We start from the raw sequence: 93219 nt of genomic DNA, 5'->3' as shown, positions 1-93219 counted from the left end.
TTTCGAGTCGTTTTTTGTGAGAGTCTTTCATCCATTTTGTCACGTCCATTCATAACTTCCAATTTATAAAATAGTTAGGCTTTTGTCATACTTCCCCTCCCTCGTGCCATTTTTTTGAACATTTTCTTTTCGGATGGCGCAGCAGTCTTCCCAAAGGTCCAGGAGCCCTTCCCTTTGCCGGCGAGAACGAGAGGGGGTTTTCTTCCTTTTTACGATATCGGCTCCCCGGAGAAAAGAAGGGGGGAAGAAGGGCTGGCCGAGCGAGGAGTTTCAACAGCCCAAGGGGGAAGAGGTTTTCTTTTTTCCTTTTACAAGGGCCGACGGCTCGCCTTCTTTGCCGATACCTTTATTTCTATCCCTTACTTTCTTTTTCTCCAAGGCCACGCACGGACGGGGATTCTTTTTTCCGCGACCTGTCTCACTTAACCCTTCCCATGAACAATCCCCGCCTGAATTTTGTCTAATCGCGCATGAAGAATCAGGAAATCCACTTGCCAACGCCCGACCCCGAGCATCCTTATGGAGGAGGGAACGGACGTTACCGTTTTCCGGATATCAACGGCATGAATTTGCTGGGGGATAACGTTTCCCTTCCACCCATCGTGCCTAAAAGCTTCCATATCATGCTGACCGTTTTTCATCCGGAAACCCTGTACAGCATGAAGAAGTGGCTTCCGTTCTGCGAAGACCTCCGCAAGCAGTACAAGCATACGCCCACCCCGGTGGAGTACAATATTCTGCTGGTCCTGCAGCCGCCTCCCATTGAGGGGGACGTTCCCGCCTTTACACAGGCCCTGGGGGATATTCCGGATTTCTACATGAAGACCAATTCCCTTATTTCCTATTACGACCAGGCTTTCGTGCGCCGCAGGCTTTCCCTCCACAAGAAGGCGGAGACCGCGATTGTACTGCTGGACGGCAACGGCAATATCATCTGGAAGGATGACGGCGGCTTTACGCCTGCACGCGCGGAACATTTAAAGGTTATTCTGGAAACCCTTTCCCCGCTGGCGCCTAAGACAAGGACGCATTAGAGGCGGATTGCATCTTCTTTGCCTCATTCGCACTTTCCGTTTGAGCTTCCTTCCGGAATGCCTCATACTGGCCCCATGCCTACCATTTCTCTTGCTCTCGGGGAACGTTCCTACGATATCCACGTGGAAAACGGCGCGCTGGACCGCGTGGGTGAGTTTGCCTACCGCGCCGGACTGGACGGCAAGATTGCGATTATTACGGATACCTGCGTAGCCCCGCTTTATGCGGAACGCGTGATGAAGTCCCTGGAGAGCGCTGGGTTCATGCCCAGCCTGCATGTGGTGGATGCCGGAGAAGCATCCAAGAATATGCTGCAGGCCCAGGAACTGTGTTCCGAGCTGGTACGGGCGGGCATTGACCGCACCGGGTGCATTGCCGCCCTGGGCGGCGGCGTGGTGGGAGACCTGGCCGGCTTCGTAGCTTCCATTTATTACCGCGGCATTCCTTTCATGCAGATTCCTACGACGGTAGTCGCCCAGGTGGACAGTTCCGTAGGGGGCAAGACTGCCGTCAATATTCCGGAAGGGAAAAACCTGGCAGGCGCGTTCCATCAGCCGGCCGTTGTCGTGATCGACCCCACCACACTGGTGACCCTGGACCGCCGCACGCTGGCGGAAGGCCTAGCGGAAGCCGCCAAGCACGCGGCCATCCGGGATGCTTCCATGCTCCATGAATTGAAAGGCCTGGGACCGGAGCTTTCCATCGGCTTTTCCCTGAATACCATCGCCAAACTCCCCGATCTGATTGCCCGGAACGTGGCGATCAAGGCCCGCATCGTGGAGAATGATGAATTGGAAACGCTGGATATCCGCGCCCTGCTCAATTTCGGCCATACCATCGGCCACGGCATTGAAGCCGCTGTTCCCTACGGCACCATCCTGCACGGGGAAGCCGTGGCGCTCGGCATGCGCGCCGCCCTGTTCCTGAGCGAACGGAAAGCCGGGTTGAGCTCTTCCGACGCCAAGAAGATTCTTTGCACCCTCCAGGCTCTGGAACTTCCCCTGGTTCTCCCGGATGACATTGATACGGAAACGGTTCTCAAGAAGACAGCGTCCGACAAGAAGTTCCGGGCCGGAACCATCCGCTTCGTTCTGCTTTCCAAGGCGGGGGAAGCAGGCATTTCCAAGAAGATTACGCGGGAAGATATGGCGGAAGCCATTGAAGAATTGCGCCGCCCCCTGCCCTGAGCTTCCTTTTTACGGCGTTGCCCCATCAGCCGGGCAAAAAAATTCCGGAGAACGGAAGGGGAGCATCTTTCCGCTCCTTTTCCTCCAGCATGTTTTTCCAGCAGGAGAAAGATTCAGAGTGTTTCCCTGAACCGCAGAAAAACCGTCCCCTCCGGAACAGCCTGGAAGCCGGGACATTTATTTTCCGTATCCGGCGCCCGAAAAGCAACGCCTCTCCCTTCCCGGAAGAACGGGACGGGAAAGGCGCAGAAACGGTCCATCGTTTCCCGGCACGGGGAATTTACTTTTTCGGCTCGTCCGGGGTAGGTTCAAAGCCATCCACGTCCAGAGGCACGCTGCCCGTGTATTCCCCGGCGTCAAACTGGATGCCCTTCAAGGCGTCTTCCAGGGACAGGGAGCCATAGCATTCCCGGCTGGCCAGACGGAGCAGTTCATTCATGATGTTCACGCTTTCTTGATGGGGAATGTCCTTGGGAAGGGCCACGGCCAGCTCCTTCACCTCCGCCGCATGGGCGTTTGCCGTAGCCTGGTCCTGAATAAGAAGGAGAACGGCCAGGATTTTTTCTCCCGGCGTTTTGGGAACGGCCTGTTCGCTGGCGGCAGAGGCATCCGGGGATTGATCCTGTTTTTTGCCGCCGTCACAGGAAACAAGGGCAAATGCCGCCAAAACCGCTGTAAAAGGAATGAGATTTTGCTTCATCATGATGATTGGTTGGAAAGCCGGAGGCCTCATTGGATTTATCATGAACACTGGGGATTCCAGAGTCAAATCAGTTTTTTACTCTCACGAAATGTTTTTTCAGACAAAATATTCCGCAGCGTGCGCTTTGCTTTCTGAACAGGGGGAGTAGCCCTGTTCAACCTAATAGCCAGAATATAGTGCATTCATTGGTTCCCTCAGTAGACGCAATTTCCGGAAACGGAGGTTGCGTCTACTTTTTGCGTCACCATTTCAATACAGCGTTTGATTCCATGGGCTGACGCCGTATAATTCCGCTGAGATGGGTTACCCTATTTGGAACAGACGCCGCTTTTTGAGAACCGCCGCTGGAACGGCCGGGTTCCTGGCAGCCATGCCCTATCTGAACGCCGCGGAAGCCCTGACGGACGCAAGACCGCTCAAGGTGGGCCTGGTAGGCTGCGGAGGCCGCGGCCTGGGCGCCATGAAGAACGCGCTGGACGCCGACCCCGGAACGGTAGTCTGGGCGCTGGCGGACGTGTTTCGGGAACGGATTGATTTCGGCTCCAATTTGCTGACGGAACAGTACGGCAGCCGCGTCCAGCTGGACAAGAGCCGCCTGTTCGACGGCCTGGACGGTTACAAGAAGCTGCTTCAAACGGATATTGACGTGGTGCTGCTCTGCACGCCTCCCGCCTTCCGTCCGGAGCATCTGGCGGCGGCCATTGACGCCGGCAAGCACATTTATGCGGAGAAGCCCGTGGCGGTGGACGTTCCCGGCGTGCTTTCCGTGCTGGAGTCCGCGCGTCTGGCAAAGCTTAAAAATCTGGTGATTCTGGACGGGTTCTGCTGGCGCTATGACAAGGCGAATGAGGAAGCCCACCGCAAGCTTTCCTCCGGAGAACTGGGACGCGTGCTTTCCTTTGACGGGCTGTATTACACCACGCCCCCCAAATCCCCGCTGGCCCTGGATTCCCGCCCTTCCTCGGATACGGACGTGGCGTGGGCCCTCCGCAACTGGACCGCCTGGAACTGGCTGAGCGGCGGCCAGTTCGTGGAACAGATCGTCCACACGATCGACGGCATGGTATGGTCCATGAACGAGCAGCTTCCGCTGGCGGCCTTCGGCTCCGGAGGACGCGCCCAGCGCCGGGACGACGGCGACGTGTGGGACCATTACGACGTTTATTTCGAGTACGACCACAACGTGGCCGCCCACATTTCATGCAGGCAGTGGGTAGGCTGCCACGGGGAGATCGTGGACCGGACGGTTTGTGAAAAAGGGATGCTGGTCACCCCGTACCGCCCCCATATCCAGGCGGATAAGCGCTGGCGTTTCCGCGGGGAACGGGGCAATATGTACGCGGACACGCACGTGGCCTTTTACCGTTTCCTCCGCTCCGGAACCTGGAAACAAACGCTGGAAAGCGCGGCCAATAAAACGCTGGTCGCCATCATGGGGCGTGAAGCGGCCCATACCGGGCAGCGCATCACCTGGGAACAGATTAAGAAGAGCGCCACGCGGCTGGTGCCTGAAGACCTGACGATGGATACGCCTCTGCCTCCCGCCCGCATTCCGCGGCCGGGCAGAGCGGCCTGACGGCGGGTCCCGCCTTTTCTCTCTACCGGACCATGGCCAACATCTTTCCACCCAATACCAACAGGCGCTTTTACGGAGGCGTCGCGCTGATTGCGCTCGCCGCCGCGCTGGCGCTGGGTGGGGTGTATTACGTCAATTTCCAGATTCCGGAGTATGAACCCGTGCAGCCGGTGCGTTTTTCCCACAAGCTCCACGCCGGAGACCTGAAGATGAGCTGCACGGCCTGCCACAGCGCCGCCCAGCGCTCTCCCAGGGCCGGCATTCCGGATACGAAGTCCTGCCTGGGCTGCCACCAGCATATTCTCCCGGACAGCCCGCTCATCGCTCCGCTGCGAGCGGCGGCGGACCCCCAATTTCCCGGCTATACGGGGGAACCGGTCCGCTGGGTCATGGTCAACCGCCTGTCCGGCCATGCCTATTTCAACCACATGGCCCACCTGAACCGCGGCATCGGCTGCACTTCCTGCCATGGGGACGTGGCAGGCATGGAACGCATCAGGGCTCCGCGCGATGCCCGCATGCAGTGGTGCCTGGACTGCCACCGCGACCCCGCCCCGCACCTGCGCCCGCTGGAGGAGACGGCCAGCTCCCATTATTCCGCCGCGGATTACCTTCGCACGCATTCCATCCGGGACGGGGAGGGAAACCGCATCCAAACTCCGCTTCAATTGGGAGATTTCCTGAAACACCAGTGGAAGATTCAGCCAAGAATGGACTGCACCGCCTGCCACCATTGACCACCGGGCGCAGGCCGGCTCCCGGCAAACATGCCTTTCCAGTCATCATACCTTCCATTTTCGCGATAGATGAATGCCGGACCGTTACTGTATGATGAAGTTATGGAATTGGACCTCGGCATTGTTTACTCCTGCCCTCCGGAAGAAGCGGTACCGCATATTCTGGCTTATTTTCAGCAGGAATTTTCCAAACCCTTCCCCGCCCCCAAACCTGTTTCGCATGAAGAAGAACTTCTCCTGGAACAAATAGATTCCGCCTTTGACGGCGTCATTCTGGAAGACGGCATCGGCCTGATGACGACGGAACTCATCGACATGTACGCCCCCAGGGAAACCTGTGACGCCATCGGCCCCTGTGAAGAGCGGACCGACTGGCGCCGCATCACCCCTTCCATGATCCGGGCATGCCGGGACGCCCTGGTTTTTACCGATCCAAAGGGATACCGTTTTCTCCTGCCGGCATGGCTGACGCTGGACCTCCGCGGCCAGCTTGAAACCTGCGACGCCATGGACTACCTTCCCCTCGTTCCGGAAAATTGCGGGGATTATGAATCCAGGGCCATCCTGCTGAACGATCCCCAGCTTGAGGCCGTAATGAATTACATTGAATACCGTCAAAAAAAGGACGGATGCCCTTTTTCCACGGACTTCCGCTGCCCTGAAGATGGGTGCAGCCGGTAATCACCGCTTGATTTCACCTTCCGGATTGCCTAAAACAAGCCGTTCCCATTTCCCGTTAATCCACATCATCCTCCGGTTTGACTCCCCTTCCCCCATTTCACCAGAATGAAGCTCCCCAGGGCCACCCCGCTTTTCTTCCGGAAGAAGAGCGGGAAATGACGCGGCGCTCCTTCATGAAATGGATGGGCGCGGGCGCAGTCCTGGTGGGGGTGGGGCTTCCGGCCTGCCGCCGTGTGGAAAAATACCTGGTTCCCTATAATGAAGGACCGGAATGGTCCGTGCCCGGCGTGGAAACGGCTTACGCCACCTGCCTGACCATGGGCGGGAGCGCGCTGCCCGTGCTGGCCGCCTGTTATGAAGGGCGTCCCGTCAAGCTGCTTCCCTCCCTGCAATATCCGGAAGGCCCGGGCTTGCCGGCCACGGCCCAGGCTTCCATTCTGGACCTTTACGACCCAGGCCGCAGCAAGCATATCCTCTTTAACGGCAAGCCGGCTTCCGGGGACGAATTCCGCGGAGCCTTTTCCTCCTGGTCCCGCAACCTGCGGGACGGCGGCCATATCGGCATCCTTCTTCCCGCCACGGATTCTCCCCTGATGCACTCCATGCTGGAGGAAATCGGCAGGAAAAACCCCGGCGTGCGGATTTACCGCTATTCTCCCGTTCCCACGCCGGGCTCCGGCATGCAGGCAGGCTTGCCGCAGGAGGTCCGCTTCCGCGTGCGTTTCGCACGCGCCAAACGCATCCTTGCCCTGGATTGCGATTTCCTTCATGAGAATCCCTACGGCAATACGCGTGATTTCATTGCCGCCCGTTCCCCGGAGGGCCTCCATTACAAGGAAGAAAACCGGAACCGCACGCGCCTTTACGCCGTGGAGGGCCGCGTTTCCCTGACCGGAGCCCATGCCGACCACAGGCTGCCCGTTTCCCCCGCGCGCCTGGCGGTCTTTCTGGAGGAATTGTTCCGCTATCTCTCCGGTAAAAAAACCTCCCTTCAGACGCTAGAGCCTCCCCGGCAGACGGACCGCTCCCTGACGGAAAGGGAATTCACCTGGCTCCGCCACTGCGCGGACGATTTATTCAGCCATCCCGGAGAAAGCGTGGTCCTGCTGGGGGACAATCATCCGGAACTGTCCGCAAGCGTCTGGAAGCTCAACCTCCTTCTCGGCTCTATCGGAACGTGCGTCCAGTTGTTGAAGGCTCCGTCCACGCCGCCCCACGGAACGCTGGAGGATTTCATCCGGGATATCCGGAAGAAAGAGGTGGATATCGCCTTCCTGCTGGATTCGGGAAATCCCGTGCTGGATTCCGGGCACGGCTCCGCACTGGCGGAAGCCCTGAACGGAACGGAGAGCATTCATCTGGGGATGTATGAGGATGAAACCTCACGCGCCTGCCGATGGCATTTGCCGGCGGCCCATTTTCTGGAATCATGGGGAGTGGAACGGGACTGCCGCGGCAGATTCTGCTACCGCCAGCCCGTCATTCTTCCCCTGTACGGGGGCATTTCTGCGGAAGAAGTGCTTTCCGGGCTGCTTTCCACCAAGGGCCACCTCATCACGGCGGACAATTCGCCCACGCACCTTTCCCCCATTTACCACCGGGCGCGCAAATGTTTTGAACGCGCCGTGAATCCGGAAAACAAGACTGCGGCCTGGACACAGGCGCTCCAGCGCGGCTATTCGGAAGAAACGGCTTATCCCCCCCTGTCCCCGCAGGAAGAAACAGCCCTCGGAACCACCATGGAGCAAGCGCCCGTTGCTCCCTCCGGCAACGGCGGAAGCGGATTGGAAAACGGCCTGCTGGAACTGCAATTCTGCCCGGATTATTCCATCGGGGACGGCCGCTGGAAGCGCAACGCCTGGATGCAGGAATGCCCGGACCCCGTAACGGGCGTCAGCTGGGCGGCGTCCGCACAGGTTTCCCCCGCCACCTTCCGGCGGCTGGGAGGCGTGGATTCCGGGCCGATGCTCTGCACTCTGACCGTCCCCGGCGGACGGATGGAAGCCATCCTTTGCCCCATTCCCGGAGTGGCGGAGAATCTGATGGTTCTTCCCCTGGGGTATGGCGGCATGAACCACGTAGCGGAGAGGCAGGAGAATTCCGACGGTTATGCATTCCGCAGTCAGGTGAAAAAAACGGCAGGCTGTGGAATTTCCCCGGAACAGGCCGCCCTGCGCGCCCTTCCGGAACGTACGGAAGCTGTTCAAAGCCCCGTCGTGCAGCCCTCCCCCTTCGCCCTTCAGTCCGGCGCCTCTCCGGCTCCGTTCACGCCGTCCGGCGCGGAGGGCGTGTACCAATGGAGAATGGCGATCGACACGTCCCGCTGCATCGGCTGCAATGCCTGCGTGATCGCCTGCCGGGCGGAAAATAACATTCCCGTGGTGGGCCGTGACCAGATGGCGAAGGGACGCGCGCTGGACTGGATTCGCATTGACCGGTATTTCACGGAGGCAGGGGCGCTCACCGCCATTCCCGTGGCCTGCCAGCAGTGCGGCAAGGCCCCGTGCGAGTCCGTGTGCCCCGTGAACGCCACCGTCCATACCACGGAGGGCCTGAACGCCATGGTATATGCCCGGTGCTGGGGTACCCGGTACTGCGCCACCAACTGCCCGTACAAGGCGCGCCGCTTCAACTTTTTTGATTATGCCAAGGCCTCCGGGGAAGCCACGCGCCTCCAGCGCAATCCGAACGTGACCGTCCGCTCCCGCGGCGTCATGGAAAAATGCACCTACTGCGTCCAGATGGTGGAACGCGCCAAAATCAGGCACAAATCCCGCCTGATGAAGGAACACCCGGGCCAGCCCTCCACTTCCATCCACGTGACGGAGAAAGACCTGCTCCTGCCGGACGGCGCGGCGCAAACAGCCTGCCAGCTCGCCTGCCCTATGGGCGCCATCACCTTCGGCAACGTGCTGGACCCCGCCGCCGCCGTCTCCCGCGCCAAATCCCTGCCGCGCCACAGGAGCCTTCTTTCCTCCCTGGGCACGGACCCCGGAACGGGATACCTGGCCCCGGCCGGGAATCCCAACCCCGCCATGGAAGCATGAAATCCCGCCGGAAGACTTGTTAAAGACGCCTTTCCCACCAAAGAATAAGGCCGCTCCTTTCAGGGAGCGGCCCTACCAGTCAAAGGTCTTTACAAGCTGATCATTTAGTCTTCCACAATTTGTTCCACGGTCGTAATCGTTTCCACCACTTCAATGTTGGCGGCGTCAGCGAAATTGTTCACCGCCTTGAGCAGGGCGGGCGTCATGAGCTTGTCCTTCTGAATGCGTTCGCAATTTTCCAGCATGTCCACGATGGTATCCTGGGCATCTCCGTTCAGTTTGGTGATCCGGATGGCCTGTTCGGAAGTGAGCTTCATTTTTTCCATGGCCTTGTCCAATTGCTTGGCCTGCTGGGTCAGGGCATTGAGCTGCTTGATGGCGATTTCAACCGCCGCATTGTCCTTCACGTCGTCCAGAACCTTGTTGGCGGACGAAATCAGGTCGACATTCTGCTTAACCATCTGCACGGGATCGGCAGCGTTCTGAGCAAGAGCGGAGGCGGAGCATACGATGGCCACCACGGGGAGTATTTGGTACGTTTGAATCATTGTTTTATCGGTGTTCGGGTTGAAGAAGAAATATCTTCTTTGCCTCTTTAGATTCATTCCAAGAGAGAAACCGTTGCACCCCATATCTGTCATACAGTCCTTACCGTCTGACTGTCAGCAAACGGCAGGAAGACAATCTTACCCCGTCACACGTTTTTCCTCCCCGTTTTCCAGCAGAAAACGGAGGGGGCGGTACTTGGCGGATTCCAGATTGGGGTCCTCCGCCAGAATGGCCTCCGCCAGCTCCCGCCCGCGGTGAATCAGGCGCGCGTCCAGCAGCCATTCCTCAAAGCGCACGCCCTTCAGGCCGCTCTGGGAAGTGCCCAGCACGTCCCCGGGACCGCGGAGCTTCAAATCCTGTTCCGCCAGGTCAAAACCGTTGGCCGTGGTCTCCACAATATGCAGCTTTTCCCATTGTTCATCCTCCGGCCGGGCCTCCGTCATCAGGATGCAGTAGGACTTGTGCGCCCCGCGGCCTATGCGCCCGCGGAGCTGGTGGAGCTGGGAGAGCCCGAAACTCTCCGCATTATTGATAATCATGACCGTAGCATTCGGCACATCCACCCCCACCTCCACCACCGTGGTAGCTACCAGCACGCTGATGCGGTTGGCGCGGAAGTCCTTCATGACCGCCTCCTTTTCCTCGGAGGACATCCTGCCGTGCAGCAGTCCCACATCCACATGCGGCAGCAGCGCCTTCCACTCGTCCAGCTCCTTTGTCACGGCTTTCCCTTTCCGGGAATCCTCCCCGTCAATGAGGGGGGAAACCACGTAAACCTGCCTGCCTTCCTCCAACTGGCTCCGGACGAACTTCAATACCTTTTCCTGGTCCTTCTCCGTGCGGATGGCCGTAACCACCGCGCCGCGGCCTCCGGGAACGCCGTCCAGGATGGAAACGTCCAGCTCCCCGTAAAAAGTCAGCGTCAGCGTGCGGGGAATGGGGGTGGCGGTCATCACCAGCACGTCGGGGCGCTCTTCGCGGTCAATCAGCTTCTCCCGCTGGTTCACGCCGAATTTGTGCTGCTCGTCAATCACAACCAGGCCCACCCGTTCCGGCACGTTCTTCCCGTACAGCAGGGCATGCGTTCCGACCACAATCCCCCCCTGCTTCCCGAAGGATACGTGGGATTCCTCCTTCCTGTCCGCCGTCACCAGGGACACGGGAACGTCCAGCTTGTCCAGCATCTGCCGGAACTTCAAATAATGCTGTTCCGCCAGAATCTGGGTGGGGGCCATCATCACGGCGGAATACCCGTGTTCCACGGCCAGCAGCATCGCGCACAGGGCCACCAGCGTCTTTCCGGACCCTACATCCCCCTGGAGCAGGCGGTTCATGGAACGGGGCGCCTTCATATCCCGGTAAATCTCCCTCACGCAGCGCTTCTGGGCCTCCGTCAGCTCAAACGGCAGTGAATCCGCCAAATCCTTCACCAGATGGCTGGAGCCTGCCGTCTGCATGCCGGGCACTTCATCCGCTCGCCTTCTCCTGTAAGCCACGTTCAACTGCTGCGCCAGGCACTCCTCCAGCGCAAACCGCCGCCTGGTCCGGTCGCGCACTTCCGCGGTCTCCGGAAAATGGAGGTCCCTCAACGCCGTTTTGCACGGGATGTCCGGCACAAACTCGTAAATCTCCGGTTCCGGAGCCGGGGAAAGCCGGGCCAGAGCCTCCCACACGATTTCCCGCAGCCTGCGCACGGCAATCCCCATGCGGCCGCTGTAAACGGGAACAATGCGGTTCAAATGGATGGACTGGTCGTCCCCTTCCCGGATGATCTCAAAATCCGGATGGACGATGCTGAGCTTCTTCCCATACGGCTTCACGCGCCCGTACACGATCATCTCCTGCCCGGCGCACAGCATCCTGGCTACGCCCGGCATGCTGAACCACAGGCAGGAAAAACGGGCCTGCCCCAAAGATTGCTCATCCACCAGCACGGCTTCCACATACCGCCCGCGGCCCTTGCCGCCCTTCCCTCCCCAGCCTTTCCAGCCCACGTCCACCACCCGCCCCCTCAGGCAGACAGGCGCACCGGATGACAGGGAATCATAACGGTCAAACATGCGGCGGTCCTCATACCTGCGCGGCAGCATGAACAGCAAATCCCGCACGGAGGCCATTCCCGCCGCCTGCATGGCCGCCAGCTCCCTGGGGCGGATGAAGGCGCACTCCTCCAGGGGGGACGTTAAAAGCAGCTCTCCGGCCATGGGTCCAGGCGTATTCCTCACAGATCGCATCATGCCTGCGCGCCCGTCAGAGAGCGGCGGCGGGGCGGGTTTCCAGACAGCGCCTGTAATAATCCACGCGGGAGACGAACCAGCTCCATTTATGCCCCGGGCGGCCGTTGGTCAGCAGCGGGGCCGGGCAGTTCTTGCCCGTCCAGTAATAATGGGGCACCACATTGCGGAGGGGAATGTTGTACTGCTTCATCAGCACCGCCGTCAGCTTGGCGGAACGGTTCCAGGTGACGATGGGGTTGTGGCTCCTCACCTCCCCCATCTCAATCCCGATGGAATACATGTCTCCGGGACCGCCGCGGTCCGCATGGCGCCCCGTCTCGTTCAGCGGAATATGCTGGATGGCCCGGTACTGGTCCACCGTAAAATGCCAGTTCAGGGAACCCATGGCCCCCCTTTTCAGCGCACGGGCATGCGCCGCGGCGTCTCCCGTGGGGTTGGCCGTGCTGTGGATGGTGATGAAGCGCGGATGCATGGAATGGGAGGCGCGCCGCGCGCGGGAGCGCGGGGACATGAAATCGCGGCTGATGTGCACTTCCCGGGACATCTGGGACATGGTGCGCGGCACGGGGGGAACGTTCTGAATCTTGAAGCTGACGGCGGGCGGGCGCGAGGCGTCCGAACACGCCGCCAGCAGGGCCGGCAGCACCAGAAACACCGCATTTGCCATCAACGTTCTAACATTCATGATTCTTCCCTAGACTATCCGGCGCGAGCTGGCAAGCAGATTTCCAGTCAAAACAGGCTTTTTCACCCTTCCCGGAGCACAGCAGCGGGGAAACGGGAGCCCCCGTGGAACGCTCCGGAGCGGCCACCGCCGGAATCAGGGCAACGCCTTCCCCTGCACGGGGTTTCCCCTCCGGGAGCAACCAAACCGCCCCATAAAAAGCCGCACGGGAGACTTGCCAACGGCCATTTCCGTGCATACACTATTTCCACCATGAGTACCACTCACGAAGCAGCTAAGAAGTGGGTCGACGAAATCGCCCAGCTTTGCCAACCCGACTCCATCTATTGGTGCAACGGCTCTCAGGAAGAAAATGATGAGCTTTGCAACATGATGGTAGAAAAGGGCACCTTTATCAAATTGAACCCCGAGAAGCGCCCCGGATGCTTCCTCGCCCGTTCCACCCCTTCCGATGTGGCCCGTGTGGAAGACCGCACGTTCATCTGCAGCGAGAAGGAAGAAGACGCAGGCCCGACCAACCACTGGGCCGACCCCGTTGAAATGAAGGCCAAACTGAAGGGCTTCTTCAAGGGCTGCATGAAGGGCCGTACCATGTACGTGATTCCCTTCTGCATGGGTCCCCTGGACTCCCCCCTGGCCAAGATCGGCATTGAAATCACGGACTCCCCCTACGTCGTGGTCAACATGCGCATCATGACCAAGATGGGTGAAACCGTTCTCAAGCGCCTGGAAGACGAAGTCAAGGGCGGCGGCAACCCGAAGCGCGACGGCTACGGAACCTTCGTTCCCTGCCTCCACACCGTGGGCGCCCCGCTTGCAGACGGCCAGATCGACGTGCCGTGGCCCTGCAACGAAGAAAAATACATCTGCCACTTCCCGGAAACGGAAGAAATCTGGTCCTTCGGTTCCGGTTACGGCGGCAACGCCCTGCTTGGCAAGAAGTGCCTGGCCCTGCGCATCGCCTCCGCCATTGCCCGCAAGAACAAGTGGATGGCTGAACACATGCTCCTTCTGGGCATTGAATCCCCGGACGGCACGAAGGCCTACGTCGGCGGCGCATTCCCGTCCGCCTGCGGCAAGACCAACCTGGCCATGCTCGTTCCCCCCGCCTCCTACCGTGAAGCCGGTTGGAAGACCTCCATCATCGGTGACGACATCGCCTGGATCTGGCCCCATGAAGACGGCACCTTCCACGCCATCAACCCGGAAAACGGCTACTTCGGCGTGGCTCCCGGCACGTCCTACAAGACGAACCCGATCGCCATGGACACCATCAAGGAAAATGTCATCTTCACCAACGTAGGCTTGACCGACGACGGCGACGTCTGGTGGGAAGGCATGGACGGCCCCGCTCCCGCCCACGCCATCGACTGGCAGGGCAATGACTGGACCCCGGACTGCGGCCGCAAGTGCGCTCACCCGAACGCCCGCTTCACCGCTCCCGCCGCCCAGTGCCCGACGATCGACCCCGAATGGCAGAACCCGGAAGGCGTTTCCCTCTCCGCGATCCTGTTCGGCGGCCGCCGCGCCACCACCATGCCCCTCGTCTTCCAGTCCCGCGACTGGACGCACGGCGTATACGTCGGCGCTACGATGGGTTCCGAAATGACCGCCGCCGCCTTCGGCAACATCGGCCAGGTCCGCCGCGACCCGATGGCCATGCTTCCCTTCATCGGCTACAACGTGGGCGACTACTGGCAGCACTGGCTGGACATGGGCAAGACCGTTGCCAATCCTCCGCTGATCTTCAACGTGAACTGGTTCCGCAAGGACAAGGACGGCAACTTCATCTGGCCGGGCTTTGGCGACAACATGCGCGTCCTCGACTGGATCCTCCGCCGCGCCAAGGGCAAGGCGGAAGGCCAGAAGACCGTGCTGGGCGTCTCCCCGACCTATGCCGAACTGGACAAGACCGGTCTCGACTACAGCGAAGAACAGTTCAACGCCAACATGGCCCTCAACCCGAGCGAATGGCAGGCTGAACTGGAAAGCCAGACCGAACTGTTCGACAAGGTGGGCAAAAAGCTCCCGGCCGAACTGGAAGAACAGCGCCAGATCCTCATCAAGAGCTTCTCCTAAGCAGAGAAACCCTGACTGAGCGTCAGCTCAACAGCAGAGGCTGTCCCGTCCACGGGACAGCCTCTTTTTTATTCCCCCTCATCTTCTCAAAATGCACTTGGGGACCGCGGCAGGCACGCTCAGACGGCATGGTTAAAAATCTCTGCCAGTTATCGCCTTCCCATTAAAAGATGGCAGGTAGCCACGTCTTTCCATCTACAGGCGCGTGGCGAATGAAAGGCGTAAAGAGCTGCAATGAGATTATATGAACAGAAAAAATAAAATCATTTTTCGCCTGAATATAATATTCAGCATCTTTTGGGTTTGCAGCTCTATGTGGACTTGAAACTTATCTTTATTTAGGGGTTTTCTGAAAGAAAGAAATGGGGAAATAGGTATAGTAAGGAATAGGTTCAACCATGCATTTCATGGGTTTTTATGGCCGCGGCACATGTTGAGGAGCCATTCCCGGTATGATGCCGCGCTCACTTATCAACTCCGGATTTATTTGGGACGGCTTGAGTAATGACGGATAACAATATAAATAGCCGGCCGCCTGCCCGCCAAAATGGAAATGTCCGGTATCTGAATGCAACGTCCCGGAAAAAGAAAAAACCACGGTCAGCGGATTAAGGCGCCTTTACGTCCTGAAAGAGCGCTGCCGGGCGCTCAAATGGAAAATTGCCCTGGAAGAAAGCCTGAATTAACTCAAAAAAGAAAGATACCAATTGATGAAACGGTTACCGCTATTGCTCTGCATCCTGCTGACGGGCCTTGTTGCTCCCGTATTCGGCAAACTGGACGGCACTTACATGAATGAGGCCGGAATGACCCTGAAAACGCCCCATGCCGCATGGGATGAAAAAGGAGAGCTTCCCCATAAGAAAATACTTTTTATCATGCAGCAAACGGCCTCGCGAGAGATCATTGAGCTGGTCCAGCGTTTCCCGGGCTTTAAGTATGAAGTGGTTCTCACAGCCAATGAACATAGCATCGGAGCGGATGATATTTACAGCAATCCGATCGCGGGGCTGAGCACCGCCGACAAACTTCAGGAACTGGATGCCAAACTGGCAAAGGATTATGATCTGGTGGTCATGGCAAATGTCGATTTTGCGGTCCTGCCGGATGAACAGAAATTCCGCCTGATGTCGATGGTGCGGAACGGAACCGGCCTGGTCCGGATTCAATCCGGCGAACCCTGGTCCGAACTTAAGAAACTGCCTTATAAAAAACCGTATGCCCAGCCGTTGCCCCGGCCGGAATGGGTTGCCGGAAGCAACAGCCTTCCCGGAACCAGGCCTAAAAACTTTGAATCGCGTATTTTCAACGCCTGGCAATTCGGCAATGGCCGGATCGTCGAAGTCGATTACGGCGCGGGCTACCGGCCAGGAGTGGGGCTGACGCCGTATTTCAACTACACCACGGACTGGTTCTTCCTCTATGAAACGTCCCAGGCTTTTCTGGCCCAGGTGCTCTATTACGCCAGCGGAGTAGAACTGCCGGCATTTTCAGTACGGCAGGACAACGGCCAATTTGCCGTGACCTCTCCGGAAAAAACCGCCGTCGAGGGCCGTATCCGGCGGACGGATAATTCCGTCATCCGGAACAGCCTTGATTTCACGGACCTTCCGGCGGGCAGATATGCCGCAGACGTATTGGTCCGCCGGAATGGCGCGCTGGTCAACTTCGGCGCCTTTCCCTTTACGGTGGAATCCGCTTTCGGGGCCGTATCAGTGGAAATGCCCAGGCTGGTGCAGGACCGCGGCCCCTTCTCCGTCACGTTGAAACTGGCTTCGCCCGCGCAAGACGGTTATTCCGTCAAAGTGGAGCTGATGGACGCTCCCTACCGCAATGTATGGTTCAGCAAGACCCTTCCTTTGGAAGCCGGAAAGAAAGAGCTTTCATTCGACCTTGAAAATTACCGGATGCCGACCATCGGCGGTTATCTGCGCTGTACCGTTTACGATGCCCGGGGACACGCGGCACATGCGGAAAACCCGGTGATTTTCCCGGATTATTCCCTGGAGGATTATCTCCAGCTTACCTGGGGCCAGGTTGGCTGCACCTTCAACCCGGCCTTCGGAGAACGGATCATCGACCGCCTCGGCTGGAACGTATCGCTGCAATTTTTCACCAAGGGAGATATTGAAAACGCCCTGCGGAACGAAAAACTGTGTCCGTACATCTGCCGGATCGGGATGGAAGCCGGGCCGAACAATGAAACCAGAATATTGCGCAAGCTGTGGTCCGAACAGAAAGAAAACATGGAGCAGCTGGGTACGTTGAACGGCGACGAATCGTTCTACCACCCATTGGTCCGGAAGCTTTGGAGCGACGATCTGCGACGCCAGGCGGAGTACCTGAAAGACCTGAGCCCTGTGCTGTACAACCTGGGCGACGAAAATTTTTACACCTACGACGCCGGGTTCGGAGAGTCGGATAAACAGCCGTTCGCCGATTTCCTGCGGGGGAAGTACCAGACCATGGAAAACCTGAACCTCGAATACGGCGCCTCCTATGCCGGATTCGGTGAAGTGCCCCACCTCCGGCTGGACGCGGCCAAAAAAGAGGGGAATCTGGTCGCCTACAATGACCACCGGGAATATATTGAAAAAATGTACGTGGACATGCATCATTTCCTGGCGGCGGAAATCAAAAAGGTTCATCCCGGAGCCCGGGTAGGAGCGGAAGGCTCCCCTCCCGGCAACCTTGAAGAAATGATTAAGGGGCTGGACTTCTGGGGCCCTTACAGCGACATGCAGGAGAACGAGGCGCTGCGCGCATTCGGCGGGGACCGGGTCCGGACCATCTGGTGGGGCGGCTATTGCTCGGAGCGTTCATCCTATCCATACAAACTTTGGGAACACCTGCTGCAGGGAGCGATCAACGGCCACGCCTGGTTCCTGATCAACCCCGCCCTAGGAGAAACCAGCCATTCCGGCGATCTCTCCGAGGCGGAATACCTGCGCCAGTACATGCCCTATCTTGATGACTTGAACTACGGCCTCGCACAGCTGCTGATCAAAACCCCGTTTCCGGATACCGGCATCCTGTTCTACTACAGCCACACCTCCAATTCCGCCGCCCAGGCGGACAGCCGCTGCGTCAAGCCGGACGCCAGCATGAATCCGCTGCTCCGGTATTGCTACCAGCGCGGGCTGGGCTTCAATTTCGTCTCGCCCAATACCCTGGAACGCCTGAAAAACGCACGGCTCCTCTTCCTCTGCGGAGCTTCCTCCCTGAGCGACAAAGAGTGTGCGGCCATTCTGGATTTCGTCAAATCCGGCGGCACCGTACTGGCTGACGCCAATATCGCCATCCTGAACGAAAACCTGAAAAAACGCACTGTGAACCCCCTGGGCGAACTTTTCGGGAACCTGACGTTCAGCCAGGCGAAAGAGCTCGAAATCCAGCCTTATGAAAGCACAAGCGGCGCCCTGGCCCTGGCGGGAGAAAAGGCGCACGCAGTCCACGGCAATCCGGGCCTGCAACTCCGCAAGGCCGGCAAAGGAAACGCCATCCTGCTGAATGCCTCCCTCTCCGTTCTGGAAAATAATTCCCTGCCCGGCGCCTCCCTGAACACATTCCTTGACCAGGTGGTGAAAAACGCCGGAGTCCGTCCTCTGGCCGTCATCCCCGATTTCAGCGACACCCTGATGGTCCGTCCGCGGAAGGCCGGAGAATTCGAACTGCTGGGCGCCCTCGGCCAGGAAAAGGACCTCGGCAAATCATTCACCGCCAAATTGCCGGAAGAAAAATACATCTATGAGTGCTGCAAAGGACTGGTGGGGAAATCAGACAAGCTTGTCTTTAAATTCTCCAATGCGCCGTTCCGCTGCTTTGCCCTGTTTGACCGGGAGCAGCAGCCGCCCGTGGTAACCGCTCCGGCCCAGGTGGCCAAAGGCGCCCGGGCCCTGCTTAAGATTTCCGGACCGGCCAATCCCCGGGAACGCGCGTACCGGATTACGGTAACGGCCCCGGACGGCAGGGAAATTCTGCACCGCAGCAAAACCATTTACGGCAAGACGGAATACCCGCTGGATTTCGCCTTTAACGATCTTCCCGGCGCATACCGCATCACCATTGAAGACGCGGCTACAGGCTTGAATACCCAACACGAAATAGAGGTAAAATAATCATGCAGAAACTCGCCCTGACCCTGCTGGCCGGATTGTGCACCACACTGCTGTACGCCGCCCCTTCCATTGAAAAGAAAGAAGAGAAACTTGACCGCAAGGGAACTCCCGTCCTTGTGACCCGCCATACCGTCAACCTTGGCAACGGAAAAATCAATTACCACACCGTTACCAATCCCAATGACAACAAGCCGGTTCAGCAGGAATGGGGGGATTTCAGATTCGGCATCGAATATTGGAGGAACCCCAATACTCCCGGAAGCTGGAGCCCCGTCAATTTCCTTGCCGTGATCGGCAAGGACGGCAAAACACTGCTGGACCGGAAAGTCGCGGAAAAAATTGACACCGTAGAAAACGGCAAGATGGAAATGGCCGTATTCACGTTCCGCCCGGAAAACAGTGTTCTGGACGTCAGGATAGCGCAGTTCAAGGATCGCCCGGACTGGCTGTTCGTCAAGGTCAGTTATCCCGGACAACTGTATGAAGTCTGGGCGTCGCCGGTTCACGGTTACGGGAAGCCGGAACTGAAGTCGCAATTCGCCCTGAAAGAAGGAGACGGGGAAAAACCATGCGGAAAGCCGGACTGGGTTCTGACGAAAACAACCGGGGGAAACGGGGTAATGAACTTCAACCGCTATGCTTACAAGGAGTTCGGCACGTTCATCGTTTTTGAAAAAGAATCCCTCCGCCAGATCCGGATTCATGGAGATGATATCAAATTTGAGCTGAAGCCGGAGTCGGACAGCTTCAGTTTTGCCATAAGTTATTTTAAAGACCGGAACCCGGAGGAGGTCCGCCCGGAATTCTTCAACGTGACAGTTCCGGAAGTGGAAAGCTTCCTGAAATCCATTGATTGGAACCCGGCTCCCGACCGGAAGGCGTTTTCGAGGCTTGCGGATGAAACCCGGAAAAACATCTCCATCCTGAAAAGGGATGGCGGCCATGCGGCGGACTATGAAAAGAAAGTAAAAGAACTGGAAACCGATTTTTCCGAAGCGCCGAGTTTTGAAACTCTAGCCGCCCTCCGCGAACTGAATAGGGAAGTCATCAAGAAGAACCTTGAAAACCTGTAGGAACACGGTATTCATCGGCGCCGCTGGCAAGGCATCCTGTAGAAATTTCCTGGGCTCAGGACCCGGTATGTTCCAGCCGGCTTTGGTTCAGGGAAAACGGTCCCGGGAGCGGCCAAGGCTTGCGGCGATTCTGAAGCGTCAGGAAAATTCCGGGGCTTCGGCAAGGGCGATGACGGCGGCTGCGGCGCTCAGGCGGGAATGGGTCATGGTCAGGAACCAGCCCGTGACGCCCTGCTCCCGGGCCGTCACTCCGGCTGTGCCGTGCAGCAGGATGGAGGGAGCGCCCGCATCATTGCGCACCACTTCCACATCCGTAAAAGCGCATTTTTCCCCAATTCCCGTTCCCAGGGCCTTCGCCACGGCCTCCTTGGCCGCAAAACGGGCCGCCAGGCGCGGCACGGGGTCCGCATGCTTCCGGCAGTAGGCCCATTCATCCGGGGTGCAGATGCGCAGGGCAAACGCCTCCCCGTTTTTCTGGAGGGCCTGGCGCACGCGGTCCAGGTCGATCAAATCCATTCCCAATCCTGCAATGCGGCTCATGTTCCTGCAACCGGGGGTTAAAGTTGAAACGGGAATATCAGCTCAGGCGGTCAATCGCCTGGCGCATTTCCCTCACGGCCTGCTCCATCCCCACAAAGAGGGCGCGGGCTACGATCGTATGGCCTATGTTCAGCTCATGCAGGTAAGGCACGCCGTCCATCAGCTGTTCCAGATTCTGGTAGTTGATGCCATGGCCTGCATTCACCTGGATGCCCAGGGAGTGGGCCAGCTCCGCGGCGCGTTTCAAACGGGCCAGCTCCGCCGTGCGTTCCTTCCCTGCGTGGTTGGCAAAGCATCCGGTATGAAGCTCCACCATGGGCGCTCCCAGACGGGCGGCGGCGTCCACCTGAGCCAGCTCCGGATCAATGAACAGGCTCACCTGAATGCCGTTGTCAGCCATTCTTGCCATGGTGGGGGCCAGTTCCTTTTCATGAAAGACGGCGTCCAGGCCGCCTTCCGTAGTAATTTCCTCACGCTTTTCCGGGACCATGCAGACATAGTCCGGTTTCAGCCGAAGGGCAAAGTCCACCATCTCCGGGGTGTTCCCCATTTCCAGGTTCAGGGGAAGGGCCACGCTCTCACGGACGCTCAGGGCGTCCGCATCCTGCATGTGGCGGCGGTCCCCCCGGACGTGGAGGGTGATGGAATCCGCCCCGCCCCTTTGCGCCGCGTAGGCGGCGTCCAAAACGCTCGGCTCCACGTTGAAGGAATCAAGCATGGTCGCATAGCGGGCCTGCCTCAGCGTGGCGATGTGGTCTATATTTACACCTAGCAACATATCGGTTTTAAGACAAGGGGACGGGGCCGATCATTCAAATTAATGGAGGAAATGGCGGTGCCCCGTGAACACCATGGCGATGCCCGCGGCGTCCGCGGCGGCGATCACTTCCTCGTCCCGGATGGAACCGCCGGGCTGGATGCAGGCGGTGGCCCCGGCGTCAATGGCTACCTGGAGGCCGTCCGCAAACGGGAACATGGCGTCGGAAGCCACCACGCTGCCCTTCAGGTCCAGGCCGGCCTGTCCGGCCTTCCAGACGGCAATGCGGGCGGAATCCACCCGGCTCATCTGCCCGGCGCCGATGCCGAGCGTGCGGTCCGTGCCGCCGAAGACGATGGCGTTGGAGTGCACCTGCTTCACGACGCGCCAGTTGAAGCGCATGGCGGTAAGTTCTTCTTCCGTCGGGGGGCGCTTGGTCACAACCTTGGCTTCCAGATTGTCCAGGCCCATCACGTCCGTATCCCGCTTCATGGTCATGAAGCCGCCGGGAGCGGAGCGGATGATGGGTTCGCGGCGCGCCTTCATCCAGGCTTCCGTGTTCATGCGGATGATGCGGCAGTTTTTCTTCTTCTGGAGAAGGGCGCGGGCTTCCGCATCGTATTCCGGGGCGATGATGACGTCCGTGAAAATGGCGCTCAGCACGCGGGCCAGGCCTTCCGTCATCGGACGGTTGACCACGATCACGCCGCCGAAGGGGGCCTGCGTGTCCGTTTCAAAGGCTTTCTGCCAGGCGTTGCGCAGGTCCTCGTCATCCTGGCCCACGCCGCAGGGGTTCGTGTGCTTCAGGATGCCCACCGTCGGGCGGCGGAACTGGGTGATCAGCTCGGCGGCGCCTTCGATGTCCAGCACGTTCGTGTAGGAAAGCTCCTTGCCCTGGAGCTGGTTGAAAATGTCCCCGAAGCTGCCGTACAGGCTGGCTTCCTGGTGGGGGTTGTCCCCGTAGCGCAGTTCCTGGTACAGGGGCGCGCAGATGCAGAAGCTGCCCTTGGTGCTTTCCGCGCTCTGGTGGCCCAGGTAGTTGGTAATGGCGTTGTCGTAATTGGAGGTGCGCATGAACACCTTCACTGCCAGGTTTTCGCGGGTTTTCAGGGTCGTGTCTCCCTTGTGGGTCTGCATTTCATCCAGAATGCGCGCGTAGTCCGCGGGATCGGACACGACGGTGACGGAGGCGTAGTTCTTGGCGGCGGAACGGAGCATGGACGGGCCGCCGATGTCGATCTTTTCAATCGCTTCCTCCAGCGTGACGTCCGGCTTGGCGACGGTTTCCTCAAAGGGGTACAGGTTCACGCAGACCAGGTCAATGGGCTTGATGCCGTTTTCCTTCGCCTGGCGCACATGCTCTTCATTGTCGCGGCGGTGCAGCAGGCCCCCGTGCACCATGGGGTGAAGCGTCTTCAGGCGTCCTTCAAACAATTCCGGTTCCCCGGTATAGTCGGAAATTTCAATCACCGGAAGGCCCAGGCCTTTCAGGAAAGCGGCGGTGCCGCCGGTGGAAATAAGCTCTACTCCAAACTCGTGCAGGCCCTTGGCAAACTCCTCCAGGCCGGTCTTGTCGGAAACGGATATCAATGCGCGCTGAATAGCCATAAGATCAAATATCTGTAATGTACCCGCGGGCGAACCCTCCTCTCCGGGAGCGAACGCGACAAATGCGGTTCCTTTCCCTACATACTACCGCCCCGTGAAGCAAGCGCAATGTCACCTATCATGACAGCCGGGGGGATTTTTTCCTCCCAAAACATAAAAAAACGCCCTTTTTATCGCTCTTGTCTTGACATTCGGGCGAATACTTACTACTTCAACCGCTCACAAATAACCATTTCTTTTTAGCCATGGCAACGATGGAAGTAATTCTCGCAACAAAAATTGAAGGACTCGGCGCGGAAGCCGACCTGGTGACCGTTAAGGCTGGCTATGGCCGCAACTACCTCATCCCCCAGGGTCTCGCCCACGAAGCAACGGCCTCCAACCGCCGTTTCATCGCCAATCTTCAGGCCGCCCGCGCCAAGCGTGAAGCGGAAGAACTCAGCGCCGCCCAGGAAGTGGCCGCCAAAATCAACGGATTGACCGTAGACCTTACCCTTGAAGTGGGCCAGGGCGGCAAGGCGTTCGGCGCCATCACCAACCAGAACATTCACGATGCCCTGACCGCTCAGGGAGTGGAAGTGGACCGCCGCGCGATTGAGCTTGAAAAGCCGATCAAGAGCGAAGGCGAACACGAAGTCGCCATCAAGGTGCATCCCCAGGTGGAAGCCACGCTCAAGGTGGTCGTCAAGGAAAACGCCTAAGCGGCGCGCATCCCTTTCTTTTTTCCGGCAGGCCCGGTTCCCACCTTGGGAACCGGGCCTCTTTTTGTCACCCTTTTTACTTCCCTTCCCTGTACAAACAAGGCATCATGCCCGCGTTGGGTGTCACTCGACATCATGCACGGCATCGTTCCATCCCCCACCGAAATCAACGGCATGATTCGACTCTATCGTCAAACCCCGGAAGGCATTGAGCGCACCACCCAGGTGGATGCGGCTGAACAGAACTTGGACTCCGTCTTCTGGATTGACCTCCTTACCCCTGAACCGGCGGAAATCAAGTTTGTGGAACGCCTCTGCGGTCTGGAGATGCCCACCTACGACGAGATGAGGGAAATTGAGGCCACCAGCCGCCTGTACACGGAAGACGGCGCCCGCTTCATGACCACCACGGTCCTCAGCCGCGTGGATACGGAATCCCCCTCCCTGTCGGAAATCACCTTCGTCCTCATGGGGGCCAAGATCATCACCATCCGCCATTCGGACTCCTATTCCTTCCGCGTCTTCTCCCACCAGCTCCTGCGCCAGAAGCAGATCAGCCGGGACCAGGTTTTCACCGGACTGCTGGAAACCATCGTGGACCGCCAGGCGGACGTCCTGGAACGCTTCGGCGCGGAACTGGACCGCCTTTCCAAAAACATCTTCCGCAGGGACGAGCCGGAAGGCAAGGCCAGCAAGCGCGTGCCCGTCTCCAGCGCCCTGCGCCTCACGCTCCAGGACCTGGGCCGCGTGGGGGACCTGCTCACCCGCCAGCGGGACTGCCTGGTCAACCTTCTGCGCCTGCTCACGTACGCCAGCAATGAAGAGGCCCTGGACGACACCAACTCCACCCTGTACATCAAGCTGCGCCCCCTGAGCCGCGACGTTACGTCCCTCTCGGAATACGCCAACTTTCTTTCTAGCAACGTGAACTTCATGCTGGACGCCGTTCTGGGCCTCATCAACATCGAGCAGAACGAAATCGTCAAAATCTTCACCGTGGCGGCCGTGGTCTTCATGCCCCCCACCCTCATCGCCAGCATCTACGGAATGAACTTCTCCCACATGCCCGGCCTGGAAAACGAATACGGCTATTACATCTCCCTGGTCGTCATGCTCGTTTCCATCATTCTTCCCCTGGTTTATTTCAGGAGCAGGCGCCTGCTTTGAACGGCCCCTGCCGCGGACTCCCTCCCTCTCTTTTTGTCAACCACTCCTACCGTTTCATGATTGATATGGACTCCAAAATCACCCGCCTGATTGAACAGGCCTCCGTCATTGTCGGCGCCCTCCCCTACCTCCAGGCCTACCGGGACAAGACATTCCTCATCAAATTCGGCGGCAGCGCCATGGACGACGCCCGCCTGGTCAAGAAGCTCATGCGCGACATCGTTCTGCTGGAAGTCCTGGGCTTCAACCCCGTGATCGTCCACGGCGGCGGCAAGGCCATCTCCAAGGCCATGGCGGAAGCCGGGCTGGAGGCCCGCTTCATCAACGGTCTGCGCGTCACGACGCCGGAAGCCATTTCCATCGTGGAACGCACCCTCTCCGGAACCATCAATCCCGGCCTCGTCCAGATGTTCCGCGACTACGGAGGCAAGGGCGTAGGCATTCCCGGCACGGAAATCTTCGTGGGGGAACGCATCCAGGAGAAGGACGAACAGGGCAACCCCGTGGACATCGGTGAAGTAGGTAACGTCATCGGCTGCCTGACAGACCGCATCACGGAAGCGCTGGAACTCCAGATCACCCCCATCGTCTCCCCCCTGGCGAAAGAGCTGGGCACCCACAAGCCGCTCAACGTGAACGCGGACCTGGCGGCGGCGGCCCTTGCCAAGGAGCTCAAGCCGGTCAAGCTTATCTACATTTCCGACGTTCCCGGCATCATGAAGGACCCCGCGGACCCGTCCACCCTCATCAAATCCGTCACGCGCACGGAAGCCCTGGACCTCATTGAAGACGGCACCGTTTCCGGCGGCATGATTCCCAAAATCCACTCCGCCATTGACGCCCTGAACGCGGGCGTGCGCAAGGTGCACTTCATTGACGGACGCCTGCCCCATACCCTGCTGCTGGAAATCTTCACTCCGGACGGCATCGGTACGGAAGTCATCAGGGAACAGCGCTGACCACCCTCCGCCATGCGCCTTTTCCTCCTTCTTCCGGCCCTCTCCCTGGCGGCGGCCTCCTGCTCCATGCAGCCCACTCCGTCCAGCCTTTCCGGCTCCTGGACCCAGCCCGTCCCCGGACAGCCGGGGCACGTGCAGGGAATGCAGCTCCTGCCGGACGGCAGGGCGAGATCCATCAACATGCGCACGCTTCTCTACCGGAGCTGGCAACTGGACGGCAAGCGCCTGACCCTGACGGGGAAAAGCATAGGCAACGGGAACTCCTCCCTCTTCACCACAACCTCCACCATTGACAGACTCAGCAGAACTACGCTGATTCTGAACACGGACGGAAACCGGGAGGCCTACACCCGCACGCCGGACGCGGCCGGAAGGTAAGCATCCCGGCGCCTTCCGCTATTCATCCTCCAGAAGGGACTTGTTGGCCGCTTTCGCCAGCTCGCAATTCGGGCATTTGTCAATCAGGCGGTCCATCAGGGCTTCAATGCGGGCGTCCTTCGCCATCAACTGCTCATCCTTCTTCTTAAGCAGGTTCAGCGTATAATTCACGGCAATCGTCAGAACGCCCAGGCCGCCGATGGCTCCGGCGGAAGATACGGCCGTATCTGCGGAAATATTGCCCAGGATCGTCGTGCACCCGCCTATGGAAAACAAGCACTTAGCTATGGAAAAATTCATCATGGGTTCCGTCTAGCAAACCGCTTCCCCGTCTGCATCACGCCCAATCCGTCCACATCCGCCGCGCGGCACGCCTGGGCGGCACGGCGCGGCAGCCAAATTCCCGCCGGATACACTCGGAGAAAACGCGCTCCCCCTCCCCCGGAAAGGCGCTATTGCCGGGGAACACGGTCCACCGGACCCGCGCCGGGAGCAAGGCCACGCGGCGCGGGAAAAATACTTATACCCGTTGCCGCATTTCCTTCTTCGGCTTTGCGGTGTTTGTGCTAAAGTGGCGCCAATCTGCCCGGTCCGGGGCTCTTACCAATACTTCACTTCATCCAATAGAAAGACACAAACATCATGCATATGGCGGACGGCTTCATTTCACCGGCGGTAGGCTGCACCATGTGGGCGGCTTCCGCCGCGATCACGGCGCTCTGCGCGCGCAAGGTCAGGCAGGAAAAGGAAGTGCGGCTCGTCCCGCTCATGGGCGTTCTGGGAGCCTTCATCTTCGCCTGCCAGATGCTGAACTTCACCATTCCGGGCACCGGGTCCAGCGGCCATCTGGGCGGCGGCCTCATCCTGGCGGTCCTGCTGGGGCCGTATGCAGGCTTCCTGGTCATGGCGGCCATCCTGGCGGTGCAGGCGCTTTTCTTTGCGGACGGGGGGCTGCTGGCCCTGGGCTGCAACATCTTCAACATGGGCTTCTTCTCCTGCCTGGTAGCCTACCCCTTCATTTACAGGCCCCTGGCCGGGAAAAACCCCGGCACGGGCCGAATCACGCTGGCCAGCATCACCGCCGCCGTCATCGGGCTCCAGCTGGGGGCCTTCTCCGTCGTGCTGGAAACGACGGCCTCCGGCATCTCCGCGCTGCCCTTCGCCCAGTTCGTGGAACTGATGCTTCCCATCCATCTGGCCATCGGCGTGGTGGAAGGACTCGCCACGGCGGCCATCGTCATCTTCATCAGCCGGGCCCAGCCCTCCCTGTTGCGCCCGGCTGATCTGGAAACCGGCCCCGTCAAAAAAGCCTCCTTCACCGTTCTGGGCATCTTTGCGGTAGCGGCCCTGCTCTGCGGGGCGGCCCTTTCCTGGTTCGCCTCCGCCTACCCGGACGGCCTGGAATGGTCCGTGGCCGGCGTCACCGGGTCGGAAGAAACCAGCCTGGCGGAGCCTTCCTCCCTCCACCGCAGCCTGGAATCCGTACAGGCATCCACCGCCATCATGCCGGACTACGCCCTCCCCGCCGCGGAGGAAACAGCCTCCTCCGGAGAGACGGAGGGAGCCTCCTCCATCGTCAACCCTGAAACCAGCCTGGCCGGCGTGCTGGGGAGCGTCATCATTGCCGCCCTGGTCTTTGCGGCCGGCTACCTGTTCGGCAGAAAACCGCACAGCCACTGCCCCCGCTGACCCCCCATGCCCCTGTTCACGGACGCCGCGCGGCAATTCCGCCAGATGGACCGGTTTTCCTGCGGAAACACCGGATTCCACCGTCTGGACGCTCGTATTAAAATAGGGGCCTTCCTCGTTTTTCAAATCTGCGTGCTCTCCTGGCCGCCGCAGGAAATCACGGGGCTGCTGCCCTTCTTCCTGTTCCCGGTCTGCGTCATCCGCATGGCGGGGCTCCCCCTGGGCTACCTGCTGAAGCGCACCCTGTGGCTGCTGCCCGTCGCCGTCATGATCGGCATCTTCAATCCGCTGGTGGACAGGACGCCGGCGGGAGAATGGTTCGGCATTCCCGTCACACAGGGCATCATCTCCTTCATCTCCATCATCCTGCGGTGCATGCTCACCATCCTGGGAGCCTTCACGCTGCTGGCCTCCACGGGCTTCGCTCCGCTCTGCCGGGGCCTGAGGCAGCTCGGCGCGCCGCGCATCCTGATCACGCTCCTGGCCTTCCTGTACCGGTACGCCTTCATCCTGATGGATGAATTCCAGAACATGCTGATGGCGTTCCGCTCCCGGCGGGGAGGCTCCGGCTCCGTCCCCCTCTCCACCTGGGGGGCCATGACCGGCCAGCTCCTGCTGCGCACCTTCGGGCGCGCGGAACGCATTTACCAGGCCGTCCTGTGCCGGGGAGGGGAAGACCCTGAATTCGTCAGCGCCCCCGGCGTCATCACCATGCGCGGCGTGGCGGGCGGCATTCTCTTCTGCGCCCTCGTCATCCTGTTCCGCTGCTTTAACGTCACCATGCTGGCGGGCCAGTGCGCCCGCAGCCTCCTCTCATGAGCCACCACCTTGTAGAAACCATCGACCTGTGCTTCAGCTACCCGGATTCTCCTCCGGCGCTGAACCGCGTCTCCCTGCGCATCACCCACGGGGAATCCGTTGCCGTCGTGGGCGGGAACGGAGCGGGAAAATCCACCCTGCTCCTGCACCTCAACGGCCTGCTGGAGCCCTCCTCCGGACAGGTGCGGGTAGGGGACATCCCCGTCACGCCCAAAACCGTCGCCCGCGTCCGGGAAAGCGTGGGAATGGTATTCCAGCAGGCGGACGACCAGCTTTTCATGCCTACCGTCCGGGAGGACGTGGCCTTCGGCCCGCTCAACATGGGCCTCCCTCCGGAAGAAGTCAGCCGCCGCGTGCGGCAGGCCCTGCGGGACGTCCATGCGGAAGCCCTGGCGGACAAGATGACCCACCACCTTTCCGGCGGGGAAAAACGCGCCGTCTCCATCGCCACCGTCCTCTCCATGACCCCGGACATCCTGGTTCTGGACGAACCCAGCGCGAACCTGGACCCGGCCTCCCGCCGCACCCTCATCAGCCTCCTGCGCCAATTCTCCCATACCAAAATCATCGCCACCCATGACCTGGACATGGTCATGGACCTGTGCACCCGCTGCATCGTGATGAAGGACGGCTCCATTCTGGCGGACGCGCCCGTTCCGGACATTTTCGCCGACTGCGCTTTGCTGGAAGAAGCGCGCCTGGAACAACCCCTCAGCTACCGCCTGATGCAGTACGGCAGGGAGAAGGAGAACTCCGGCCAATTTTAAGGAGGAAAAACTCCTTACACAAACTCCAGACGGGCATCCGGCAGGGACTTGATGAACCGCGCCCCGTACCTCTTGGTGGCTACGCGGGGGTCCAGGATCACCACCATGCCGGAATCGCTTTTCGTGCGGATCAGCCTCCCCACCCCCTGCCGCAGCTTCAGAATGGCTACGGGCACGGAATACTCGTAAAACGGATTCCCCCCGCGCGCCCTGATGCTCTCAAAGCGGGATTCCACCAGCGGGTGGTCCGGCACCTCAAACGGCAGGCGCGTCACGATCACGTTGGAAAGAGCCTCCCCGGGCACGTCCACCCCGGTCCAGAAACTGTCCGTGCCGAAGAGCACGCTGTTCACATCCTTCCGGAACGCCTCCAGCATGGCATGCCGCTGCATGTCCTGCCCCTGCACGTACAAGGTCCATCCCTGTTCCTCACAGAACGGGCGCACCTTTTCCGCCACCTGCACCATCAGCCGGTAGCTGGTGAACAGCACGAAGGCCCTGCCGCGGGATTCCGCCAGATACCTTTTAATCCACTCCGGCAGCACTTCCGCATACTCCGGCTGGTCCGGCTCCGGCATGGAGCGGGCCACGATCAGCCTCATCTGCTCCCGGTAATTGAACGGACTGCCTATCTGGAGCTTCCGGACGCTTTCCGCACCCACGCGCCCCGCAAAGTAGCCCATGTCCGCATCCCCCGTCCCCAGCGTAGCGGAGGTCAGAATGGCGGAACGCCCGGCGGAAAACAGGCGCTCCCTCAGGATATCGCCCACCTCCACGGGGGCGGAGCACACGCTCATGTTCCTTCCCTCCGGACCGGACCGCTCCGCCCAGTACACGTGCCCCTCCTCCGTCATGTCCATCAGCACCTTCAGGGAGGCCTGCGCCTCCTCCATGCGGGCGGCCATGTCCGCCAGCTCGTCCTTCACGGCCACGTTTTCCTCCTGCTTCGCGCCCTCCCTCTTCAATTCTCCGATCAATTCCGCCAGAGGCAGGGAAAGAATGTCCTGGGACCATTCCGGCTGGAGAATGCGGACAATCTTGCCGGAGCCCGCAAACCCCAGGTCATCCCGCGCATTCTGGAAAAACAGGCCTGAAGCGTCAATCACGTCCTGCACCCGCTGGAACAGGGCCGGATTGTTCAGCGGTTTCAGCAGGCCCTTGTGCGTGCGCGGATTGAACATCCGCAGCAGTTCATAATTGAGATGCGGTTCCGAGAGCTGCACGCCCAGCTGCCGGGCGGCGATGTTCTCAATCATGTGGGCCTCATCCAGAACCACGAAATCCCCGGGAAAAACGAACCCCGCCTCCTCGGAATCCTCCGCCTGGGCCATCAGGCCGAAAAACAGGGTATGGTTCAGCACCACCACCTTGGCCTCCAGCACCCTCTTGCGGGCCACCTGGTACGGACAGGAGGGGCCGCAATGGCGCATGCTGCACGCATGCGGTTCACTGCACACCATGGCCCATACCTTGGGAGACGGACGGAACGCCATGTCGCTCAGGGTGCCGTCCTGCGTTCTCAGCGCCCAGTCCTGAATCCGCGTCAGCTCCGCGGCTTCCCCCTGCGTAAACAGGGAATCCATCTGGGCCAGCGCGCGCCGCAGGCGGGTATGGCACAGGTAATTCTGCCTGCCTTTCAGCAGGGCGGCGGAAAAATCAATCCCCAGGGCGGCGCGCAGCAGCGGAATATCCTTGTTGAACAACTGCTCCTGCAAATTGATGGTATGCGTGGAAATGACCGCTTTCCGGTCAAAATCCAGCGCAAACTTCACGGCCGGCAGCAGATAGCCCAGGGACTTGCCTACGCCCGTTCCGGCCTCCACCAGCAGCGGGGCGTCCACCTGGAGAGCTCTCGCCACGGCCAGGGCCATATTCTGCTGCTCCGCCCGGTATTCAAAATCCCTGGCGCGGGAGAACAACCCGTCCGGGGCAAATGCCCGGTGGACATAAGCCTCAAAGGCGCTAACGCCTTCCACGTCATCTGCCCCGGCGCCATTCATACGGGAACGCTCCCCTACTGGCCCACGGGAAGCTGGCGGGAGGAAACCGGCGGCAGATTCACCTTTTCCGGCAGGTCATAGAACATGGAGCGCAGGGCATTCGCATTCATCTTGGAAGCATCAATGAACGTCCAGGGCCCCTTGTCCTTCAAATCCTTCACCAGCACCAGAACGCCTGTATTCTCTATCTTTACAGGCATCCCGTCCGGACGCTTCATGGAAATGACCATCCGCGTGGGGAGCACCACCAGCACCTCGTCTCCATTCTTCACCAGATGTTCCGCCGTAGGCTGGCCTATTTCATACGTCTCCACCACCATGCCGCGCTCTTTCATCACGGCGGCGGCTCCCTGCATCTTTTCCCTCATGGTCTTCATGAAGGCGGCCTCCCCTCCCGGGAAGGAAGAAACAAGCTGCTTCTTCATGGGAGCGTACATCTTCTCAATCATCCACATCATGTCCCCCGTTTTCACCGCTCCGGAAAGCTCCCGGGCGGCCTGGACGGCGCTGTCTCCGTATTCACCGGCCTGGACGGCGCACGCAGCCGCCACCATCACACCTGCAAACAAACTCTTAATCATGGACGGAGTGTAACGGCATGCATCCCCCGCAGTCAAGGCAAGGCCTCCTGCACAACCATGTTTTTACCGGGCGCCCTCCCGCATCACAAGCCCGGACCACATCCACAGCGTGGGGTCCAGTTCCCGCGCGGCGTCCTCCATCAGCGTGCGGGCCGCTTCTTCATCCTCCGCCACGGCGAACATGGTGGAGCCGGAGCCGGACATCATGGCGCCGCGCACGCCGGGCCTCTCCAGCAGCCATCGCTTCATCTCCGCCAGGAACAAATGCTTCTCAAACACGGGCCTTTCCAGATCATTCACCAGCACATGGCCGTCCACCCGCTGCTCCCCGTACGGTATGCCCGGCAATTCCCGTGAACCCGCCCAGCGGCGGTAGGCGTCCGGCGTGGAAACGCCGAACGACGGCTTCAGCAGAACGATCCGGGGGCGCCATTCCCTCCATTCCGGCAGGGGCTCCACCTTTTCCCCGCGTCCGGTGCAGCGGCACGCCATTCCATAAATGAAAAATCCCACATCGGAACCGATCTCCCCGGCCAGCTCCGCCAGACGCCTCCGGGACAGGCCGCCGTGTTCCAGCTCATTCAGGGCGGACAGCACGCACGCGGCGTCGCTGCTGCCGCCGCCCAGCCCCGCGCCATGGGGCACGTTCTTGACCAGGCGCACATGCCACGGCATGGGCCGTCCCAGCTCCCGCTCCATCAGCCGCCCCGCCTTCATGACCAGGTTGCTTTCATCCAGCGGAACTCCCGGAGCGTCGCAGCTCATTTCCAGGCCGTCCGCCGGGAAAAACTCCAGCACGTCGCACAATTCCAGGGGAACCATCACGGTATCCACTTCATGGAAACCGTCCGCCCTCTTTCCCAGAACGCGGAGGGAAACGTTCACCTTGCACGGAGCCTTGCAACTGATCATACGCCATGGATTCCACCAAGGGATGGCCTCCGGGTCAAGCCCCCATTGGGCGCAAATGGACGGGCACGCATTTTTTCTTCGCAAATTCCGGGGGCTCCGCTATAATAGGCGCGACCCCGCTGCACATGGCCTACGACGAAAACAGCATTAAAACCCTGGACTGGAGGGAGCATATCCGCATGCGTCCGGGGATGTACATCGGCAAACTGGGCGACGGAACCTCTCCGGATGACGGCATTTACGTCCTGCTGAAGGAAGTCATTGACAACTCGATTGACGAATTCGTCATGGGCTTCGGCAAAAAAATCACCATTGACGTGACTCCGGACGGCCTGTGCGAGGTGCGCGACTTCGGACGCGGCATTCCGCTGGGAAAACTGCTGGACTGCGCCGCGAAAATCAATACCGGAGCCAAGTACGACAGCGACGCCTTCAAGAAATCCGTAGGGCTCAACGGCGTAGGCATCAAGGCGGTGAACGCCCTTTCCGACTTTTTTGAAATCCAGGCCTACCGCGACGGGGAAACGCGCTCCTACCAGTTCTGCCGCGGGAAGGAACTCCCCAAAGGACGGAAGGACGGCGCCACGGAGGAGCCCAACGGCACCCGCACGGCGTTCCACGCAGACCCGGACATTTTCCCCGTAACCACGCAGTTCCGTCCGGAATACATTGAAAAAATGTGCCGGTACTACTCCTACCTCAACAAGGGGCTGGCCCTGCACTTCAACGGACGCCGCTACGTCTCCAAAAACGGCCTGCTGGACCTGCTTACGGAGGCAATGAGCGAGGAACCGCTGTACCCCATCATCCATCTGGAAGGGCACGACATCGAGGTGGCCTTCACCCATGGCGGCCAGTATGGGGAGGAGCACTACTCCTTCGTCAACGGGCAGCACACCACGCAGGGGGGCACCCACCAGGCGGCCTTCCGGGAGGCCATCGTCAAAACCCTGAGGGACTTTTTCAAGAAAAACTATGAGGCCGGGGACATCCGTTCCTCCCTCGTGGCCGCCATCTCCATCAAGGTAAAGGAACCCGTCTTCGAATCCCAGACCAAGACCAAGCTGGGATCCAATACCATCAGCCCGGAAGGGGAAACCATCCGCACCTTCGTAGGCAACTTCATCGCCAGGGAGCTGGACAACTACCTGCACAAAAACCCGGAGACGGCCAAAGCCCTGGAAGCCAAGATCAAAGACTCCGAGCGGGACCGCAAGGAACTCTCCGGCATCCAGAAGCTGGCGAAGGAAAACGCCCGCAAGGCCAAAATCCACAACAAGAACCTCCGGGACTGCCGCGTGCACTACAACTCAAAGCACGCCCGCGCGGGGGAAACCACCCTCTTCATCACGGAAGGCATCTCCGCCTCCGGCTCCATCACCACGGCGCGGGATGCGGAAATCCAGGCGGTCTTCTCCCTGCGCGGCAAGCCGCTGAACTCCTTCGGCATGAGCCGCAAGGTCGTCTATGAAAACGAGGAATTCAACTTCCTCCAGCACGCCCTGAACATTGAAAACGGGCTGGAAGACCTGCGCTACGACAAAGTGGTCATCGCCACGGACGCCGATGACGACGGCATGCACATCCGCATCCTGCTGATGACCTTCTTCATCCAGTTCTTCCCGGAGCTGATCCGGGAGGGCCACCTCTTCATCCTCCAAACTCCCCTCTTCCGCGTGCGCAACAAGCAGCAGACCATCTACTGCTACTCGGACGCGGAGCGGGAAGCGGCCATCGCCCTGCTGGGCAAAAACCCGGAAATAACGCGGTTCAAGGGCCTGGGCGAAATCTCCCCCCAGGAATTCAAGGCCTTCATCGGGGAAGGAATGCGCCTGGACCGCGTTCGCCTGGAAGACTCACACAAGGTGAAGGACCTGCTCTCCTTCTACATGGGCAAAAACACTAGGGAAAGACAGGAATACATCCTGAAAAACTTGCGTGTTGAACTGGACCCGGTCATGGACTAGAGTAGCGGAGCCACATCTATCTATGCTTACCATTCCCAAGGAAAAACTGCCGGTTCATATTGCCTGCATCATGGACGGCAACGGCCGCTGGGCGCACAGCCGCCATCTGCCGCGCCAGGCCGGCCACCGGGCGGGAGCGGATACGGTGGAGCGCTGTGTGGACTTCTGCATTGACCATGATATTCCCTGGCTCACGCTTTACGCCTTCTCCTCGGAAAACTGGAACCGCCCCAAGACGGAGGTGCACGCGCTGATGCTGCTGCTGCACGAATTCCTGAAAAAACGCCTCAGCCAGATGCAGGAAAAAGGCGTGCGCCTTCACGCCATAGGCGACCTTTCACGCCTTCCCAAGCGAACCCAGAAACTGCTGCAATCCAGCCTGGAAGCCACGGCGGGAAATACCAGGCTCAACCTGGTTCTGGCCCTCTCCTACGGCAGCAGGGCGGAAATTGCCGCCGCCGCCAGAAAAATCGCGGAGAAAGCCTCCCGCGGGGAACTCCACCCGGACGCCGTCACGGAAGACCTCTTCAACCAGCATCTGGATACTGCCGGCATGCCGGAACCGGACCTGCTCATCCGCACCTCCGGGGAAATGCGCGTCTCCAACTTCCTGCTGTGGCAGATCAGCTATGCGGAACTCTATGTAACAGAAACGCTGTGGCCGGACTTCAGCGACCGTGACATGGAAGCGGCGCTGCTGGACTACTCCCGCAGAAAACGCCGCTTCGGCGCACTTTGACCCCTTTTTTAAACCACATTCCTACGGAATCGCCATGAACCAATACGCTCTCATTCTGGCCGGCGGCAGCGGCACCCGTTTCTGGCCCCTCTCCCGCGACCACCGTCCCAAGCAGCTCCTGAACATGTTCGGGGAAGGCACCCTCCTCCGCCAGGCCATCGACAGGCTGGACGGCCTAGTGCCCCGGCAGAACATCTTCATCCTGACCAACCACCTGCAGGAGGCGGAAGTCCGCCGCCAGGCCCACGACATCCCCGTGGACAACATCATCTCCGAACCCGTGCGCCGGGACACGGCGCCCGCCATCGCCCTGGGCATAGGCCTCATCAAGGCGGCGGACCCGCACGGGGTCATGCTCGTCATCCCTTCCGACCAGCTCATCCAGGACCAGGCGTCCTTCCGCTCCCTGATGAAAGCCGCCATGGACACGGCGGCGCGGGAAAAGGCGCTCGTCACCGTGGGCATCAAGCCCACCTGGCCCTGCCCCTCCTACGGCTACATCGAACGCGGGAAGGAAATCGTTTCCGCACTGGGCTGCTCCTGCCGCGAAGTCATCCAATTCCGGGAAAAGCCTGACACGGCCACGGCCGCCGCCTACCTGAGCCAGGGCAACTTCTGCTGGAACGCCGGCATGTTCGTCTGGAGCATTCCAACCGTGTGCGAACAGCTTGACAAGCACTGCCCGGAGCTGGCCTCCTTCGTGGAGCACATCGCGGAATCCCCGGACCCGCAGGAAACCATCCGGGAGGAATTCCCGGCGCTCACGCCCATCTCCATCGACTTCGCGCTGATGGAAAACGCGGACCGGGTGCTGAACATTGAAGCCACCTTTGACTGGGACGACGTAGGCTCCTGGATATCCGTAGCCAACTATCTGGAAACCCACAACAAAAACACCACCAATACGGACATCACCGTGCAGGACGCCTCCGGCAACATCGTCTTCTCCCAGCGGGGGGACAAGCACGTGGCCCTGCTGGGCGTGGAAAACCTGATCGTGGTGGAAACGGCGGACGCCATCCTGATTGCGGATAAAAACAAGGCGGACGAAATTAAAAAAATCGTCAACCAGCTTCCGGACGAACTCAGATGACCAGCCAGCATCCGGCCCTGGGCATTGACTACGGAGAAGCCCGAATCGGCATCGCCGCCACAGACCCCGTGGGCATCATGGCGCACCCTGTGGAAACCATCCACAGGCACAAAACGGACGGCGTCACCCGCATCGTCCAGCTCGTCCAGGAGCGGGGGATACGCACCCTGGTGCTGGGCATCCCTGTCCGCATGGACGGCACGGAAGGAACCGCCGCCGCCAGGGTGCGCGCGTTCGGCAGGGAACTGGCCGCCGCCCTTCCCGGCCTTCCCATGGTATTCATGGATGAATGCCTCACCACCGTCATCGCCCAGGAAAAACTGCACGCCGCCGGCAAAAAGGAGAAAAGCTTCCGCCCCATCATCGACCAGGTGGCCGCCGTGGAAATCCTCAACACGTGGCTTGATTCCACGCTTGGCTGAAACGGCAAACGGCGCCGTGCCGCGGCGCAATCCCTGCTTTACGCGCCTACGGAACTCCGCACTTCCCTCTTCCTCAGCAGGACCGTTCCGCCGGCAAGCAGAAACGCCATCAGCCACAGGGCCCGGCGCGTTTCCGGCCACCAGATGAAGCTGTCCGCCACACGGGCGTCTTCCGGGCGTTCCGGCGGGTAGCAGACCGTCACCCGGTCCCCCCTGGAATAGGAAGACCAGAAAAGAAAAGCGGGGGACTGGAATACTACTTCCCCCTCCCCGGTCTGCGGCAGGAACCGCACTTCCGGCGCCCAGACGTCCAGAGAGGGACCGGACGTCCCCATGGCCCGCGAACGGCTCCACAACTTCACCGTATCCTCCGTGATGTTCCGCACCGTCCCCTCCGTACACAGCCCCTCCCGGGCAAAGCGGCTCTTTTCCAGAAAAAAATCACCGGCCTGCCATATGGAATAAAGGCTCAGCCCCGCCATCACCCAGGCCAGCAGCCAATACCAACCGAACCACGGAACGCTGAAAAAATCCCTCCAGCGCTCCGCAGCCCGGGAAAACAAAAACTCTCTCCCCTCATGCATCAGGCACGCTCCATGCTCAGCACCACCTTGCCGCTGCGGAACTCTTCCTGGGCCTTCTCCACGGCCCGGCGCACGTCGCTCAACGGATAAACGGTATCCACGGCCTGCTTCAGCCTGCCGTCCGCCATCAGGCGCGCCAGCTTGTCATAAGCGGCCTCAATCTCCGGAACGGGGGCATTCTTGAGCCACTGCGTCACCCACAGGCCTTCCAATTTAATGCCCTTGAAAATCAGGAAACCGTTCGGCACCTTGATGCTCTTCCTGCTCATGGCGCCGTACGTCACCATGCTTCCGCCGGGAGCCAGCATGTCCATCAGACGCAGGGCGCTTTCCCCGCCCACGGCGTTGGAGGCCAGCACGGGCCTCTTTCCGTCCAGCCGGGCCAGGGTATTCTTCACCACATCCTCGTCATCCTCTCCCACTACCAGGTCGGCGCCCAGCGCGGTCAATTCATCTCTCAATTCATCCGGCCTTCTTACAAAATTCACCGTCTTCACGCCCATCTCCCGGGCCAGTTGAATAATGCACCTTCCCACGCCGGAATTGGAGGCGTTCTGCACCACCCAGTCCCCCGGAGTCAGGGAAACGAACCCTTCCAGCATGCGCAGGGCGGTCAGGGGGTTCACCTTCAGCATGGCCGCCTGCACGGGGTCCACCTTCACGGGGAGCTTCATCACGTTCACGGCGGGAACCGCCACATACTCGCTCCAGGAACCCACGCCGCGCAGCAGAATCACTTCATCGTCCTTGCGGAAGCCTTCTGCGCGGGACTCCTGCACCACGCCGCAGCCTTCCAGTCCGGCGCGTGAATGGGGCAGCACGGGCTTCACGCCGTAAACGCCCTGCACAAAATTGATGTCCGCCGGATTGATCGGGGCCGCCTTCATCCGGATCAGCACCTCCCCCTCCGCCGGAACCGGCATGGGACCGGAAACATACTCCAGCACGTCCTGGGGTTTCATGCTGCATTCGGAAAACTCTGCATAATGATTCTCACTCATGCTTTCAATCTCTCACGCCGCCTCCCTCCGTGCAAGCGCCGGATACGTTTTACATGGGCAAACAAGCCATCCGGCAGCGCGCGCCTTTCCCCGGCGCCTGCCCCCCGGCCATGAACGGAGGGAACCAGACCGCAGGAAAGCCCGGCAGCGCTTCCGCCGGGCCGGCACAAATTCCGAGTCTTTTGTTCGGTTGTTCTTGACCTTAGGCGAAAATACGCTAGACTACCTCTCTCGCATTAACAAATAACTTCGATTGCCATGTCCCGAATTTGCATCATCAGAGGTACCATGCCTCACAAAGGTCGTCGTATCCATCGCTCCGGTCTTGCCAAGAAAAAGGGCGGTATTGGTCGTCACGTCACTAAGACTGTCAATCGTACCGTTTTCCCCAACCTTCAGGAAAAGCGCATCTGGGTTCCCGAACTCGGTCAATTCGTGAAAATGAAGATTTCCGCCAAGGCCCTGCGTACGATCAACAAGAACGGTGCTTACAACACTCTTAAAAAGGTAGGTCTCCTGTAAAAAAGATTCTTTTTTTTGAACGTTGTTACACCACTTGAACTCTAAGGCTTCAACGAGGTGAGCAACTGGCAGAAAAAGATGTCCAAAAAGACAAGGGATCATCTGCTTAAGTGAGGCGCCTCCAAGTTGAAGGTTTTATTGAAACATTAATATACCAACGGACGTAAATAAGACGTCCCCTACTGGAAAAAGATCACACAGATGAAAGCCCAAACCAAAATCGCTCTTAGAATTAATGATGACAACCCCAACCATCACCTGTGGAACAACAGGGGGGTTTGGTGGTGCCACGTCACGGTTCACAAGCCTGACTCCACGGCGGAACGCCTGAGATTCTCTCTGAAGACCCGTGACATCGAAAAAGCCCGCGCCCGCCGCGACAAGATTTTCGCCTCCATCCAGCAGCACTTCGGCATCGCCGCTTAAGGAAGCTGTACGGAGAGATTAAGGCAAGTCACATCAATCTCTTTATAAGAACCGTTCCGGTTAACCGGAACGGTTCTTTTTTATGGAAAAAATAAAGACTTTCACTCGGAAAGGGCGGCAGCGGATTTGCCGCAACACAAGCCCCCTGCAAACAAGGCTGAAACAGCCCGTTTCTTAAAGCCGCCGCCCCATCAGGCTATCCTTGCAAAGCCGGCTATCCATTTCACCCTTTATTCCTATAATAATGGACAGGCGGTGAAACGCGGCATTCACGGACCCGCTGGTCGGCAAAAAAGGATGCCGTCCTTGAAAGCATCCATTCCTGCCCCTGCCGTCAATTCTTTTTGCTGAACCGGAACATGGCCGCTCCATGGCTGTTCAACTCCACGGCCATATCTCCCTTCACCGTTCCCTGGTCGGCGCGTTTCCAGAGGTCCCTGGCTTCATACGCGCCGGAGAGCCCCAGCTCCCTCAGGTTCACCTTCACTACGCCCTTCTCTTTCCCGGTATTGAAAAACCCCGCCGCTACGGAACCGTCGGACAACTCCTTCGTCCAGACCTGGAAATCCCCCCGGTGCCACGCCTTGCGGGCGGGACGGGCGGCAGGGTCCTGGTCCACGGCAATCACCTCGTCGTTGGTCAGGAGCCCCATCGTGAATGAATCGATATGCTCCAGGTCACAGGAAATGATGAGCGGGGCGGACAGGAGGCACCACAAGGTCACATGGGTGTACTGTTCATCCGGCGTCAGCTGCGTCTGGACAAACGTGGTATTGGGCTGGTTGGGCTTGCCCAGCTTCCCGATCTGGAGAATGTCCGGATCATTCCAGTGGCCCGGGCGCATGTGCTTCTGCCAGCGTTCCTGGGAAAAGCCGATGCCGCTGACGCTGCCCCAGTGGTCCTGGATATCCCCCGTCGTCCTCCACAAATTGGCCAGCTTCCCCAGCTCTTCCACCTGTTTATACGGGGCGGCATTGGATATGCTGAGCACAATATCCCGCCCGGAATCGTCCAGAGCCTGGCGGATGCGTTCCGTCGTCGGCACGTCATTGGGGTTCCAGTCCACCTTCACGTAATCGAACCCCCAGTCCGCCCATTGCCTGGCGTCACGGTCAAACAGCCAGACGGCGCCTACACGGTCCGCCTTCCTGCGATGCACGCCGGGGTAACTCCCGAAAATTTGATTCTTCTGCTTGCGGTCCTTCTCCGGAATGGCCATTTCCCCGTAATCCGCCTTCGCATTGGGCGAGCTTCCTCCGATGAACCCGGCATACGTCCCCATCCAGGGCGTGGAATAAATGCCCGCCTTCATCCCCATGGCATGAATGGAATCGCACATGGCCTTCATGTCCGGAAAGCGCTTGTTGGGCTGGATGGAGAAATTCCGTCCGCCTCGCTCGCCCTGCCAGCAATCGTCAATATTGATATAGGTCCAGCCATGGTTGACAAGCCCCCGCTCCACAAAAAGCCGGGCCGTCTTCAGCACATTCTCCTGCCCCACGGCCTCACTGTAGGAATACCAGCTGCTCCAACCCATGGGCGGGGTCAGGCACAACTCATCCCCCACCTTCAGAATCCACTCCTTCGCATCTTTTCCATGCCTGTTGGAAGCCTGGATCTTCACCTTGTATTCCCCCTTCTTCGCCGGGGCGGTACCCGTAACCAGCCCGCGCGAATCCATCCTCAGGCCGGAGGGAAGCCCAGCCGCCTGAATCTTCATGGGACGCTCCCCGGAAACGGGAACCTGGAACAGCACCCGCGCGCCGGGAGTGGCGCCAACAATGCGGGCGCCGTTGACGGAGGGGGAAAGCGGGGTTTCAGGAGTCAGGCGCACGCCGGGAGGGGGAGCCGGATAAGGATTCGGGAACTCCGTGCCAAATGAGGAGGATACAGCGGCGCCAAGCACGGCAGGCAGGAAAAAACGGTACAATTTCATAAATGGTCTATGGAGGTGTACCTTAAAAAACGCGTCCGCTCCCCCGTTTCTTTCATCATGCTGTCTATCTCGGCCTCCGTGCGCTATCCTGTTCCTGCGTTCCTTCCGCAAAACGTGAGGAACTCCGGAAAAAAGCCGGGACGGACACTCCCGGCAACCGTGCCGCCAGGGAGCGGAAATCCTCTTCACGCATCACGTTCCCCGCCGTCGCCAGGGCATCCGCCAGCGCCGCGGAAGGCGCCTGCACGCTCACCTGCCTGTCCTCCGTCATGCCCAGCCCCGTGCGGGGGTCCAGCACATGGGAATACTCCGCACCGCCGATCTTCGCCATCTGGCGGGCGTTCCCGGAGGTGGAGACGGCGGCATGGCTCAACAGCAGCACCGTATTCTTCCCATTACCTTCATCCACCAGCAGCCGCCATCCCCGCTCCCCCGGTGGGGGGGCGCCGGCCATAACGTCGCTGGTGCTGTCAATAAAGAAGGAACGGATTCCTCTTTTTCTCAAAATCTCCGCCATCCGGTCCACGGCAAACCCCTTGCCCATGCCTCCCAGGTCCACCCTCATTCCGGGAACCGTTTTGACCGCGGCCCCCTTGCCGACGGACAGCTTTTCCCATCCGGACGCCCGGAGCGCACGTTCCAGTTCCCCGCCGGACGGGAGAACGCCGTGGCGGCGGCTCTTTTTCCACAGGCGGATGCAGGGACCGAGCGTGGGGTCAAAGGCGCCCTTTGTCAGCCGGGCATAATCCAGGGCCAGCAGAAGAGCCTTTTCCAGCTCCGGGGAAACGGGGACGGAAACGCCGTTTTCCGCGGCATTCAACCGGGCCAGACCGCTCCCCGCATCCATGGCGGACATCACCTTCTCCCAGCGGACGGCGCAGGCAAGAGACTCCATGCAGGCCTTCTCCGTCTGCGCCGCATCCATCCCGTGCCCGGGATAGGCGCGCACCGTAAACACCGTTCCCATGGCCGCACCCTGCACCGTTACCCTTCCATCCGGAGCATGAACGCAGGAAAGCGGCTCCGGCGGGGCGGAAGCCGTTTCCCTCTCCCGCCCCCGGCTTGTCCCCGCAGCAGCCAGCAGGCAGGAACAGCACGCAGAAACAACGGCCAGCCGGAAAAAAGAACTCATGCGCACCTGCGGGATCATGTTCCAAAACCTACTCCACACAAACAAACAGGAGCAAGGACCGAGTGCGCCATGGAGACGCCGTCATCCCATCCGCTGACAAAACCGGGATGACGTTATTTCATTTGAAGCTGGCGCACGCCCCCCTTTTCATGATAAATGGAACGGTTCCACGTTTTTGCAAATTTGCCCTCTTCATCGTCATGACCAGATTCCTGCTCTCCCTATGGCTTCTTTTAACGCTTCCCGTTTCCGCCAGCTGGTACGGTGACGAAGTAAAAGCCGGTTCCGACATCATCATGGTGGACCTGCTCTACCCCTACTGGCCGGAATCCACCTACTTTTCCTGCTGGAACCTGGACATGTTCCCCAAGGGCGGCTATTTCTATGCCGGCGTGGCGGCCAACGCCAACGACAACACGAACCTGGAAACCTACCGCCCCTCCACCGTATGGTCCTTCTGGCCCGCTCCCGTTTACGAAGGGCGGCAGGTGCGCAACGTGTACGTCAATCCGCACGTCTACGCCCAGCAATACGTGGGTGAAGGAGCTTCCGGAAAGGCCGGGGGGCGCGACGTCCCGTGGATCAAGACCAAGCAGTGGTACACCATGCTCATGCGGACCTGGGGCGCGGACGAAGCCAGGAAGGAATGCTACGCCGGCTGGTGGATGAAAGACCAGGCCGGCAACCGGTGGCACCACATCGCCACCTTCCGCATTCCCTATGCGGCCACCGGGTTCAAGGGGAACGGCGGCTTTCTGGAGGACTTCGGGCACGGGGGCCGCAAGCAGAGGGAACTGTGGCGCGGCAAGGGCTTCTACAGGCACAACGGCGCGTGGGAAAAATGTGATACCGTTTCCATTAACGTTCCCAAGGAAGGAGGCATGAAATACAGCGGCTGGACGGTCCACCAGACGGAAAACGACTCCATCCTGACCATGTCCTATACGGAAAACAGGCAATTTCCCAGAAACCTGGAGCCGGGCCGCAAGCACACGTTCAAGCTGAACCAGCCGGACAAGCCCGTGATGGACGCCATCGCGGCGGAAGGCAACGCGCGCCACAACGGCAGCCAGGTGATCGTGGACTGGACGCTGGCGGAAACGTCCTCCCCGCAGTTCGGGTACAAGATAGAGGTCTTTGACAATCCGCAATACTCCGGAACTCCCATTTACACGGTGGAGGAACAAATCCCGCACGTACGCACCAAAGCTGTCGCGCTCCCCCGGGACATCCCCCAATGCTTCGTCAGGCTCACCATCACGGACATCTTTGACCAGCAGAAAACCCTGAAACTCGCCAAGGCCGCCGCGGAAACTCCCCTCAAAGGGCTGCCCGGCAAAAAAGACCTGTCCAGCGGACTGGAATACAAATACCTGGAAAACAAGGACGGATGGTCCAAACTGGCGGAACTGGACTTCTCCAAGCCGTTGCGGACCGGCGTCTCCCATGGATTTGACACGGCCCTGCGCGGGGCCAGGGAAGGACGATTCGCCTTTGAATATGAAGGCTTCCTGGTCGTCCCCCAGACGGGGGCCTACACCTTCGCCCTCCAAACCTGTGACGGAAGCCGCCTGGACGTCGGCGGAAAAACCGTTATTGACAACGACGGACTGCACAGCACGTCGGAAAAGCGCGCCTCCGTCTTTCTGGAAAAAGGCGTCACTCCCATCAAGCTGACCTACTTCAAGAAAAAGCCGGAACACGAATTCACCGTGGCGTGGGTGGGCTGGCAGTACGGCAACCGCCCCATGGAGGAAATACCGCTCGCCAGCCTCATGCGCCCCAAACGGGCGGACATACCGGAAGCCAGGCTGGAAGTGGGCGGCAAGGGACCGGAACGCGTGCTGAAAACAGCCATCTCCTCCGGACGGGTGAACAAGGTGGAATACTACAACGGCGCCAAGCTGGCCGCCGCCGCGGACGCAGCCCCCTTCACCGCTCCCCTCATGCTCTTTGACGGAGAAAACAAACTGTGGGCGCGCGTCTTCTACAACGGTTCCCATACGGTGGACACCCCCGTCGTCCCCGTCCATTCCCAGAGCCGCATCACCCCCGGCTGGGAAGCCATGCTGCGCGGGGAACCGGGGCTGCCCCACTCCATCAGCGGCGCGGGAAACGCCTTTCGCTTCGTGGGGGAAGGGGAATACCTGGTCAGCAAAAAAATCAAGGGTGACTTCATGCTGACGGCCCACATCAGCTCCATCAGCGACAAGGCGCTGGACACCGGGGACGACTGCTGGGCCGGCATCATGGTGCGCAAGGACACGGGAGCCACCAACTACGACGATGAAATCGCCGTCTTCCGGACCGTGGGCCGCGGCCTCCGGTGCAGCGCGGACTTCAGCGACTACGGAACGGGGCGCCAATCTACCTTCACCCTGAACAAGGACCACTCCTGGGTGCGCATCATGCGGCGCGGCAATGAATTCACCTGCTTCACCTCCCCGGACATGAAAAAATGGGAAATGGGCATGCAGCGCATCATCCCGATGAAGGAGGAAGCCATCGCCGGCATCACGTTCAGGACCATTCCGGGCAAGGGCAAGGGCATCTTCTCCGCCGCCATGGACGGAATCTCCATCAAACCCGTCAAACTCCAGCCGCACAAGATAACCGCCGCCATGCCTGCCGGAAAAATCATCGGCTATTCCCTGCTCTCCCCGGATCTGGCGGTGGCGCGCTACCGTTCCGGGGCGGACCTGCTGGAACGCAAAAACGGAACCTACGCCCGCAAGCCCCTCACACTGCCCAGGGGCGTCAAAACCGTCCGTTCCATGGCGCTTGCCGGGGACAAAATGTTCCTGCTGGCCCCGACCTCCCAGGGAGGAGCCCTGTTCAGCAGCAAGGATATGGGTAAAACGTGGACCGTCGCCAACCCGGATGTAAAAGTGGACCCGTCCCCCATCTCCTTCATTGCCGGGGAGCTCATCTCCGTCAATCCCCGGAATCCGCGGGAAATCATCGTCGGTTCGGACCGCGCCGGACTCTTCATGAGCACGGACGGCGGAGACACCTGGAACAACGCGGGCCTGGTGGGGGAACCCGTCACCAACGTCGGCTTCCATACAACCGCCCAGGGCAGGATTGGAGCCGTGACGGCGGACCGCAAGGCCAACACCAGCAAAATCTTCATCTCCACCAACAACGGGAAGAAATGGAACCAGAAAAACGAAGTGCAGGGAGCGGGCTTCCTGAGACTGGTGTACGACACCCGCGCCGCAGACCAGCTCTACGTCTTCTCCACCCAGGGCGTTTACACCTCCTTCAATGACTGCCGCACCATGAACCGCGTGCTCCAGGGGCTGCCCGTCACGCAGCCCACGCTGGCGATCGACAGGCGCCGCCTGGACGATACCTTCATGCTCGCCGTCCCGCTGGACGGCAAGGGCGTGTACTCCAGCGAACGCAACGCCAGAAACTGGCAGAAGCGTTCCGACAAGGAAGACTGGGGAGCCGCCTTCAACCTGCTGATTGACACCGCGAACAACAGGCACATTACCCTGTACGCGGAAAAAGGCATCTATGAAAGCACGGACGAAGGCAAAACCTGGAAACAGGTCTATCCGGGCCATTGAACCAGAATGCTCTCCTTCTTCTCCCATGAACAAAGGCACTCCGGCGCGGGGCGTTCCCTGCAACGCCAGAGGAGCTCATGCAGTTCTCTCATTTTCTCCGCCCTGGCGAGCGTTTCCGCCGACCTTAACAAGCTCCGCTTCCTGGCGCCGGGCGGCTTTCCTCTGAAACCGGACGGATTACGCCATCCTAGGCAGGAACAGCCTCCATGCGGCTTTCCCCATCACAATCATGCGCGCAGCCGCAGTGCTTCCCGCACTGCGGCCTGACAAAATCTGCCTGGGAACGCCTCCTTATCTGGCAAACAGGGCATGGATGCGGCGGCAGACCTCATCCACGTTCTCCCGTGAATTGAATGCGGAAATGCGGAAGAACCCTTCCCCCCTGGAACCAAAGCCGGAACCGGGCGTAATGACCACATTCGCCTCATACAGCATCTTGTCAAACATCTGCCAGCTATCCAGGCCGTCCGGACACTGCACCCAGACATACGGGGCGTTTTCCCCTCCCCACACGCGCATGCCCGCCTGGCGGCAGGCATTCAGCAGCAGCGCGGCATTCCCCAGGTAATGGCTGATCAGCACGGCGGTCTGCGCCATGCCTTCCAGCGTAAACAGGGCCGCGGCTCCCCGCTGGACGATGTAGGAAGCTCCGTTGAACTTCGTGCTGGTGCGGCGGCTCCACAGCTGGCTGATGAGAACCTTGTTCCCCCCGGAATCATGGCCGTGCAGCTCCTTGGGAATCACCACGTAGCCGCAGCGCACCCCCGTGAAGCCCCCCTGCTTGGAAAAGGAGCGGAACTCAATGGCGCAATCCCGCGCGCCGGGAATTTCAAAAATGGACTTGGGAACGGCGGAATCCTGTATAAATGCCTCATACGCGGAATCGTACAAAATAATGGCGTGGTTCGCCCGGGCATACTCCACCCATTTCAGCAATTCATTCCGGGAAGCCACGGCCCCGGTAGGGTTGTTCGGGAAGCACAGGTAAATCAAATCCACATGCTCATCAGGCAATTGCGGCACAAAATTGTTCTCCGGCGTGCAGGGGAGGTACACCAGTCCCTCATACGAACCGTCCGCGCTGGAATCCCCGGTATTCCCGGCCATCACATTGGTATCCACATACACGGGATAAACCGGGTCCGGCACAGCGATCCTGTTGCCCGGCCCGAAAATGTCCAGAATATTGCCCGTATCGCACTTGGCGCCGTCAGACACGTAAATCTCATCCACTTCCACATGCACGCCGTGGACCTGGTAGGCCTTTTTGGCGATAGCCTCCCTCAGCCAGAAATAGCCTTGCTCCGGACCGTAGCCGTGAAAGCGCTCATGGGTGGACAAATCGTCCACCGCCTCGTGCATGGCTTCAATGGCCGCCATGGGCAGCGGTTCCGTCACGTCTCCGATGCCGCAGCGGATCAGCCTTTTGGCCGCCTCCGGATGGGACTCGGCAAACGCATTCACGCGGCGCCCTATTTCCGGGAACAAATATCCCGCCTGCAGCTTGAGGAAGTTATCGTTAATATTAGGCATGGTTTTAATAGTAAGTGTCTCATTCCATACCCTCCACGGGAAGGAATCAAGGCCCCGTTCCGGCATGGCTCCCCTCCCTGCGTCACTATCTCCGCACACCCCTTTTCCTGCGGTTCCCTCCGCGCGGACATGGAGCCGCTGCCTATCTGCGTTTCATGCTCCGCATCAAACTCTTGTCTTCCCGGCTAACACGCAGGGATTCAATAATTTTTTGCAAGGCCCTGTTGTAAGTGAAATCGGACAGGGACGAATTCCTCAAATACTCCAGCGTCAATGCCGGGAACTTCACATAACAGACGGAAACCGCCCAGGCCACCGCCATGCCCACGTAATAATCCTCATGCCGCACGCCATCCAGCAGGGCCAGCACCTGCTCCACGTAATCCTCCGTAATGAAATGGGCCAGCATCATCACCACGGCAAAGCGGACATCATAGACCCGTGCGGACGTTAAATACGGCTGGATGAACTCCCAGACCAGGGCAGGATGCTTTTTACAAAACTTCAGGCTGGTGCAGAAAGTATCGCAGACAGCCCAGTTATCCATGCGGGGCACGAAGCGCGCGACCTGTTCCAGGCGCTCTTCCGGCTCCATGCGCGCCAGCGCTATCAGCATGCCGTCCAGCATCACTTCCTCCGCATACGGGTCAACGGCTGGATTTTCCAGCAGCTCCCGCCAATTCCCCCCCGCCACCTCGCGGGCAAGGTTCCGGAGAACGGGGAGGCGAACGCCCAGCAGACGGTTGACGCCGGGAATCAGGGAAGCGGAGAACTTCTGAAACTCCGGTTCCGCCAACGCCTCAATCCTTTCCCTCAACTGCCGCCTGCTCTCAATCATGGGCGCCATCCTACATGGAGGCTATGCGCCGCACAAGGGGGAATTCCCGTATGAGAGGCGGCGGAACCCATGCGGAATCCCCCTTGGAAGGCCCTTCCGGAGACGCGCCTAAAAAGGAATTGGCGGCTTCCCGTCTTCTGTGGTAGCCTGCGGACAGGCAGCAAGCCGTCCCCTATGCCCTCCAGCCTTCAACAATTCAAATGTCCCGGATGCGGCACTCCCTTTTCCGCGGCGGATGTGGACAACCGCCGGGACACGGTCACCTGCAGCAGCTGCGGACTTTCCACCCCCTGGACGTCCCTGGTCCGGGAGCATGAATTCCATGATGTGCCTGCGGCCCCTTCCAGGCATCTGACGGTAACATCCGCCCATGGAAAAGTCACGCTCACCTACAGGCATTCCTTTACCAAAATACTTCTTTACACGGGACTGGCCGTGGTTTGGGGCATCATCACCCTGGTGCTCGTCCTCCTGTCCTTCGGGCCGGGGAAAACGGACTTCGCGCTGCCCGTCTTCACCACCTTCTTTGCCGTCACGGAAGCCTTCATTATCTTCCTCTGCGTTGACATGATGCTGGGAAAAGCCGTTCTCCGGGTGGAACCGGGTAAAGCGTCCCTTTTCCGGGGCATTGGTCCGGTGGGGAGCACATGGGCTTTTCTCCTTCCCGCGCAGGCCCCGATCATGATGGAGCGCAAGGGAGGGGAAAAGACGGACTATTGCCGCATCTCCGTGCCCCAGCCTTCCGGAAGGCCGTTTTACTTTTCCGGCGGCATTTCAGACCCGGAGACTCTTGAATACATCGCCGCCGTTCTGCGTCAGTTTCGCGCCTGAACCCGGAATTTTCACGGTCATGACGTGGTTCCCTGGAACGAAAAAAGCCGTTCCATGGTCCAAAAAAGACAATAAAAAATCTTATGATCATGAACGAACTGGAAATCATCGACGTCCGCGGCCGCGAAATTATCGATTCGCGGGGCAATCCCACCGTGGAAGTGGACGTGGCCCTGGCCGGCGGAGCCATCGGACGCGCGTCCGTCCCCAGCGGAGCCTCCACCGGGGAGCATGAAGCCTGGGAGCTCAGGGACGGGGACGCCAAGCGCTACGGCGGCAAGGGCGTTCTCAAGGCCGTGGAAAACATCAACAAGATCATCGCGCCGGAAGTCTCCGGGCACGATGCCACCCTCCAGCCGGCCATTGACAAAATCATGATCGACCTGGACGGCACGCCCAACAAGTCCCGCCTGGGGGCCAACGCCATCCTGGGTGTTTCCCTGGCCGTGGCGAAGGCCGCCGCCATCCAGCTCAATCTTCCCCTCTTCAAATACCTGGGCGGCCCGAACGCCAAGGTGCTTCCCGTCCCGATGATGAACATCATCAACGGAGGCGCTCATTCGGACTCCCCCATTGACTTCCAGGAATTCATGATCATGCCCAAAGGCGCGCCCACCTTCCGGGAAGCCCTGCGCTACGGCGCGGAAGTCTTCCATGCGCTCAAGGACGTGCTGCACGACCGCGGCCTGTCCACCGCCGTGGGGGATGAAGGCGGCTTTGCCCCTTCCCTGAAATCCGCTGATGACGCCCTGGAATGCATCGCCCAGGCCGTGAAACGCGCCGGCTACACGCTGGGCACGGACATCTTCATTGCCCTGGACGTGGCTTCCTCCGAATTCTACGACCCTTCCCAGAACCTGTACGTCTTCAAGAAATCGGACGGCCGCGGCAGAACGGCGGAGGAACTGACGGCCTACTACCAGGAGCTCCAGAAAAAATACCCCATCATCTCCATTGAGGACGGCTGCGCGGAAAACGACTGGCTGGGCTGGGAACAGCTCACCAAAGCCATGGGCCACAATACCCAATTGGTGGGGGACGACCTCTTCGTAACGAACGTGGAATTCCTGAACCAGGGCATTTCCCGCCATGTGGCGAACGCCGTGCTGGTGAAGGTCAACCAGATCGGCTCTCTGACGGAAACGCTGGACACGGTGGAACTGGCCAAGGACAACAAATACTCCGCCATCATCTCCCACCGCTCCGGGGAAACGGAAGACGCCACCATTGCGGACATTGCCGTAGCGACCAATGCCGGGCAAATCAAAACCGGCTCCCTGAGCCGTTCCGACCGCATGGCCAAATACAACCAGCTCCTTAGAATTGAAGAGGAACTGGGAGATGACGCAGTTTATGGTGGCAAAATCCACATTTTATGATCAAAAATGTTTTGTTTAACTGCAAAGAATGCTCTGGAGACGCCGCTATTACCATCGTTTTACCTTGGCGGAGCTTGAAATCCGCCGGGAGAAACGTGCCCTGATCGTCCAGAGGGCTCTCCGCCTCTTTGCCATCGTCCTGGCCTTGTGCCTGACCATGCTGCTTTCCCTGGTGTGTTTCAAGCCATGGAAGGATCTGCGCTCCCTGGAGCATGAGCGTTCCTTCCTCCAGGCGCATCTGGAAAAATCCAGGGAGCAGATGGAACAGGCTAAAAACGAATTCATCTGGATTTCCCAGGACCCCCATTATTTTGAAATGATCGCTCGGGACAAGGGCAACCTGGCCCTTCCCGGTGAACATATCCTCCGCATCGCGGAACCCAAGCGCCTGAAATAAGGCGCTTTTTTAACGAAAAAACGGGACCATGAAAACCATGTCCCGTACCGGTCAACGGAACGTTCCAGTCCAAACCAGGGCGTTTGATCCCACCCGGCCTCCATCCAGCCCGGTTATCCGCAGCGGGATAGGGGCAGCCACGGGAATGGCAACCATGCCGCGCGGCGGAAAGGGACGGTTCCGCATCCCCGCTACCCTGCCGGCAGGCGCCGCTGCGTATTGACCGCAGCGCAGGGCCCCTGGCGAGACCCAATGCGGCCTCATTCAGGCTGTTTGTCCGGCGTGGCCTTGTCGTACTCCCTCATCAGCTTGGCGGACCAGCTGATGCTGTCCGGGAAACGGCACGCGGGCGTCGTGGTCAGGTACGTTCCCAGCTTCCTGGCCAGGGAATCCGCATCCTGGTGCCTGGAAAAATATAAATCCTTCTGCTCCTGGGGGTCATCCGTAACGCTGTAAAACTGCGGAGCGCGGTCTGGCACCAGCAGGTACTTCATATCCCCGTCCAGCACGGCGGACGTATAATCCGTGCACCAGAACAGCGTGCGCGGAACAGGCGTTCCCCTGTTCGCCACCAGCTCCAGAATATCCATGCCGTCCAGTTTCTTGGGGATTTGACGTCCGTTTGCCTTCAGCAGGGCCGGAAGCAGGTCCACGGTGGAAACGGGCTGCTTGCAGACGCTTCCGGGAATCAGCCGCTTGTCCGCCGGATACCTGATGATGAAAGGCACGCGCACGCCCCCCTCAAAATGCTGCCTCTTGGCACCCCGGAAAGGAGCGTTGCAGGAAGACGCTTCCGGAGCGCCGCCGTTGTCCGACAGGAACACGACAATCGTGTCCTTTTCCAGACCGTCCTTCTTCAAGGCATCCAGAATGCGGCCTATTCCCTTGTCCATCGCATACACCATGGCGCAATAAATCCGGCGTTCCTTGTCCTGCACGTTCTTGAATTTGGCGATGTCCTCCGGTTTGGCTTCGTTGGGCCAATGGGGAGCATTGTAGGAAACGAACATGAAAAACGGCTTTTTATCCTTGTTGGACTCCTGGAGGAACTCAACCGCCCTGTCCGTAATATCGTCCGTCAGGTAGGTAATATCCGTCTTATCCGTAAAATTGGACACAATCATGGAGGGATTCAGGCCTTCAGCCTCCTTCTTCACGGGAAAATAAGACCGGGAACCTCCCAGGAACCCCCACCAGCGCGTGAAGCCGCGTTCCGGCGGCGTATACCCCTGCGTGTGGCCCAGATGCCACTTGCCGAACACCGCGCTCCGGTAGCCGCAGGGGTTCAAATACTCCGGAATCAGCTTCTCCGTCTGGGGCAGCCCGTAATGGGACTCCGGAAGGTAATCCACCTGGATATTGGGATTCGTAGTAATGCCGTAGCGCTTCGGAAAACGGCCCGTCAGCAGCCCCATGCGGGAAGGGGAGCACATCGGCGCCGTTACATACGCCCGGGAGCAGAACACGCCCTCCTTCGCCAGCCGGTCAAGGGAAGGCGTTTTAATCTGCCTGGACCCCGTGCAGCCCAAATCCCCGTACCCCAGGTCGTCCGCCAGAATGACCACCATGTTCGGCGGAGTGGCCGGGCGGCTCTGCGCCCCCGCCGCCCCGCAAAGCAAACTGCACAGAATCAACAATAGATGCGCTTTCTTCATCATAGTTTAATTTACGCGGCTTGCCTGCCATATCAATCAAAATATTAATTCTGAAATTTCCGGGGCAATCCTGCAAGCGGCATCCATGACTCTTTAACAACGAATTTGCTAAAAACAGGACGATTTGCCCATCCAATTATTTCCCGGAAATGGATACGAAGCCTTTCCTTCCGCGCCGCTCCCACGGACAGACGCCCCCCTGCTGCCGGAGAAACAGCTCCATCAAGGCGTTTCCAATCCGGCGGCAATAAAGGCCGGCTCCCCCTGTCATTCCTTCACCTTTCCTGGAATTCCGGAACAGCAGCCCTACCCTCTCATCTGCCGCAGAAGGGCCGCCACATACTGCTGGGCTTCCTTCTCCGCAATACCTGTACCGAACTCGAACGGCTTGCCGTCCGGTTGTTCCACTACAATCTTGTTCAGCACCTTATTATTCTGCTGTATATTACTCGCCTCAATGGAAATGCGGGAATCCTTCGCCAGAAGAAACTGCTGGCGGCGGCCCAGGCTCCCAACCCCGCGGAACAGCTCTCCCGTTCCGGGCGACAGGGTCAGCGTCATACGGCCGAACAACACATAAACGGCGCCCAAAAACGTACCGAACCCGACCAGAACGAAAGGAATCAGGAACAATTGCCCGAATAAACTCTCATGGGCCATTTTCCCCATCATCACAAATATGGCGGCGTATGTAATAGCATTCCAAATCAGTGCAAACAGCAACAGGAAAAATCCGGCTCCCTTGGGCTTCCTGTACGTTACTTCCAATCCCCGTGCCGTTTTTGTCACGCTCATGCGCCGGGGAATGGAATCAAGGATTTCCTCATCCCTTTCCTCCTGAACAAGCTCTGAAAACCTGCTTATCTTGTTGCAGGCGCGGCATAAAGCCATATCCGTGGCCATATTCACATCTTCCATCGCCAGCAACGCGCCGCACATCGGACACTTCAATTCAACAGGGGTAGTCATGCCCGGAATTCTAACAAACTTTTATGTTCAGAAAAGCATAAAAATCACAGCGTTATCGGCCTCTCCATCCTTCACAAAAATACCGTTTTTCCGGGAACAAGGGATAGACGGCTTTAAGTTGTCCGGAAAGGAAATTCCGTCTGCCTTGGGAAACTGCTGTCCTTAAGCGTTTGCCCTGCTTCACGGCTTTACCTTCTGCGCATCCCTAGGCATTCCCTTGTACAAAAATTCCGTGGACGGAGTACGCCCCACCGTCCGATTGATCAAGTCCGGGATTTCCTTGTCCGCATAGCCCGCCATCCGGAGGTAGTTCTTTACCGCCCCGCTTTGACCCGGAAACAGGTTCACCAGCATTTCCACAAACTCCTCCATCCAGCAAATGGAAAGATAATGCTCCAGCCTTCTATTCCGGGTATCGTTTACTCCCAGCTTGTTGAGGAAGACGTGATACTGCGGATTGACGAGGCTGCCGATCTCCTTCTTCTTGAACTCTTCTTCCACGTACTTTCGGTTCAACGGAATAAACGACTTCTTCAGGGCCTCGTGCTTCGCCTCCAAATCCGGATCATAATGGCTCCGGAACTGCGCATAGGTAGCAGCAGCGTACGTGGCCAGCAAGTCGGACAGCGTCTTGCCCCGCAGATGCAGGCGGCGCGCCATCGGCGCAGCATCCCGGCTCATCACGTAGAGGAAGGACAGCATGTCATGTTTGACGGCATGGTCCTTATTGTCAAAAATACTCTCCGGCGTGGCCTTATCGTAGTCCGCGGGATACAGGGGTGCGGCGGCAATGTCATGAAACAGCCAGAGCTGCAACGCCAGCTCCTCCCTCGTGATCTGTTTATTGTCAACGGAAGCGCATTGGCCCAGCAAGGCATCGGCTCCGTCATAAAACTCCCTCAGCTTCCCCTGCTTCAGCTTTTCCCGCAAGCCGGACAGCTCCGCAGGGGGAGATTTAAACGGGTCCAGGCAAGCCGGAGCAGGAATGACTTGCCCCAATGCAGCTGCGCAGAACAACACGGCGAGGCAAAAAAACAGGCTCATCAGATTATTTCCAGACATATTCATAATTCATTTGGTGATTGTATAAATCATAGGAGATCGCGCGCCCGAATTTCCTGATGGCGATCTGGACTTCTTCAACCTTGCCGTCCATACCGTCGAATTTCATATATTCGGCCTTGAATCTTTGTTCCACGGTTTCCACTTGGAGAATATCATCCCCGGTCGATTTCTCGCCCCCATTTCCATCATGGACTTTCCAACCGCAGGTCCACAACCATTCCTGCGGTAGCCTGGCGCCCCAGACTGCGTTGTAATATGCCGCATAAATCACCTGATCAATAAACGAATTATTTAGTTCAATGATCCTGGCGTCATTGCATCCATGACCCGTATGCGGCACGCCCAACTTTATTTCACCTTTCTGGGGATCGGGAGGCGGATCCGGCATGACATAGGTCAACCCTTCATCGCGCTCAATCAGTTTAATGTTTTTAAAACTCACCTCCGTAGGCTCTACCGTCAGTTTGACATCCGCCGCCACAACAACGATATTGGGATCACTCGGAAGACTGGATTTAACGGGAACGGCTGCCGTCAGCTTGGTTGGCACAAGAATCTCAAAGGCAATGGTTTTTTCCAGGCCTTCACTCGTGGTGACGGTGACTTCCACCTCTCCCTTCTTTTGTATTCGCTTATTCACCGTCAATACCACCTTCGCCTTTCCTTCCGTTTTTTTGGGAAGAGAGGCAAGAGCTTCCCCTTTGGTAATCTTCCACTGCAACTGAGAAACATCCCCCTTGGGCTTTCCGGTCAAAGTCAACAAAACATCTTCCCCCATGCCGAGTTTTTTGCGCTCCTTGTCCGTCTTCTCATCCACATCCTTTCCCTGCTCTTTGGCAATATAGAAATCGGCAGAACACAACGTCGTTTCCGATTTTATTTCCAGCGCCTGTACTTCATCAGGAACATCTTCTCCGGCCTGGGCAAAAGCGCCAAACCAGTGGCCCATCAATATCAGGCCGATAGAACGTATTTGAAATAGAGACAACATGGCAAGGATGGGAAGTTGGCATATCGTTGCCTTATCCGGGTAATTTATTTATTTGAAGATGTAAAGAAAAAGTTGAAAAACTAATCGTGCTCCATGAATTACCAAGCTATTTCCCCTATTTTTCCCGGAACGCCATTCTCTTTTCCGCAAAAAACGGCGGCTTCCGCCATGCGGAGGACGCCGGAACGTTCCGGTTACCGGACAAACTGCCGGTTCAAGCATCCCAACACCCGAATATCAGGCGCTGAATTGGCCGCCTATGCTGACCGTATCAAACTCCACGATCTTCACAATAATGTTTTCCGCCGTGTCCGCCTCCCGCTGCCGGATGGCATCCAGCAGGTCGTCATGCAGCTTCATGGCCCCGGCGTCATACTGCTTCTCCTGCAGCAGGCCTTCCAGATTCTCCTGCACATGGCGGATCACCACGTTGTACAATTCCGCAAGCACCGGGTTATGCGTGGCGCGGGCCACGGCGGCGTGAAACAGCATGTCGTCCTCAATGCCCGGCCTTACCCTGGCATGGCAGTCCTTCAGGGCGCTTTCCAGCTCCTTCAAATCCTCCTCCGTCCTTTTAACGGCGGCCAGCCGCGCAATCTCCTTTTCCAAAGCCAGCCGCGCTTCCAGAATCTGGGGCAGTTCGGATTCCTTGAGGCGGTTACTCACCGCAACGGCAAAGCGGTCTGACGCCATCACATACGTGCCGTCGCCGGGCCGGGCCTCCAGCATCCCCATGTGAATCAGGGATTGAAGGGCCTCGCGGATGGTGTTGTGGCTGACGGAAAAAGCCCGGGCCAGTTCCGCCTCCGCGGGAATGCGGTCCCCCACCTTCCACTTGCCGGACCGTATCATGGATTCCATGGCGGTGAGCACTTGGCGGGACAGAGACACTCTTACAGGCTTCTTCAACTCCATTGTCTTGGATTTCTTCATGAAAAGTTAGCGAATAACAGTCCAGAGGCGTCCCTTTTCCGTCTTGATCAACTGGATATCCAGTTCAAAGGCGTCCTTTAGATTTTCCTCCGTCAACACCTCGTCCCGGCTTCCGTGGGCCACGATCTCACCGGACTTTAAAATCATGCCGCGGTTGAATACGGGGAGGATGTCTTCAATACGCTGGGTAATGAACACGATGGTCAGGTCAGGCCGCGTCTCCGCCAGTTCCTCAATGGTTTTCAGTAAAAATTCGCGTCCCGCCAGGTCCAGGTAAACGCTGGGTTCGTCCAGGATCATCAGCTCCGGGTTCGTCATCAGCGCCCGTGCAATGAGCACCTTGACCTGTTCTCCGGAAGACATGGCCACCACGGGCCTGTCCATCAAATGCTGCGCCTTCAGGGATTTCATGATCCCGGCGGCTTTCTCTTCCTCTTCCGGCGTCGGCTCCCGCAGAAGGCCGATAGTGCCGTCAGGGCCGGAAAGCACCATGTCGCGCCCGTTCCAGGCGCCGTCCTCCAGCCATTTGTGCATGAACGGGCTCACCCACGCGATGGACTTGCGCAGTTCCAGCAGATTCACGTGCCCGAAGGTCTTGCCCAGCACCTGTACTCTGGCGCCGAAGAGAGGCCATGCAAACCCCATCAGCACCTTGACCAGCGTCGTCTTTCCGGCGCCGTTCGCGCCCAGGATGAAGCAGCGTTCTCCGCGCTGCACCTGCCAGGAAATATTGTGCAGGATTTCGTGGCCGCCCAGGTATACCCTGGCATTCTCCACATTGACGGCCGGCAAGGAATTGTCCATAAACTGAAAAAATAGCGGGCTTCCGCGGAAAGCCCGGGAGTGTCCGGGCCGTTCCTCCGGGATACGGCGGAACGGCCCGTGATCAACGTAAAAGAAACCTTAGTTTCTTTCAAACAGGCTGCGAATCTTGGCGCCCACGATTTCCACCGGGTGCTGGCCCAGGGCTTCGCGCTTGGCCTTGAGGTTGGGAGCGCCCTTGGCGGCTTCTTCCAGCCAGTCCTTGGCGAACTTGCCGGATTCAATGCGCTTGAGAGATTCCTTCATGCGTTCCTTCACGTCGGCGGGCAGAATCTGCGGGCCGTTGTAGTACTCGCCGAATTCAGCGGTGTTGGAAATCACGGAGTTCATCTTCTGGATGCCGCCGTTGTAAATCAGGTCCACGATGAGCTTGGCTTCATGCACGCATTCAAAGTAGGCCATTTCCGGCGGATAACCGGCTTCCGTCAGGGTTTCAAAGCCGTACTTCATCAGGTCCACCAGGCCGCCGCACAGCACGTTCTGTTCGCCGAACAGGTCTTCGTACGTTTCCTGGGCCATGGTGCATTCCAGCACGCCGCCGCGGGTCAGGCCCTCAGCCTTGGCCATGGCGAGAGCCACGTCGCGGGCCTTGCCGGAGGGATTCTGGTGCACGGCGATGAGGCCGGGGCAGCCGAAGCCTTCTTCAAACACGCGGCGCACTTCCGTGCCCGGTCCCTTGGGAGCCACCATGATCACGTCCACGTCCGCGGGGGGGACGATGGTGTTGAACACGTAGGCAAAGCCGTGGGAGCAGCAAAGCGTCTTGCCGGCCTTCAGGTGGGGCTTGATTTCAGCTTCATACACGGAGCCGTGGCTTTCATCCGGCAGCAAAATGTGGATGATGTCCGCCTTGTCCGCGGCTTCCGCTACGGTCATCACCTGGAACCCGTCCTGGGTGGCGGCGTCAAAAGACTTGCCGGGGCGAACGCCGATAATCACGTTCACACCGGAGTCACGCATGCAAAGTGCCTGGGCGCGGCCCTGGGCGCCATATCCGATCACGGCAACGGTCTTGCCGTTCAATGCGCTGAGATCAGCGGCGTTGTCATGAATAATATCCATTGTTACTCCTTCTTTAAGTAATTCATCCAAACATCCAATGTTTGGATGAATGAGAACATAGCCATCCGCCGCCCGATTGCAAGCGCTTTTCAACGAATGGCTGCGTTTTTTAAATTATGTGCATGGAGACGGGCCCGCTGGAGGGAAGAGCTTGAAAGCAGGAGAATGAAGAAAGGAAGGAGCCCATGGGGGCGCTTACGGGAAATTCCTGACAAGGGCCATGAAACCGCTTTACGACCGGGCAGCCTTCATGGATGAACCTGTTCCGGAATACAGCGGAGGCATTTTTTACAAGGGCCGGAAGGCCCTTGTTCCTGGCGGATGCCCAGCGGGAAACACGGAGAAAATACGCCTTCCCCCGGACTGGGTAAAAACATCCCTGGGAATGAAGGCCTCCCGGCCTTCACTGCCAAGCGAAGCGGAGGCGTTTTTCCACAAAGGAGCTTGGCTCTTCCATAAAGCCGTTATCCCTACCCCGCACTCCCATTTCAAGAACGGTATCCCTCACAGATCCCGCCCAATGCCATTATCCGTGGAAGCCTGGGAATTGGAGTAAATCAGCTGGGAGGTATCATACCCCAGTTCCTCCGCGCAATGGAGCATCGGCTGAAGCTCTTCATCCCTCAACTGCGGCGTCCGGGCCAGCAGCCACAGGTAATTCAGGGAACCGCCGGAAACCACGGCGCGGCTGTAATCCTCATCCAGAAAGGCCACTTCATACCGGCCGTACACCAGCGGCACGAAGTACACTTTCAAATGATTGGGGGCGTCTCCCACCACAGCCTTCGCATGAGCCTCCTTCCGTTCCCCGGTACGGACGTCATAACCGCTGTTGGTAACGGAAATGGTACCGTTCTCTCCATGGTCATACCGGGCAAGCACCTTGCGAAGCCCGCGCTCAAACCAGTTTTCCAGGCGCGCGATTTCGTGCCATTCCCCCAGATAACGTTCCAGATTGAAATCCGGCATGGGGTCGGTTTTGACGGAATGGCCGTGAAACAGGGAAGTAACGATGGTCTGTATGATACTCATGATTTGACAGGGAATGCTTTGTTAAAAAAGGTGCGGATATCCGGATATTGAAACTCAAATCCCTCCCGCATCAGCGTCTCCGGAATGGCGCACTGCCCGTTGGTAATCACCTGGGAGGCTTCCCCCATCAGCAGGCGCAGGACGGCGTCCGGAACATGGATGGACAGGCGGGTGTGGAAATGTTCTGCGGCAGCCTTGTAGAATTCCCGGTTGGTGGTGCGTTCCGGAGCCGTTACATTGACCGGGCCGGAAATGTCCTCCTTCCCCATGATGAAAATCAGGGCATCCACCAGGTCCTCCAGCGCCACCCAGGAAAAGGGATGGTCCGGGTTCCCTACCGCCGCCGTGATGCCGAACCGGGCCGGGCGCACCATTCTGGGGAGCGCTCCTCCATCCGGGGAAAGGACTACGCCAAACCGGGTGCGGACCAGCCGCACGGAGTCGTTCACCAGTTCCGCCTCCTTTTCCCAGGCCCCGCACAATTCCGCCAGAAAGGAATCCGCCGCCGGATCGTCCTGTTCGCCATGGCAGCCGCCGGCCGGGCTGTAATACCCGACGGCGGAAGTGGAAATCATCACTTCCGGAGGTTCGTGCAGGCGATTGACCGCTTCCACCAGCTTGCGGGTGGTCATAATGCGGCTCTCCACCAGTTCCTGCTTGTAAGCGTCCGTCCACCGCCGGTCGATGGGCGCCCCGGCCAGATTGATGACAGCGCGGCATCCCGCCAGAGCCTCCGCCAGGCAATCCACGCTGTCCTGCGTGAACAGATAGCGCCACAAAGGCGTCACCTGATGCCCGAACACCGCAAGACGGCTGGACAAGTGGCTGCCTATAAATCCGCTGGAACCCGTAATGGCTACATTCATGACTGTAAATCAGATGGCGGCCCGTCTCCGCGGAGGGCGCTCCGGAACACTGCTGGAAATATCCCGCACGGGAACGGACAACCTTTACCGGATAAGACATTTCCACCTCTCTCCTCCGTTCAGCGGAGGACATACTTTGCCGCCTTCCTTTTCCTGAAACGCGCTCTTCACCGGAATTTCCCCTGCGGCCGGACGGAAAAAGAGAACTTGATTTTCACCGGGTGCCTTTTATGTTGGAAACCGTCACAACCACTACTCTCTCATGAATAAAACCCCCAGAGCTTTCCTTTCCCTGCTCATTCCCGCCATTGTCATCATTGCTGCGGGTGCGGCGGCCTTCTCCTTTTACAATTTCAGCAACAAGCGCGTGCTGTCCGGTTTTGCCGGCTACGTTTATTCCAAGCCCATTTTCGGCCAGAACAAGTTTGAGGGCATCCTGATCGGGCCATCCTCCACGGGATGGGTATGGCGGAGGGAAGTCAGCAAGGTTTCCATCACGCCGGATACCACGGTGGAGGAATTCGATGCCCGCAACGGCGGCGCCATCCTGGGCAAGGACAAACTGCCCATCTCCTGCAAGGCCTCCCTGGTTTACCGCCTGGACCCGTCCCGAGTGAAGGAATTCATGGAGGATTACGGCGGCATCGCGCAGAGCTCCGGCCGCAATGACGACGAAGTGGCGGACGAGATCATGCTCTTTGCCTACAAGAATTTCATCCAGCAGCCCTTCCGCACCGCCGTACGGGCGGAATTGAGCCAGTACAACGCCCTGGACGCCTCCGGCAGCCTGCAAAAGATTTCCGACAACGTTTACACGCAGTTGAGCAAGCGACTGGACGGCACCCCCTTCATCGTGGATTCCGTAGCCGTGGGAGAAACCAATCCTCCGCAGGCCATCATTGAATCCGTCGTGAAGAAAGTGCAGACCACCCAGGAAAATGAACGGAAGGAGACGGAGCTGCAAATCGCCCGGAAGGACATCGCCATCCAGCGCGCACGCGGGGAGGCGGAAGGAGCCATGAAAATGGAAATAGCGCGCCAGGAAGCGAACGCCAATCTGGCACGCGGCGAGGCGGAAGCCAAAGTCATCGTCATGCAGGGGAAAGCGCGCGCGGAAGCTTCCCTGGAAGCCGCCAGGGCGGAAGCGGCTGGGCTGGCGCTGAAGGAAAAGGCCATGGGGCCGAACGTGCTCCGCGCCAAGGCCTTTGAAAACATGCTGAACAATGCCAAGGTCTACCTTCCCTCCGGCAAGGATGCGGAAGGGAACATGTCCGTGCTGGGCATCCTCAATCTGGACAGGGAGTCCGCCAAATAAGCCTCGCTTTCCCCGGCGCTGCCGGACTGGCGGCAGTCATGAGGCGGCGGGACCGGAGATGGAAAAACCGCCCTCCTCCTCTTCCCCGGCAAATTCATGCTTGAGCATGAACAAGCCGCACATGTTCATCAGCACGCAGGCGACATACAGCTTCACGGGCGCCATGGCAAAATCCATCAGAAACCCGGAAGGAAGGCTCAGAATCACCCATCCCCCCGCGCAGATGGCGCCGAGCAGCCCGGCATAGGGAAGAGGCGCCTTTCTGACAAGCCCCCACCAGCCCGCGGGAGAAAGCCCGGAAAAACTTTCCAGCACGGAAGTCCTCATGAAAACGCCCGGGAAATAAGCTGCACCCGCCGCAATGAACAGCCAGATAAGGGGGCTGTCCATGTCCCAGTCCATCACTCCCAGATAAATGACCAGAGGCAGGAAGGAGACTGCCATGCACATTACCAGCCGGATGTAAGGCATCATCAGATCGTCCAGCCATTCCTCCAACTCCGGAAAGAGGCAGATTTCCTCCTCCCCCATGGCGGACCGCTGCACCATCTTCATGAAAAAGGCGCACATGAACGGTTGCAGGAAACAAAAAATGGCAATCCAGCCGATGAGGGGCGCCCAGGCCGCCAGGAACATGGCCCATACAATGAGGACGGCAAAGGCAAAAACCATGGGCCTTCCACGGAAAGGATAGCCCAGAGAAGAGAGATAGTCGGACATTCAAAAATGTTAGAGCAGTCCGTTCACACCGTCAACGCCTTATTGCCGCTCTAACAAAATAGTTCCTCCTTGTTTCAGGAATAAAAATTCTCCACGGTCCGGACGACGCGCTCCATGTCCTGCGGCCCGCAGCGCTGGTCCACGGGAAGCGGCAGAAGATGCAGCGCCAGCTTCCGTTCCAGGCTGTCCGCCGGGGCCTGTTCCAGCACCTCCGGCCACAGCAGGGGAACCAGGATGCGTTCATCAATCAGCACATTCCTCAGCTCGGGAAAAGCCGTCCAAAACGGATAGCAAAACGGAGCGGACAAAGAATCCGGATCCACGGAAAGGCGGTTCAGATGTCCCAGCCTTTCGTGCAGAAACAGGAAATTGTCCATGCGGCGCAATCGCGCCTGCTCGTAATCAATTCCGCGCATTAACCGCTCCGTCAGACGGGACATTTTCCGCAGGGGGGCGTTTTCCAGCCTCCGTTCGTTCCGTCCGCAGGCGGCGGAAGCCCTTTCCGGCCCACGTTCCAGGCATCCCAGCAGAAAGGCGGCATCCGGCAGAGACTCATCCCGTTCCTCCGGTTCCGGCAGCGGCTGGTCTGCGTCCATGACGGCGATTCCCCCGTCCGGAAGGCCGGAAAACTTGCGCGGACTGTACAGGGACGCCACGCCGGGACGGGCGGGAGAATACAAGGCCAGCGCATTGTCCACAACCAGCCTGCCGCCATACCGGGAGGCCAGCCGGTCCACGTACTTCTCCTTGATGCCGAAGTAGTTTGTATACATCAGGAATTCCCCTTCCTCCAGCTCCGGCAATTCTTCCGGCTCCAGATGCCCGTCAATGCGGTAAGGAATAACGGGAATGTGAAGCCGTTCCATCGGTTCCAGCACCGTTCCGCACGTATAAAGGGGCACGTGGACACGGCGCACGCCCCCCAGGCGGCGCAGGATATACTCCAAAGCGCGCCTGCCGGAATTCACGGCCACGCTCCGGCCGGGATGCCACTGAGGGAAATTGCCGTATTCCGGCAATTCCAGGCCGAAAAAGCCGCCGATGTCCGTCCGCCCTTCCATACGCCACGCAATACTACATCTCCCTTTCAAAGGAAAGCGCCATCTGGAACGGCACCCTTTCCCGTACCAGGGAACCAACCGAACACGACTGGAAGGAAAAAATCAACAAGGAATGAATCTGGAGCATCCGGGAGAAAGCCGCCGGACAGCCCGGCAGCAAGCCCCTCCACACAATCTCCTGAACCCTTCCCCTCATTTTGAACGAACAACACTGAAATAAAATCCTGACCTTATGCCTTCATCATTTACACTCCACAGCAAGGACCTGGGCGGCGTTGCCACGCCTGTCCACCGGCACACCAGCATAGGCGGCGGCAATCAGTCCCCCGAGCTCTTCTGGACCAATCCGCCGGAAGGAACAAAAAGCTTTGCCGTTACCATCCATGACCGGGACGCGCCTACCGGAAGCGGATTCTGGCACTGGCTGGCCGTCAACATTCCCGCCTCCGTCAGGGAACTGCACGCGGATGCCGGAAATCCGGCCACCCGCCTGATGCCGGAGCAGGCGGTCCAAATTCGCAATGACGCCGGATTCGCGGGCTACAGCGGCAGCTTCCCTCCCCCGGGCCACGGGTGGCACCTGTACCTGGTCACCGTTTATGCGCTGGATACGGCGTCCCTGCCCGTGGCTCCGGATACCCCGGCCGCCCAGGTAGGCTTCCAGCTCTGGCAGCACACGCTGGAAAAAGCGTCCCTCGTCTTTTACGACCAGGTACCGGCAAAATAACCTGTACCGGAGAAAATCACCGTTTCTACCGGGCTTCCGGCTTGGCCGCCTTTCCGGCGCCCATCCAGGTTGCCCGGTGCCACAGCCCTTCCAGCACCCCGTAACGGTGCCGCTCCAGCCACCAGCGGCAGAACCATATCTGCCCGGCCATGGCGGCGCAGCCGATTGCAAAGCTGGCCAGATACCCGCAATAAGGAGCCAGCCCCATCGCGTACGGGAAGAAAATCAGGGAGCCTATCAGAGACTGGGAGACATAGTTGGTCAGGCTCATGCGTCCATAAGTCAGCAGAGGAACCGTCACTTTCCTGAAATATTCCAGCCGGTACAGCAGGACGAACCCGGCTACCCACACGCCGGTAAAGCAGACATTGTGCCACATGGTGAACACGGTGTGCACCGGGGCAGGCAAATCCGGCAGGGACATCACCACATAAAACGCCACGGCTCCGGCCAGGGAAAGAAGCATCCCCCGGGTCCAGAACATGGCATTCCGGTCATTCCGCAAAAAGAAATCCTGCCGCCCCAGCACGAACCCCAGCAGAAACAGTCCCGGAGCCTGCATCAGGCGCCCCGCCTCAATGCCCCAGGCCAGGCTTGCCCACTGCCCCACCGTCAGGTTCTCCCACGCCATCAGCCAGAAATTGCCCGTATCCACAGCCGTTTTCAGGGCAGCGTACGATTCCGCAACAGCCAGGGAGGGAGGCGCCCAGCCCGGATTCACCCACTGCGCTGCCGCATACGCCCATTCCAGGGGCTGGGCCAGGAAGAACAGGGATAATACCACCAGAGTGGAAGTCTTCAGCCGGCGGCACGGCACCAGGAGCAGCCCTGCGATGGCGAAGGTCAGCAGCACGTCTCCGCCCGGAAAAAACACCGCATTCATGCAGGCGAACACCGCCAGCAGGCACATGCGCCAGACAAACCTGCCCGCAAAGTCACGGCCCTTCCGGGCCTGGTTGCGGTACTGGATGGCAAAGGTGAACCCGAACAACAGGGCGAAAATGGTGTAGGACTTTCCGGCAAACAGGAAGAAAAAAGCGTCCTTGAACTGCTGGTTGGCCGCCTCCATCACCGGGGAGGAAGCCACGGGATAGGAATTGTAGATGAAATGTTCCAGGAAATGCAGCAGCATGATTGCCATCACGGCAAAACCGCGCAGGGCGTCCACCACATAAATGCGTTTGCTGTCGGGAGAGAGTAAGGGTTCCATGGCTATGATAGTACGGCGTACGGAACGCCTCTGTTTCAACAGAAGCCACCTATACACCATGAAAAAGCCTTTTACAGCCAAAATCGCAGCCGGAGCATCCTTCCGGAAAATTTATTCCATGCCGGGCGGCGGACGCGTCCCCCCGGCCATGGTTGCTGCGCGGTCAAGGACATATCCGTGCCATCCCCGCCCTTCCGCATTCCGGAAAGCTCAATACCGCTTCCCAGGGATGAGCCGGAGAACGATCTTCCCCCTGCCCCCGCAGACAATGAAACCCGGTGCAGGTACCCCGGCGCTCCCCGGAAACGGGAACACCTCAGCACAAACGGCCGATATCTGCCATCAACTCCCGCACGTCTTCCTCCCGCGTGGCCCAGCTCGTGCAGAAACGCACGGTACTGTGGGAGGGGTCCTCCCGGCGCAGGTAGGCAAAGCCGTACTTCTTCCCCAACTCATCCAGGACGGAATCGGGCATCGTGACGAACTGCTGGTTCGTCCCGCTGGCAACGGGGAGCGCCAGTCCCCTGGCGCGGCAGAAATCCCGGAGCATCACGGCCAGACGGTCCGCGTGGGCCCCCAGGCGGAAATAAAGGCCGTCACGGAACAGCTCCAGAAACTGGATGCCCAGAAGCCTCCCTTTCGCGAGCCGGCCGCCCTTCTGCTTGGCAATGTAGCGGAAATCCTCCTTCAGGGCATCATGGCGCAGCACCAGGGCTTCCCCGAACAGGGCGCCGACCTTCGTGCCGCCGATGTAAAAGGCGTCGCAGAGGGAGGCAATTGCCGGCAGATCCAGATCATTGCCTTCATCGCACAAGCCGTAGCCGAGGCGCGCGCCGTCCATATACAGGTACAGCCCCCGGCGGCGGCAGACTTCGGAAATCTCCTGAAGTTCCCTCCGGGAATAAATGGTCCCCAGTTCCGTCGGCTGGGAAATATAAACCATCCGGGGCTGCGGCATATGTTCATGGGTCTCGTCGTCCCAATGGGCGTGCCACGCATCCTCAATCTGCCGGGCCGTCAGCTTCCCGTCCAGGGATGGAATGGCGGAAACCTTGTGGCCGCACGCCTCCACCGCTCCCGACTCATGGACGTTGATATGGCCCGCATCCGCACACAGCACGCATTGATGGGGGCGCAAGGCCGCCGCAATCACCGTGAAATTGGTCTGGGTTCCTCCAATGAGGAAATGAATGTCCAGGTCCGTTCTGCCGCATAAATTAGCGATCAGCTCCCGGGCCCGGCCGCAATAGGGGTCCTCCCCATACCCGGCTGTCTGTTCCATATTCGTTTCCGCCAGCCTGCGGAGAATATCCGCATGGGCGCCTTCACTGTAGTCACAGTTGAAAAGAATCATTGCCTTCCTGAAAAACGCGGGGACTGTAGCCCGGGGCGCCTGTCATGTAAAGGAAGATGAAGAATACCTCCGGAACAGGGGCAAGCCACGTCGCGGTTCCGGCGGAGGGCGGCAGGGCGCAAGCGGTTTCACGGCACAGATGCCGGAGGCTCAGCCATCCTCCGCTCCGCCCAGGCCGCTTATTCCGGCAGCTTCACCCTTTTCAGCGTAAACTCCATCTTGGAAATATCCCCGCTGGCTTCCTGAATGCGGGAATTGGTGAAATACAGGTACCCGTCATGAATGCTGAACGTGTCCGGCCAGCTGATTCCGTCCCCGGAAGCCAGAACCTTGATCTCCTTGCGGTCCGGAGTGAGATAGACAATGCGGTTCTCTTCCAGGTCCCCCATGTAAAGGTTGCCCCGGTCGTCCATGATCATGCCGTCCGGGGAAGGCGTTTTCATGGAAAAAATCCTGCTTTCATCCACCTTCCGGTCAATCAGTTGGCGGGTGGGTATTCCATACAGGGTTTTACCCGTCAGGGCGTGGAAATACAGGATGCCGTTCTTCCGGTCCAGGGCAATCCCGTCGGCATGGACTTTTCCGTCATGCCTCTTCCCCTCAACGGTGACATGGTCCTGCTCCGCCGTCGTATAGGGGTGATGGTCCAGCATTCGGTAATTCTCTCCGCTCTTTATATCCAGGACGATCAACCCCGGATCGTTGGAATCCGTAAAATAAATTTTGCCATGCTCACGGTCCACGCGCAGGTCATTAATATAGGAATCCGGACTGGTGGATTCCGCCAGGGGATACTTCCTGACAAGCTTGTCCGTATTGAGGTCATACACGTACAATGCAGAAACGGCGACAGTCTTGCCGATCATGGGATTCTTCGTATCAATCACATAAAGCCTGTCTCCGTCCGCAACCACGGACTGCACGCACACAAACGCATCTCCGTCTCCGGGCATTCCCTTCTCCCACCGGTTGGTTTTCTCATCCGGATAAGGGGTATAGCTGCCGTCCTTGCGGACCTCCGCCACGGAGCACGGAATCTGCTCCCGCCAGCGGGGAAAATTGACAAAAATCCTGCCCTTGTCCGACACCGTCACTCCGGTCACCTGCGCCCCCTTGAACGAGGAGACGTCCTCAATCTTCGCCTCCGCACGCCCGGCCGGAGCAAACGCGCACATGAGGAATAAAACAACGGAAGCGGAAAAGAAAAAACATTTAACGGGGAACATGGGATTTTAATTTCTCTATTGACTGCAAGACAATACTGAGGCGCTCCGCGTTCATTCCCCGCGGGCGCAGCTTTCCTCGCAGCACCACTCCCGTCATTTGCAAAAAAATGCCCCGTTTTCCCGCACCTGATGCCATTTTGAATGGAAACCGCTATCCCCAAGAAACCAGTAAGGCCGTGCAAGCAGTTAACTTGCACGGCCTTGTTTGGTGCGCCCGAAAGGACTCGAACCTTCACGGGGGAACCCCCACTAGAACCTGAATCTAGCGCGTCTACCAATTCCGCCACGAGCGCACATGGTTTGGTAAGAACGGGGGTTATTATGCACAGCGGCGGCGGATTGGCAACTATTTTCCTGCACATGAAAGAAAATATTTTCCAGGACCTCTTTCCCCCCGGCAACCGGGACGGCATGGAAACGATATAAGGGCTTCTCAAATCCTTCCGTATGCAGTAGTCTCCCCTCAGCATCAGAGGCACCACCATTGCAGGCTTGTGAATGAGACGAGGGAAAAACCGCTATTGAACCGTTTTGAGGTCATGGAAATGGGGTTCGGCCTGTGCACGCTGGCCGCCCTGATGTGGCTGCTGTGGTGGAACGGCTTCGGCGAGATTCATGAGGACCAGCTTTCCCTGCGTTATTTCCGGGAAATCCTGTCCCTGCTGGTGCTCGGCCAGCTTACCGGAGTTCTCGGCATCCTGCGGGAGAAGTGGCTTGCCAGGTCCATCCGGAACCCGCGGTGGATGGAGCTGGGGCTGGGCCTCCTTATCCTGGTCATGCTGGCCGGGAATTTTTTCAATTCCACCTTTATTTCCAGAATAGAGCTTCAGAATATTTTCCGCGCCCTCTGCCTCTGCTACGGAGCGGCTCCCCTGCTGAACCTGAAGGAGTATTTTTTCCGCCTGGCCCGCCGGAACCGGGGGTTCCACCTGCCGCGCATCCGCCCGGCCCTGCTTTTCCTGCTCACGCTGATTGCCTTCATTACGCTGGGGGGAACCCTCCTCATGTCGCCCGGCGCTACCAAGGACGGCATCATTCTTTCCCCTACGGACGCCTATTTCATCAGCACCAGCGCCGTCTGCGTCACGGGGCTCGTGCCCCTGAACGTCCATGAGCATTTCACCAATTACGGGCAGACCATTTTGCTGGTGCTTTTCCAGGTAGGCGCTTTCGGCATCATGACGTTCACTTATTTCGTCTCCCTGATGGTGGGCCAGGGCCTGAGCCTGCGTTCCAAGGTGACCATCAGCAACCTGCTGGATGAAGAGGGCATCGCCCAGGTGGACCGGTTCATCAAGAACATCATTGCCGTCACGTTCGGGGTGGAGGCACTGGGAGCCATAGCCCTTTATTTTTCCTGGAGGAACGTACCGGGGCTGGAGGGGGACACGCTCTGGTGGTACGCCGTGTTCCATTCCGTTTCCGGCTTCTGCAACGCAGGGTTCAGCCTGTTTGCGGACAACCTGGCTACGCCGGATGTGGCCTACAATATGGGCGGCCAGATTACCATCATGGTGATGGTGCTCTGCGGCAGCCTGGGGTTTGCGATGTACCTGGAGATCGTCCGCCGCGCCAGGGTGGCCCTGGGCTGGGACAGCCGGAACACTATCAGCCGCCACTGGTCCACGTACAGCTGGCTGGTCGTGCGCATGACCGCCGCGCTGGTGCTGGGCGGCGGATTGATCCTGTTCCTGATCAAGGCGATTGACGGCAGCCTGTTCACTTCTGCCGATCCCTGGTACTGGATTCTGTGGGAAAGCCTGTTCAACGCCACGGCGCGCACCGCCGGGTTCAATATTTCAGACATGGCGCTCAACAGCGTCCCGTACGCCCTGTTCCTGGGGGCGCTCATGTTCATCGGCGGCAATCCCGGTTCCACGACGGGGGGCGTCCATACCACCGCGTTCGCCGTTTCCTGCGGGGAGGTGGCGCGCATCTTGCAGGGCAAGCAGGACGTAGTGATGCACAAGCGCCGGATTGCCCGCAGCGTGGTGGAGCGCGCCGTCATCACCGTTATCCTGGCCGGGGCCTGGGTAGGCATGATGACCACGGTCATGTGTTTTGCGGAACCGGAACTGAGCCTGGAACGCCTGTTTTTCGAGGTGGTCAGCTCCTTCGCCACGGTAGGTTTTTCCTGGAACGTCACGCCGGAACTCAGCGATGCGGGCAAATGGATTATCGTGTTTAACATGATCGTGGGCCGCGTGGGCATGGTGGCATTCGTGCTGGCGTTCATGAAACAGCCCAGCAAGTCTCCGCTGCGGTATCCGGAAACCAGGCTTCCCCTCAGCTGACCCGCGGTTTTTTTCCGTTTTTCATGACATGCATGGAGACAAACGCATTTCTTTCTTGCATGAAAACGGTTTGAGTCAAGAATGCCGGACCTTTAGCGCCTGCTCCCGGCAGATCATGCCCGCGGGACGCCCTTGTTATGAATAATCCCTCCTTTATTTCCTATCAAAAGATATGGCTCATGTCGTATCCCCTCATGATCAGCCTGATCATTGAGCACATGATCGGCCTGACGGACGCCATTTTCCTGGGCCGCGTGGGGGATGTGGCGCTGGGAGCGTGCGCCCTGGGCGGCGTGTATTACATGGCCATGTTCATGCTGGCTTTCGGCTTCGGCTTCGGGGCGCAGATCATCATTGCGCGCCGCAACGGGGAACGCCGTTACAACCGCATTGGACCCACCATGATCCAGGGCTGTTATTTCATGCTGGCCCTGGCGGTGGTTCTGTTCACCGCCTCCCAATATTTTTCGCCCATCATCCTGCGGGATATCATCGAGTCCCCGCAGGTTTACGACGCCACGGCGGATTACCTGCACTGGCGCACCTACGGCATCTTTTTCTCCTTCCTCTGCGTGATGTTCCGCGCCTATTACGTGGGGATTACCCAAACGAAGATTCTGACGATCAATTCCGTCGTGATGCTCCTGAGCAACGTGGTGCTGAATTACTGCCTCATTTTCGGGAAAGGCGGCTTTCCCGTCATGGGCATCGCCGGGGCGGCCATTGCCTCCAGCGTGTCGGAGGCCGTTTCCCTCCTCTTTTTCATCATTTACACGGGCACGACGGCAGACAAGCGGAAGTACGGCTTCCGCCGGGCGTTCACGTTCCGTCCCCATCTGCTGAAAGGCATGCTGTCCATTTCCGGCTGGACCATGGTGCAGTCCTTCATTTCCGTCTCCATCTGGTTCATCTTTTTCCTGGCGATTGAACATCTGGGGGAACGCCCCCTGGCCGTGACCAACATCGTGCGCAATATTTCCGCGCTGCTCATCATGGTGATCAGCGCCTTCGCCACCACGGCGGGGGCCCTCATCAGCAACCAGATCGGCGCGGGGGAACAGCGCTACCTGTTCAGAACCTGCGGGATGACGCTTAACCTGACGTATGCCATCCTGGTTCCGCTGCTTGTCATCCTGTGCCTGTTCCCGGAACCCGTTCTCAGAGTTTTCACGGATAATCCGTCCCTGATTGCCGCCAGCATTAATTCCGTTTATGTGATGTCCACCTCCACCTTGATCATGGCTCCGGCATTCATCCTGTTTAATGCCGTATCCGGCACGGGCAACACGAAGGCGGGCTTCATCATGGAGATGATTTCCCTGACTGTTTACACCGCCGCCGTTTATTACATCGTCATCAGGCTCAAGCCTGACGTGGCTCTCTGCTGGTTCTCCGAACACGTTTACGGCATTGCCCTGATAGCACTGGCGTGGTGGTACCTGAAGAGCGGAAAATGGCGCGGCAAGAAGGTATAAACAGGAATACGGCAAAACCGCAACCCTTCCCTGCTTTTTTCCACCGTAAAAGGCGGCGGCATCCATCCATGCCCATGACGTTCCTTGATGAGAGCGGCATGGATGGAGGAGCGTCCATTCCGCCCCAGTCAAGCCAACCGGGTTCAACCCGTTTCCCTCATCCATGTCCCGGATAAAAAAGTCCGGCCATTCACAGACGCCGGAAGAATAGATCGATTCGCTCCCATTCAGGAAGAACCTTTAAGCGTGAAACAGGGGTTTTCCATTCTGCAAATCAGGGGAAAACGACGCCAGCGCATTTCCGGAACGGCCTTTCCTAGGAGAGCACCGCCACCTTTCAGAGGTCTTTCCCAAGGGCATAAAAAAGCCCCGCGGCACAAGCCGCAGGGCAAAAACGGAACAGGCCGGGATTATTCTTCGCCGGAATCCTCTTCGGAATCACGGTCTTCCTCCGGAGAGGAAGCTTTTTCCTGCTGCTGGGGGGCGGCCTTCTGGGCGTGCTTGCGGCGGGATTCTTCCATCATGAAGAATTCCGCGCAGCGGAAGGCGCGGCGCGCGGCTTCACGCGCCGTCTGGTCGTCCATCAGGGCAAGCCCTTCTTCAGACACTTCCGCCAGGAACATTTTCCAGGCGCGGGAGGCCACTTTCTTGCCATCCAGCTGCTTGAAGGAAGCGGAGTCCTGCATGGGCTGGCGGTCTTCGGAGCCGTTGCCCTTTTTATTGCGGCGGCGGCGCTTGCGCTTGTTGAAGGAACCTTCAGAAGCTCCGCCCACGGTTTCCGGCTGGGCAAAGGAGTCTCCGCCATGCTGTTCATGGCGTTCCTGCTGTTCCGGGTTGCGGTTGGGGCGGAAGGATTCGCGCTTGACCTTGACCGGAGCGGCAGCCTGGGGCCTTTGGGAAGCCTCGGGAGCGGTATTTTTTTCAACGGGAGCGGCGGGAGCCGGAGTCACGGAAGGAGCCGGCGCTTCAGCGGCGGGGGCCTTCTTGTCAGCCGCCTTTTTGGCGGGTTTCACGGTTTTTGCCTTGGCCGCGGTTTTCGGGGCGGACTTGACCGTTTTGATTTTGGGCGCTTCTACGGAAGCGGCGTCAGCAGCGGGCTTCTTTTCAGCCGCGGCGGCCTTCTTGGTCGTAGAGGCCGTCTTTTTGGCAGCCGTTTTGCGGGCAGCCGTTTTTTTGGCTGCGGACGCTTCCGGAGCACCTGTTTCTAATGGTTTTTTTGCCATAAAATTTCAAGTGAAAGAAAGGATTATGAATCAATTCCGGAGATTGTCGAGATTTATCACGGAGCCTCATCCGGAAGGGCCGGCAAATCTTTCAAAAGCGCCTTGTACTTTCCCGAATCAAAGGGGCGGCCGCCCACCACCATCTCATTAATGGTGATGGCAAGGGCCTGCGCCATCAGTTCCAGGGCTTCCTGCTCTTCCAGTTTTTCCCGGCCCGTCAGGCGCTCCAGGCAGGCCTTGACATAGGCAGTGTCCGGCGCTTCCAGCTGCTCCCGCACGGCAGGCACCAGCGTTTCAATCATTTCATCCGGTATTTCCATAAGATTTTCCTTCTGCTGTTTGGATTACCCTAACGAAGTTCAGGAGAATTTTCCCCTGTCCGCCCCTGAATTGCGCTGCCAGGATGCCGGCTCCGTAAAGGTAATATTAATTTTTCAATAATTTGATTCCAATGATCAATCCTCGATTTTTGCCTTTAATTCTTCTTTCAATTCAGAGGGAATGTCATTCCAGTGCAAGTTCAGCAACGCCCCTTCCAGAGAATACAGGTAATAACATACAGGCACCGTCTTGTCAGGATAGTTACCGCATATTTTTTTAAATGCCTCAACGGAAGTCATTTTCTCAAGATCAGCCAAGGTGAACACACCGATTTCATTAAGGCATTTTTTTATAGCCGCCCCGATGTTTTTTGCCTGCCTTAAATCGCTTGTTATCTTGAATTTCATTTTCATTGCGGCTTATTTACCGTCATCTCACTTTCGATTCCCTCCCGTTTTTTTATCGCAACATGGCTGATGTTCCGGGTTGCTGCTCCGTTCCATTTCCACAGGGATGCCTGCTGTTTTCCCTACATGGCGCCCATGCGGCTGCGGATGACGGATTGCAGCTCCGTTTCAAATTCCCTCAGGTCATCCGCCGTGGGTTCCCCGAGCGTGGCGTCCCAGTTGATGCGGCCCGTGCGGTCGATGTCCCACACGCCCTGGGCTCCGCTCCTGAACAGAATCTTGCCGGCCATCAGGGCATGGGGAGGCGTTATCTCATCCACGGTTACCTGGGTTTTACCCAGCAGAGAGGCGGGGGGAGCCGCCGCTCCGGAAAGCTCCGCCGGCTGCTCGGCCTGGGGTTCCGGTTCCGGCTGCCTGATTTGAATATCCAGGTCCTGAAGCAGGAACCTGGTATCCATGAATGTCAGCTTGATGCCCAGGTCTTCATGCAGCCTCTTCTGGATGGCGTTTAAATCCAGCCCTTCTTCCGCCCAGTCCCGGATGGACCGGACCTGCTCCGGAGATAATTGATCAGGGTTAATCATGATATGTATTTGAGTTAGAATGATGCCTTTTTGTTCGCGGCCAGCCATGCATTCCAGCACGGAATGAACGCGGGGGAGAAGTCCTGCGGGCGACGCTCCACCCATGCCTGGATTTGTTCCGGCGTAAACCACTGCACGCTATCCACTTCCGCCGCGGGAAAACGAACTTTCCCGGAGTACCGCCCTTCATAGAGCGCGATGAATTCCCAGCCGTTGTTTTCACCTGCGTCAAAGTCCGCAATTTTCCGCAGCTCGCAGCCGGAGATGCCCAGTTCCTCCTTCAGCTCCCGCGCCGCGGCCTCCCCATAGCTTTCCCCGGCATCCAGATGCCCGGCAGCGGAGGAATCCCACTTGCCCGGCTGCCTGTCCTTCCACAGCGATCTTTTCTGGAGGAGCACAGCCCCATGCTTGTTGACCAGGAACATGTGCACGGCGCGGTGGAGAAGGTTCCCTTCATGGATTTCCCGGCGCGTGCCCTGCCCCGTCATCTGGTTGAGTTCGTCCACCACGTCAAACAATTCGTCCCCGCTCTGCGCCACGTCCTTGAGGGGGTTGGCGTCGTAAGCCCGCGCCAGCTCCACCCACTGGGCCAAATTCAGTTCCTCGGCCCTGGCGGAAGGGGAAAGTCCCAGGGAGGCGGCTACTTCCTCCCACGGAGGGGACGCCGGAAGCTGTTTTTTCAACTGCTTGCGCCTCTGGGAGAAAGCCTTGCGCATCAGCTCGTCCATCAGCCGGTCGTCATACGGGGGCAGGTCGCGGACGGGGCGCGGCGTGAGCAGCATCACGGTGGAATCAATCCGGGGCCGGGGATGGAACGCTTCCGGGGGAATAGTTTTCAGGGCGCGGGGAATCCAGTTTTTCTGGATGCGCAGGGACAACAGCCCGAAGGCGTCGTCATCCGGAGTCGCCAGAATGCGGTCGATGAATTCCTTCTGGAGCATCACCACGGCCCGTTCCACGGCGCTGGGCCTGGACAGGAAGTTCTGGAGAATGGCGCCTCCCGCGGAATAGGGAAGGTTGCCCAGGAACTTGACGGGAGCTTCCGCAAACAATCCCCGCGGGTCCCAGGACGCGCCGTCCGCATGGTGAACCTCCACATGGGGGTCTCCGGCCCAGCGCTCTTTCTGGTATTCCGCCAGGCGGGAGTCGAATTCCACCAGAATCAATTTGCGGCAAAGAGGGGCGGCGTGCTCCGTCAGGGCTCCGGTTCCGGGCCCTACTTCCACCACGCAGTCCTGTGGCTGAATTTCAAGCTGGCCCACAATCCAGCGCGCCACATTTTCATCCGTCAGGAAGTTCTGTCCCAGGGATTTGCTGGGGCGCACTTCGTGATCTTCCAGAACATTCCTGATCTCGGACGGTTTCATAATAAGGGGATGTTCTCAAAAATGCACATCAGGAGCCAGTAAAAAGCGGGGCAGTTTCCGGCATGAAAACGGAGGGCGGCCCGCACGCCGCCAGAGGAAAGCGCCCGGACCATGCAAAGGAGCCTTGCCCCTTGCGCACCGGAACGGGAGCGTTGCCGCCCCATGCGTCCGGCATCCTGCGCATGAGCGGCGGCAGACGTATCACAAATTGACAAAAAGGGGAAAACATGTCACTTTTACAGGTGTCCAGAACAGTGACGCAGCCTGCCGCAAACCGGAAGTTTCCGCAGGTTCCGGCGCGTACGGACACCCTTGCCGGAGAAAAGGTTGAACCGGCCCAACAGCAATTTGATAAGATCATGAAAGTACTTGTAACCGGCGGCGCCGGATATATTGGTTCCCACACGGTGCGCCAGCTCGTCAAAATCGGCGCTGACGTGACTGTGCTGGACAACATGGTGTACGGCCACATCGGAGCCCTCGTGGACCCGGAGGTGAAACTGGTCAAGGGCGACCTAGGAGACGCCTCCGTCGTGTATCCCCTCCTGATGAAGGGCGGCTTTGACGCCGTGATTCACTTTGCCGCCTTCATCAACGTGGGAGAGTCCGTCCAGGACCCCCTCAAGTACTACATGAACAACATCGCCCGTCCCCTCGTCCTCCTGGGAGCCATGCAGGCCGCCGGCGTCAAGCGCTTCGTCTTCTCCTCCACCTGCGCCACGTACGGCGTCCCCACCCAGATTCCGATCCCGGAAACGGAAAAGCAGGATCCAATCAATCCTTACGGCAGCTCCAAGTACATGCTGGAAAAGGTCTGCAAGGATTGCGACCGCGCCTGGGGCCTCAAGAGCGTTTTCCTGCGCTATTTCAATGCCTCCGGCTGCAGCGAGGACGGCCTGATCGGTGAAGACCACGACCCGGAAACCCACCTCATCCCCAACATCCTGCTCACGCTGACCGGGGAAAAGGAATACATCGAAGTCTTCGGCACGGATTACGATACGCCGGACGGCACCTGCATCCGCGACTACATCCACGTCAACGACTTGGCGGACGCCCACCTGAGAGCGGTGGACTACCTGATGAAGGGCGGCTCCACGGAATGCTTCAATCTGGGAACCGGCCTGGGGCTTTCCGTCCGGGAAATCCTGGAAACGGCTGAAAAAGTCACCGGCAGGAAAATCCCCGTCCGCTACGGTCCGCGCCGCGAAGGCGACCCGCCCCGCCTGATTGCCAATCCCAAGAAGGCCAGGGAAATCCTCGGCTGGGAAGCCCGCTGCAAGGACGCCGGAGCCATCGTGGAAACAGCCTGGAAGTGGATGACCGGTCCGCGCCACGGCCACTATTGATTCCCTTTCCTGCCTTAAAGGATCATTCCCTTTCCGCCCTGCCATGCAGCCCATGGCAGGGCTTTTTTCGCAAAACGAACGGCATCCGGCTTTTTCCATGGTCAGCCTGTGCAGGGAAAACACGCGCCTGAACATGCGGGACATTCCTTCCGTATTCCCCAGCCTTCTTCATCCGCACCCGGGACAGCCCATGCTCCGGCCCGCAAACAAAACTAGGAAACGCTCCTCCCCAGCCCGGACGACTGCCATAAAACTCGTAAACCGCTCACCATAAAACACCGTTTTATTCATATCTGGTCATCATGCAGACCAGAGGAATATTAACATCTTTGCACTCGCCCCAACCGGAAAAAACGTTATATTATTCTCAGGAACCTCCCTTACTGCATGAGCCTGCACATTGAAAGTACCGAAGACGCCCTTGCGGAATTGAAGAAACAGCGCGTCAAGACGCTGACCGCCGCCATTTCCGTCTCCTTCCTCGGCGTCGCCCTCATGGGCCTTCTCCTTTATTTGGTGCATATCATCGTCGCCATTCCGGAAGATCCCCCCATGGTGGCCTACGCCACCCAAGAAGGCGACAATCCGGATATCGACACCCCGGAAGTCACCCAGACCACCCAGCGCCCCAGCAGTTCTTCCACTGCCGCGCAGGTGAAAGTGATTGCCGCCGTAGCCACGGCGGACGTCGCGGTGGTCAATCCGGACATTGAAGTGGACGTCCCCTCGGAAGAGCTTTCCATGGGCATCGACATCGGCGACGGCTTCGGGACCGGCACGGGCGACGGGGACGGAGGCGGCATTCCCGGCATCATCTCCAAGCGCTGCGACCTGAACGACCGCATGAAGCGCATCACGGAAAACGGGGGCACTCCCCAGTGCGAGGAAGCCGTGGTCAAATCCCTCAAGTGGCTCCAGAAGCAGCAGAACAAGGACGGCTCCTGGGGCGGGACTCCCCAGAATTACAAGTGCGCCATGACGGGCCTGGCCCTGCTCTCCTACCTGGCCCACTGCGAGACCCCTCTTTCGGAAGACTTCGGGGAGACCGTCCTGAAGGGCATCTCCTTCCTCGTGGACCAGGGCGTGAAGAATCCCGTCATTTCCCTGGTGCCCCAGAGAAACGAGGTCAGCTATGACCACGCCGTAGCCACCTACGCCCTGTGCGAGGCCTACACCTTCTGCAAGCAGATGGACATTCCCTCCATCGCCAACCTGGAAAAAGTCGTCATCAAGGCCGTGGACAAGATTCTGGACAACCAGAACGTCGATGGCGGCTGGGCCTACAATTACAACACGAAGGCAGGCGCCCACACGGACCTTTCCGTCACCGGCTGGAACGTGCAGGCCCTGAAGGCCGCGGAGCACGGCGGCATCCGCCCCACCAAGGGGGAAATACGCACGGCCCTGCGCAAGGCGGCCTCCTATTGCCGCAAGTGCGGCAAGCCTGACGGCCTCTTCACCTATATGCAGGAAGGCCGGGAAGACGCTACGGCCCGCCCCTCCCTGGTGGGCGTGGGCGTGCTTTCCCTGCAAATGTGCGGCAGCGGCTCGGACAGCACGGCGCGCAAGGGGCTGGACTGGATGCTCAAGAATACCAACCAGCCGTTCAACTGGAAGGCCAACAACACTTCCTCCAACCTCTACCAGCATTACTACGGGGTGCAGGCGGCCATGAACCGCGGCGGCGATGTCTGGAAGGCTTACAACAGGGCCTTCCGTGACTCCACCCTCGGCGCCCAGGCCTCCGACGGGAGCTTTGCCCCGAACGGCTTCCCCGGGCCGGGGGGCCTCGTGAACACCAACGGGGGCAGCATCAACGACAAGATTTACCGCCAGTGCCTCGCCACGCTGATGCTGGAGGTGTATTACCGCTTTCTCCCCGGGACGGGAGAAGGCACCAAGAATTCCTAATCTGATTGACAGACCGGCGCGTCTGGTTTTAGTATGCTGCCAGCCTCGTAAACAGGCAGGCCAGCAGCATCTACCTGCAACCGGGCAATTCTCCCCATTTTTCAAGGATGCGGGAGCTTTTGCCGTTGCACCAACCAGACACGTCCCTCTATGAGTCTCCACATTGAAAGTACCGAAGACGCCCTTGCGGAATTGAAGAAACAGCGCGTCAAGACGCTGACCGCCGCCATTTCCGTCTCCTTCCTCGGCGTCGCCCTCATGGGCCTTCTCCTTTATTTGGTGCATATCATCGTCGCCATTCCGGAAGATCCCCCCATGGTGGCCTACGCCACCCAAGAAGGCGACAATCCGGATATCGACACCCCGGAAGTCACCCAGACCACCCAGCGCCCCAGCAGTTCTTCCACTGCCGCGCAGGTGAAAGTGATTGCCGCCGTAGCCACGGCGGACGTCGCGGTGGTCAACCCGGACATTGAAGTGGACGTCCCCTCGGAAGAGCTTTCCATGGGCATCGACATCGGCGACGGCTTCGGGACCGGCACGGGCGACGGGGACGGAGGCGGCATTCCCGGCATTCTTTCCAAGCGCTGCGACCTGAACGACCGCATGAAGCGCATCGCGGAAAACGGCGGCACCCCGCAGTGCGAGGAAGCCGTGGTCAAGTCCCTCCGCTGGCTTAAAAAACAGCAGAACGGCAACGGCTCCTGGGGTGAAGGCCAGTTCCGCGCCTCCATGACCGGCATCTCCCTGCTGGCCTACCTGGCCCACTGCGAGACCCCCCTTTCCGAGGAATTCGGGGAAAACGTCCTGAAGGGCATCTCCTTCCTGGTAGACCTGGGAATGAAAAATCCCGTCATCTCGGAACAGCCCGCCTTGAAGGAAATCTGCTATGACCACGCCGTAGCCACCTACGCCCTGTGCGAGGCCTACACCTTCTGCAAGCAGATGGACATTCCCTCCATCGCCAATCTGGAAAAAGTCGTCATCAAGGCCGTGGACAGGATCATTGACGCCCAGTGCCCCAACGGAGGCTGGGCCTACAGCTACAACAACAAGATCAATCCGGACATCGACCTTTCCGTCACCGGCTGGAACGTGCAGGCCCTGAAGGCCGCGGAGCACGGCGGCATCAAGCCCACCAAGGGGGATATCCGCTCCACGCTGCGCAAGGCCTCAAGCTACGTGCGCAAGAATGTGATGCCGGACGGCAAGTTCGCCTACAAGGAAAACGGCAACATGCCCCGCTCCTCCCTGGTAGGCGTGGGCGTGCTTTCCCTGCAAATGACGGGCAACGGTTCTGACAGCGCCGCCCGCAAGGGGCTGGACTGGATCAAGAACAACGTCAAGACCCTCCAGTGGGGCCAGGGCAGCGGCACGGAAAACGTCAAGAGCAACCTTTACATGCACTACTACTGCGTGCAGGCGGCCATGAACCGCGGCGGAGACGTCTGGACCTCCTACAACAAAGCGTTCCGGGACGCCGTGCTCAGCGGCCAGAATGCGGACGGCAGCTTCCGGAAGAACGATGTGGGTTACGTTTCCGGCATGACCGGCAAGTCTGAAAACATCTACCGCCAGTGCCTGGCTACGCTGATGCTGGAAACCTATTACCGCTTCCTGCCCGGTACGGGTGAAGGCACCAAGAATTCCTGACGAAATTCACCGGCTTTTTCGCAGCCCTCTTTCCTTCCCGGGAAAGGGGGCTTTTCCTATCCCTCGCGCGGAACGGGAGGCCGCTTTTCTTCCGCCAGGGGTATTTCCAAGCCTTCTTAAGTAACATTTTAATAACAACATGCTAAATATAAGTATATTATAAATTTTTAACTTGTACCTGCGCACTCTTGGGGAGATGGTGGAATCCTAATCAAACCCCATTCCTTCCATGAGCCTGCATATTGAAAGTACAGAAGAAGCCCTTGCGGCACTGAAACAACAGCGCGTTAAAAACCTGGCCGCGGCGGTCTCCGTCTCCGCCCTTGGCGTCGCCATGACGGGCCTCCTGCTCTACCTGGCAAATATCATCACGTTCCTTCCGGAACCGCCTTCCATCATTACCTATCCGTCGGAAAACCAGGGACCGGAGGAACCCGACACACCCGAACTCGTCAGGAAAGCCACACGCCCTTCCAATTCACCTGCCGGCCAGCAGGTGAAAGTCATTGCCTCCAGCACCCCCCTGCATATTGCCGTGCCCATTCCGGATTTGGAACAGGATGCTCCCACGGAAGAGTTTTTCACGGGTATTGAAATCGGAGACGGAATCGCGTTCGACGACGGAGAAGGCCCGGGATGGGACAAACCGGATACAGACGTCCTTTCCAAGCGCTGCGACCTGAACGACCGCATGAAGCGCATCACGGAAAACGGAGGCACCCCGCAGTGCGAGGAAGCCGTGGTCAAATCCCTCAAGTGGCTCCAGAAGCAGCAGAACAGGGACGGCTCCTGGGGGGACGGCCCCCAGAATTACAAGTGCGCCATGACCGGGCTCTCCCTGCTCTCCTATCTGGCCCACTGCGAAACACCTCTTTCCGAGGACTTCGGCGATACTGTCCTGAAGGGCATCTCCTTCCTGGTGGACCAGGGAATGAAATCCCCCGTCATCTCCCTGGTGCCGCAAATGAACGAGGTCAGCTATGACCACGCCATCGCCACCTATGCCCTGTGCGAGGCCTACACCTTCTGCAAGCAAATGGACATTCCCTCCATCGCCAACCTGGAGCAAGTCGTCACCAAGGCCGTGGACCAGATTATGAAGGGGCAGAATGCCAACGGCGGCTGGGCCTACAATTACAACACCCAGCCCGGAGCCCACACGGACCTTTCCGTCACCGGCTGGAACGTGCAGGCCCTGAAGGCAGCCGAACACGGCGGCATCAAACCTTCCAGGGGAGAGATACGCGCGGCCCTGCGGAAGGCGGCCATGTACTGCCGCAAAACCGCCCTTCCGGACGGCCTCTTTTCCTACCAGGAAAACGGCCGGGAACCACGGGCCTCCCTGGTGGGCGTGGGCGTGCTTTCCCTGCAAATGTGCGGCAGCGGCTCGGACAGCACGGCGCGCAGGGGGCTGGACTGGATGCTCAAGAATACCAACCAGCCGTTCAACTGGAAGGCCAACAACACTTCCTCCAATCTCTACCAGCATTACTACGGGGTGCAGGCGGCCATGAACCGCGGCGGTGACGTCTGGAAGGCTTACAACAGGGCCTTCCGTGATTCCACCCTCGGCGCCCAGGCCTCCGACGGGAGCTTTATGCCCAACGGCTTCGGAGGTCCCGGCGGAGTGGTGCAGACCAGCCAGAACCGGCATGCCAACGATAGAATTTACCGCCAGTGCCTGGCTACGCTGATGCTGGAGGTGTATTACCGCTTCCTCCCCGGCACGGGGGAAGGCGCCAGGAATTTCTGAACCGCACGGCGCTCCCTCCACACAACGGGAAGAGAGCCGCCGGAGGCAGGCCCCGCACACGGGGGATACGCCTTCTTCCGGCGGCGCGCATGTTAAATCCTGACTTGACCGCGGCGTCTTCTCTTGTTATTCATACGGTTTCCATTTTCCAACGACGTGAATAACAATTCTTCCATTCTTTTCGGCCTTTTTGACGAATTTCTTTGGATCCGGTGCTCCGGACGCGGAAGTTTCGCCAACAGCCCGACCGTCAAATCCCTGGGGGATGATTACATCGCTTCCGGAGGACGCCTGATCGTCATTGACCTGGAAACCTGCTCCGGCATTGATTCCACCTTCATGGGCACTCTTGCGGGACTGTCGCGCCGGCTGCTGCCCATCGGCGGCTCCGTCCAGATCGCCTCTCCCAGCGAACGCTGCCTGAGCGCGCTGGAAAGCCTGGGACTGGACGCCCTGCTCAGCATTGAGCCGCCCACAGCCCCCTGGAGGGGGAAAGTGGACCAGATACGCGCCAGCCTGGGCTCGGAGAACGCTCCCACCGTTCATCTGGATGCCAAGGACCAGACTCTGCACGTTCTCAACTCCCATCTGACCCTGAGCGAATTGAGCGAAGAGAACGAAGAAAAATTCCGCAACGTGACCGACTGCCTGAAGGAAGAACTGGAACGGCAGAAGGATAAATAACCTTCCCCCTATCCAACATGGACATGCGCTCCATGGCCTCCCTGTACGGAGACGCCCGTTCCGCAGCAATGGAGGAAGGGGAAGGCGCCGTCAGGGAACCCGCCTTTTCCCTCCCTGCCGGGCTTCCGGACGAGAGAACGCTCCAGCTTCTCCTGCTGGAAGGCGCATTTGGAACCTCCTTTACGGATGACCTGGGCAGGGAGGTCCGCATTCTGGACTTCGGTGACTGGAACAAATCCGCCGGACCGGATTTTCTAAACGCCAGGATCCGCATCAACGGCGTTCCGCAGGCGGGAGACATTGAACTGGACCCCGCTCCGGAAGACTGGGAACGCCACGGGCACGGCTCCAACCCGGCATTCAGCGGCGTCATCCTGCATCTCGCCTGCGCGCCCAGCCGCAGGGAATGGTTCACCCGCAACGCCAGGCACGAGCGCATCCCCCTGGCCGTCATTCCTCCCGCTGCGCTGGCGCGGGCAAAAACGGCCCCTTCCGGCAATGCCCCGGTGCGCCACTGCCGCCACGCCGACTTGTTAACCTCCATGCCTCCGGAGCTTCTGGAAACCCTCCTTGAGTCGGCAGCGGCCTACCGGTTCCGGAACAAGCACCGCCGCCATGCGGAACGCGCCAAATACGCAGGAGAAGAGCAAACCCTTTTTGAAAGCCTGGCGGAAACGCTGGGCTACCATGCCAACAAGGCCGCCATGCTGCACCTGGCTTTGCGCGCCCCCCTGCGCGCCATCCGGGAATGCCCGGAGGCCCTCCTCTTCGGCACGGCGGGATTCCTGCTCCCCGTCCTGCCGGATTCCTGCACGGCGGAAGCCGTGGCTCATCATAAAAAACTCTGGACCCAATGGTGGCCCCTGCGGGAACAGTTTGAACTGGCGCCGGAGCGCTCCTTCCCCTGGACGTTCTCCGGCAGCAGGCCGGCCAACCATCCGCAGAGGCGCGCGGGGGCGCTGGCCGTCATCGCAGCGGATTTTGCCACGTTCAAGCGTCTTTGCCATTCCGGCCCTACGGAAGAACTGGCGGACTATCTTTCCTCCCTCAGGCACCCTTACTGGAGCACCCATGTGACGCTGCCTTCCGCACCGTCCCCCCGCCCCATGGCCCTGATGGGCCGGGACAGAATTCTGGACTTTACCGTCAACCACCTTCTCCCGGCGAAAGGAGACGAACATGCGTGGCTGCATTACCTCTCCCTCCGGGCCGGACAGGCGGGAACAAAAGCGCTCTCCGTCCACCAATCCCTGCTGGGCGGCAGGCCGGACGCGAAAGCCTTTCTTGCGAAGGCGTGGCACCACCAGGCCCTGCTTCAAATTCACGAGGACCTGTGCTCCCTCCATTCCTGCACCGTCTGCTCGCTGATCGGGCGCATGGGAAAGAAATGAGCGTCTTGCGCCTCTTTCCATAAGCAGGCATGCCAATTCCTCCGGATATTCCCCGGAATGTTTCCCGCCGCCTTTCCGTTAAGAGAAAAAATCCTTTCTCCGGACAGTACTCATTTCCGTGCCTTTCCGCTCTTTTTTGAACCAAAAGCCGGTTTCTTCCCGCAGTGAAGCCGGAAAAATAAAAAACTTCCAGCCCCCATAGAGAGGGAGCTGGAAGCCATGGTCATTTTCCTGCCGGAGTTGAAACCGGGTAGGGAATCGCCTCCTTTTACCTGGCAGCAGCCTGCGGAGCTTCCGCACCGGGTTTCAGCGGCAGGGTTTTCATGCGGGTCATCTTTCCGTTGACGCGCACGGGCAGCACCTTGGGCTGGTCGGAATACAGCTTCACGTTGCTCACCTTGCCGTTCTTCCAGGAGAAGTCCACCGTGACGTTGCCGCGGGCTTTCAGCCCCTTCACGGAGCCTTCAGGCCACGCCTCCACAGGGGAGGGCATGATGTCCAGGCCGCCGGCATGGGATTGCACCAGCATTTCACAAATGCCGCCCACAATCCCGAAGTTGCCGTCCATCTGCATGGGCGGGTGTGTGGTCAGCATGTTCGGCAGGGTGTTGAATTTCAGAAGTCCCTGCACCATTTCATGAGCCTTGTTCCCGTCGCCCAGGCGGGCCCACAGGGCGGTGCGCCACGGCCACGTCCAGGAACGGCGGCTGTCTCCGGTCGTGCCGCGCCATTCCAGGGAGAGGCGGGCGGCTTCCGCCAGCTTGGGCGTCTTGAGCTTGCTGATCTGGTTGCCGGGGAAAACGGCAAAGAGGTGGGACGTGTGGCGGTGGTCCGTCTTGGGGATGCGGTCAATCATCCATTCCTGAAGGTTCCCTTCCTTGCCTATCTTGTTGCCGGCCAGCCTCTTCAGCTTGCCTTCCAGGCTCTTGGCCCAGGAGGCGTCCTTGCCCAGGATGCGGGCGGCCTTGATGGTGTTGGTGAAGAGTTCCGCGATGAGCTGCTGGTCGTGCATCACGCCGTCTTCACGCGGGCCGTGCTCGGGAGACCAGCCGTTGGGGGCCACCAGGGTGCCGGCCTTTACGTCAGCCAGGTCCTTCTTCTCCTCTTCGTTCGGATCCTTGCCGTTCGTCTTGAAGCCTTCGCCCCTGGCGCCCAGCTCCTTCAAATGGTCTTCCCAGAAATGGCAGATTTCCTTCATCAGGGGATAGGCCTGCTTTTCCAGATATTTCCTGTCCCCGGTGAACGCGTAATGTTCCCAGACATGCAGCGCATACCACGCCGCGCCGGGAATGTTCCACTGCCAGCCGTTGCCGCCGAAGATGTTCTGGGAGGTACGCACCGTCCAGCCGCGCACGGGCTTGCCGTCCTTGGTATTGAAACCCTTGTTGGCCTGGGAGACGTCCCGGCAGCCGGGCGCCATTGCTTCCACGTAATTGATCAGCGCCTCATGGCATTCGGAAAGATTGGCGGGTTCCGCACCCCAGTACGCCATCTGCACGTTGATGTTGTTATGGTAGTCACAGGCCCAGGGCGGATTGAGATAAACATTCCAGAGCCCCTGGAGGTTGGCCGGAAGCGTGCCGGGCCGGGAGCTGGACAGGAGCAGGTAACGGCCATACTGGAACATGGTTTCTTCCAGATCGGGATCAACCGGATTCTTCTTATAGGCTTCCAGCCGCTTTGGAATGGGCAGTTTGGCTACATCCGCCTCCGTCTTGCCGAAGTTGACCTTTACCCGGTCAAACATGGACTTGTACTGGGCGATGTGCGCCTGTTTCAGGGCGGCATAATCCGCAGAGGCCGCCTTGGCCGCATAACGGTCCAGCTTTTTGGCGGGGGCCTCTCCCTTCCAGTCCTTCTTATAGTCCATCAGGTAATCCGTCTCCATGGCGATGACGACCATGCAGGAATCCGCGTTCTTCACGGAAATCTTATCGTCCGCAGTGGAAAGCGTACCGCCTTTGGGACGGATCAGGACACGGCCTTCATAATTCATGCCGTTTTTCAGGGTTCCCTTCCAGGTGATGACGGGGCCCTTGGCGGAAATAGCCGATTCAAGCTGGCTGTTGATGGAAAAATCCGCGCTGAACTGGCCGGGCTTGCTGGCCTTGTACTCCAGCACCAGCACATTGGCGGGCGTGCTGGCGAACGCTTCGCGGTCATACGTCACGCCATCCGCCTTGTAATTCACCTTGTGGATGCCGTCCCGCAAATCCAGGGCGCGCGTAAAATCCTCCACGGAAACGGAGGCTGGCTGGTCCCCCTTTTTAAAGTCTACGAACAAATCGCCGAAAGGCAGGTAGTTGCCGAACTGGTTCGTCCCGGCATTGAGCCCGTAACCATACCCACCGCCGGGATTGGGGCCGCCGGACCACAGGCTGATTTCATTCAGGGCGAACCGCTCGCGGTTGGGCGCGCTGAAAATCATGGCCCCCACGCGGCCGTTGCCGATGGGATACCCTTCCGCTTCCCAAACGGCGGAAGGCTTCTTGTATTTGCCGAAATTACCGTCGGGGTTCTTGTCCTCCTGCGGATAAACAACTACGGCCGGTTCATCAGACCAGATCAGGTTGGAGGCGGAAGGCTTGTCCAGGGCCCCCCAACCCAGAGAAACGGAGCTCACCGCAACGGCAGATAGAAATAGAGATTGGAGATGCATGCTTTAATAAGGATGTCATATATTTACTGCCGCCGCAATCTCTATCTTTCAGCCTTTTCAACTTACCCTCACGGCATGACGCACCCCTTTCCGCCGTTCTTCCTCCTGACCCGGCGCCTGTTCCGCAAATGGTAGCGCGGACAGTAAATTTCCTTGTCTTTGAGGGGCGCGCGCCTACCGTAGGCAAGCATGTTTAAACGACTTCTCTCCGCATTTTTTTCCTTCGCCCTTCTCGGGACGGCTTCCGGAATATCTTCTGCCGGGGTCACCGTTCCGGACGTTCTGAAAGACCGGATTGCCCTGAAAAAAACGGCCCAGCAGCTCAACGTCGTTTACTTTCTGGGCAGTGACACGGAACCCGTTCCGGATTACGAACGGCGCCTCAGCGAACTGCTGCTTTACCTCCAGCAGTTTTACGGCAGGGAAATGCAGCGGCACGGCTACGGCGCGCGCTCCTTCGGCCTGGACATCAAATCCCCCGGCCGCGTGAACATCATTGAATACAAGGCCAAGAACCCGGCGGCGCACTATCCGTATGAAAACGGCGGCGGCTGGAAGGCCGCGCAGGAGCTTGAAGAATTTTTCAAGGCCAATCCGGACAGGAAAAAAAGCCAGCACACCCTGGTCATCATGCCTACCTGGAACGATGAAAAGAACGGCCCCGACAATCCCGGCGGCGTTCCCTTCTACGGCATGGGCCGCAATTGCTTTGCCCTGGATTATCCGGCCTTTGACATCAAGCACCTGGGCCAGAAAACCAGGGAAGGGCAGCTGCTGACCAAATGGTACGGCGGCCTGGCCCACGAGCTGGGCCACGGCCTCAACCTGCCCCATAACCACCAGACCGCCTCGGACGGCAAAAAGTACGGCACGGCCCTGATGGGCGCGGGAAACTACACGTTCGGCATCAGTCCCACCTTCCTGACCCCCGCCAGCTGCGCCCTGCTGGACGCCTGTGAAGTGTTCTCCGTCACTCCGGCACAGAAATTCTATGAAGGCAGGCCGGAAGTGGAAATCAAGGACACGGCCATTTCCTTCAAGGGAGACCAGATTCTCATCTCCGGAAGCTACAAGAGCCCCCAGACCGTCAAGGCGCTGAACGTCTACGTCCAGGACCCGCCCTATGCGGTCAACCAGGACTATGACGCCGTTTCCTTCTCCCAGCGCCTGGGGAAAAAGAGCGGGAAGTTTTCCATGAAGATTGACAAGAAGGAACTGGACGGGCTGACCAACAACGAATTCCGCATTTCCCTCATGTTCATCCTCGCCAACGGGCTGCACATGCAGAAGCATTTCACGTTCCACTGGGACGCCCTCCAGGATTACAGGGACGAACCCAAATCCTGAACCGGTTCCCCTCCCTTGGCGGATTGCCGCAGAGACGGCGGCATCCGCATCACGGGAAAGGGCTTATTCCTTCAAACTGGTGCGCCAGCCGGAAGCGTGCTGATAATAATAAACCGCCTCCTTTTCCAGCTCCTTCATCCGGGCATCCGGCTTCACAGGCTCCCCGTCACGGAAAAACTCCGCGCCGCGCTGTGGTTTAAGCACCACCATGTCCCTTCCCTTCAAGTAGCCGATGTACTGGTAATTGCTCACGAAATACCGGGACTGGTAGGAGGGTTTCAAGGCGTCCTTTCCATAAAACGCCGTATCATACGGCCATTTCAGCAGGCCGAGCAGGGTGGGCAGCACGTCAATCTGGCTGACAGGCGTCTCAATCCGTTCCGGCTTCAGCAGGGCCGGGGCGTAGAAAATGGAGAAAATGCGGTGCGTTTCCGGATTAAGCGTCTGTTTCCCGGCGCTGCCCGCGCCATGGTCCGCCACAAACACGAACAGCGTATTCTCAAACCACGGTTTGCTCCTGGCCTCCTCCACAAAGGCCCCCACGGCATAATCCGCGTACTTGACGGCGCCCATGCGCCCGGTATGGGAAGGAATGTCTATGCGCCCTTCCGGATAGGTATAGGGGCGGTGGTTGGACGTGGTGAACACCACCTGTAAAAAAGGAGAGCCGCTTTTGAAGGACTCATCCGCCTCACGCACGGCGCGGCGGAACAGGTCTTCATCACAGACGCCCCAGATGGTGGAATGGGTCACCTCTGAATCATCCATGGAATTGCGGTCCAGAACCTGGAAGCCGTTGTTCCCGAAGAAGTAATTCATGTTGTCAAAATACCCGTAGCCGCCGTAGATCCACTTGAGGTCATACCCCTTGTCCCTGAATATGGACCCGATGGTCTGCAAATGCTCATTCCCCTCCTGGCGGAGGATGGACATGCCGGGCAGCGGCGGTATGGACGTGCTGACCGCCTCCAGCCCGCGCACGGAGCGGGTGCCCGTGGCATAGGTATTCGGGAAGAAAATGCCCTCTTTGCCCAGACGGCTCAGGCACGGCGTGACGTTCGCGCCGTCCTCCCGGCACTCGTTTAAAAACTCCGCCCCCATGCTCTCCATGACCACAACCACGACGTTGGGCCGGATGGCTTCCCCGGAGGGGCGCACCTGCCTCTTCACGCTGCCTGATGCGGCGTCAGGCACAGACGTGTCATCCGCCGTGAATTCCCGGGCCAGAAACGCCGCCGCATCCGCGTCCGGCAGCGTCTTGTAATAATCGCGGTAGTCCAGCTCATTCTTGAGAAAGGCGCTGAACAGGCTGTAAAGGCCGTCCTTGGCCATTTCCGAGTTATAGCGGTTGTTCACGGCATCCGCATCCTTGATGTCCACCAGCCAATACCCTCCCGTAATGCACGCCAGCAGGAACAGCACCACGCAGCCCCGCTTCCACCCCGCGGGAGCTTCCCCATGGCGGGGGACCAGAAAACGCTTCATCCCCCAGACGGCCAGGACGGATACAGCCAGAATGCCGATAAGAATCGGGATGATGGGGTAGGATTCATAAATATTCCCGATCACCTCCTTGGTATAAATCAGGTAATCCACCGCAATGAAATTGAAGCTGGCTTCAAACTCATTCCAGAAGAAGGCTTCCGCCACGTCTTCAAACAGGTTGGCGAGCACAAACAGGAAAAACCATGCGCAGGTGATCCACCGGTCCGCCTTTCCCCCCGCCCTACCGCGCGGCAGAATCCACAAATAAACGGCATAAGGGATGAGCCAGTAGCACATGGTGATGGAAAACTCCGTCACGAAAATGTATGCCGTCTTCAGAAGGGGAATGACCCCGAAATCCATGTTGCGGTATTCAAAAAACACCGTAAACAGGTTTTCCACCGCCTCAATACCGAACGCGAGCAGGAGGAACGGCCAAAACCTCCCCCAATAATAACGAATCATCGTCCCCGGAAATATGACAGACGGGGCATGCCGTCAATGCTCCATCACAGCATCACGCAAGTATGGCTGTCATTCCGCAGAGCGGCCGCCGGGCATCCGGACTCCCTTTACACCACATCCAGCGCGGCGTCCCAGTCCTTCCAGACAGGCTCCAGGCCCGCATTCCGGATGGCGCCGACCACCTGTTCCGGAGTGCGCTGGTCGGAAATCTCAAACTGCTCCGTTGCCTTGCAGCGCCCTTTCCGGTCCTCGGGAAGGTCCACCTGGTTTCCCCGCACCGTCAAATGGGCGGTGGCCGTTCCCACCCCCGTGTAGCCCCCCGGTTCCGTACGGGCAATGGCGGACATGTGGGTCATGCCCAGATGCATCAGGGCATCCCTCATCGGCGCGGGTTCACGGGTGCTGACGGACATGCCTATCCTGGGGAAGCAGATGCGCAGGGCGGCCATAAGCTGGACAAAATGGCGGTCGTCCAGCATCAGTTCCGGATCGGGTTCATACTCGTAATTCCCGGCGTAGGGACGCATGCGCGGGAACGCCACGGAAAGCGCGGACTTCCAGCAATGCTTCTGCAAATAGTCCAGATGGGCGGCGAGCGCCATGGCCTCCCGCCGCCAGGGGGACAGGCCGAACAGGGCGCCTATCTGAATGCGGCGGAAGCCGCCCTGGTAGGCGCGTTCCGGGCAATCCAGCCGCCAGTTGAAATTCTTCTTCATGCCCGCCGTATGCAGGGTTTCATACACCTCCCGGTTGTAGGTCTCCTGGTACACGGCCAGTTGTTCCGCCCCATGGTGGACGATTTCCGCATAGCGGTCGTCCGGAAGCGGTCCTATTTCCAGCCCCAGCGAGGGGATAAAGGAATGCAGCGCGTCCAGGCATTCCTGCATGTACCCGTCTGAAACGAACTTGGGATGCTCCCCGGCCACCAGCAGGATGCTGCGCAGGCCCAGCCCGTACAGGTAGCGGGCCTCCTGCACCACTTCATCCACCGTAAGGGTGGTGCGGATGATGGGGTTGTCCCGGGAAAAACCGCAGTACTTGCAATTATTGATGCATTCGTTGGACAGGTAAATGGGGGCAAAGAGACGGATGGTCCGGCCGAAATGCAGGCGCGTCAGGCGGCGGCTCTCCTGCGCCATCGCCTCCAGGCGGGCGTCGTCCACCGGTTCCAGCAATGCCATGAAGCGGCGCACCAGGGAAGAGGGATGGTCCATCAGACCGTTTAATTCTTCAGAAAAGGACATAGGAAGATTAAATAAAATTTGAGAGAGCCGGCTGCCCAAGGCCATTTCCAAGCCTGAACCGGAGAAGCCCAATTTGCCTCTTCCCTCACAAAGGATTCCATCTTTTACCGTGTCATTCCCCGGAGCGGAGCGCTCCATGAGGAAAGAAGAGCCCCTGCAAATCGTCGTGACAGACGGCCTCTCATGGACTAATCTGGCCTTATCCTCCCATGACCGCCACGCCGAACAGCCTTTTCCGCCATTATCTCGATTCCCTGATCCAGCAGGGAACAACGCGCACGAGCCTGACGGATGAAGCCAGAAACGTTCTCAGGACGTGGTACGTGACCGCCAAACAGGGAAGCCGCCCCGCCGCTGCCGTTCCCGCAGCTCCACCCTCTCCCCCCGTTTCTCCGGAACCGCCGCCCCAGGCGGAACCTGCCCCGGCCTCCGTATCTTCCGGGGAGCCGGAACCGCCGGAGCTCTTTCCGGAGAGCCGGGAACCGGCCTCCACCGTCGCTCTCCCGGAAGGGACGATGGAAGACAAGCTGCAATACCTGCGGGATCTGGCGCAGAACTGGCAGCCGGCGCGGGAGCTCAATTCCCTGCGGGACACCATGGTCTTTGCCACGGGCAATCCCCATACGGAGCTCATGCTCATCGGGGAAGCGCCGGGCTATTATGAAGAAGTGCAGCAGGAGCCCTTTGTGGGCCGCGCCGGGGAAAAACTCAACCAGATATTGAAGGCCATGGGACTCTCCCGAGACATGGTCTACATCTCCAACATCGTCAAATTCCGTCCTGCGCTGCCTAACCAGCGGACCAACAACCGCGCCCCCACGCCGGAAGAAATTGAAGCCTGCCTGCCCATCATCATGAATGAAATCCAGGTCATCCAGCCGAAGATGATCGTAGCCCTGGGCGGGACTGCCGCCGTTGGACTGCTGGGGATACAGGGTTCCGTCAGCTCCATGCGCGGCAGGTTCCACGACCTCAACGGCATTCCCGTGCGCGTTACCTACCATCCCAGCTACCTGTTGAGATCAGACAGCCCGCGGGAAAAACGCAAGGTCTGGGAAGACATGCTGGCCGTCATGGAACGCCTGGGCATGCCCATCTCGGAAAAACAGCGCGGCTACTTCCTGCCCAGGGAATAAAACCGGGAATTCCTGCATGCCGCCCTTCTCCCGCCACGGCAGCTGAACGGCTGTTTCTTCATGGAAAGCCTGCGGAACGGCCCGTTCCCTTTTCAGCAATGCACGATCCGCTTTTTCCTTCCGTGTTCCGGCACTTCCCAGAACAGGCGTGCCCTGTCGCGGCTCACTCCCTCCATGTTCAGGTACCGCGCCCGCAGCAGGGAGGAGGAGCGGTGCCCCATCTCCATCTGAAGCAGGGGAAAATCCCGGAACCACTTGGCATGATAGGAAGCATAGGTATGCCTCAGAGCATCCGCGCTCCATTCCCCGAAGCGGTGATGCATGCCCCACCCGGCCTTTTTCCGGAGCAGCCTCCAGCGCACCGGCCAGTTGGGAGGGCATAGCAAGCCATCCCGCTCCCCTGCCCCGTATTCCGCCAGAAGCCGCCGGAGCACGGCATGAATGGTGACGTGCCGGGCTCCCCCCGTCTTACTGGCTACGGACCTTACGGAAATGACCCGTTC

At 59.1% G+C, this 93219-nt stretch carries 78 protein-coding genes and 1 tRNA gene (1 of these 79 cut by a window edge); 38 read left to right on the top strand and 41 right to left on the bottom strand.

The features are described 5' to 3' along the window. Positions 1-563: 563 nt before the first annotated feature. Complete coding sequence (locus QSJ36_RS11780) at positions 564-1034, top strand: hypothetical protein (RefSeq protein WP_146020123.1); 471 nt, start codon at positions 564-566, stop codon at positions 1032-1034. A 75-nt stretch (positions 1035-1109) separates the two neighbouring features. Further along, positions 1110-2222, top strand: coding sequence for a 3-dehydroquinate synthase (gene aroB / locus QSJ36_RS11775; protein ID WP_022398102.1), 1113 nt, complete (start codon positions 1110-1112; stop codon positions 2220-2222). A gap of 280 nt (positions 2223-2502) precedes the next feature. Here aroB and QSJ36_RS11770 read toward each other — a convergent pair whose 3' ends face one another. Then, positions 2503-2925: a hypothetical protein gene (locus QSJ36_RS11770; RefSeq protein ID WP_022398103.1), complete on the bottom strand. Its 423-nt coding sequence runs from the start codon at positions 2923-2925 to the stop codon at positions 2503-2505. 370 nt (positions 2926-3295) lie between these two features. Here QSJ36_RS11770 and QSJ36_RS11765 point away from each other — a divergent pair, with 370 nt between their 5' ends. The 4 genes from QSJ36_RS11765 to QSJ36_RS11750 all read left to right on the top strand — a co-directional run bounded on the left by QSJ36_RS11765 (position 3296) and on the right by QSJ36_RS11750 (position 8966). Continuing rightward, a complete protein-coding gene (locus QSJ36_RS11765; protein WP_022398104.1) occupies positions 3296-4501 on the top strand; it encodes a Gfo/Idh/MocA family oxidoreductase in 1206 nt (401 codons plus the stop codon). 32 nt (positions 4502-4533) lie between these two features. Next, positions 4534-5238 carry a cytochrome c3 family protein gene (locus QSJ36_RS11760; RefSeq protein WP_022398105.1) on the top strand — a complete coding sequence of 235 codons (705 nt, stop codon included), beginning with the start codon at positions 4534-4536 and terminating at the stop codon, positions 5236-5238. Between the two features lie 102 nt (positions 5239-5340). Next, entirely contained in the window at positions 5341-5919 is a 579-nt protein-coding gene (locus tag QSJ36_RS11755; RefSeq protein ID WP_250715912.1) for a DUF6714 family protein, read from the top strand. Positions 5920-5996: 77 nt separating this feature from the next. Continuing rightward, positions 5997-8966 carry a 4Fe-4S dicluster domain-containing protein gene (locus QSJ36_RS11750; RefSeq protein ID WP_285468712.1) on the top strand — a complete coding sequence of 990 codons (2970 nt, stop codon included), beginning with the start codon at positions 5997-5999 and terminating at the stop codon, positions 8964-8966. 104 nt (positions 8967-9070) lie between these two features. Here QSJ36_RS11750 and QSJ36_RS11745 read toward each other — a convergent pair whose 3' ends face one another. The 3 genes from QSJ36_RS11745 to QSJ36_RS11735 all read right to left on the bottom strand — a co-directional run bounded on the left by QSJ36_RS11745 (position 9071) and on the right by QSJ36_RS11735 (position 12437). Continuing rightward, the gene (locus QSJ36_RS11745; protein ID WP_102721285.1) at positions 9071-9514 is read right to left on the bottom strand and encodes a hypothetical protein; all 444 of its coding nucleotides are present in this window, start codon (positions 9512-9514) and stop codon (positions 9071-9073) included. A gap of 138 nt (positions 9515-9652) precedes the next feature. Beyond that, entirely contained in the window at positions 9653-11719 is a 2067-nt protein-coding gene (recG, locus tag QSJ36_RS11740; RefSeq protein WP_180970992.1) for an ATP-dependent DNA helicase RecG, read from the bottom strand. A gap of 46 nt (positions 11720-11765) precedes the next feature. Next, a complete protein-coding gene (locus QSJ36_RS11735; RefSeq protein WP_022398110.1) occupies positions 11766-12437 on the bottom strand; it encodes an N-acetylmuramoyl-L-alanine amidase in 672 nt (223 codons plus the stop codon). 252 nt (positions 12438-12689) lie between these two features. Between QSJ36_RS11735 and QSJ36_RS11730 the strand changes: the two genes are divergently transcribed. From QSJ36_RS11730 to QSJ36_RS11720, 3 genes are all read left to right on the top strand, one after another. Further along, entirely contained in the window at positions 12690-14516 is a 1827-nt protein-coding gene (locus tag QSJ36_RS11730; RefSeq protein WP_253231983.1) for a phosphoenolpyruvate carboxykinase (GTP), read from the top strand. 710 nt (positions 14517-15226) lie between these two features. Further along, positions 15227-18634, top strand: coding sequence for a hypothetical protein (locus QSJ36_RS11725; protein WP_253231984.1), 3408 nt, complete (start codon positions 15227-15229; stop codon positions 18632-18634). A 2-nt stretch (positions 18635-18636) separates the two neighbouring features. After that, positions 18637-19707: a hypothetical protein gene (locus QSJ36_RS11720; RefSeq protein WP_253231985.1), complete on the top strand. Its 1071-nt coding sequence runs from the start codon at positions 18637-18639 to the stop codon at positions 19705-19707. Positions 19708-19845: 138 nt separating this feature from the next. Here the strand turns inward: QSJ36_RS11720 and acpS are convergent, their stop codons facing one another. The 3 genes from acpS to purH are packed head-to-tail and all read right to left on the bottom strand — an operon-like array spanning position 19846 to position 22612. Next, positions 19846-20247, bottom strand: a complete 402-nt coding sequence (gene acpS / locus QSJ36_RS11715; protein ID WP_219723028.1) for a holo-ACP synthase — start codon at positions 20245-20247, stop codon at positions 19846-19848. A 37-nt stretch (positions 20248-20284) separates the two neighbouring features. Beyond that, a complete protein-coding gene (locus QSJ36_RS11710; protein WP_022398116.1) occupies positions 20285-21025 on the bottom strand; it encodes a pyridoxine 5'-phosphate synthase in 741 nt (246 codons plus the stop codon). A 39-nt stretch (positions 21026-21064) separates the two neighbouring features. After that, positions 21065-22612, bottom strand: coding sequence for a bifunctional phosphoribosylaminoimidazolecarboxamide formyltransferase/IMP cyclohydrolase (gene purH / locus QSJ36_RS11705; protein WP_022398117.1), 1548 nt, complete (start codon positions 22610-22612; stop codon positions 21065-21067). 245 nt (positions 22613-22857) lie between these two features. Between purH and rplI the strand changes: the two genes are divergently transcribed. The 4 genes from rplI (at position 22858) to QSJ36_RS11685 (ending at position 25817) form a co-directional block, all read left to right on the top strand. Continuing rightward, positions 22858-23313: a 50S ribosomal protein L9 gene (rplI, locus tag QSJ36_RS11700; RefSeq protein WP_022398118.1), complete on the top strand. Its 456-nt coding sequence runs from the start codon at positions 22858-22860 to the stop codon at positions 23311-23313. A gap of 135 nt (positions 23314-23448) precedes the next feature. Further along, positions 23449-24480: a magnesium transporter CorA family protein gene (locus QSJ36_RS11695; RefSeq protein WP_285468711.1), complete on the top strand. Its 1032-nt coding sequence runs from the start codon at positions 23449-23451 to the stop codon at positions 24478-24480. Between the two features lie 56 nt (positions 24481-24536). Beyond that, the gene (gene argB, locus QSJ36_RS11690; RefSeq protein WP_022398120.1) at positions 24537-25439 is read left to right on the top strand and encodes an acetylglutamate kinase; all 903 of its coding nucleotides are present in this window, start codon (positions 24537-24539) and stop codon (positions 25437-25439) included. Between the two features lie 12 nt (positions 25440-25451). After that, positions 25452-25817, top strand: coding sequence for a lipocalin family protein (locus QSJ36_RS11685; protein WP_102721278.1), 366 nt, complete (start codon positions 25452-25454; stop codon positions 25815-25817). 18 nt (positions 25818-25835) lie between these two features. Here the strand turns inward: QSJ36_RS11685 and QSJ36_RS11680 are convergent, their stop codons facing one another. Further along, positions 25836-26120 (bottom strand): hypothetical protein, encoded by a 285-nt coding sequence (locus tag QSJ36_RS11680; protein WP_022398122.1) that lies wholly within the window; start codon positions 26118-26120, stop codon positions 25836-25838. A gap of 339 nt (positions 26121-26459) precedes the next feature. On the opposite strand from QSJ36_RS11680, the gene QSJ36_RS11675 reads away from it, so the two are divergent. The 3 genes from QSJ36_RS11675 to QSJ36_RS11665 are packed head-to-tail and all read left to right on the top strand — an operon-like array spanning position 26460 to position 29092. Further along, complete coding sequence (locus tag QSJ36_RS11675; protein WP_250715904.1) at positions 26460-27506, top strand: energy-coupling factor ABC transporter permease; 1047 nt, start codon at positions 26460-26462, stop codon at positions 27504-27506. A 6-nt stretch (positions 27507-27512) separates the two neighbouring features. Continuing rightward, complete coding sequence (gene cbiQ / locus QSJ36_RS11670; RefSeq protein ID WP_022398124.1) at positions 27513-28325, top strand: cobalt ECF transporter T component CbiQ; 813 nt, start codon at positions 27513-27515, stop codon at positions 28323-28325. Then, the gene (locus tag QSJ36_RS11665) at positions 28322-29092 is read left to right on the top strand and encodes an ABC transporter ATP-binding protein (protein WP_102721275.1); all 771 of its coding nucleotides are present in this window, start codon (positions 28322-28324) and stop codon (positions 29090-29092) included. The genes cbiQ and QSJ36_RS11665 overlap by 4 nt, the downstream gene beginning before the upstream one ends. 14 nt (positions 29093-29106) lie before the next feature. Here the strand turns inward: QSJ36_RS11665 and QSJ36_RS11660 are convergent, their stop codons facing one another. From QSJ36_RS11660 to ispE, 3 genes are all read right to left on the bottom strand, one after another. Then, positions 29107-31092 carry a helicase C-terminal domain-containing protein gene (locus QSJ36_RS11660; RefSeq protein WP_102726500.1) on the bottom strand — a complete coding sequence of 662 codons (1986 nt, stop codon included), beginning with the start codon at positions 31090-31092 and terminating at the stop codon, positions 29107-29109. Positions 31093-31106: 14 nt separating this feature from the next. Continuing rightward, a complete protein-coding gene (locus QSJ36_RS11655) occupies positions 31107-31673 on the bottom strand; it encodes a hypothetical protein (protein ID WP_146018182.1) in 567 nt (188 codons plus the stop codon). A 63-nt stretch (positions 31674-31736) separates the two neighbouring features. Beyond that, the gene (gene ispE, locus QSJ36_RS11650) at positions 31737-32585 is read right to left on the bottom strand and encodes a 4-(cytidine 5'-diphospho)-2-C-methyl-D-erythritol kinase (RefSeq protein ID WP_102730224.1); all 849 of its coding nucleotides are present in this window, start codon (positions 32583-32585) and stop codon (positions 31737-31739) included. 125 nt (positions 32586-32710) lie between these two features. Here ispE and QSJ36_RS11645 point away from each other — a divergent pair, with 125 nt between their 5' ends. From QSJ36_RS11645 to ruvX, 4 genes are read left to right on the top strand one after another with little or no spacing between them, the layout of a single operon-like run. Then, on the top strand, positions 32711-34552 hold the full coding sequence (locus tag QSJ36_RS11645) for a DNA topoisomerase IV subunit B (protein WP_102721328.1): 1842 nt from the start codon (positions 32711-32713) through the stop codon (positions 34550-34552). 22 nt (positions 34553-34574) lie between these two features. Next, positions 34575-35291: an isoprenyl transferase gene (locus tag QSJ36_RS11640; RefSeq protein ID WP_102721271.1), complete on the top strand. Its 717-nt coding sequence runs from the start codon at positions 34575-34577 to the stop codon at positions 35289-35291. A gap of 34 nt (positions 35292-35325) precedes the next feature. Further along, on the top strand, positions 35326-36384 hold the full coding sequence (locus QSJ36_RS11635; protein ID WP_285468710.1) for a mannose-1-phosphate guanylyltransferase: 1059 nt from the start codon (positions 35326-35328) through the stop codon (positions 36382-36384). Then, positions 36381-36806 (top strand): Holliday junction resolvase RuvX, encoded by a 426-nt coding sequence (gene ruvX / locus QSJ36_RS11630; RefSeq protein WP_022398132.1) that lies wholly within the window; start codon positions 36381-36383, stop codon positions 36804-36806. Before QSJ36_RS11635 ends, ruvX begins: the two co-directional genes overlap by 4 nt. Before the next feature lie 38 nt (positions 36807-36844). Here ruvX and QSJ36_RS11625 read toward each other — a convergent pair whose 3' ends face one another. Both QSJ36_RS11625 and QSJ36_RS11620 read right to left on the bottom strand, forming a co-directional pair. After that, positions 36845-37369 carry a DUF3592 domain-containing protein gene (locus QSJ36_RS11625; RefSeq protein ID WP_180971647.1) on the bottom strand — a complete coding sequence of 175 codons (525 nt, stop codon included), beginning with the start codon at positions 37367-37369 and terminating at the stop codon, positions 36845-36847. 20 nt (positions 37370-37389) lie between these two features. Next, positions 37390-38391, bottom strand: coding sequence for a 2-enoyl thioester reductase domain-containing protein (locus tag QSJ36_RS11620; RefSeq protein WP_102726503.1), 1002 nt, complete (start codon positions 38389-38391; stop codon positions 37390-37392). 258 nt (positions 38392-38649) lie between these two features. Here QSJ36_RS11620 and rpmB point away from each other — a divergent pair, with 258 nt between their 5' ends. Both rpmB and QSJ36_RS11610 read left to right on the top strand, forming a co-directional pair. Further along, on the top strand, positions 38650-38913 hold the full coding sequence (gene rpmB / locus QSJ36_RS11615) for a 50S ribosomal protein L28 (protein WP_012420229.1): 264 nt from the start codon (positions 38650-38652) through the stop codon (positions 38911-38913). A 201-nt stretch (positions 38914-39114) separates the two neighbouring features. Beyond that, positions 39115-39339: a hypothetical protein gene (locus tag QSJ36_RS11610; protein ID WP_012420228.1), complete on the top strand. Its 225-nt coding sequence runs from the start codon at positions 39115-39117 to the stop codon at positions 39337-39339. Positions 39340-39673: 334 nt separating this feature from the next. Here the strand turns inward: QSJ36_RS11610 and QSJ36_RS11605 are convergent, their stop codons facing one another. Next, positions 39674-41275 carry a glycoside hydrolase family 27 protein gene (locus QSJ36_RS11605; protein ID WP_022398135.1) on the bottom strand — a complete coding sequence of 534 codons (1602 nt, stop codon included), beginning with the start codon at positions 41273-41275 and terminating at the stop codon, positions 39674-39676. A gap of 64 nt (positions 41276-41339) precedes the next feature. Further along, complete coding sequence (locus QSJ36_RS11600) at positions 41340-42407, bottom strand: FAD:protein FMN transferase (RefSeq protein ID WP_285468709.1); 1068 nt, start codon at positions 42405-42407, stop codon at positions 41340-41342. A gap of 200 nt (positions 42408-42607) precedes the next feature. Between QSJ36_RS11600 and QSJ36_RS11595 the strand changes: the two genes are divergently transcribed. Next, positions 42608-45982 carry a PA14 domain-containing protein gene (locus QSJ36_RS11595; RefSeq protein WP_285468708.1) on the top strand — a complete coding sequence of 1125 codons (3375 nt, stop codon included), beginning with the start codon at positions 42608-42610 and terminating at the stop codon, positions 45980-45982. Between the two features lie 291 nt (positions 45983-46273). On the opposite strand, the gene QSJ36_RS11590 is transcribed toward QSJ36_RS11595, so the two are convergent. Continuing rightward, on the bottom strand, positions 46274-47515 hold the full coding sequence (locus QSJ36_RS11590; RefSeq protein WP_022398138.1) for an LL-diaminopimelate aminotransferase: 1242 nt from the start codon (positions 47513-47515) through the stop codon (positions 46274-46276). Positions 47516-47657: 142 nt separating this feature from the next. After that, positions 47658-48353 carry a DNA alkylation repair protein gene (locus QSJ36_RS11585; RefSeq protein ID WP_102726568.1) on the bottom strand — a complete coding sequence of 232 codons (696 nt, stop codon included), beginning with the start codon at positions 48351-48353 and terminating at the stop codon, positions 47658-47660. 174 nt (positions 48354-48527) lie between these two features. On the opposite strand from QSJ36_RS11585, the gene QSJ36_RS11580 reads away from it, so the two are divergent. The 3 genes from QSJ36_RS11580 to QSJ36_RS11570 all read left to right on the top strand — a co-directional run bounded on the left by QSJ36_RS11580 (position 48528) and on the right by QSJ36_RS11570 (position 50960). Then, on the top strand, positions 48528-49184 hold the full coding sequence (locus QSJ36_RS11580; RefSeq protein ID WP_285468707.1) for a hypothetical protein: 657 nt from the start codon (positions 48528-48530) through the stop codon (positions 49182-49184). Positions 49185-49273: 89 nt separating this feature from the next. After that, the gene (gene eno, locus QSJ36_RS11575; RefSeq protein ID WP_102721326.1) at positions 49274-50563 is read left to right on the top strand and encodes a phosphopyruvate hydratase; all 1290 of its coding nucleotides are present in this window, start codon (positions 49274-49276) and stop codon (positions 50561-50563) included. Between the two features lie 28 nt (positions 50564-50591). Then, positions 50592-50960 (top strand): septum formation initiator family protein, encoded by a 369-nt coding sequence (locus tag QSJ36_RS11570; protein WP_022197005.1) that lies wholly within the window; start codon positions 50592-50594, stop codon positions 50958-50960. A gap of 260 nt (positions 50961-51220) precedes the next feature. Here QSJ36_RS11570 and QSJ36_RS11565 read toward each other — a convergent pair whose 3' ends face one another. From QSJ36_RS11565 to QSJ36_RS11525, 9 genes are all read right to left on the bottom strand, one after another. Next, complete coding sequence (locus QSJ36_RS11565; RefSeq protein ID WP_285468706.1) at positions 51221-52618, bottom strand: sulfatase-like hydrolase/transferase; 1398 nt, start codon at positions 52616-52618, stop codon at positions 51221-51223. 303 nt (positions 52619-52921) lie between these two features. Further along, positions 52922-53584, bottom strand: a complete 663-nt coding sequence (locus tag QSJ36_RS11560; RefSeq protein ID WP_022398143.1) for a hypothetical protein — start codon at positions 53582-53584, stop codon at positions 52922-52924. Between the two features lie 180 nt (positions 53585-53764). Next, positions 53765-54628, bottom strand: a complete 864-nt coding sequence (locus tag QSJ36_RS11555; protein WP_285468705.1) for a hypothetical protein — start codon at positions 54626-54628, stop codon at positions 53765-53767. A gap of 4 nt (positions 54629-54632) precedes the next feature. Continuing rightward, entirely contained in the window at positions 54633-55640 is a 1008-nt protein-coding gene (locus QSJ36_RS11550; RefSeq protein WP_285468704.1) for a hypothetical protein, read from the bottom strand. 237 nt (positions 55641-55877) lie between these two features. Next, positions 55878-56573: a FadR/GntR family transcriptional regulator gene (locus QSJ36_RS11545; protein ID WP_022398146.1), complete on the bottom strand. Its 696-nt coding sequence runs from the start codon at positions 56571-56573 to the stop codon at positions 55878-55880. Between the two features lie 6 nt (positions 56574-56579). Continuing rightward, positions 56580-57377 (bottom strand): ATP-binding cassette domain-containing protein, encoded by a 798-nt coding sequence (locus QSJ36_RS11540; RefSeq protein WP_022398147.1) that lies wholly within the window; start codon positions 57375-57377, stop codon positions 56580-56582. Between the two features lie 99 nt (positions 57378-57476). Then, positions 57477-58457: a ketol-acid reductoisomerase gene (ilvC, locus tag QSJ36_RS11535; RefSeq protein WP_102726511.1), complete on the bottom strand. Its 981-nt coding sequence runs from the start codon at positions 58455-58457 to the stop codon at positions 57477-57479. Positions 58458-58961: 504 nt separating this feature from the next. Continuing rightward, complete coding sequence (locus tag QSJ36_RS11530; protein ID WP_102730236.1) at positions 58962-59489, bottom strand: lipocalin family protein; 528 nt, start codon at positions 59487-59489, stop codon at positions 58962-58964. After that, entirely contained in the window at positions 59486-60355 is an 870-nt protein-coding gene (locus QSJ36_RS11525) for a TIGR01777 family oxidoreductase (protein ID WP_285468703.1), read from the bottom strand. Before QSJ36_RS11525 ends, QSJ36_RS11530 begins: the two co-directional genes overlap by 4 nt. Before the next feature lie 262 nt (positions 60356-60617). On the opposite strand from QSJ36_RS11525, the gene QSJ36_RS11520 reads away from it, so the two are divergent. Beyond that, positions 60618-61670 (top strand): SPFH domain-containing protein, encoded by a 1053-nt coding sequence (locus QSJ36_RS11520; RefSeq protein ID WP_285468702.1) that lies wholly within the window; start codon positions 60618-60620, stop codon positions 61668-61670. A gap of 36 nt (positions 61671-61706) precedes the next feature. Here QSJ36_RS11520 and QSJ36_RS11515 read toward each other — a convergent pair whose 3' ends face one another. Both QSJ36_RS11515 and QSJ36_RS11510 read right to left on the bottom strand, forming a co-directional pair. After that, a complete protein-coding gene (locus QSJ36_RS11515) occupies positions 61707-62342 on the bottom strand; it encodes a hypothetical protein (RefSeq protein ID WP_102721256.1) in 636 nt (211 codons plus the stop codon). 122 nt (positions 62343-62464) lie between these two features. Next, a complete protein-coding gene (locus QSJ36_RS11510) occupies positions 62465-63451 on the bottom strand; it encodes a hypothetical protein (protein WP_285468701.1) in 987 nt (328 codons plus the stop codon). A 232-nt stretch (positions 63452-63683) separates the two neighbouring features. Here QSJ36_RS11510 and QSJ36_RS11505 point away from each other — a divergent pair, with 232 nt between their 5' ends. Continuing rightward, the gene (locus tag QSJ36_RS11505; RefSeq protein ID WP_102726516.1) at positions 63684-64178 is read left to right on the top strand and encodes a YbhB/YbcL family Raf kinase inhibitor-like protein; all 495 of its coding nucleotides are present in this window, start codon (positions 63684-63686) and stop codon (positions 64176-64178) included. 25 nt (positions 64179-64203) lie between these two features. Here QSJ36_RS11505 and QSJ36_RS11500 read toward each other — a convergent pair whose 3' ends face one another. From QSJ36_RS11500 to QSJ36_RS11485, 4 genes are all read right to left on the bottom strand, one after another. Next, the gene (locus QSJ36_RS11500; protein ID WP_285468700.1) at positions 64204-65388 is read right to left on the bottom strand and encodes a DUF418 domain-containing protein; all 1185 of its coding nucleotides are present in this window, start codon (positions 65386-65388) and stop codon (positions 64204-64206) included. Between the two features lie 316 nt (positions 65389-65704). Further along, positions 65705-66742, bottom strand: a complete 1038-nt coding sequence (locus QSJ36_RS11495; RefSeq protein WP_285468699.1) for an aminotransferase class I/II-fold pyridoxal phosphate-dependent enzyme — start codon at positions 66740-66742, stop codon at positions 65705-65707. Between the two features lie 179 nt (positions 66743-66921). Next, a complete protein-coding gene (locus tag QSJ36_RS11490; RefSeq protein ID WP_285468698.1) occupies positions 66922-67917 on the bottom strand; it encodes an L-dopachrome tautomerase-related protein in 996 nt (331 codons plus the stop codon). 257 nt (positions 67918-68174) lie between these two features. Beyond that, positions 68175-68261: transfer RNA gene (locus QSJ36_RS11485), tRNA-Leu, on the bottom strand. Between the two features lie 201 nt (positions 68262-68462). On the opposite strand from QSJ36_RS11485, the gene QSJ36_RS11480 reads away from it, so the two are divergent. Together QSJ36_RS11480 and QSJ36_RS11475 are read left to right on the top strand one after the other, a co-directional pair. Further along, the gene (locus QSJ36_RS11480) at positions 68463-70262 is read left to right on the top strand and encodes a potassium transporter TrkG (protein WP_146018176.1); all 1800 of its coding nucleotides are present in this window, start codon (positions 68463-68465) and stop codon (positions 70260-70262) included. A 137-nt stretch (positions 70263-70399) separates the two neighbouring features. Then, positions 70400-71737, top strand: coding sequence for an MATE family efflux transporter (locus QSJ36_RS11475; RefSeq protein ID WP_022398159.1), 1338 nt, complete (start codon positions 70400-70402; stop codon positions 71735-71737). A gap of 410 nt (positions 71738-72147) precedes the next feature. Here QSJ36_RS11475 and QSJ36_RS11470 read toward each other — a convergent pair whose 3' ends face one another. The 5 genes from QSJ36_RS11470 to rsmA all read right to left on the bottom strand — a co-directional run bounded on the left by QSJ36_RS11470 (position 72148) and on the right by rsmA (position 75639). Further along, a complete protein-coding gene (locus tag QSJ36_RS11470) occupies positions 72148-72960 on the bottom strand; it encodes a hypothetical protein (RefSeq protein ID WP_146019179.1) in 813 nt (270 codons plus the stop codon). Between the two features lie 56 nt (positions 72961-73016). After that, on the bottom strand, positions 73017-73280 hold the full coding sequence (locus tag QSJ36_RS11465; protein WP_022398161.1) for a hypothetical protein: 264 nt from the start codon (positions 73278-73280) through the stop codon (positions 73017-73019). Between the two features lie 135 nt (positions 73281-73415). Then, positions 73416-73688 (bottom strand): TfoX/Sxy family protein, encoded by a 273-nt coding sequence (locus QSJ36_RS11460; protein ID WP_102721325.1) that lies wholly within the window; start codon positions 73686-73688, stop codon positions 73416-73418. A 122-nt stretch (positions 73689-73810) separates the two neighbouring features. After that, positions 73811-74272, bottom strand: a complete 462-nt coding sequence (locus QSJ36_RS11455; RefSeq protein WP_102728674.1) for a hypothetical protein — start codon at positions 74270-74272, stop codon at positions 73811-73813. A gap of 14 nt (positions 74273-74286) precedes the next feature. Beyond that, complete coding sequence (gene rsmA, locus QSJ36_RS11450; RefSeq protein ID WP_022398163.1) at positions 74287-75639, bottom strand: 16S rRNA (adenine(1518)-N(6)/adenine(1519)-N(6))-dimethyltransferase RsmA; 1353 nt, start codon at positions 75637-75639, stop codon at positions 74287-74289. Between the two features lie 359 nt (positions 75640-75998). On the opposite strand from rsmA, the gene galE reads away from it, so the two are divergent. From galE to QSJ36_RS11420, 6 genes are all read left to right on the top strand, one after another. Continuing rightward, positions 75999-76988 carry a UDP-glucose 4-epimerase GalE gene (gene galE, locus QSJ36_RS11445; protein WP_102721324.1) on the top strand — a complete coding sequence of 330 codons (990 nt, stop codon included), beginning with the start codon at positions 75999-76001 and terminating at the stop codon, positions 76986-76988. Positions 76989-77375: 387 nt separating this feature from the next. After that, positions 77376-78899, top strand: a complete 1524-nt coding sequence (locus QSJ36_RS11440) for a prenyltransferase/squalene oxidase repeat-containing protein (protein ID WP_215451168.1) — start codon at positions 77376-77378, stop codon at positions 78897-78899. Between the two features lie 150 nt (positions 78900-79049). Then, positions 79050-80552: a prenyltransferase/squalene oxidase repeat-containing protein gene (locus QSJ36_RS11435; RefSeq protein ID WP_102726523.1), complete on the top strand. Its 1503-nt coding sequence runs from the start codon at positions 79050-79052 to the stop codon at positions 80550-80552. 229 nt (positions 80553-80781) lie between these two features. Next, positions 80782-82305 carry a prenyltransferase/squalene oxidase repeat-containing protein gene (locus tag QSJ36_RS11430; protein WP_102721240.1) on the top strand — a complete coding sequence of 508 codons (1524 nt, stop codon included), beginning with the start codon at positions 80782-80784 and terminating at the stop codon, positions 82303-82305. Between the two features lie 156 nt (positions 82306-82461). Next, on the top strand, positions 82462-82989 hold the full coding sequence (locus QSJ36_RS11425) for an STAS domain-containing protein (protein ID WP_022398168.1): 528 nt from the start codon (positions 82462-82464) through the stop codon (positions 82987-82989). A 17-nt stretch (positions 82990-83006) separates the two neighbouring features. Continuing rightward, a complete protein-coding gene (locus tag QSJ36_RS11420) occupies positions 83007-84380 on the top strand; it encodes a DUF2851 family protein (RefSeq protein WP_285468697.1) in 1374 nt (457 codons plus the stop codon). 268 nt (positions 84381-84648) lie between these two features. Here QSJ36_RS11420 and QSJ36_RS11415 read toward each other — a convergent pair whose 3' ends face one another. Then, positions 84649-87003 carry a glycoside hydrolase family 95 protein gene (locus QSJ36_RS11415; protein ID WP_180971658.1) on the bottom strand — a complete coding sequence of 785 codons (2355 nt, stop codon included), beginning with the start codon at positions 87001-87003 and terminating at the stop codon, positions 84649-84651. A gap of 225 nt (positions 87004-87228) precedes the next feature. Between QSJ36_RS11415 and QSJ36_RS11410 the strand changes: the two genes are divergently transcribed. After that, positions 87229-88386, top strand: coding sequence for a hypothetical protein (locus QSJ36_RS11410; RefSeq protein ID WP_285468696.1), 1158 nt, complete (start codon positions 87229-87231; stop codon positions 88384-88386). A gap of 63 nt (positions 88387-88449) precedes the next feature. On the opposite strand, the gene QSJ36_RS11405 is transcribed toward QSJ36_RS11410, so the two are convergent. Together QSJ36_RS11405 and thiH are read right to left on the bottom strand one after the other, a co-directional pair. After that, a complete protein-coding gene (locus tag QSJ36_RS11405) occupies positions 88450-90336 on the bottom strand; it encodes an LTA synthase family protein (protein WP_285468695.1) in 1887 nt (628 codons plus the stop codon). A gap of 107 nt (positions 90337-90443) precedes the next feature. After that, positions 90444-91580 carry a 2-iminoacetate synthase ThiH gene (gene thiH / locus QSJ36_RS11400; RefSeq protein ID WP_285468694.1) on the bottom strand — a complete coding sequence of 379 codons (1137 nt, stop codon included), beginning with the start codon at positions 91578-91580 and terminating at the stop codon, positions 90444-90446. A 209-nt stretch (positions 91581-91789) separates the two neighbouring features. Between thiH and QSJ36_RS11395 the strand changes: the two genes are divergently transcribed. Next, positions 91790-92716, top strand: coding sequence for a uracil-DNA glycosylase (locus QSJ36_RS11395; RefSeq protein WP_285468693.1), 927 nt, complete (start codon positions 91790-91792; stop codon positions 92714-92716). A gap of 92 nt (positions 92717-92808) precedes the next feature. Here the strand turns inward: QSJ36_RS11395 and QSJ36_RS11390 are convergent, their stop codons facing one another. Continuing rightward, positions 92809-93219 carry the final stretch of a tyrosine-type recombinase/integrase gene (locus tag QSJ36_RS11390; protein WP_285468713.1) on the bottom strand. It continues 588 nt past the right edge of the window, so 411 of the gene's 999 nt are visible here — the last part of the coding sequence; its start codon lies off the right edge, out of view; its stop codon occupies positions 92809-92811.

It is taken from the genome of Akkermansia sp. NBRC 115031 (assembly GCF_030268505.1).
Classification (GTDB): Bacteria; Verrucomicrobiota; Verrucomicrobiia; order Verrucomicrobiales; family Akkermansiaceae; genus Akkermansia; species Akkermansia massiliensis.
Note: the sequence above shows the minus strand (reverse complement) of the source record. Positions and strands in the feature narration are given on the sequence as shown.

Coding starts and splice junctions, on each gene's coding strand:
- QSJ36_RS11780 (WP_146020123.1), top strand. CDS start 564: ATGAATTTGCTGGGGGATAACGTTTCCCTTCCACCCATCGTGCCTAAA.
- aroB (WP_022398102.1), top strand. CDS start 1,110: ATGCCTACCATTTCTCTTGCTCTCGGGGAACGTTCCTACGATATCCAC.
- QSJ36_RS11770 (WP_022398103.1), bottom strand. CDS start 2,925: ATGATGAAGCAAAATCTCATTCCTTTTACAGCGGTTTTGGCGGCATTT.
- QSJ36_RS11765 (WP_022398104.1), top strand. CDS start 3,296: ATGCCCTATCTGAACGCCGCGGAAGCCCTGACGGACGCAAGACCGCTC.
- QSJ36_RS11760 (WP_022398105.1), top strand. CDS start 4,534: ATGGCCAACATCTTTCCACCCAATACCAACAGGCGCTTTTACGGAGGC.
- QSJ36_RS11755 (WP_250715912.1), top strand. CDS start 5,341: ATGGAATTGGACCTCGGCATTGTTTACTCCTGCCCTCCGGAAGAAGCG.
- QSJ36_RS11745 (WP_102721285.1), bottom strand. CDS start 9,514: ATGATTCAAACGTACCAAATACTCCCCGTGGTGGCCATCGTATGCTCC.
- recG (WP_180970992.1), bottom strand. CDS start 11,719: ATGGCCGGAGAGCTGCTTTTAACGTCCCCCCTGGAGGAGTGCGCCTTC.
- QSJ36_RS11735 (WP_022398110.1), bottom strand. CDS start 12,437: ATGAATGTTAGAACGTTGATGGCAAATGCGGTGTTTCTGGTGCTGCCG.
- QSJ36_RS11730 (WP_253231983.1), top strand. CDS start 12,690: ATGAGTACCACTCACGAAGCAGCTAAGAAGTGGGTCGACGAAATCGCC.
- QSJ36_RS11725 (WP_253231984.1), top strand. CDS start 15,227: ATGAAACGGTTACCGCTATTGCTCTGCATCCTGCTGACGGGCCTTGTT.
- QSJ36_RS11720 (WP_253231985.1), top strand. CDS start 18,637: ATGCAGAAACTCGCCCTGACCCTGCTGGCCGGATTGTGCACCACACTG.
- acpS (WP_219723028.1), bottom strand. CDS start 20,247: ATGAGCCGCATTGCAGGATTGGGAATGGATTTGATCGACCTGGACCGC.
- QSJ36_RS11710 (WP_022398116.1), bottom strand. CDS start 21,025: ATGTTGCTAGGTGTAAATATAGACCACATCGCCACGCTGAGGCAGGCC.
- purH (WP_022398117.1), bottom strand. CDS start 22,612: ATGGCTATTCAGCGCGCATTGATATCCGTTTCCGACAAGACCGGCCTG.
- rplI (WP_022398118.1), top strand. CDS start 22,858: ATGGCAACGATGGAAGTAATTCTCGCAACAAAAATTGAAGGACTCGGC.
- QSJ36_RS11695 (WP_285468711.1), top strand. CDS start 23,449: ATGCACGGCATCGTTCCATCCCCCACCGAAATCAACGGCATGATTCGA.
- argB (WP_022398120.1), top strand. CDS start 24,537: ATGATTGATATGGACTCCAAAATCACCCGCCTGATTGAACAGGCCTCC.
- QSJ36_RS11685 (WP_102721278.1), top strand. CDS start 25,452: ATGCGCCTTTTCCTCCTTCTTCCGGCCCTCTCCCTGGCGGCGGCCTCC.
- QSJ36_RS11680 (WP_022398122.1), bottom strand. CDS start 26,120: ATGATGAATTTTTCCATAGCTAAGTGCTTGTTTTCCATAGGCGGGTGC.
- QSJ36_RS11675 (WP_250715904.1), top strand. CDS start 26,460: ATGCATATGGCGGACGGCTTCATTTCACCGGCGGTAGGCTGCACCATG.
- cbiQ (WP_022398124.1), top strand. CDS start 27,513: ATGCCCCTGTTCACGGACGCCGCGCGGCAATTCCGCCAGATGGACCGG.
- QSJ36_RS11665 (WP_102721275.1), top strand. CDS start 28,322: ATGAGCCACCACCTTGTAGAAACCATCGACCTGTGCTTCAGCTACCCG.
- QSJ36_RS11660 (WP_102726500.1), bottom strand. CDS start 31,092: ATGAATGGCGCCGGGGCAGATGACGTGGAAGGCGTTAGCGCCTTTGAG.
- QSJ36_RS11655 (WP_146018182.1), bottom strand. CDS start 31,673: ATGATTAAGAGTTTGTTTGCAGGTGTGATGGTGGCGGCTGCGTGCGCC.
- ispE (WP_102730224.1), bottom strand. CDS start 32,585: ATGATCAGTTGCAAGGCTCCGTGCAAGGTGAACGTTTCCCTCCGCGTT.
- QSJ36_RS11645 (WP_102721328.1), top strand. CDS start 32,711: ATGGCCTACGACGAAAACAGCATTAAAACCCTGGACTGGAGGGAGCAT.
- QSJ36_RS11640 (WP_102721271.1), top strand. CDS start 34,575: ATGCTTACCATTCCCAAGGAAAAACTGCCGGTTCATATTGCCTGCATC.
- QSJ36_RS11635 (WP_285468710.1), top strand. CDS start 35,326: ATGAACCAATACGCTCTCATTCTGGCCGGCGGCAGCGGCACCCGTTTC.
- ruvX (WP_022398132.1), top strand. CDS start 36,381: ATGACCAGCCAGCATCCGGCCCTGGGCATTGACTACGGAGAAGCCCGA.
- QSJ36_RS11620 (WP_102726503.1), bottom strand. CDS start 38,391: ATGAGTGAGAATCATTATGCAGAGTTTTCCGAATGCAGCATGAAACCC.
- rpmB (WP_012420229.1), top strand. CDS start 38,650: ATGTCCCGAATTTGCATCATCAGAGGTACCATGCCTCACAAAGGTCGT.
- QSJ36_RS11610 (WP_012420228.1), top strand. CDS start 39,115: ATGAAAGCCCAAACCAAAATCGCTCTTAGAATTAATGATGACAACCCC.
- QSJ36_RS11605 (WP_022398135.1), bottom strand. CDS start 41,275: ATGAAATTGTACCGTTTTTTCCTGCCTGCCGTGCTTGGCGCCGCTGTA.
- QSJ36_RS11600 (WP_285468709.1), bottom strand. CDS start 42,407: ATGAGTTCTTTTTTCCGGCTGGCCGTTGTTTCTGCGTGCTGTTCCTGC.
- QSJ36_RS11595 (WP_285468708.1), top strand. CDS start 42,608: ATGACCAGATTCCTGCTCTCCCTATGGCTTCTTTTAACGCTTCCCGTT.
- QSJ36_RS11590 (WP_022398138.1), bottom strand. CDS start 47,515: ATGCCTAATATTAACGATAACTTCCTCAAGCTGCAGGCGGGATATTTG.
- QSJ36_RS11585 (WP_102726568.1), bottom strand. CDS start 48,353: ATGATTGAGAGCAGGCGGCAGTTGAGGGAAAGGATTGAGGCGTTGGCG.
- QSJ36_RS11580 (WP_285468707.1), top strand. CDS start 48,528: ATGCCCTCCAGCCTTCAACAATTCAAATGTCCCGGATGCGGCACTCCC.
- eno (WP_102721326.1), top strand. CDS start 49,274: ATGAACGAACTGGAAATCATCGACGTCCGCGGCCGCGAAATTATCGAT.
- QSJ36_RS11570 (WP_022197005.1), top strand. CDS start 50,592: ATGCTCTGGAGACGCCGCTATTACCATCGTTTTACCTTGGCGGAGCTT.
- QSJ36_RS11565 (WP_285468706.1), bottom strand. CDS start 52,618: ATGATGAAGAAAGCGCATCTATTGTTGATTCTGTGCAGTTTGCTTTGC.
- QSJ36_RS11560 (WP_022398143.1), bottom strand. CDS start 53,584: ATGACTACCCCTGTTGAATTGAAGTGTCCGATGTGCGGCGCGTTGCTG.
- QSJ36_RS11555 (WP_285468705.1), bottom strand. CDS start 54,628: ATGAGCCTGTTTTTTTGCCTCGCCGTGTTGTTCTGCGCAGCTGCATTG.
- QSJ36_RS11550 (WP_285468704.1), bottom strand. CDS start 55,640: ATGTTGTCTCTATTTCAAATACGTTCTATCGGCCTGATATTGATGGGC.
- QSJ36_RS11545 (WP_022398146.1), bottom strand. CDS start 56,573: ATGAAGAAATCCAAGACAATGGAGTTGAAGAAGCCTGTAAGAGTGTCT.
- QSJ36_RS11540 (WP_022398147.1), bottom strand. CDS start 57,377: ATGGACAATTCCTTGCCGGCCGTCAATGTGGAGAATGCCAGGGTATAC.
- ilvC (WP_102726511.1), bottom strand. CDS start 58,457: ATGGATATTATTCATGACAACGCCGCTGATCTCAGCGCATTGAACGGC.
- QSJ36_RS11530 (WP_102730236.1), bottom strand. CDS start 59,489: ATGAGTATCATACAGACCATCGTTACTTCCCTGTTTCACGGCCATTCC.
- QSJ36_RS11525 (WP_285468703.1), bottom strand. CDS start 60,355: ATGAATGTAGCCATTACGGGTTCCAGCGGATTTATAGGCAGCCACTTG.
- QSJ36_RS11520 (WP_285468702.1), top strand. CDS start 60,618: ATGAATAAAACCCCCAGAGCTTTCCTTTCCCTGCTCATTCCCGCCATT.
- QSJ36_RS11515 (WP_102721256.1), bottom strand. CDS start 62,342: ATGGTTTTTGCCTTTGCCGTCCTCATTGTATGGGCCATGTTCCTGGCG.
- QSJ36_RS11510 (WP_285468701.1), bottom strand. CDS start 63,451: ATGGAAGGGCGGACGGACATCGGCGGCTTTTTCGGCCTGGAATTGCCG.
- QSJ36_RS11505 (WP_102726516.1), top strand. CDS start 63,684: ATGCCTTCATCATTTACACTCCACAGCAAGGACCTGGGCGGCGTTGCC.
- QSJ36_RS11500 (WP_285468700.1), bottom strand. CDS start 65,388: ATGGAACCCTTACTCTCTCCCGACAGCAAACGCATTTATGTGGTGGAC.
- QSJ36_RS11495 (WP_285468699.1), bottom strand. CDS start 66,742: ATGATTCTTTTCAACTGTGACTACAGTGAAGGCGCCCATGCGGATATT.
- QSJ36_RS11490 (WP_285468698.1), bottom strand. CDS start 67,917: ATGTGCGCGTTTGCTCCGGCCGGGCGTGCGGAGGCGAAGATTGAGGAC.
- QSJ36_RS11475 (WP_022398159.1), top strand. CDS start 70,400: ATGAATAATCCCTCCTTTATTTCCTATCAAAAGATATGGCTCATGTCG.
- QSJ36_RS11470 (WP_146019179.1), bottom strand. CDS start 72,960: ATGGCAAAAAAACCATTAGAAACAGGTGCTCCGGAAGCGTCCGCAGCC.
- QSJ36_RS11465 (WP_022398161.1), bottom strand. CDS start 73,280: ATGGAAATACCGGATGAAATGATTGAAACGCTGGTGCCTGCCGTGCGG.
- QSJ36_RS11460 (WP_102721325.1), bottom strand. CDS start 73,688: ATGAAATTCAAGATAACAAGCGATTTAAGGCAGGCAAAAAACATCGGG.
- QSJ36_RS11455 (WP_102728674.1), bottom strand. CDS start 74,272: ATGATTAACCCTGATCAATTATCTCCGGAGCAGGTCCGGTCCATCCGG.
- rsmA (WP_022398163.1), bottom strand. CDS start 75,639: ATGAAACCGTCCGAGATCAGGAATGTTCTGGAAGATCACGAAGTGCGC.
- galE (WP_102721324.1), top strand. CDS start 75,999: ATGAAAGTACTTGTAACCGGCGGCGCCGGATATATTGGTTCCCACACG.
- QSJ36_RS11440 (WP_215451168.1), top strand. CDS start 77,376: ATGAGCCTGCACATTGAAAGTACCGAAGACGCCCTTGCGGAATTGAAG.
- QSJ36_RS11435 (WP_102726523.1), top strand. CDS start 79,050: ATGAGTCTCCACATTGAAAGTACCGAAGACGCCCTTGCGGAATTGAAG.
- QSJ36_RS11430 (WP_102721240.1), top strand. CDS start 80,782: ATGAGCCTGCATATTGAAAGTACAGAAGAAGCCCTTGCGGCACTGAAA.
- QSJ36_RS11420 (WP_285468697.1), top strand. CDS start 83,007: ATGGACATGCGCTCCATGGCCTCCCTGTACGGAGACGCCCGTTCCGCA.
- QSJ36_RS11410 (WP_285468696.1), top strand. CDS start 87,229: ATGTTTAAACGACTTCTCTCCGCATTTTTTTCCTTCGCCCTTCTCGGG.
- QSJ36_RS11405 (WP_285468695.1), bottom strand. CDS start 90,336: ATGATTCGTTATTATTGGGGGAGGTTTTGGCCGTTCCTCCTGCTCGCG.
- thiH (WP_285468694.1), bottom strand. CDS start 91,580: ATGTCCTTTTCTGAAGAATTAAACGGTCTGATGGACCATCCCTCTTCC.
- QSJ36_RS11395 (WP_285468693.1), top strand. CDS start 91,790: ATGACCGCCACGCCGAACAGCCTTTTCCGCCATTATCTCGATTCCCTG.